At 73.7% G+C, this 113,697-nt stretch carries 105 protein-coding genes (1 of these 105 running past the window's edge); 42 read left to right on the plus strand and 63 right to left on the minus strand.

All coding sequences use genetic code 11. The annotated features are described in order from the left end of the window. Window positions 1–81: 81 nt before the first annotated feature. The 5 genes from MICAU_RS29045 to MICAU_RS29065 all read right to left on the minus strand — a co-directional run bounded on the left by MICAU_RS29045 (window position 82) and on the right by MICAU_RS29065 (window position 4,563). Complete coding sequence (locus tag MICAU_RS29045; RefSeq protein WP_013288925.1) at window positions 82–1,335, minus strand: outer membrane protein assembly factor BamB family protein; 1,254 nt, start codon at window positions 1,333–1,335, stop codon at window positions 82–84. Window positions 1,336–1,402: 67 nt separating this feature from the next. Then, window positions 1,403–1,885 (minus strand): SRPBCC family protein, encoded by a 483-nt coding sequence (locus MICAU_RS29050; protein ID WP_013288926.1) that lies wholly within the window; start codon window positions 1,883–1,885, stop codon window positions 1,403–1,405. Window positions 1,886–1,999: 114 nt separating this feature from the next. Then, the gene (locus tag MICAU_RS29055; RefSeq protein ID WP_013288927.1) at window positions 2,000–2,209 is read right to left on the minus strand and encodes a DUF397 domain-containing protein; all 210 of its coding nucleotides are present in this window, start codon (window positions 2,207–2,209) and stop codon (window positions 2,000–2,002) included. Between the two features lie 177 nt (window positions 2,210–2,386). Then, window positions 2,387–3,586 (minus strand): fumarylacetoacetase, encoded by a 1,200-nt coding sequence (gene fahA, locus MICAU_RS29060; protein WP_041799367.1) that lies wholly within the window; start codon window positions 3,584–3,586, stop codon window positions 2,387–2,389. Between the two features lie 110 nt (window positions 3,587–3,696). Next, a complete protein-coding gene (locus tag MICAU_RS29065; protein WP_041799132.1) occupies window positions 3,697–4,563 on the minus strand; it encodes a hypothetical protein in 867 nt (288 codons plus the stop codon). 94 nt (window positions 4,564–4,657) lie between these two features. On the opposite strand from MICAU_RS29065, the gene MICAU_RS29070 reads away from it, so the two are divergent. Continuing rightward, window positions 4,658–5,824, plus strand: coding sequence for a homogentisate 1,2-dioxygenase (locus tag MICAU_RS29070; RefSeq protein WP_013288930.1), 1,167 nt, complete (start codon window positions 4,658–4,660; stop codon window positions 5,822–5,824). Window positions 5,825–5,879: 55 nt separating this feature from the next. On the opposite strand, the gene MICAU_RS29075 is transcribed toward MICAU_RS29070, so the two are convergent. From MICAU_RS29075 to MICAU_RS29085, 3 genes are read right to left on the minus strand one after another with little or no spacing between them, the layout of a single operon-like run. Continuing rightward, complete coding sequence (locus MICAU_RS29075; RefSeq protein ID WP_013288931.1) at window positions 5,880–6,920, minus strand: NAD(P)-dependent alcohol dehydrogenase; 1,041 nt, start codon at window positions 6,918–6,920, stop codon at window positions 5,880–5,882. Between the two features lie 45 nt (window positions 6,921–6,965). Then, window positions 6,966–8,117, minus strand: a complete 1,152-nt coding sequence (locus MICAU_RS29080; RefSeq protein WP_041799369.1) for a tetratricopeptide repeat protein — start codon at window positions 8,115–8,117, stop codon at window positions 6,966–6,968. A 50-nt stretch (window positions 8,118–8,167) separates the two neighbouring features. Continuing rightward, the gene (locus MICAU_RS29085; protein ID WP_244879693.1) at window positions 8,168–9,544 is read right to left on the minus strand and encodes a BTAD domain-containing putative transcriptional regulator; all 1,377 of its coding nucleotides are present in this window, start codon (window positions 9,542–9,544) and stop codon (window positions 8,168–8,170) included. A gap of 167 nt (window positions 9,545–9,711) precedes the next feature. Here MICAU_RS29085 and MICAU_RS29090 point away from each other — a divergent pair, with 167 nt between their 5' ends. Continuing rightward, complete coding sequence (locus tag MICAU_RS29090) at window positions 9,712–10,242, plus strand: hypothetical protein (RefSeq protein ID WP_013288934.1); 531 nt, start codon at window positions 9,712–9,714, stop codon at window positions 10,240–10,242. Window positions 10,243–10,279: 37 nt separating this feature from the next. On the opposite strand, the gene ispF is transcribed toward MICAU_RS29090, so the two are convergent. From ispF to MICAU_RS29105, 3 genes are all read right to left on the minus strand, one after another. Further along, complete coding sequence (ispF, locus tag MICAU_RS29095) at window positions 10,280–10,762, minus strand: 2-C-methyl-D-erythritol 2,4-cyclodiphosphate synthase (protein ID WP_013288935.1); 483 nt, start codon at window positions 10,760–10,762, stop codon at window positions 10,280–10,282. 106 nt (window positions 10,763–10,868) lie between these two features. Further along, window positions 10,869–11,564 carry a 2-C-methyl-D-erythritol 4-phosphate cytidylyltransferase gene (ispD, locus tag MICAU_RS29100; RefSeq protein ID WP_013288936.1) on the minus strand — a complete coding sequence of 232 codons (696 nt, stop codon included), beginning with the start codon at window positions 11,562–11,564 and terminating at the stop codon, window positions 10,869–10,871. Between the two features lie 53 nt (window positions 11,565–11,617). After that, window positions 11,618–12,103: a CarD family transcriptional regulator gene (locus tag MICAU_RS29105; RefSeq protein ID WP_013288937.1), complete on the minus strand. Its 486-nt coding sequence runs from the start codon at window positions 12,101–12,103 to the stop codon at window positions 11,618–11,620. 328 nt (window positions 12,104–12,431) lie between these two features. On the opposite strand from MICAU_RS29105, the gene MICAU_RS29110 reads away from it, so the two are divergent. After that, on the plus strand, window positions 12,432–13,127 hold the full coding sequence (locus MICAU_RS29110; RefSeq protein ID WP_013288938.1) for a hypothetical protein: 696 nt from the start codon (window positions 12,432–12,434) through the stop codon (window positions 13,125–13,127). A gap of 96 nt (window positions 13,128–13,223) precedes the next feature. Here the strand turns inward: MICAU_RS29110 and MICAU_RS29115 are convergent, their stop codons facing one another. The 4 genes from MICAU_RS29115 to MICAU_RS29130 form a co-directional block, all read right to left on the minus strand. Further along, complete coding sequence (locus MICAU_RS29115) at window positions 13,224–13,826, minus strand: hypothetical protein (RefSeq protein ID WP_013288939.1); 603 nt, start codon at window positions 13,824–13,826, stop codon at window positions 13,224–13,226. Window positions 13,827–13,865: 39 nt separating this feature from the next. Then, window positions 13,866–14,927, minus strand: coding sequence for a type III polyketide synthase (locus tag MICAU_RS29120; RefSeq protein WP_013288940.1), 1,062 nt, complete (start codon window positions 14,925–14,927; stop codon window positions 13,866–13,868). Between the two features lie 157 nt (window positions 14,928–15,084). Beyond that, entirely contained in the window at window positions 15,085–16,251 is a 1,167-nt protein-coding gene (locus MICAU_RS29125) for an acyl-CoA dehydrogenase family protein (RefSeq protein ID WP_013288941.1), read from the minus strand. A gap of 41 nt (window positions 16,252–16,292) precedes the next feature. After that, complete coding sequence (locus MICAU_RS29130; RefSeq protein ID WP_013288942.1) at window positions 16,293–17,051, minus strand: methyltransferase domain-containing protein; 759 nt, start codon at window positions 17,049–17,051, stop codon at window positions 16,293–16,295. Window positions 17,052–17,096: 45 nt separating this feature from the next. Here MICAU_RS29130 and MICAU_RS29135 point away from each other — a divergent pair, with 45 nt between their 5' ends. The 4 genes from MICAU_RS29135 to disA all read left to right on the plus strand — a co-directional run bounded on the left by MICAU_RS29135 (window position 17,097) and on the right by disA (window position 21,691). Beyond that, window positions 17,097–17,927, plus strand: coding sequence for a UbiA family prenyltransferase (locus MICAU_RS29135; RefSeq protein WP_013288943.1), 831 nt, complete (start codon window positions 17,097–17,099; stop codon window positions 17,925–17,927). 141 nt (window positions 17,928–18,068) lie between these two features. Further along, window positions 18,069–18,818, plus strand: coding sequence for a hypothetical protein (locus tag MICAU_RS29140; protein WP_013288944.1), 750 nt, complete (start codon window positions 18,069–18,071; stop codon window positions 18,816–18,818). A 104-nt stretch (window positions 18,819–18,922) separates the two neighbouring features. After that, window positions 18,923–20,371, plus strand: a complete 1,449-nt coding sequence (radA, locus tag MICAU_RS29145) for a DNA repair protein RadA (RefSeq protein WP_041799371.1) — start codon at window positions 18,923–18,925, stop codon at window positions 20,369–20,371. A gap of 129 nt (window positions 20,372–20,500) precedes the next feature. After that, complete coding sequence (gene disA / locus MICAU_RS29150; protein WP_013288946.1) at window positions 20,501–21,691, plus strand: DNA integrity scanning diadenylate cyclase DisA; 1,191 nt, start codon at window positions 20,501–20,503, stop codon at window positions 21,689–21,691. An 8-nt stretch (window positions 21,692–21,699) separates the two neighbouring features. Here the strand turns inward: disA and MICAU_RS29155 are convergent, their stop codons facing one another. The 3 genes from MICAU_RS29155 to MICAU_RS29165 form a co-directional block, all read right to left on the minus strand. Then, a complete protein-coding gene (locus MICAU_RS29155; protein WP_013288947.1) occupies window positions 21,700–22,470 on the minus strand; it encodes a hypothetical protein in 771 nt (256 codons plus the stop codon). A 105-nt stretch (window positions 22,471–22,575) separates the two neighbouring features. After that, window positions 22,576–23,139, minus strand: coding sequence for a peptide deformylase (locus MICAU_RS29160; RefSeq protein WP_013288948.1), 564 nt, complete (start codon window positions 23,137–23,139; stop codon window positions 22,576–22,578). Next, on the minus strand, window positions 23,136–23,648 hold the full coding sequence (locus MICAU_RS29165) for a glycine cleavage system transcriptional repressor (RefSeq protein ID WP_013288949.1): 513 nt from the start codon (window positions 23,646–23,648) through the stop codon (window positions 23,136–23,138). The genes MICAU_RS29160 and MICAU_RS29165 overlap by 4 nt, the downstream gene beginning before the upstream one ends. A 96-nt stretch (window positions 23,649–23,744) precedes the next feature. Between MICAU_RS29165 and MICAU_RS29170 the strand changes: the two genes are divergently transcribed. Further along, on the plus strand, window positions 23,745–24,644 hold the full coding sequence (locus MICAU_RS29170) for an HhH-GPD family protein (RefSeq protein WP_041799372.1): 900 nt from the start codon (window positions 23,745–23,747) through the stop codon (window positions 24,642–24,644). 265 nt (window positions 24,645–24,909) lie between these two features. Here MICAU_RS29170 and MICAU_RS29175 read toward each other — a convergent pair whose 3' ends face one another. The 3 genes from MICAU_RS29175 to lysS form a co-directional block, all read right to left on the minus strand. Beyond that, entirely contained in the window at window positions 24,910–27,447 is a 2,538-nt protein-coding gene (locus MICAU_RS29175) for an ATP-dependent Clp protease ATP-binding subunit (RefSeq protein WP_013288951.1), read from the minus strand. 517 nt (window positions 27,448–27,964) lie between these two features. After that, window positions 27,965–28,315: a histone-like nucleoid-structuring protein Lsr2 gene (locus MICAU_RS29180; protein WP_013288952.1), complete on the minus strand. Its 351-nt coding sequence runs from the start codon at window positions 28,313–28,315 to the stop codon at window positions 27,965–27,967. 120 nt (window positions 28,316–28,435) lie between these two features. Beyond that, window positions 28,436–29,944: a lysine--tRNA ligase gene (lysS, locus tag MICAU_RS29185; RefSeq protein WP_013288953.1), complete on the minus strand. Its 1,509-nt coding sequence runs from the start codon at window positions 29,942–29,944 to the stop codon at window positions 28,436–28,438. Between the two features lie 93 nt (window positions 29,945–30,037). Between lysS and MICAU_RS29190 the strand changes: the two genes are divergently transcribed. Continuing rightward, window positions 30,038–30,784: a class I SAM-dependent methyltransferase gene (locus tag MICAU_RS29190; RefSeq protein ID WP_013288954.1), complete on the plus strand. Its 747-nt coding sequence runs from the start codon at window positions 30,038–30,040 to the stop codon at window positions 30,782–30,784. Window positions 30,785–30,836: 52 nt separating this feature from the next. On the opposite strand, the gene MICAU_RS29195 is transcribed toward MICAU_RS29190, so the two are convergent. The 7 genes from MICAU_RS29195 to MICAU_RS29225 form a co-directional block, all read right to left on the minus strand. Beyond that, a complete protein-coding gene (locus MICAU_RS29195; RefSeq protein WP_013288955.1) occupies window positions 30,837–31,595 on the minus strand; it encodes a type III pantothenate kinase in 759 nt (252 codons plus the stop codon). 9 nt (window positions 31,596–31,604) lie between these two features. Beyond that, window positions 31,605–32,501 (minus strand): carboxylating nicotinate-nucleotide diphosphorylase, encoded by an 897-nt coding sequence (nadC, locus tag MICAU_RS29200; protein WP_013288956.1) that lies wholly within the window; start codon window positions 32,499–32,501, stop codon window positions 31,605–31,607. Further along, a complete protein-coding gene (locus MICAU_RS29205; protein WP_013288957.1) occupies window positions 32,498–34,189 on the minus strand; it encodes an L-aspartate oxidase in 1,692 nt (563 codons plus the stop codon). The genes nadC and MICAU_RS29205 overlap by 4 nt, the downstream gene beginning before the upstream one ends. 61 nt (window positions 34,190–34,250) lie before the next feature. Next, window positions 34,251–35,144 carry a septum formation family protein gene (locus MICAU_RS29210; protein ID WP_013288958.1) on the minus strand — a complete coding sequence of 298 codons (894 nt, stop codon included), beginning with the start codon at window positions 35,142–35,144 and terminating at the stop codon, window positions 34,251–34,253. 170 nt (window positions 35,145–35,314) lie between these two features. Continuing rightward, window positions 35,315–35,746 (minus strand): aspartate 1-decarboxylase, encoded by a 432-nt coding sequence (gene panD / locus MICAU_RS29215; RefSeq protein WP_013288959.1) that lies wholly within the window; start codon window positions 35,744–35,746, stop codon window positions 35,315–35,317. 30 nt (window positions 35,747–35,776) lie between these two features. Then, window positions 35,777–36,619, minus strand: a complete 843-nt coding sequence (gene panC, locus MICAU_RS29220) for a pantoate--beta-alanine ligase (protein ID WP_013288960.1) — start codon at window positions 36,617–36,619, stop codon at window positions 35,777–35,779. Continuing rightward, window positions 36,619–37,548, minus strand: a complete 930-nt coding sequence (locus MICAU_RS29225; protein ID WP_013288961.1) for a Rossmann-like and DUF2520 domain-containing protein — start codon at window positions 37,546–37,548, stop codon at window positions 36,619–36,621. The genes panC and MICAU_RS29225 overlap by 1 nt, the downstream gene beginning before the upstream one ends. Window positions 37,549–37,741: 193 nt before the next feature. On the opposite strand from MICAU_RS29225, the gene MICAU_RS29230 reads away from it, so the two are divergent. Next, window positions 37,742–38,812, plus strand: coding sequence for an SAM-dependent methyltransferase (locus MICAU_RS29230; RefSeq protein WP_049794896.1), 1,071 nt, complete (start codon window positions 37,742–37,744; stop codon window positions 38,810–38,812). Beyond that, complete coding sequence (locus MICAU_RS29235) at window positions 38,809–39,978, plus strand: NADH-quinone oxidoreductase subunit D (RefSeq protein WP_013288963.1); 1,170 nt, start codon at window positions 38,809–38,811, stop codon at window positions 39,976–39,978. Before MICAU_RS29230 ends, MICAU_RS29235 begins: the two co-directional genes overlap by 4 nt. A gap of 9 nt (window positions 39,979–39,987) precedes the next feature. On the opposite strand, the gene MICAU_RS29240 is transcribed toward MICAU_RS29235, so the two are convergent. The 4 genes from MICAU_RS29240 to MICAU_RS29255 form a co-directional block, all read right to left on the minus strand. Then, complete coding sequence (locus MICAU_RS29240; protein ID WP_013288964.1) at window positions 39,988–41,946, minus strand: hypothetical protein; 1,959 nt, start codon at window positions 41,944–41,946, stop codon at window positions 39,988–39,990. A 124-nt stretch (window positions 41,947–42,070) separates the two neighbouring features. After that, a complete protein-coding gene (locus MICAU_RS29245) occupies window positions 42,071–43,075 on the minus strand; it encodes a glycine betaine ABC transporter substrate-binding protein (RefSeq protein WP_013288965.1) in 1,005 nt (334 codons plus the stop codon). Window positions 43,076–43,228: 153 nt separating this feature from the next. Further along, window positions 43,229–43,951 (minus strand): ABC transporter permease, encoded by a 723-nt coding sequence (locus MICAU_RS29250; RefSeq protein WP_013288966.1) that lies wholly within the window; start codon window positions 43,949–43,951, stop codon window positions 43,229–43,231. Further along, a complete protein-coding gene (locus tag MICAU_RS29255) occupies window positions 43,948–44,637 on the minus strand; it encodes an ABC transporter permease (protein ID WP_013288967.1) in 690 nt (229 codons plus the stop codon). Before MICAU_RS29255 ends, MICAU_RS29250 begins: the two co-directional genes overlap by 4 nt. Window positions 44,638–44,639: 2 nt before the next feature. On the opposite strand from MICAU_RS29255, the gene MICAU_RS29260 reads away from it, so the two are divergent. After that, window positions 44,640–45,632 (plus strand): ABC transporter ATP-binding protein, encoded by a 993-nt coding sequence (locus MICAU_RS29260; RefSeq protein WP_013288968.1) that lies wholly within the window; start codon window positions 44,640–44,642, stop codon window positions 45,630–45,632. A gap of 2 nt (window positions 45,633–45,634) precedes the next feature. Here the strand turns inward: MICAU_RS29260 and MICAU_RS29265 are convergent, their stop codons facing one another. The 7 genes from MICAU_RS29265 to folP form a co-directional block, all read right to left on the minus strand. Further along, window positions 45,635–46,126, minus strand: a complete 492-nt coding sequence (locus tag MICAU_RS29265; protein WP_013288969.1) for a hypothetical protein — start codon at window positions 46,124–46,126, stop codon at window positions 45,635–45,637. An 83-nt stretch (window positions 46,127–46,209) separates the two neighbouring features. Further along, window positions 46,210–46,512, minus strand: a complete 303-nt coding sequence (locus MICAU_RS29270) for a hypothetical protein (RefSeq protein ID WP_013288970.1) — start codon at window positions 46,510–46,512, stop codon at window positions 46,210–46,212. Between the two features lie 61 nt (window positions 46,513–46,573). Then, window positions 46,574–47,800, minus strand: coding sequence for an ABC transporter permease (locus MICAU_RS29275; RefSeq protein ID WP_013288971.1), 1,227 nt, complete (start codon window positions 47,798–47,800; stop codon window positions 46,574–46,576). A gap of 114 nt (window positions 47,801–47,914) precedes the next feature. After that, window positions 47,915–48,403, minus strand: coding sequence for a DUF3180 domain-containing protein (locus MICAU_RS29280; RefSeq protein ID WP_085985962.1), 489 nt, complete (start codon window positions 48,401–48,403; stop codon window positions 47,915–47,917). Window positions 48,404–48,488: 85 nt separating this feature from the next. Continuing rightward, on the minus strand, window positions 48,489–49,016 hold the full coding sequence (gene folK / locus MICAU_RS29285) for a 2-amino-4-hydroxy-6-hydroxymethyldihydropteridine diphosphokinase (RefSeq protein WP_013288973.1): 528 nt from the start codon (window positions 49,014–49,016) through the stop codon (window positions 48,489–48,491). Beyond that, window positions 49,013–49,372, minus strand: a complete 360-nt coding sequence (gene folB / locus MICAU_RS29290) for a dihydroneopterin aldolase (protein WP_013288974.1) — start codon at window positions 49,370–49,372, stop codon at window positions 49,013–49,015. The genes folK and folB overlap by 4 nt, the downstream gene beginning before the upstream one ends. Further along, a complete protein-coding gene (gene folP / locus MICAU_RS29295) occupies window positions 49,369–50,310 on the minus strand; it encodes a dihydropteroate synthase (RefSeq protein WP_041799376.1) in 942 nt (313 codons plus the stop codon). Before folP ends, folB begins: the two co-directional genes overlap by 4 nt. A 358-nt stretch (window positions 50,311–50,668) precedes the next feature. On the opposite strand from folP, the gene MICAU_RS29300 reads away from it, so the two are divergent. From MICAU_RS29300 to MICAU_RS29330, 7 genes are read left to right on the plus strand one after another with little or no spacing between them, the layout of a single operon-like run. After that, the gene (locus tag MICAU_RS29300; RefSeq protein WP_013288976.1) at window positions 50,669–50,983 is read left to right on the plus strand and encodes a hypothetical protein; all 315 of its coding nucleotides are present in this window, start codon (window positions 50,669–50,671) and stop codon (window positions 50,981–50,983) included. Between the two features lie 14 nt (window positions 50,984–50,997). Then, window positions 50,998–51,360, plus strand: a complete 363-nt coding sequence (locus MICAU_RS29305; RefSeq protein ID WP_013288977.1) for a hypothetical protein — start codon at window positions 50,998–51,000, stop codon at window positions 51,358–51,360. A 49-nt stretch (window positions 51,361–51,409) separates the two neighbouring features. After that, a complete protein-coding gene (locus tag MICAU_RS29310) occupies window positions 51,410–54,787 on the plus strand; it encodes an ATP-binding protein (RefSeq protein ID WP_013288978.1) in 3,378 nt (1,125 codons plus the stop codon). A gap of 1 nt (window position 54,788) precedes the next feature. Then, complete coding sequence (locus MICAU_RS29315; RefSeq protein WP_013288979.1) at window positions 54,789–56,732, plus strand: MraY family glycosyltransferase; 1,944 nt, start codon at window positions 54,789–54,791, stop codon at window positions 56,730–56,732. Continuing rightward, window positions 56,729–57,289, plus strand: a complete 561-nt coding sequence (locus tag MICAU_RS29320; protein WP_013288980.1) for a hypothetical protein — start codon at window positions 56,729–56,731, stop codon at window positions 57,287–57,289. Before MICAU_RS29315 ends, MICAU_RS29320 begins: the two co-directional genes overlap by 4 nt. Continuing rightward, complete coding sequence (locus MICAU_RS29325) at window positions 57,286–58,461, plus strand: M23 family metallopeptidase (protein ID WP_013288981.1); 1,176 nt, start codon at window positions 57,286–57,288, stop codon at window positions 58,459–58,461. Before MICAU_RS29320 ends, MICAU_RS29325 begins: the two co-directional genes overlap by 4 nt. A gap of 10 nt (window positions 58,462–58,471) precedes the next feature. Then, complete coding sequence (locus MICAU_RS29330) at window positions 58,472–59,071, plus strand: hypothetical protein (protein ID WP_013288982.1); 600 nt, start codon at window positions 58,472–58,474, stop codon at window positions 59,069–59,071. A 7-nt stretch (window positions 59,072–59,078) separates the two neighbouring features. Here the strand turns inward: MICAU_RS29330 and MICAU_RS29335 are convergent, their stop codons facing one another. Then, entirely contained in the window at window positions 59,079–59,636 is a 558-nt protein-coding gene (locus tag MICAU_RS29335; RefSeq protein WP_013288983.1) for a hypothetical protein, read from the minus strand. Between the two features lie 213 nt (window positions 59,637–59,849). Between MICAU_RS29335 and MICAU_RS29340 the strand changes: the two genes are divergently transcribed. Together MICAU_RS29340 and MICAU_RS29345 are read left to right on the plus strand one after the other, a co-directional pair. Next, window positions 59,850–62,432, plus strand: a complete 2,583-nt coding sequence (locus tag MICAU_RS29340) for an FtsK/SpoIIIE domain-containing protein (RefSeq protein WP_174361823.1) — start codon at window positions 59,850–59,852, stop codon at window positions 62,430–62,432. Then, window positions 62,429–63,130, plus strand: coding sequence for a hypothetical protein (locus MICAU_RS29345; RefSeq protein ID WP_013288985.1), 702 nt, complete (start codon window positions 62,429–62,431; stop codon window positions 63,128–63,130). Before MICAU_RS29340 ends, MICAU_RS29345 begins: the two co-directional genes overlap by 4 nt. Window positions 63,131–63,184: 54 nt before the next feature. On the opposite strand, the gene folE is transcribed toward MICAU_RS29345, so the two are convergent. The 4 genes from folE to MICAU_RS32805 all read right to left on the minus strand — a co-directional run bounded on the left by folE (window position 63,185) and on the right by MICAU_RS32805 (window position 67,092). Next, the gene (gene folE, locus MICAU_RS29350; protein ID WP_013288986.1) at window positions 63,185–63,802 is read right to left on the minus strand and encodes a GTP cyclohydrolase I FolE; all 618 of its coding nucleotides are present in this window, start codon (window positions 63,800–63,802) and stop codon (window positions 63,185–63,187) included. A gap of 86 nt (window positions 63,803–63,888) precedes the next feature. Further along, window positions 63,889–65,901 carry an ATP-dependent zinc metalloprotease FtsH gene (gene ftsH, locus MICAU_RS29355; RefSeq protein WP_013288987.1) on the minus strand — a complete coding sequence of 671 codons (2,013 nt, stop codon included), beginning with the start codon at window positions 65,899–65,901 and terminating at the stop codon, window positions 63,889–63,891. A 378-nt stretch (window positions 65,902–66,279) separates the two neighbouring features. Further along, a complete protein-coding gene (gene hpt, locus MICAU_RS29360; RefSeq protein ID WP_013288988.1) occupies window positions 66,280–66,855 on the minus strand; it encodes a hypoxanthine phosphoribosyltransferase in 576 nt (191 codons plus the stop codon). Between the two features lie 99 nt (window positions 66,856–66,954). Beyond that, entirely contained in the window at window positions 66,955–67,092 is a 138-nt protein-coding gene (locus MICAU_RS32805; RefSeq protein ID WP_018786602.1) for a hypothetical protein, read from the minus strand. Between the two features lie 150 nt (window positions 67,093–67,242). Here MICAU_RS32805 and MICAU_RS29365 point away from each other — a divergent pair, with 150 nt between their 5' ends. Then, a complete protein-coding gene (locus MICAU_RS29365; RefSeq protein WP_013288990.1) occupies window positions 67,243–68,202 on the plus strand; it encodes a GlxA family transcriptional regulator in 960 nt (319 codons plus the stop codon). A gap of 119 nt (window positions 68,203–68,321) precedes the next feature. Here the strand turns inward: MICAU_RS29365 and tilS are convergent, their stop codons facing one another. The 3 genes from tilS to dacB all read right to left on the minus strand — a co-directional run bounded on the left by tilS (window position 68,322) and on the right by dacB (window position 71,916). Then, window positions 68,322–69,272, minus strand: coding sequence for a tRNA lysidine(34) synthetase TilS (gene tilS, locus MICAU_RS29370; RefSeq protein WP_013288991.1), 951 nt, complete (start codon window positions 69,270–69,272; stop codon window positions 68,322–68,324). A gap of 106 nt (window positions 69,273–69,378) precedes the next feature. After that, entirely contained in the window at window positions 69,379–70,446 is a 1,068-nt protein-coding gene (locus MICAU_RS29375; protein WP_013288992.1) for a zinc-dependent metalloprotease, read from the minus strand. A gap of 66 nt (window positions 70,447–70,512) precedes the next feature. Next, a complete protein-coding gene (gene dacB, locus MICAU_RS29380) occupies window positions 70,513–71,916 on the minus strand; it encodes a D-alanyl-D-alanine carboxypeptidase/D-alanyl-D-alanine endopeptidase (RefSeq protein WP_174361825.1) in 1,404 nt (467 codons plus the stop codon). Between the two features lie 517 nt (window positions 71,917–72,433). Here dacB and MICAU_RS29385 point away from each other — a divergent pair. After that, the gene (locus tag MICAU_RS29385) at window positions 72,434–72,940 is read left to right on the plus strand and encodes an inorganic diphosphatase (protein ID WP_013288994.1); all 507 of its coding nucleotides are present in this window, start codon (window positions 72,434–72,436) and stop codon (window positions 72,938–72,940) included. Window positions 72,941–72,998: 58 nt separating this feature from the next. Here MICAU_RS29385 and eccD read toward each other — a convergent pair whose 3' ends face one another. Beyond that, on the minus strand, window positions 72,999–74,381 hold the full coding sequence (gene eccD / locus MICAU_RS29390; protein ID WP_013288995.1) for a type VII secretion integral membrane protein EccD: 1,383 nt from the start codon (window positions 74,379–74,381) through the stop codon (window positions 72,999–73,001). A gap of 105 nt (window positions 74,382–74,486) precedes the next feature. Here eccD and MICAU_RS29395 point away from each other — a divergent pair, with 105 nt between their 5' ends. The 5 genes from MICAU_RS29395 to MICAU_RS29410 all read left to right on the plus strand — a co-directional run bounded on the left by MICAU_RS29395 (window position 74,487) and on the right by MICAU_RS29410 (window position 81,418). Then, the gene (locus tag MICAU_RS29395; RefSeq protein WP_013288996.1) at window positions 74,487–78,425 is read left to right on the plus strand and encodes a type VII secretion protein EccC; all 3,939 of its coding nucleotides are present in this window, start codon (window positions 74,487–74,489) and stop codon (window positions 78,423–78,425) included. An 88-nt stretch (window positions 78,426–78,513) separates the two neighbouring features. Continuing rightward, window positions 78,514–79,827: a type VII secretion-associated serine protease mycosin gene (gene mycP / locus MICAU_RS29400; protein WP_174361749.1), complete on the plus strand. Its 1,314-nt coding sequence runs from the start codon at window positions 78,514–78,516 to the stop codon at window positions 79,825–79,827. 40 nt (window positions 79,828–79,867) lie between these two features. Then, complete coding sequence (locus MICAU_RS29405) at window positions 79,868–80,662, plus strand: phosphatase PAP2 family protein (RefSeq protein WP_013288998.1); 795 nt, start codon at window positions 79,868–79,870, stop codon at window positions 80,660–80,662. 30 nt (window positions 80,663–80,692) lie between these two features. Beyond that, a complete protein-coding gene (locus MICAU_RS33320; protein WP_013288999.1) occupies window positions 80,693–80,866 on the plus strand; it encodes a hypothetical protein in 174 nt (57 codons plus the stop codon). A 15-nt stretch (window positions 80,867–80,881) separates the two neighbouring features. After that, a complete protein-coding gene (locus tag MICAU_RS29410) occupies window positions 80,882–81,418 on the plus strand; it encodes a phosphatase PAP2 family protein (RefSeq protein ID WP_244879694.1) in 537 nt (178 codons plus the stop codon). A 15-nt stretch (window positions 81,419–81,433) separates the two neighbouring features. Here the strand turns inward: MICAU_RS29410 and MICAU_RS29415 are convergent, their stop codons facing one another. From MICAU_RS29415 to MICAU_RS29440, 6 genes are all read right to left on the minus strand, one after another. After that, entirely contained in the window at window positions 81,434–82,612 is a 1,179-nt protein-coding gene (locus tag MICAU_RS29415; RefSeq protein WP_013289000.1) for a MarP family serine protease, read from the minus strand. Window positions 82,613–82,688: 76 nt separating this feature from the next. Beyond that, complete coding sequence (locus tag MICAU_RS29420; protein ID WP_013289001.1) at window positions 82,689–83,381, minus strand: NUDIX hydrolase; 693 nt, start codon at window positions 83,379–83,381, stop codon at window positions 82,689–82,691. After that, on the minus strand, window positions 83,378–83,983 hold the full coding sequence (locus MICAU_RS29425) for a TlpA family protein disulfide reductase (protein ID WP_174361750.1): 606 nt from the start codon (window positions 83,981–83,983) through the stop codon (window positions 83,378–83,380). Before MICAU_RS29425 ends, MICAU_RS29420 begins: the two co-directional genes overlap by 4 nt. Then, on the minus strand, window positions 83,980–84,759 hold the full coding sequence (gene nth / locus MICAU_RS29430) for an endonuclease III (RefSeq protein ID WP_013289003.1): 780 nt from the start codon (window positions 84,757–84,759) through the stop codon (window positions 83,980–83,982). Before nth ends, MICAU_RS29425 begins: the two co-directional genes overlap by 4 nt. 59 nt (window positions 84,760–84,818) lie before the next feature. After that, window positions 84,819–86,039, minus strand: a complete 1,221-nt coding sequence (locus MICAU_RS29435) for a CapA family protein (RefSeq protein WP_356997592.1) — start codon at window positions 86,037–86,039, stop codon at window positions 84,819–84,821. A gap of 106 nt (window positions 86,040–86,145) precedes the next feature. After that, a complete protein-coding gene (locus tag MICAU_RS29440) occupies window positions 86,146–86,853 on the minus strand; it encodes an adenosylcobinamide amidohydrolase (protein ID WP_013289005.1) in 708 nt (235 codons plus the stop codon). 219 nt (window positions 86,854–87,072) lie between these two features. On the opposite strand from MICAU_RS29440, the gene MICAU_RS29445 reads away from it, so the two are divergent. From MICAU_RS29445 to MICAU_RS29485, 9 genes are all read left to right on the plus strand, one after another. After that, window positions 87,073–87,750 (plus strand): Crp/Fnr family transcriptional regulator, encoded by a 678-nt coding sequence (locus MICAU_RS29445; RefSeq protein WP_007466162.1) that lies wholly within the window; start codon window positions 87,073–87,075, stop codon window positions 87,748–87,750. 228 nt (window positions 87,751–87,978) lie between these two features. Beyond that, a complete protein-coding gene (locus MICAU_RS29450) occupies window positions 87,979–88,722 on the plus strand; it encodes a metallophosphoesterase family protein (protein WP_013289006.1) in 744 nt (247 codons plus the stop codon). A 106-nt stretch (window positions 88,723–88,828) separates the two neighbouring features. Further along, on the plus strand, window positions 88,829–89,440 hold the full coding sequence (locus MICAU_RS29455; protein ID WP_013289007.1) for a TetR/AcrR family transcriptional regulator: 612 nt from the start codon (window positions 88,829–88,831) through the stop codon (window positions 89,438–89,440). 32 nt (window positions 89,441–89,472) lie between these two features. Then, on the plus strand, window positions 89,473–90,267 hold the full coding sequence (locus tag MICAU_RS29460) for a TIGR03084 family metal-binding protein (RefSeq protein ID WP_013289008.1): 795 nt from the start codon (window positions 89,473–89,475) through the stop codon (window positions 90,265–90,267). Next, a complete protein-coding gene (locus MICAU_RS29465) occupies window positions 90,264–91,940 on the plus strand; it encodes an acyclic terpene utilization AtuA family protein (RefSeq protein ID WP_013289009.1) in 1,677 nt (558 codons plus the stop codon). Before MICAU_RS29460 ends, MICAU_RS29465 begins: the two co-directional genes overlap by 4 nt. Next, the gene (locus MICAU_RS29470; RefSeq protein ID WP_013289010.1) at window positions 91,937–93,076 is read left to right on the plus strand and encodes an acyl-CoA dehydrogenase family protein; all 1,140 of its coding nucleotides are present in this window, start codon (window positions 91,937–91,939) and stop codon (window positions 93,074–93,076) included. The genes MICAU_RS29465 and MICAU_RS29470 overlap by 4 nt, the downstream gene beginning before the upstream one ends. Continuing rightward, the gene (locus MICAU_RS29475; RefSeq protein WP_013289011.1) at window positions 93,073–94,680 is read left to right on the plus strand and encodes an acyl-CoA carboxylase subunit beta; all 1,608 of its coding nucleotides are present in this window, start codon (window positions 93,073–93,075) and stop codon (window positions 94,678–94,680) included. The genes MICAU_RS29470 and MICAU_RS29475 overlap by 4 nt, the downstream gene beginning before the upstream one ends. 68 nt (window positions 94,681–94,748) lie before the next feature. Beyond that, window positions 94,749–96,764 carry an ATP-binding protein gene (locus MICAU_RS29480; RefSeq protein ID WP_013289012.1) on the plus strand — a complete coding sequence of 672 codons (2,016 nt, stop codon included), beginning with the start codon at window positions 94,749–94,751 and terminating at the stop codon, window positions 96,762–96,764. Then, complete coding sequence (locus MICAU_RS29485; RefSeq protein ID WP_013289013.1) at window positions 96,761–97,924, plus strand: acyl-CoA dehydrogenase family protein; 1,164 nt, start codon at window positions 96,761–96,763, stop codon at window positions 97,922–97,924. The genes MICAU_RS29480 and MICAU_RS29485 overlap by 4 nt, the downstream gene beginning before the upstream one ends. Window positions 97,925–97,982: 58 nt before the next feature. Here MICAU_RS29485 and MICAU_RS29490 read toward each other — a convergent pair whose 3' ends face one another. Further along, window positions 97,983–99,761 carry an alpha/beta hydrolase gene (locus tag MICAU_RS29490; protein WP_013289014.1) on the minus strand — a complete coding sequence of 593 codons (1,779 nt, stop codon included), beginning with the start codon at window positions 99,759–99,761 and terminating at the stop codon, window positions 97,983–97,985. Window positions 99,762–99,996: 235 nt separating this feature from the next. On the opposite strand from MICAU_RS29490, the gene MICAU_RS29495 reads away from it, so the two are divergent. Further along, window positions 99,997–100,461: a hypothetical protein gene (locus MICAU_RS29495; protein WP_013289015.1), complete on the plus strand. Its 465-nt coding sequence runs from the start codon at window positions 99,997–99,999 to the stop codon at window positions 100,459–100,461. On the opposite strand, the gene MICAU_RS29500 is transcribed toward MICAU_RS29495, so the two are convergent. The 7 genes from MICAU_RS29500 to MICAU_RS29525 all read right to left on the minus strand — a co-directional run bounded on the left by MICAU_RS29500 (window position 100,448) and on the right by MICAU_RS29525 (window position 108,181). Beyond that, a complete protein-coding gene (locus MICAU_RS29500; protein WP_013289016.1) occupies window positions 100,448–101,923 on the minus strand; it encodes a serine/threonine-protein kinase in 1,476 nt (491 codons plus the stop codon). The genes MICAU_RS29495 and MICAU_RS29500 overlap by 14 nt on opposite strands. Window positions 101,924–101,953: 30 nt before the next feature. Continuing rightward, window positions 101,954–102,412: a hypothetical protein gene (locus MICAU_RS29505; RefSeq protein WP_013289017.1), complete on the minus strand. Its 459-nt coding sequence runs from the start codon at window positions 102,410–102,412 to the stop codon at window positions 101,954–101,956. Window positions 102,413–102,547: 135 nt separating this feature from the next. Then, window positions 102,548–106,129 (minus strand): adenylate/guanylate cyclase domain-containing protein, encoded by a 3,582-nt coding sequence (locus MICAU_RS29510; protein WP_013289018.1) that lies wholly within the window; start codon window positions 106,127–106,129, stop codon window positions 102,548–102,550. Next, entirely contained in the window at window positions 106,126–106,920 is a 795-nt protein-coding gene (locus MICAU_RS29515) for an MBL fold metallo-hydrolase (protein ID WP_030273782.1), read from the minus strand. Before MICAU_RS29515 ends, MICAU_RS29510 begins: the two co-directional genes overlap by 4 nt. Window positions 106,921–107,055: 135 nt before the next feature. Next, a complete protein-coding gene (locus MICAU_RS29520; protein ID WP_013289020.1) occupies window positions 107,056–107,517 on the minus strand; it encodes a RidA family protein in 462 nt (153 codons plus the stop codon). A 5-nt stretch (window positions 107,518–107,522) separates the two neighbouring features. After that, window positions 107,523–107,678 (minus strand): Sp36 family protein, encoded by a 156-nt coding sequence (sp36, locus tag MICAU_RS32305; protein WP_013289021.1) that lies wholly within the window; start codon window positions 107,676–107,678, stop codon window positions 107,523–107,525. 62 nt (window positions 107,679–107,740) lie between these two features. Beyond that, a complete protein-coding gene (locus tag MICAU_RS29525) occupies window positions 107,741–108,181 on the minus strand; it encodes a hypothetical protein (protein ID WP_013289022.1) in 441 nt (146 codons plus the stop codon). Between the two features lie 335 nt (window positions 108,182–108,516). Between MICAU_RS29525 and MICAU_RS29530 the strand changes: the two genes are divergently transcribed. From MICAU_RS29530 to bagB, 3 genes are read left to right on the plus strand one after another with little or no spacing between them, the layout of a single operon-like run. Next, window positions 108,517–109,095, plus strand: a complete 579-nt coding sequence (locus tag MICAU_RS29530; RefSeq protein WP_013289023.1) for an Rv0361 family membrane protein — start codon at window positions 108,517–108,519, stop codon at window positions 109,093–109,095. Window positions 109,096–109,144: 49 nt separating this feature from the next. Then, window positions 109,145–110,119 carry an ATPase BagA gene (gene bagA / locus MICAU_RS29535; RefSeq protein WP_013289024.1) on the plus strand — a complete coding sequence of 325 codons (975 nt, stop codon included), beginning with the start codon at window positions 109,145–109,147 and terminating at the stop codon, window positions 110,117–110,119. Window positions 110,120–110,173: 54 nt separating this feature from the next. Then, a complete protein-coding gene (gene bagB / locus MICAU_RS29540; RefSeq protein ID WP_030273791.1) occupies window positions 110,174–111,322 on the plus strand; it encodes an ArsA family ATPase in 1,149 nt (382 codons plus the stop codon). Between the two features lie 9 nt (window positions 111,323–111,331). On the opposite strand, the gene MICAU_RS29545 is transcribed toward bagB, so the two are convergent. Then, a complete protein-coding gene (locus MICAU_RS29545; RefSeq protein WP_013289026.1) occupies window positions 111,332–111,652 on the minus strand; it encodes a WhiB family transcriptional regulator in 321 nt (106 codons plus the stop codon). 403 nt (window positions 111,653–112,055) lie between these two features. On the opposite strand from MICAU_RS29545, the gene MICAU_RS29550 reads away from it, so the two are divergent. Continuing rightward, window positions 112,056–113,697 carry the 5' portion of a transglycosylase domain-containing protein gene (locus MICAU_RS29550; RefSeq protein WP_013289027.1) on the plus strand. The gene runs 803 nt beyond the window's last position, so the window shows 1,642 of its 2,445 coding nt (coding positions 1–1,642); it begins with the start codon at window positions 112,056–112,058; the stop codon falls past the right edge of the window.

The following is a 113,697-nucleotide window of genomic DNA, read 5'->3' on the forward strand; positions in this document are numbered from 1 at the left end:
CGGCGCCGGGCGTCTTCGTCCGACCGATTAGACAAGAGAACTATAGGGGCTTTTGTCCGTTTTGTGGCTTGACCCGCCGGATCAGGTCACGGCGAGCAGCACCGGCTCGGCCATCAGGAAGTAGCCCTGGTCGTCGTCCTCCGGAACGGCACTCTCCCGCAGCCGCTCCACCGCGACGTAGCCGTCCACCGCGTACGCCCGGCCCGGCCGCCAGCCGATCCCGTCCCGCCCCAGGTCGAGCACGAAACTGGACCGGGTCGCACCGGTGAGCGGGTCGACGGTGACCAGTTCCCGCCGGTCGGTCAGCAGGTGCACCCGCCCCGGCTCGGTCGCGAGCACCCGGGCCGGATGGATGTCCGCCCGGCGCCACAGCTCCTCGCCGGTACGCGCCGAGCGCCCGACCACCACCGGGCCGGACGTGTCCACCGCCCGCTCCCCGTCCAGCACCGTGTCCGGGTGGTCCAGGCCCGGCGCGGCGGCCGGCTCGCCCGGGTCGGTCACCAGCCAGCCCCGGCTGCCCGCGCCGTCCGGCCCGGCGGTACGCAGCCCGCGGCAACCGGAGTGCCCGTCGCGGCAGCCCACCGGCGTGACGACGAGCTGTTCCGGCGCGTCCGGCGGCCGCCAGCGGGTCCGCACCACACCGGTCGCCGCGTCCCGCAGCTCGACCGCGGCCGGGCCGTCGCAGCTGTCCACGCCGACCAGCTCACCGCTGGCGGTCGTGCCCACGTCGGACCGGCAACCCCTGCTCACGTCCGCACGCCAGAGCCGGCGGCCGTCGGTGAGGTCGTACCCGCCGATGCCGCCCGGACCGGTCGCGAGCAGCACGGCCCGCCCCTCGGACGTGCGCGCCACGTGCAGTCCGGCCGGATCCCAGACCGTGGCGGCGAAGGTGCGTCGCGGCTCCGGCACCGACCCCGGCTGCGGGCCGTCGGCCCGCCAGGCCACCCGTCCGGTACGCGCGTCGAGCGCCACCAGCTTCCCGTCGGACCAGCGGCTGACCACCGTAGTGCCCTCGGCGAGCACTCCGACCAGCGTCGCCGGCCAGCGGCGGAAGGACCAGAACGGGGTGACCCGGTGCCGTCCGGTGACCGGCTGGTCCGCGTATACCTGACGGGTGCCCGCGTAGACGCGGAGCCGGCCGTCCACGACGAGGGGCGCCACCGGCAGCCGCGCGAGCACCCCGGCGGTCGGCGCGGGCGCCGCCGGGTAGGGCTTCCGGGCCGGGGTGTCGACCTCGGCGGGCGCCAGCACCCGGACGACCACGGCGACCGACGCCGCGACGGCGAGCACTGCCACCAGCGCCACCACGGCCCGCCGCCTCGCGGCCTTCGCCATCCGTCACCTCCGCCCCGGCACCCTACCGGCCGCGTGCGGGCCGGGTACGGGGAGCGGCCGGGTCGGCTCAGGCGGCCTCGGTGGATCGGGCGGAACCGGCGGCCAGCGCCAGGTCGGCCAGGTCGCGCCGGAGCGCGCCCTCGACCGCGCGGGCGGCCAGGCCACCGAGGATCAGGGCCAGCACCCGCCCGTACGCCCGGGTCGGCACCGCCTCCTGCTCAACGGTGACCTCGGTGCAGCCACGCCGCCGCCGCTCGACGGTGCGCAGCGTCCAGGTGATCCGGTAGTCGGCGCCGGCGCCGCGCGACCCGAGCACCAGGCGGCCGGGCGCGACCGCCTCGATCACCTCGAACTCCTCCGGTTCGGTGCCGCCGTCCGGCCGGACGCGGGTCTCCCGCCACACGGTGCCCGGCCCGAACCCGCCGGTGCCGAGGACCTCGACCGCGTCCACCGCCGAGAGCCAGTCGGCGCGGGCCGGGAGGTCGGTGAGCAGCCGCCACAGATCGGCGTCCTGCGCTTCGATGAATGCGGAAACCGTCACCGTCGACATGGCACCTCCCGTGTCGTACACGGTACGGGCCGTGACCGGAAACGGGGAGCCTCCCGGTGACATTTCCACCACCGGTGCCCCCGGCCGGGGCACCGGTGTGTGGCGCAGGAGCGGTCAACCGCGGAGCGCGCCGCCTCGCAGCGCGGTGACGAACGCGGCCCAGCCCGGCGGGCTCACCGCGAGCGCCGGACCGTCCGGGTCCTTCGAGTCGCGTACGCCCACCACGCCGTGCTCGGCGACCACGTTCGTCGCCACCTCGACGCAGAGACCCTGATCGTTCGAGCGGCTGCTGGTGCGCCAGACGGCACCGGTCAACTCGGTCATGCTCGGTCCTTCCTGTTTCGGCTTCCGCGGGTACGCCCCGGCCCGGCACCGCGGGCGGCTCCCGGCTCGACCGGGAGCCACCGGCCGGGGCGTAGGTGATCCGGAGCGATCAACGCCGAAGGAAACGGCCCCGGTCGCACATCGGGTGCGACCGGGGCCGGTTCGGAAGGTCGGATCTCAGCGAGCCGGGAGGATCGTCCCGGTGACCTCACCCAACGCGACTGTGGTGCCGTCCGGGCCGGGCGCGGTGGCGGTGATCGTCACCGTGTCGCCGTCCTCCAGGAACGTCCGCTCGCTGCCGTCGGCGAACTTGACCGGCTCGGACCCGCCCCAGGTCAGCTCCAGGAACGAACCGACCTGGCCGCGCTCCGGACCGGAGACGGTGCCGGAGGCGTAGAGGTCGCCGGTACGCAGCGACGCGCCGTTGACGGTGAGGTGCGCGAGCTGCTGGGCCGGGGTCCAGTACATGCCGGCGAACGGCGGCTCGGCGACCCGCTCGCCGTTCCACTCGACCGACAGCGTCAGGTCCAGCCCGAGGCGCGGGGTGTCGCGCAGGTAGTCCTGCACCGGCGGGTCCTGGTCCGGCGCGGGCACGAACGCGTCGGACAGCGCCTCCAGCGGCGTCACCCAGGCCGAGACGGAGGTGGCGAACGACTTGCCGAGGAACGGCCCGAGCGGCTGGTACTCCCACGCCTGGATATCCCGGGCCGACCAGTCGTTGACGAGCACCACGCCGAAGACGTGGTCGGCGAAGTCGGCAACCGGCACCCGCTCGCCGAGCCGGCTCGGCACGCCCACCACGAAGCCCACCTCGGCCTCGATGTCCAGCCGGACCGAGGCGCCGGTGGTCGGGCCCTGCGCGCTGGCCCGCTGGCCGGTCGGGCGGGTCACCGGGGTGCCGGAGACGACCACGGTGCCGGCCCGGCCGTGGTAGCCGATCGGCACGTGCTTCCAGTTCGGCAGCAGCGGCGGCTGGCCGGGCCGGAAGATCTGCCCGACGTTCGAGGCGTGGTGCTCGGAGGAGTAGAAGTCGACGTAGTCGGCCACCTCGAACGGCAGCGCCATCTCGACCTCGCGCAGCGGCACCAGCAGCGGCTCGACCGCCGCCCGGTGCTCCGGCTCGGTGAGCAGCTCGACGACCCGCTGCCGGACCGCCGTCCACTGCGGGCGGCCGAGCGCCATGAAGGCGTTGAGCGTCGGCCGGCCCAGCGCGCCGCCGGCCAGCACCAGACCGGCGGCCTCCGCGCCGGCCAGGTCCAGCGCGAAGTCACCGATGCGGACGCCGACGCGCGGCTCGCCCTCGCCGTGCCGGAACACGCCGTACGGCAGGTTCGTGACCCCGTACGGCGACCCTGCCACACCCGGAACCCAGCTCATGCCGTGCCGACCGGGCATGCCCTCACGGCCCTCGCTCCGCTCGGTGCGTTCGCTCATGCGGTGCAGGCCGGGCATGCCCTCACGGCCCTCGCTCCGCTCGGTGCGTTCGCTCATGCCTCAAAGCCTCCGTTCACCAGCCCCAGCCGGATCAGATCGGTAAGTGGTTCGGAGATGCTGCACGAGCCGTACCCGACCCAGAGCGGGCGCTCGGCGTCGCGGTGCGCCCGGGCCGGCTCGACCACGCGTACCGGGTCGGTGGCGGCGAGCAGCTCGGCCACGCCGTCCACCTCGGCGCCCCCGACGGCGGCGAGCGTGGCGCCCAGCACGTTCACGAAACCGTGGTGGTTGAAGCCGGTCTCCGGGTCGCGGTGCCGGATCGCGTGGTGCAGTCCGGCGGTGAGCTTGAACGGCAGCTTACGGTCCCGGCACGCGCAGATCACCGCGGCCAGCTCGACCGGGGTGGGGAACAGCTCGGCGGCGAGCCCGCCGGTGCGGAACTTGGCCGCCACCGGCAGCCCGGCGGCGCGCGCCTCGGCGAGCGTGTCGAGCGCGCCCATCAGGCCGAAGGTCAGCGGGATCTCCGCGTACACGGCGGTGCCGTCGAGCCGGCCGGCGAGCGTCATCAGCTCGGACAGCCCGGGTTGCGGGTCCTCGCCGCGCTTGGCGACCGGCGCCTCGACCTGCCGGGCGGTCACCCCGTCGGGCGCGAGCGCGTCCAGCGCCTGCGGGAGCTGGTCCAGGCCGGTGTCGCCGATCAGCCCGATCACCAGGCCCTCGGCCGGGTCCACCAGGCCGTTCAACGACCCGCGCTGGATCTCCGAGGCGGGCAGCAGCAGCGGGCCGACCATGTCCGCGAACCACGCGGTTCGGTGGGTGCGGTGCGCGATCACCGCGTCGGGCAGCGCGGCGTTGCCGGGCGGGAAGACCGCGGCGTCGTCCACCAGGCCGGAGAGGAGGCGGGGCACCTGCGTTGACACGAGACAAGAATGTACGGGACGCTACGAGGAACGGACAACAGCGTCCGATTATCGGACGCCACCGGCCGGAGAACGGGACATATCGGGAGGCGAGATGCCGTACTACCGCAGCGTCGGCGACGTGCCGCGCAAGCGCCACACCCAGTTCCGCCAGCCCGACGGCACTCTCTACGCGGAGGAACTGGTCGGCCAGGAGGGTTTCTCCTCCGACTCGTCGCTGCTCTACCACCGGCACGCGCCGACCGCGATCCTCGCCGCCGAGGAGTACGCCCCGCCCACAGTCACCCGCGTGCCCAACCTGCCGCTCAAGCCGCGCCACCTGCGCACGCACAAGCTCGACGGCACCGGCGCGGACCCGGTGCTCGGCCGGCAGTACCTGCTCGCCAACGACGACGTACGCATCGCGTACGTGCTCGCCGACCGGCCGTCGCCGCTGTTCCGCGACGCCACCGGCGACCACTGCCTCTACCTGGAGGCCGGGTCGATGCGGGTCGAGTCGCCGTTCGGCGTGCTCGACGCCGTCGCGGGCGACTACGTCGTCATCCCCACCTCGACCATCCACCGCCTCGTGCCCACCGGCGACGAGCCGACCCGGCTGCTCGCCGTCGAGGCGTCCGGCCACATCGGGCCGCCCAAGCGCTACCTCTCCGTACGCGGCCAGTTCCTGGAGCACGCGCCCTACTGCGAGCGCGACGTCCGCGGACCGGACACGCCGCTGCTCGTCGACGGCGAGGAGGTGGAGGTGCTCGTCAAGCACCGCCGCGGGTGGACGAGGTACGTCTACGCCAACCACCCGTTCGACGTGGTGGGCTGGGACGGGCACATGTACCCGTGGGCGTTCTCCATCCACGACTTCGAGCCGATCACCGGGCGGATCCACCAGCCGCCGCCCGTGCACCAGACGTTCCAGGGCCCGAACTTCGTGATCTGCTCGTTCGTGCCGCGCAAGGTGGACTACCACCCGGCCGCCATCCCGGTGCCGTACAACCACCACAACGTCGACTCCGACGAGATGCTGTTCTACACCGGCGGCAACTACGAGGCCCGGCGCGGCTCCGGCATCGAGCAGGGCTCGATCTCGCTGCACCCGTCCGGCTTCACCCACGGCCCCCAGCCGGGCGCGGCCGAGCGCTCGATCGGTGCGGAGTTCTTCGACGAGCTGGCGGTCATGGTGGACACGTTCCGCCCGCTCGACCTCTGCGACGCGGCCGCCGGCTGCGAGGACGACGGCTACGCCTGGACCTGGGCGCGCAAGTCCTGACGTACGCGAGAAGGGGCCGCGCCCGGCACGGACGCGGCCCCTTCGCACGCGGTCGTCAGAACGTGGACGCGTCGATGACGAAGCGGTAGCGCACGTCGGAGGCGAGCACCCGCTCGTACGCCTCGTTGATCTTCTCGGCCGGAATCACCTCGATCTCGGCGCCCAGCCCGTGCTCGGCGCAGAAGTCGAGCATCTCCTGGGTCTCCGCGATGCCGCCGATGTTCGACCCGGCGAACGACCGCCGGGCCGGGATCAGCGAGAACGCGTGCACCGACAGCGGCTTCTCCGGGGCGCCCACGTTGACCAGCGTCCCGTCCACGGCGAGCAGCCGCAGGTACGCGTCCATGTCGAGGGTCGCGCTCACCGTGTTGATGATCAGGTCGAACGAGCCGGCCAGCGTGGTGAACGTGTCCTCGTCGGAGGTCGCGTAGTAGTGGTCGGCGCCGAGCCGCAGCCCGTCCTCCCGCTTCTTCAGCGACTGGGACAGCACGGTCACCTCGGCGCCCATCGCGTGGGCCAGCTTCACGGCCATGTGGCCGAGACCGCCCATGCCGATCACCGCGACCCGGCGGCCCGGCCCGGCGTTCCAGTGCCGCAGCGGCGAGTACGTGGTGATGCCGGCGCAGAGCAGCGGCGCTGCGGCGTCCAGCTCGATGCCGTCCGGGATGCGCAGCACGAAGTCCTCGGTGACCACGATGGCCTGCGAGTAGCCGCCCTGGGTCGGCTCGCCGTCCCGGCCCACCCCGCCGTACGTGCCGGTGCTGCCCTTCAGGCAGTACTGCTCCAGGCCCTTGCGGCAGTTGTCGCACTCCCGGCAGGAGTCGACCAGGCAGCCGACGCCGACCCGGTCGCCGACGGCGAACTTCGTGACCGCGGAGCCGACCTCACGCACCACGCCCGCGATCTCGTGACCCACCACGATCGGGTAGCGGGTCGGACCCCACTCGCTGCGCGCGGTGTGGATGTCGGAGTGGCAGATGCCGGAGAACTTGATGTCGATGAGAACGTCGTCCGGTCCGAGATCCCGCCGCTCGATGGTGGTCGGGGCGAGCGGTTCGGTCGCGGACGTCGCCGCGTAGGCATTGACGGTGAGCACTGATTCCCGCTTCCTTCAGCCGGTGTTTCCGGTCCTCCTACCCTCTCACCGGCGAGCGAACGCGGTGAATCCGGCCACCACCGACGCGGTGATCGCCCCGACCAGCGGCAACGGGCCGCCGACCAGCGCGTACACGAGCAGCAGCACCACCGCGGCGGCGGCCGCGTAGACCGGGACGACCAGGCCGCGCGACATCGCCTCCCGCAGGCCGGGCTGCCACGTCGCCGGGCGCCGCAGCAGCACCGCCACCCCGGCGACCGCCAGCACCGCGAACAGCCGGGACGCACCCGGCGAGGCCGGGGCCAGCGCCGCGACCAGCACACTCGCGATCAGGGACAACCCGGCCACCGACAGCAGGAGACGCCGGATGCCGGCGTCCACGGTCCGGACCGGGTCGGGACGGGCCACCGGCAGGTCGGCCATCGCGGTCAGGTGTTCCAGCGTCTCGGCGTACCGGCGTCGTTCCAGCCGGGCCACGCCCATGTCCTGCCCCGCCTCGCCCAGCCCTGGGTCCAGCCGCAGCGCCTCCCGGTAGGCCCGCTCGGCCAGGTCGAACAGTTGCAGCCGCACCGCGACCAGGCCCAGCACGAGGTGCGCCTCCGGCTCGTCCGGCGACAGCTCCACACCCCGCCACGCTGCGTCCAGCGCCGCCTGCCCGTTGCGCGACGCGGAGAGGACGGCGGCGGCACTGCGCTGCGCGTACGCGTCACCCGGCGCACGCGCCAGGATCTCGTCGGCGGTGGCGGCGGCGGGCTTCCAGCGTTCGAGGTCGAGCAGCGCGAACCCGCGTGCCACGAGCGCCGGCACGACCGCCCCGGCGACGGGCGTCTCCGCGCCGGCCGCCTCCTGGGCGGACGCCTCGTCGGCGGCGGCTCCGGCAGCAGGCGGCACGGCGCCCGGCACGTCGCGGGTGGGCGTCTCCGCGGCGAGCGTCCCGAAGGCGGGCGGCTCCGGAACGGACGCGCCGCCGGCGGCGGCCACCGCGGCCTCGGCGGCGGCGAGCGCCTCGGATGGCCGGTCGGCGGCCAGGTGCATCCGGGCCAGCATGGTCAACGCGGGCACGTGCGCCGGCTCGGTCGCGATCAGCGCGGTGAGTTCGCCGATCCCCTCGTCGTAGCGCCCCAGCTCGGCGAGCAGGTGGGCGCGTTGCAGGTAACCGTCGGCGGCGGACTGGTCGGGGGCGGCGTCACTCGGCATCCCGGCGAGCGTATCCGCCCGGACCCACCGCGCGCCGAGGGTGCCCGGCGTCAGGCACTCCGGCAGGACACGCCGGCCCGGCCGCCGCACGTCCCCAGACTGCACCACCGGCGCAGCCCGCTCTCGTCCAGGAACAACCACCCGCACCGCCGGTCCGGGCAGACCCGCACCGTGAACCGGGCCGGATCGGCGAGCAGCTGCGCGCCGCTGAACGCGGCGGCGTGCACCGGCAGCCGCAGCCCGGCCGCCAGGTCCGGCCACCACCTGCCGCGTCCGTCGGTCTCGCGCCGGAAGACGAGCGTACGGGCGGCGGCCTCGGCTGCCCGCGCGACAGTCTCGAAGGCAGCGCCGTCGTCCGGGTCGACCAGGCTGGCGTAGAGCGCGGCGCGGAGCGTACGGGCCTCGTCGAGCACCGCCTCCGCCGCTGCCGGGTCACGGCGCGCGAGGTGCAGCAGGCGGTTCGTCGAGACCTCGTCCACCAGCCCGACGTGGCCGGCCCAGACGGCGAGGGTCCGGTAGCCGCGCAGCCACTCGGCGCCGGGCAACGGCGGCTCGTGCCCCCACCCGGCGAGCGTGTTGCAGAAGTCCAGGGCCGGGTGGCCGCCCACGCTCCACGGCAGGCTCTCGTCACCGACCCTGATCTCGTGCATCGGCCGGGCGGCCCGGTCCAGCCGGTCGTCGCCCGCGAGCACCCGGCGCTGCACCTCCCGGAGGCGGGGCCCCGGCTCGACGCCGAAGTCGGCCGCGAGCAGGTCCCGGGTGGCGCGGTAGAGGCGCAGCGCGTCGGCCCGCCGGTCGCCCCGGTACAGGGCGGTCATCAGGACCGCCACGAGGTGTTCCCGCGTCGGGTGCTGGGCGGCCAGCGGCATCAGGTCGGCGACCGCGCGCGTGTGCCGGCCCAGCGCGAGCTGCGCCTCGGCCCGAAGCTCCACGGCGACCAGGCGAAGTTCCTCGACCGTGCCGTGCAGCCGGTCCCGCAGCTCGTCGTCCGCCGCGTCGGCGAGCAACGGCCCACGCCAGAGGGCGAGCGCCCGGTCGAGCGACCGCACCCGCTCGGCGGGATCGGCGGCCCGCCCGGCCGCCCGGACCAGGTCGGCGAACTCGTCGACGTCGACCCGGTGCCCGTCCTCCTCCACTGCGTAGCCCTCGCCCCGGGTGCTGATCCGCACCCCGTACGGGTTGAGCGAGCCCCGCAGCCGCCCGATGTACGTCTGCACCGCACTCCGGGCCGTGGCCGGCGGCCGGCCGTTCCAGAGCAGGTCGATGAGGCGGTCGGTCGGCACCACCCGGCCCACGTCGAGCAGCAGCACCCCGAGCAGGCAACGCTCCTGACGCCGGCTGCCGACCTCGACCGGCCGGCCGTCGTGGCGGGCCTCGAACGGCCCGAGCAGGCGGAACTCCATACCGAACAGGACGGGTCGGCCCAAGCCCGGGGTTGTCGCCCGACGGTGATCGCGTGGTGAGGAACCCGGCCGGCCGGGTCCGCCCGCTCGACTGTTGCCGCTCGACGCGGTGATCCGGTGGTGACCGGGCCCGGTGATGCTCGCCGCCCGGACCGGCGAGGGATCCGGACCAGCGAGGGATGGAGTGGAACATGCGGTTCAGGATGAGTATCGCGGTGGCGAGCGTCGTGGCGGCGGTGGTCGCGGCCCTACCAGGCTCGGCGTCCGCCGCGCCGGAGCGGCATCCCGCCCCGGGTGCCTGGGAACCGGCGCCCCAGGCGCCGTTCGAGATGCCCGCCGGCGCGCGATGCGAGTTCGCGGTACGGGTCGAGCCGATCGTGGACGAGGTGCGGAAGCTGACGATCGAGGCCTACCCGGACGGCGCGCCGAAGCGGGAGTTGTTCACCGGCGCTCTGATCAACCGGGTCACGAACCTGGAGACCGGCGCCACCTCGACGGCGGACGCGAGCGGCACCGCCCTCGTCGTCTACCGCACCGACGGCTCGATGACCTGGTACGTGACCGGGCCGGTGCTGCTCGGCTTCCGGGAGAACGCCGGCACCCTGCCGAAGGGGCTGTGGATCGTCGACGGCCGGTTCCGGGTGGAGTTCTCCCCCACCTACGACAAGACGATCACGATGCTCCACGGCACTACTCACAACGTCTGCACCGACGTCGACTGATCGGGTGACGCGGTGGCCGGCGTCCCCGGTCACCGCGTCAGCCGGCCGGAGCCTCGTAGATCAGGGCCACCGCGATCCCGGCCAGGCCTTCCCCGCGCCCGGTGAAGCCGAGGCCGTCGGTGGTGGCCGCGGAGACGGTCACGGGCGCGCCCACCGCCTCGGAGAGCACCCGCTGCGCCTCCTCCCGGCGCGGCCCGATCTTGGGGCGGTTGCCGACGACCTGCACCGACACGTTGCCGATCTGGAAGCCCGCGGCCCGTACCCGGCGTGCGCTCTCGGTCAGCAGCGCCACCCCGGAGGCACCGGCCCACTCCGGCTGGTCCACGCCGAAGTTCGCGCCCAGGTCGCCGAGACCGGCAGCGGAGAGCAGGGCGTTGCAGGCGGCGTGCGCGGCAACGTCGGCGTCGGAGTGACCGGCCAGGCCGTCCTGGTCCGGCCAGTGCAGGCCCGCGACCCAGCAGGGCCGCCCGGCCGCGAACGCGTGCACGTCGGTGCCGACAGCCACCCGAGGAACGATCATGACCAGAGGGTACGCACACCTCGGGAGAGATCTTGGTAGCAAAGGGCCCTTATGAGGGCCGTTTCTTACCAAGATCTCGAAGCCTGCGTGCCGCGCGAGCGGCGCGTCAGGCGCCTGTGGTCAGAAGGTGTTCGGCCAGGGCCATGTCGAACGGGCGGGTGATCTTCAGGGCCAGCTCGGAGCCGGGCACGCACATGACCGCGCCGCCCTGCTTCTCGATCAACCCGGCGTCGTCGGTCAGCGCGTCACCGGCGGACCGGTGGGCCGCGACCAGCACCGACCGGCGGAAGCCCTGCGGCGTCTGCACCGCCCGCAGCGCGGACCGGTCGACTGTGCCGAGCACCCGCTCGGTCGCGTCGACCTCCTTGATCGTGTCGACCACCGGCAGTACCGGAATCACCGCGTCGTGCCCGTCGCGGACCGCCGCGGCCACCGACTCGACCAGGTGGGGCGGGGTGAGCGCGCGGGCCGCGTCGTGCACCAGGACGATCTCCGGACCGGCGGGAACTGCGGCGAGTGCCGCCGCCACCGACTCCTGGCGTTCGGCGCCACCGGGGACCACTGTCACCGGGGCGACGGGGGCGAGCATCGCGCGTACCGCCTCGACCTCGGTCGCCGGCGCGGCCACCACGATCGTGTGCACCGACGGCGCGGCGGCGATCCGGCGGACCGCGTGTACGAGCAGCGGCTCACCGGCGAGCAGCCGGAGCGCCTTCGGGGCGCCGGGTCCGAGGCGTACCCCGGCACCTGCCGCAGGAACGAGGACCGCGACGTCACCGCGCGGATTGAGCTGCGCGGTCACGTCGCGGTCCTCGGATTCGTTCGCTGCGGGGTGGGTAGAGGCAGAGGCGTGGATCAGGCCTCGGTCAGCACCTTGTCGAGCAGCGTCTCGGCCTCGTCCTTGGTGCTCTTCTCCGCCAGCGCGACCTCGCCGACGAGGATGTCACGGGCCTTGGCGAGCATCCGCTTCTCGCCCGCCGACAGGCCCCGCTCCCGCTCCCGGCGCCACAGGTCGCGGACGACCTCGGCCACCTTCAGCGGGTTACCGGAGGCCAGCTTCTCCAGATTCGCCTTGTAACGCCGCGACCAGTTGGTCGGCTCCTCGGTGTGCGGTGCACGGAGCACGTCGAAGACCTTGCCCAGGCCCTCTTCGCCAACCACTTCGCGCACACCCACGATCTCGGCGTTCTCGGCGGGCACCCGGACCGTCAGGTCACCCTGTGCGACCCTCAGGACGAGGTATTCCCTGGGCTCGCCCTTGATGACCCGAGTCTCGATTGCCTCGATGAGTGCGGCCCCGTGGTGGGGGTAAACAACGGTCTCGCCGACACTGAAAACCATAGGTTCGAAACCCCTTTCGCTGTGTCTAGGGTAACACGCTCAGGCACCGATGTCTCACCGCTGTCCTGATCGTTGGCGCAGCTCAGGGGCCCTGTGAGAGGTATTTCTTCAGCTTGACAGGCGGTCAAACCGATGCTTTCGACACGCTCCGTGAGGAACACGTGACAACCCGGTAAGGGGTGACGGGAGCGTCCAGATCTAGGGCAATGCGCTCCTTCCATGGTAGCTCCGCAAGTCCGTCCGCGCCCAGGTGTGGCGTTACGGCGGTCGGTGCGGGACGCTGGTGAGGGACGTGACGTCCGCTCACCGAGACGTTCCTGGGGGTCCGATGGGCGTGCCTGACGCTGACGGCCAGGGGCCGCCGGACGGGCTGCCCGGCCTGCCTCCGGAGTGGGGCCGGGTGGTCGTCCCGGACGACGCCTCGGCGCTCGCCGACGAGGCCCGGCAGGTCCGCCGGGAGCTGCGCCGCGCGCGGCAGGGCTCCGGCCGGCGTGCCGTTCCGGCCCGCCTCGGGCTGCCGGTGCTGATCCTGCTCGTGTCGGTGCTCGTCACGCTCGCCGGACTGGCCGCCGTCACCTGGCCGCGCACCACCACGCGGTCCGGCGCGCCGACGGTGCTCCCCCGCTCCACCACCGCGCCGCAACCGGTCGGCCCGCTGCCCGCGCTGGACCTGGTCGGCGCGGACGACACGCCGGTACCGCTGCGCAGCCTGCTGCCCGCCATGATCATCCTGGTCGACGCCTGCGCCTGCGCCGAGCAGGTCGGCACCGCGGCCCGCGCCGCGCCGCCCGGCGTCACTGTGGTCACCGTGACCGAGGGCCGCAGCGCCGGACCCGCGAGCGTCCCCGGGGTACGCCCGCTCGGCGACCCGGCCTGCGGCCTGCGCTCCTACCTGCACCTGTCCGCCCACCCCGGCACCGCCGCCGCGCTGCTCGTGGATCGGCAGGGCTCGCTGGTCCGGGTGGTGCCGGAGCTGGGCCCGCTGTCGGACTACGGCGCCGACCTGGCCCGGCTGGGCAGCTGACAGGCCGGTCCGGGAGCGCCGGCTGGGCGGCTGAGCCGCCGGCCCGAGGACGCGAGCGGGGCCGCTGAGCCGCCGGTGCCCGGCGCGCGACAGCTGTCAGTAGAGCGCTTCGAGCCGGGCGTCCAGCTCGGCCCGGCCGCGTACACCGGTGAACCGCACCAGCACCGGCGCGCCGGTGCCGCCCAGGAAGGGCAGCTCCAGTCGCCCGCCGCAGCGGAGGAACCGCCGCGCGTCGCCGGTCCCGGTGCCGGACAGCTGCACGGCGATCGATCCGTCCCCGGAGCAGCTCACCGACAGCCGGTAGTCGTCGCCCCGCGAGGGATTCACCTGCCGTACGACAGGCGGCCCGTCCGGCGTCAGGTCGGACGTCTCCCGCCACACCACGTGCGACACCTGGAGCACACGCGAGGTGCCGTCGTCCTCGACCCGGATCACCACCGACCGGTCCGGCGCCGTCGCCGGGGCACGGAGTGCCCGGGGCGTCGGGTCGCGCCCCGGTCGTGCCGGCCAGGCGTCGCCGGTCGACGGGTCGACCCGCCAGGTTCGGGCGACGGGTTCGGCGCTCGCGGGCGGCGCCGGCACGGCCGTGGCCGCACCCGGCTCGGGTGCCGCCGACCGCCACCAGGCCGCACCGGCCGCCAGCGCCAGAACGGTCAGGACGGTCAGCGGTACCCGTCCGTCCCGCTCGTCGGAGGCCATGACGGCAGCGTATCCGTGCGGCCCGGGCGGGGCGAGCCGTCAGCCCACCCGTTCCAGCAGCACCGCGTAGAGCGTCAGACCCGGTCCGAACGCGAGCATCACCACCCAGCGCGGCGGCGACGGCTCCGTACGCCACAGCCGGTCCAGAATCAGCAGCACGGTCGGGGACGAGCAGTTGCCGTGCTCGGCGAGCGTCCCCCGGGAGGCGGCGAGGCCGTCCGGCGGCAGGGCCAGCTCACGCTCCACCACGTTGAGGATCCGCGGACCGCCCGGATGCACCGCCCAGCCGTCCACGTCGGAGCGCTCGCACCCGTGCCGCGCCAGCAGCTCGTCGATCAGCGTCCGCACGTGCCGGGACAGGACCTGCGGCACCTTCGGCGACAGCCCCATCCGGAAACCGGTGTCGGTGACGTCCCAGGTCATGTGGTCGGCGGTGGAGGTGTCGGTGACCGAGGTGACCTCGCGCAGCGCGTACCCCCGGCCGCCGGGGACGACCACGGCGGCGACCGCGGCGTCCGAGAACAGCGCGTGGGAGACGATCTGCTGGGTGTCCACCCGGGCACCAGGCGGCTGGATGTGCAGGCTGGTCAGCTCCGCGCAGAGCAGCAGCGCCGGTCGCCCGCGGGCGGTGACGAAGTCGCTCGCCGCGCCCAGCCCGGGCAGGGCCGCGTAACAGCCCATGTGCCCGACGAACATGCGCTGGGTGCTCGGCGACATCCCCAGATCCCGGGCGAGCAGGATGTCCAGCCCCGGGGTGGCGTACCCGGTGCACGAGCAGACGATGAACAGCCCGATGTCGGAGGCGTCCAGGCCGGCGGCGGTGAGAGCCCGGCTGACCGCCTCCTTGCCCAGCGGCAGCGCCTCGACCTGGTAGCGGCGCATCCGGCGCTCGGTCGGCCACTCCGAGACGTCCTCCAGCAGCGGGTTGACCGCCGCCTGCCGCCGGGTCACGCCCGAGTTCGCGAAGATCCGCTCGGCCAGCGCCCGGGTGTTCCCCTGGAAGTGCTTCGCGAAGAAGCCCGTCCACAGTTCGTCCTGCATCGCAGCCGGCGGTTGTGCCGTACCCAGACCCGCGATCACCGGTATGCCCACGTCCCCCACCCCTGAGCCCTCCCTCACCTCTCGCACCGACTCCTGGTCACCGTGCCGCTTTTCGTTCGCGACTGCGGGGCTCGCAGAACCGGCTCACTCCTCGCGCTCACCGTGCCGCTTCTCGTTCGCGACTGCGGGGCTCGCAGAACCGGCTCACTCCTCGCGCTCACCAACGAGGGAGCGCGCTGTCCCGGTCCGGGTCGCCGCCCAGTGCGGCGATGCCGAGCCAGTCGGCGCACACGTCGGACGTGGCCGGATGCAGCGAGCCGCAGCGGGCGTCCCGGTAGAGCCGCTCCAGCGGATGCCCGCGGCGGGTCGCCGACGTACCGGCCGCCTCCAGCATGGAGGCCGCCACCTCGGCGGCTGTGGTGCCGGCGAGCAGCTTGGCCCGCCACACCCAACGGTTCGTCTCGGCGTCGCCGGGTGCCTCGTCGACCCGGCGGGCCGCCTCGGCGACCACCAGTTCGGCGGCGGCGGTGGCCGCGTCGGCCCGGCCCAGGCGGGCCCGCACCGCGGGCAGCCCGGCGAGGTCGCGGGCGTTGAGGTGCTCGGCCGCGGCGTCGATGGCGGCCCGGGCCACGCCGACGTAGACCGCCGCGTAGCTCGCCACCAGCCAGTGCGGCATGAGCTGGGCGACGACCAGGGCCAGCCCTTCGACGCCGCCGAGCAGCCGGTCGGCCGGGACCGTCACGTCCAGGTGCACGTCGTGCGAGGAGGTGGCCCGCATGCCGAGCGAGTCCCAGGTGGGCTCGACGGTGATCCCGTCCCCAGCCGGGACCAGGAACTGCGACACCACGGACTGGTCGGCGGCGCTGCGGGCGGCCACCAGGTAGCCGTCCGGGTGGCCGGCGCCGGAGCAGAACGTCTTGCTGCCCTTGATGTGCCAGCCGCCGTCGACCGGCTCGTAGACGGTGCTGAGCTGGGACAACCGGGCGCCGGCGCCGCGTTCGCTCATCGCGACCGCGTACCAGGCGCCGTCGGCCGCCGCGCGCAGCAGCCGGTCCCGCGCCGCCAGCGCCTCGTCCGGTACGCCGAGCGCCTCGGCCAGTTCCTCGGTGACCGCGCCGAGCGCCCCGGTGACCGAGGCGTGCATGTTGAACACCAGCGCGGTCGCGCCGTTGCCCCGGGCCAGTTCGGTGGCGACAGCGGCGTACTCGGCGAAGCTCGCGCCCGTGCCGCCCAGCTCGGGGGGCACCATCAAGCCGAACAGCCCTGCTGCCCGCAGGTCCGCGAAGTCGTCCACGGGGAACGAGCCGTCGCGGTCGTGCTCGGCCGCGCGGGCGGCCAGTCGCGGCGCCAACCGGCGGGCCGCCTCCAGCGCGTGCACAGTCATGTCGCCCCCTTCTCGGCGTCCTTTACCCCGGGCGGCCCCGGCTACCCGCCCCGGCGCCCCCAGCCCTGGTACAGCACCGCCGTCGACCGGGTCGGCACGATGCGCGGTTCGGTCCTGCCCGGACGGACGGCGCCGCCGCGCATGCGGCGCAGCAGCCAGGCCAGCGTGCCGCCCAGCTCCGGCCGGACCCCGCGCACCGTCAACGACACGCCGTGCCGGGCACACTCGGCGACCAGCGCGCGGGCGTCGACGAACAACCGCGGGTCGTGGATGCCGCGCGGCACTGTGGGCAGCCGTTCGCCCAGCTCCACAGCGATCAGCCGGGCCGGCAGCGTGTCGTTGAGCGTGTCCAGCACCAGCAGGCCGCCCGGGCGCAGCAGCCGGCACGCCTCGGCGACCGCCCGCCGCCAGTCCGGTACGTGCTCCAGCAGCTCACCGGCGGAGACCACCGCCGCGCAGCCGTCGGCCAGCGGCACCGCCGTCGCGTCGGCCTGGACCACCGTCACGCCGTGCGCGGCGGCCTGGTCGAGCGCGGAGCGGGTCAGGTCGACCCCGACGTGGCGGTAACCCTTGCCGGCCAGGTGCGGCGCCAGCAGCCCGGCGCCACAGCCCAGGTCGACGAGCAGGTCGTCCGGGGTGGACGCCGCTGGTACCAGCGCCGCCCGGGCCCGGGCCAGCCAGTGCAGCATCGCGAACGCGCCGTCCGGCCGCCACCACTCGCCGGCCAGGTCGTCGTACTGCCGGGGGTCGTTCGGCGGCAGCACCCGGTACGGAGTGGACACCGGCGACGCGTCGGGCATGCGTCGAGCGTGGCACGACTGCCCGGTAACGACCAGACTTCCCTTATGTCGACACGGGTGTTAGGGCTGGTCAGGGCGAGCCATCCGGAGCCCGCGGCGGCGGTCACGGTGGTCGCCGCGCTGCTCGCCGCCGGTGTCGGGCACTCGGCGGCGGGTGTCGTGCTCGTGGCGCTGACGGTGCTGGCCAGCCAGCTCGCGGTCGGGTGGAGCAACGACCTGATCGACGCCGAGCGGGACGCCGCTGTGGGGCGTACCGACAAACCGGTGACCACCGGCGAGGTCGCCCGTCCGACGCTGGCCCGGGCCACGGCGGTGGCCGCCGTCGCCGTGCCGGTGCTCGCGCTGGCCGGCGGCCCGGCCGCGGCGGCCTGCGCCACGCTGGGCCTCGTCTCCGCGCTGCTCTACAACCGGCCGCTGAAGTCGACGCCGGTGTCGGTGCTGCCCTACGCGGTCTCGTTCGGCGCGCTGCCCGCGTTCGTGGTGCTGGCGCTGCCCGGCTCGCCGGTGCCCCCGGCCTGGCTGGTGGCCGCCGCCGCGCTGCTCGGCGCCGGCGCGCACTTCGCGAACGTGCTGCCGGACCTGGCCGACGACGCCCGGACCGGGGTGCGCGGCCTGCCGCACCGGCTCGGGCCGGTGGGCAGCCGGCTGGCCGCCGCCGGGCTGCTGCTCGCGGCCACCGTCGCGCTGGTCCTCGGCCCGCCCGGGCCGCCGTCGTGGACCGGCCTGTCGGCGGTCGCCGCCGCCGTCGCCGTGCCGGCGGTCGGCTGGTACGCGGGACGCGCGACAGCCGGACGCTCGGCGACCGCCTTCCGGGCGGTGCTGGTGGTGGCGCTCATCGATGTGGTGCTGCTGGTGACGAGCGGCCGGGTGGTCTGAGGAGTCCACTCCGAGGTGGCATTGCCGGGTCCGCGTGCGGGCCTCGATCAGCTCCAACTACCCTGGAGCGCGGTCTGCGCGGGTATGGCCACCCCGTGCCCGGTGGTCGACCGGGCGGGGATCGTGACGAGGAGGACCGACGTGACGCGCTCGATCAGGGGTTCCCGGGGGCCGGCCCTGCTGCTGGCCGGCACGGCGGCGGCGAGCCTGCTGCTGTCCGGGTGCGGCGCCGGGCAGATTTCCGAGACCGCCAACAAGATCCCGTCGGTACAGGGCGTCAACGTCCAGACGTCCGACAACCTCTTCAAGGTGCGCGGGCTCTACGTGCAGTTCCCGGGCCCGAAGGGCTACGAGGCCGGGTCGAACGCGCCGGTCAACGTGGTGATCTACAACGACAGCGAGAAGCCGGTGACAGTGACGGTCACCACCGACAGCGCGCGGGAGATCGTGCTCACCGGCTCCGGCGCGGGTGAGAGCGGCGCGGCCACCCCGACCGGTTCGCCCACCGAGCCGGTCACCACCTCGCCGACCGCGAGCGACCCGAGCGCGTCGCCGAGCCAGTCGCTGGAGGTGACCGGGTCGCCGTCGGCCAGCCCGTCGCCGAGCGAGAGCGAGTCCGCGCCCGCCGGTCAGCCGGCCCGGATCGAGATCCCGGCCCTCAGCTACGCCCAGCTCAACGCCGGCAACCCGCGGTTCCTCCAGCTCGTCGGCCTGAACGAGAAGCTGCTCGTCGGCCAGCAGGTCAACCTGACCTTCGACTTCGGCGACGGCAAGGTCGTCAAGACCCCGGCGCCGATCGGCATCCCGCTGACCCCGGAGGCCACGCCGTCGAAGATCGTGAACCCGCGTGAGCACGCCGGTGAGGACGGCGGCGCCGAGGGCGGCCACTGACCTCTCCCCTCCTTCCGTCGGCACCGCCGCCGTGGCCAGCGCCACGCCGGCGGTGTCGCCGTTTCGGGTGGGCTTTCGTCGTACGGGCCGGTTAGCGTCCGGTGGTGACCACGCCCCGATCGACCCCCTCCCGTGCCGGCGCCGGCCGCGGTCGCGCCGCCACCCGCGAACCCCGCCCGGCCTACGAGTGCGACGCCTGCGGCCACCAGCCCCCGAAGTGGGTGGGCCGGTGCCCCGAGTGCGGCGAGTGGGGTTCGGTGGTCGAGTGCACGGTCACCGGCCCGATCGTCTCCGGCCGAGTGGTCAGCTCGCGGATGCCTGCCGAACCGGCCCGGCCGATCGCCACGATCAGCGCCGCGCCCGCCCGGGCCCGTCCCACCGGTGTGAGCGAGCTCGACCGGGTGCTCGGCGGCGGCCTGGTCCCCGGCGCTGTGGTGCTGCTCGCCGGTGAGCCCGGGGTGGGCAAGTCGACGCTGCTGCTCGACGTGGCCCAGCAGTGGGCGGCCGGCGCCGGCAGCCCGTCGCTGGTGGTCAGCGGCGAGGAGTCGGTCAGCCAGGTGCGGCTGCGCGCCGAGCGGATGGGCACCCTGCACGACCAGCTCTATCTGGCCGCCGAGAGCGACCTGTCGGCGGTGCTCGGCCACCTCGACGCGGTCAAGCCGGGGCTGCTGGTGCTCGACTCGGTGCAGACCATCTCGACCACCGGCACCGAGGGCGTGCCGGGCGGCGTCACCCAGGTCCGCGCGGTCACCGCCACCCTGGTCGCGGTGGCCAAGGAGCGCGGCATCGCCACCGTGCTGGTCGGGCACGTCACCAAGGACGGCCAGGTGGCCGGTCCTCGCGTGCTGGAGCACCTGGTCGACGTGGTGCTGCACTTCGAGGGCGACAAGCACTCCTCGCTGCGCATGGTGCGCGGCGTGAAGAACCGCTTCGGCGCGGCCGACGAGGTGGGCTGCTTCGAGATGCACGAGGGCGGCATCAGCAGCCTGGCCGACCCGTCCGGCCTGTTCCTGACTCGCTACTCCGAACCGGTGCCGGGCACCTGCGTGACGGTGGCGATGGAGGGGCGCCGGGCGTTGGTGACCGAGGTGCAGGCGCTGATCGGGGCCACCGTGGCCGGCTCGCCGCGGCGTACCGTCTCCGGCCTGGACAGCGCCCGGCTGGCGATGGTCCTCGCGGTGCTCCAGCGCCGCACCGAGCGGCTCACGCTGCACGACCGGGAGGTCTTCGCCGCCACCGTCGGCGGCATCCGGGTGGTGGAGCCGGCGGCCGACCTGGCGGTGGCGCTCGCTGTCGCCTCCGGCGGGCTCAACCTGGCGCTCAACCCGCATCTGGTGGCCATCGGCGAGGTGGGTCTCACCGGCGAGGTCCGTCGCGTCGGCGCGGTGCCCCGGCGGCTGGCCGAGGCCGCCCGGCTCGGCTTCCGGCTGGCTCTCGTGCCGCCCGGGTGCGGGCCGGAGAGCAGCGGCGCCGGGCCGGAGAACATGCGCGTGATCGAGGTCACTGACGTGCGTGCCGCACTCCAGGCGGCCGCCCGCGCGTCGGCGGAGTGACACGGTGGCATCCGCCGGGCGTTTCCGGGCAGGCCACGCAGGCCGCGCCGACCCGTCCGAGCCGGGCATCGTGACACATCACAGTAACCACGAGAGCACCCACCGCATGGCAGTCCGTAGACTGTGCCCGTGCCGATCGACCGCGATGCCACCAAGCCCGCAACGGCGACGCCGCACGCCCGTACCGGCGCCGTGAGCGGCAACCCCGCTCGTGCCATCAGCGTGAGCGTCAACGGAAGCGTCGGCGGCGGGGCCGGCGCCGATCCGCTGCGCGCCAACCTCGCCCTGATGGCTCCCGGCACCGCCCTGCGGGACGGCCTGGAGCGGATCCTGCGCGGCCGCACCGGCGCGCTGATCGTGCTCGGCTACGACAAGGTGGTCGAGCAGATCTGCACCGGCGGCTTCCCGATGGACGTGGAGTTCTCCGCCACCCGGGTCCGTGAGCTGTGCAAGATGGACGGCGCGGTGGTGCTGTCGAGCGACGGCACCCGGATCGTGCAGGCCGGCGCGCACCTGATGCCGGACCCGTCCATCCCCACCGAGGAGTCCGGCACCCGGCACCGCACCGCCGAGCGGGTGGCCCGGCAGACCGGCTACCCGGTCATCTCGGTCAGCCAGTCGATGCGGATCATCAGCCTCTACGTCAACGGTCAGCGGCACGTGCTCGACGACTCGGCGGCCATCCTGTCCCGCGCCAACCAGGCGCTCGCCACGCTGGAGCGCTACAAGCTGCGGCTGGACGAGGTCTCCGGCACGCTCTCCGCGCTGGAGATCGAGGATCTGGTCACCGTCCGCGACGCGGTGGCGGTGGTGCAGCGGCTGGAGATGGTCCGGCGGATCGCCGACGAGATCGCCGGCTACGTGGTGGAGCTGGGCACCGACGGCCGCCTGCTGGCCCTTCAGCTCGACGAGCTGATGGCCGGCGTGGACGCCGACCGCACTCTGGTCATCCGCGACTACCTGCCGACCGGCCGCAAGTCCCGCACGCTCGACGAGGCGCTCGTGGAGCTCGACCTGCTCAGCGCCACCGAGCTCATCGACCTCGTGGCCGTGGCGAAGGCGATCGGCTACCCGTCCGCCTCGGACGCGCTCGACGCGGCGGTCAGCCCGCGCGGGTTCCGCCTGCTGGCCAAGGTGCCCCGGCTGCCGGTCGCCGTCGTCGACCGGCTGGTGGTGCACTTCGGCAGCCTCCAGCGGCTGCTCGGCGCGACTGTGGAAGACCTCCAGGCGGTCGAGGGCGTGGGCGACGCCCGTGCCCGTGGCGTCCGCGAGGGCCTGTCCCGGCTCGCCGAGGCCAGCATCCTCGAACGGTACGTCTGACCGACGGCTCAGCCGGTGATGGTCAACTTCACCGGCTCGCTGATCTTGGTGCCGACGCGGGCGAACACCTGGTACGCGCCGATCGCGGCGAAGTCGCCGCCGGCCAGCCCGCTCGCGCACCTGTTGTCCAGCCGGCCGTTCCAGCCCAGCTCGTAGGAGCGCTCGAAGTTCGGCGTGAACGACTGGACGTCCGAGCCCTTGCCGGTGCCGCAGGTGTCCGACGACCAGATCTTCTCCGCGCCCGACTTGACGTACAGCTCCTGGAGGTCGGCGCCGACGTCGCGGCTGCACGTACGGTTCGACACGTTCTTGACCTTCAGGCGCAGCGTGACCACAGTGCCCCGCTGGGCGGTCGGCGGCACCGCCACCGGCGTCACCAGCAGCTCGGAGTCGGTGCAGGTGCCGTCGTCGGAGACCGGCTGACCGGTCGCGCCACCGTTGCCGGTGCCGCCCCCGTTGTTCGCGCCCCCGCCGTCGTTCCCGCCGCCGGTGTTCCCGCCACCGGTGTTCCCGCCGCCGTTGTTCGCGCCGCCGCCCCCGGTGTCGCCCGGTGCCGGTGACGGGCTGCCCGACTGCGGAGTCAGCACCGAGCCGGACGGGTCGGGCTGAGCCCCGGCGGAACCGGTCGGGGACGGGTCGGTGCCCGGCGCGCCGGTGTTGCGATCCGTACCGGTGCAGGAGTACAGCAGGACAATCAGGAAGAGCAGCCCCGCTCCGAGCACGACGGCACGACGCCGCCAGTACACGGCAGGGGGCAGGGGGCCGACCGTCAGACGCATGATGCGCCTACCGTAGCCGCGCGGCGCACGGCTCGCCGGTCCGACGCGCCGGGAACCCGCCGCCGTACGGCCACCGTCGTCCACACTGGATTCCTACCGCCACCGTCAGAGGTAGACCTTGCGCTGGTAGATCGCGTGCGCGCCGGCCACCCGGTCGAGGAAGAGCAGCCCCGCGCAGTGGTCGATCTCGTGCTGGAGCGCCCGCGCCTCGAAGCCGTCCGTCACCAGGCGGACCGGCTCGCCGCTGCCGGGAAGCGCACCCTCGACGACCAGGCGGCTGGCCCGCTTCACGTCGCCGGTCAGGTCCGGCACCGACATGCAGCCCTCCCGGCCGGCCTTCCACCGGGACGCCTCCACCACGCGCGCGTTGCAGAGCACGAACGTGCCGTGCACGGTGACCGCCTTCGGGTGCCCCGTCACGTCCACCGCGAACACCTGCGCGCTCACCCCGACCTGCGGCGCCGCCAGTCCCACGCAACCGGGCGAGACGCGCATGGTGGCCACCAGGTCGGCGGCGAGGCGCACCACCTCGGCAGACGTCGGGTCGACCTCCGGGCCCGGTCGGCTCAGCACCGGCTCCGGCGCGGTGACCACCGCCCGTACCGCGCCGGGGATGCCGAGCTTCTCCGGGGTCCAGCCGCCCAGGCCCGCGTACTCCGGCCCGGTCACAGCAGATCCGTGTCCGCCGGGCGGAGGCTGACCCCCACGCCCAGCTCCGCGGCGACCCGGGTGAGCCGGCCGGCCACCTCGTCCGACACACCGGGCGGCAACTCGACCTCGGCCACCACCACGTAGAGCGAACCGGTGAGCCGGGTGCTCAGGTCGGTCACGTTCCCGCCCGCGTCGGTGAGCACCCGGGTCATCGCCGCGACGATGCCCATCCGGTCGGCGCCGTGCACCGCGAGCACGTACGGCTCCCCGGTGGGCTCGCTGCCGCCGTCGGGCGTGACCGCGCGTACGGTCGCCAGCAGGTGCCCGTCGGCGGCGAGCGGGGCCAGCGCGGCCTCGACGTCGGCGGCGGCCGGGCCCACGCAGATCAGCGTCATCGCGAAGTGTCCACGCAGCCGGGTCATCGTCGAGTCGGTGAGGTTCGCGCCGAGCCGGGCGAGGACCTCCGCGACGTCGGCCACGATGCCCGGCCGGTCCCGGCCGATGACGGTGATCGCGAGCTCGTTCATTCGGACATTCTGCCCCGTCGCTCATGATCGATCGCGCCCGGCCACCCGGCCCGCCCAACCTGCGGGAAAGACAGCCGTGACATGATCGGCGACGCGATGTCCGATCCCACATTCGCCACCCAGGTCAGCCGGTGGTACGAGCGCAACGCCCGCGACCTGCCCTGGCGCAAGCCCGGCATCGGCGCCTGGGCGATCCTGGTCAGCGAGGTCATGCTCCAGCAGACCCCCGTGGTCCGGGTGGTACCGGCCTGGGAGGCGTGGCTGGCCCGCTGGCCCGAGCCGCGCGCGCTCGCCGAGGACACCCCCGCCGAGGCGATCCGGATGTGGGGACGGCTTGGCTACCCCCGCCGGGCGGTTCGCCTGCGCGAGTGCGCGGCGGCGATCGTGGAGCGCCACGGCGGCGTGGTGCCCGACCGGCTCGATCAACTGCTGGCGCTACCCGGTGTCGGCACGTACACGGCCCGCGCGGTCGCGGCGTTCGCGTACGGGCAGCGGCACCCGGTGGTGGACACGAACGTCCGGCGCGTGGTGTCCCGGGCGATCGCCGGAGAACCCGACGCCGGCCCCACCACCCGCCCGGCCGACCTGGTCGCCACCGAGGAACTGCTGCCGATCGAGCCGGCTGACGCCGCGCTGGCCAGCGCCGCCTTCATGGAACTCGGCGCTGTCGTCTGCACCGCCCGCGCGCCGCGCTGCGCGATCTGCCCGGTCGAGTCGAGCTGTGCCTGGCGGGCTTCTGGACAGGCCGCCCCCACGGGACCGACCCGTCGGCCGCAGCGTTACGCCGGCACCGACCGCCAGGTACGCGGACTGCTGCTCGCGGTGCTGCGGGAGTCCACCGGCCCGGTGCCGCACCAGCGGCTGAACCAGGTCTGGCACGACGACGTCCAGCGGGCGCGAGCGCTGGCCGGCCTGGTCACCGACGGCCTGGTGGAACCGGTGGGCGAGGAGTCCTTCCGCCTGGCCGGAGACGGCCCCGCCGTCCCCCTCCCCTGACCGCCCCCGCCCCACTCCCACCCCACCCTCGGCTCGCCCTCGGCTCGCCCCGTTGATCATGAAGTTAGCGGCGACAAATAGGGCACCAAGTGCGGTCAACTTCATGATCGACCAGGGCAAAGGCGGGCAGGGCTGGGGCGTGCGGGCGGCGGCGGCGGTAAGGCTGGCGGCCGGCACCCTGGGGAGCGGTGGGTGGACATGGGAAAGGCGACGGCCCCGGTGGCTTTCGCCTACCGGGGCCGTCGCCCTGATCTGTGCCCGGACCTTATGCGGCGTCGTCAGCGCCGGTGGCGGCGGTGCCGCCGAGGTCCGCCGGGACCGCGTCCGGCACGGCGTCCGGCCGGTCCGCGCCCCGGAAGACGAGCTTGGACTTGTCGATGTCCTCCGGGTCGCCCTCGCAGTCCACGACCACGATCTGACCCGGGGTCAGCTCGTTGAAGAGGATCCGCTCGGACAGGTTGTCCTCGATGTCGCGCTGGATCGTGCGGCGCAGCGGCCGCGCACCCAGCACCGGGTCGAAGCCCTTCTTCGCGAGGTACTTCTTCGCGTTGTCGGTCAGCTCCAGACCCATGTCCTTGTTCCGCAGCTGGGTCTCGATCCGGGCGATCATGATGTCGACGATCGACAGGATCTCCAGCTGACGCAGCTGGTGGAAGACGATGGTGTCGTCGATCCGGTTCAGGAACTCGGGCCGGAAGTGCTGCTTGAGCTCGTCGTTGACCTTCTGCTTCATCCGGTCGTAGTTCGACTCGGAGTCCTCGGAGGCCTGGAAGCCCAGCGAGACCGCCTTGGCGACGTCACGCGTACCGAGGTTGGTGGTCAGGATGATGACCGTGTTCTTGAAGTCCACGATCCGGCCCTGGCCGTCGGTGAGGCGCCCGTCCTCCAGGATCTGGAGGAGCGTGTTGAACACGTCCGGGTGGGCCTTCTCGATCTCGTCGAAGAGGACCACCGAGAACGGCCGGCGACGCACCTTCTCGGTCAGCTGCCCACCCTCGTCGTAGCCGACGTAGCCGGGAGGGGCACCGACGAGCCGGGACACCGTGTACCGGTCGTGGAACTCCGACATGTCCAGCTGGATGAGGGCGTCCTCGCTGCCGAACAGGAACTCGGCCAGCGCCTTGGACAGCTCGGTCTTACCGACACCGGACGGGCCGGCGAAGATGAACGAGCCGGAGGGGCGCTTCGGGTCCTTCAGGCCGGCGCGGGTACGCCGGATCGCCTTCGAGACGGCCTTGACCGCGTCCTCCTGGCCGATGACGCGCTTGTGCAGCTCGTCCTCCATGCGCAGCAGGCGCGAGGTCTCCTCCTCGGTCAGTTTGTAGACCGGGATGCCGGTCCAGTTGCCGAGCACCTCGGCGATCTGCTCGTCGTCGACCTCGCTGACGACGTCCAGGTCACCGGCCTTCCACTCCTTCTCCCGCTGAGCCTTCTGCCCCAGCAGCTGCTTCTCGGTGTCGCGCAGCTGGGCGGCCCGCTCGAAGTCCTGCGCGTCGATCGCGGACTCCTTGTCGCGGCGCACCTGGGCGATGCGCTCGTCGAAGTCGCGCAGGTCCGGCGGCGCGGTCATCCGGCGGATGCGCATCCGCGCGCCCGCCTCGTCGATCAGGTCGATCGCCTTGTCCGGCAGGAACCGGTCGGAGATGTACCGGTCGGCGAGCGTGGCGGCGGCGACCAGCGCGGCGTCGGTGATGGAGACGCGGTGGTGCGCCTCGTAGCGGTCCCGCAGGCCCTTGAGGATCTCGATGGTGTGGGCCAGCGACGGCTCACCCACCTGGATCGGCTGGAAACGACGCTCCAGAGCGGCGTCCTTCTCCAGGTGCTTGCGGTACTCGTCGAGCGTGGTGGCGCCGATGGTCTGCAGCTCACCACGGGCCAGCATCGGCTTGAGGATGCTGGCGGCGTCGATCGCGCCCTCGGCCGCGCCCGCACCGACGAGGGTGTGGATCTCGTCGATGAACAGGATGATGTCGCCGCGCGTACGGATCTCCTTGAGCACCTTCTTCAGGCGCTCCTCGAAGTCACCGCGGTAGCGGGAACCGGCGACCAGGGCACCGAGGTCGAGGGTGTAGAGCTGCTTGTCCTTCAGCGTCTCGGGCACCTCGCCCTTGATGATCTTCTGGGACAGGCCCTCCACCACGGCGGTCTTGCCGACGCCGGGCTCACCGATCAGCACCGGGTTGTTCTTGGTGCGGCGGGACAGCACCTGCATGACCCGCTCGATCTCCTTCTCGCGCCCGATGACCGGGTCGAGCTTGCCCTCGCGGGCGGCCTGGGTCAGGTTGCGGCCGAACTGGTCCAGCACGAGGCTGGTCGACGGCGCGGCCTCACCCGGGGCGGCACCGGCAGCGGCCGGCTCCTTGCCCTGGTAGCCGGAGAGCAGCTGGATGACCTGCTGGCGCACCCGGTTCAGGTCGGCGCCCAGCTTCACCAGGACCTGGGCGGCGACGCCCTCGCCCTCGCGGATCAGGCCGAGCAGGATGTGCTCGGTGCCGATGTAGTTGTGGCCGAGCTGCAGCGCCTCGCGCAGCGACAGCTCCAGCACCTTCTTGGCCCGCGGCGTGAACGGGATGTGCCCGCTCGGCGCCTGCTGGCCCTGGCCGATGATCTCCTCGACCTGCTGGCGCACGCCCTCCAGGGAGATGCCGAGGCTCTCCAGGGCCTTGGCCGCGACACCCTCACCCTCGTGGATCAGGCCCAGCAGGATGTGTTCCGTACCGATGTAGTTGTGGTTGAGCATCCGGGCCTCTTCTTGGGCCAGGACGACAACCCGTCGCGCTCGGTCGGTGAACCGCTCGAACATGCCCTCGTGCTCCTCACGTGCCGTGCGCCTTGATGGTCAGATCTCGGCGGGGCCGGTGCGCGGACGTCCGGGACGGGCGTCCGTGCCTCCTTACTCTATCGCCGCGGACCGTCTTCGCTGAGGTCGTGTGCCCCCGCGAATGCCCGTTCCGACGTCGTTTCTGACAACCGTCCACGCTCAGGAGGTGTTCCGGGGCCCCTGCCTGTACGCGCAGAGCGAAATTCGACCGGCACCCGAACGGCCGGCCGAGTGGACCGGAGGCGGCAACCGATGCGTCCGCCGGGTCGTCCACAGCCTGTGGATGAAGTCTCCACCGCCTGTGGACAACCATCCCCGGCGGGGGTTTCTTCCCGTCCGCCGCGAGCGAGGGCGGCACGGTGGGCCGGACCGGACATCCGGCACAGGGGCGACGGGAACGGGACGGCTGGGCGCAACCGTGACCCCGGTACGGAAACGGCGACGCCGGCCCGGAGTGGCACTCCGGTCCGGCGTCGCGTCGCCCGTGACGAGGGTGGGGTCAGTGCCCCGCCTTCGCGTGGTACTCGTCCACGATCTCCTGCGGGATCCGCCCCCGGTCGGAGATGTCCTTGCCGGCCTTCTTGGCCCACTCGCGGATGGCCCGGTTCTGCTCGCGGTCGGCGGTCGCGCCGCCCCGGCCCCGAGCGGCCCGGCCACCGACGACCACACCCCCGCGACCGACCTTCGTTCCGTTCGCGATGTACGGCGCGAATACGTCGCGCAATTTCCCGGCGTTGGAAGCGGAGAGGTCGATCTCGTACTGCACGCCGTCGAGCGCGAACTTGACGGTCTCGTCAGCGTCCCCGCCGTCCAGGTCATCGACCAGCTTGTGAATGATCTGCTTGGCCACGTCCCACATTCCTTTCGAGCAGGGTTGTACTCCTGCAATACACCGAGCACAATAACCCGTCCGGCGCTTGCTCCGTCAATAGGACGGGGTAACGAGCCGGAGAAGGCTTGCGGGGAGCACCTACTCGGGCCGGACCAACGGGAACAGGATCGTTTCCCGAATTCCGAGCCCCGCCAGTGCCATCAGCAGCCGGTCGATTCCCATTCCCATGCCGCCGGACGGCGGCATTCCGTACTCCATGGCCCGGAGAAAGTCCTCGTCCAGTCGCATCGCCTCGTCGTCGCCGCGCGCCGCGAGCTGCGCCTGGGCCACCAGCCGTTCCCGCTGCACGACCGGGTCGACCAGCTCCGAGTACGCGGTGCCCAGCTCGAATCCGAGCACGTAGAGGTCCCACTTCTCGGCCAGGCCCGGCTCGCTGCGGTGGGCCCGGGTCAACGGGCTGGTCTCCTCCGGGTAGTCCATGACGAACGTCGGCGCCCGAAGGGACGGCACGACCAGTTCCTCGAACAACTCCTCGGCCAGCTTGCCCGGTCCCCACTTCGGGTCGACGGAGAGACCGACCTTGTCCGCGTACTCGACCAGGCGTGCCCTTTCGGTGCGGACGGTGACCTGCTCACCGAGCGCTTCGGAAAGAACACCGAACAGCGACACCGACCGCCACTCGCCGCCCAGATCGAACTCACGCCCGTCGGCGTGCGTCACCACCGTCGAGCCGGCGACCGCCACTGCGGCCTGCTGTACGAGATTTCGGGTCAGCTCGGCCATCGTGTGGTAGTCGCCGTACGCCTGGTACGCCTCCAGCATCGCGAACTCGGGCGAGTGCGAAGAGTCGATGCCCTCATTACGGAAGTTGCGGTTGATCTCGAAGACGCGGTCCACGCCACCGACCACCGCACGCTTGAGAAACAGTTCCGGCGCGATTCGCAGATACAGATCCGTGTCGAGCGCATTGCTGTGGGTCACGAATGGGCGGGCCGCCGCGCCGCCGTGCAGCAGTTGCAGCATCGGCGTCTCGACCTCGATGAAGTCCTGCCCGTGCAGGGTGTCGCGCAGACTGCGGACGGCGGTGGCCCGGGTGCGGACCATCTGCCGGGCCTGCGGGCGGACCACCAGGTCCACGTAGCGCTGGCGGACCCGGGACTCCTCGCTGAGCGGCTTGTGCGCCACCGGCAGCGGGCGCAGCGCCTTGGCGGTCACCGCCCACTCCTCGGCGAGAACGGACAGCTCGCCGCGCCGGCTGGTGATCACCTCGCCGGTCACGCCCACGTGGTCGCCGAGGTCGACCAGACGCTTCCAGTCCCCCAGCCGCTCGGCGCCGACCCGGTCCAGCGAGAGCATCGCCTGGACCTCGGTGCCGTCACCGTCCCGCAGCGTCGCGAAGCAGAGCTTGCCGGTGTTGCGAATGAAGATCACCCGGCCGGTGACCGAGACCCGGTCGCCGGTGGCGGTGTCGGTGGGCAGGTCGCCGTAGCGCTCCCGCAGCTGCGCGAGCGTGGTGGTCCGCGGGAAACCCACCGGGTACGGCTCGACGCCCTCGGCGAGCATCCGGTCCCGCTTCTCCCGGCGGACCTTCATCTGCTCGGGAAGGTCGTCGGCGGGGTCTGTTGGCAGGGCGTTCTGCTCGGTCACGGCACGCTTCCTCAGGCCTTGGGGACATCGGCGGGGTCAGCACATGAGCGTACTCAAGCGCCGTGGCGGCCGTTACGGGATAACCTGCCCGCCATGACCGACCCCACTGCGGCGCTCTCGTTCGGTGCGGCCGCGGCCGAGTACGACCGTTTCCGTCCCCGTTATCCGGAGGCGGCGCTGCGCTGGGCGCTGGACGGACTGCTCGACGCGCAGGTCGTGGACCTCGGCGCCGGCACCGGCATCCTCACCCGGGGACTGCTGGCGCTGACCGGGCCGGTGGCGCACGTCGTACCCGTGGAACCGGATCCGGGGATGCGGGCGCAACTGGCCGCCGCGACGCCGGGTGCGACGGCGCTGGCCGGCAGCGCCGAGGCGGTGCCGCTGCCGGACGGGTCGGCGGACGCGGTGCTGGCCGGGCAGGCCTACCACTGGTTCGACAGGGAGCGGGCGCACGCCGAGGTGGCCCGCGTGCTGCGCCCGGGCGGCACGTTCGCGCCGGTCTGGAACATCCGGGACGAGCGGGTCGGCTGGGTGGCGGAGCTGACCCGGATCGCCCACCTCGGCGACAACGCGGGCGACGTGACCCAGCGGTACGCGGACTTCGGCGCCGCCTTCACCGCTGTCGAGGTGGGCGAGTTCCCGCACGCCACCACGCTCACGCCGGACGAGGTGGTGGGCATGCTGCACACCCGCTCGTTCTGGCTGACCGCCGACACGGACGAGCGGCGGCGGGTCGACGCGGAGCTGGCGGAGCTGTTCGCCGGCCACCCCGACCTGGCCGGCCGGGACGCCGTGGAGCTGCCGTACCGCACGATGGTGCTCCGGGCACGCCGGCGTTAAGAAGGGGCCCCTCCTCTACCGGAGGCGTTAACAGGGGGCCCTTCCTTGCACCTCAGACGTTGCGGTCGTAGACCATCCGCAGGCCGATCAGCGTGATCATCGGCTCGTGGTGGGTGATGGTGTGGCACTCGCCGAGCACCAGCGAGGCCAGGCCGCCGGTGGCGATGACCGCCTTCACGCCGCCCAGTTCCTCGGACATCCGCTCGACGATCCGGTCCACCTGGCCGGCGAAGCCGAAGTAGAGCCCGGCCTGGAGGCACTCGACGGTGTTCTTGCCGATCACCGAGCGCGGGCGGGTCGCCTCCACCTTGCGCAGCTGGGCCGCGCGGGCGGCCAGCGCGTCGAAGGAGATCTCGATGCCGGGCGCGAACGCCCCGCCGAGGAACTCCCCACGGCTGCTGACCAGGTCGAAGTTGGTGGTGGTGCCGAAGTCGACGACGATCGACGGCCCGCCGTAGAGCGTGTACGCGGCCAGCGTGTTCACCACCCGGTCCGCGCCCACCTCCTTCGGGTTGTCGATGGCGAGCTGCACGCCCGTCCGGACACCCGGCTCGACGATCACGCTGGGCAGGTCGGCGTAGTACCTGTCGAGCATGGTGCGCAGCGAGCGCAGCGCGGCCGGCACGGTCGAGCAGGCGGCCACGCCGGTGATCTCCACGGCGTCCCCGGCGAGCAGTCCGCGGAACATCAGACCCAGCTCGTCCGCTGTGGAACGGGCGTCGGTCTTGATCCGCCACGAATGCACCAGCTTGTCGCCGTCGAAGGTCGCCAGCACGGTGTTCGTGTTTCCGATGTCGATGCAGAGCAGCACAGCGGCAGCCTAGACGTCACGCAGGTCGAGGGCGATGTCCAGGATCGGCGACGAGTGGGTGAGCGCGCCGACCGAGAGGAAGTCGACGCCCGTCGCGCCGTACTCGGCGGCCATCGGCAGCGTCAGCCCTCCGGTGGCCTCCAGCTCCGCCCGGTCGCCCACCGACGCCACCACCTCGCGCAGCTGCGCCGGGGTCATGTTGTCCAGCAGCAGGAACCGCGCCCCCGCCTCGACCGCCTCCACCGCCTCGGCCGGCGTGTCCACCTCCACCTGCACCGCGACGTCGGGGAACGCCTCCCGGACCCGGCGGAACGCGGCAGCGATCCCGCCCGCCGCGACCTTGTGGTTGTCCTTGATCATGGCGACGTCGTACAGGCCCATCCGCTTGTTGGTGCCGCCACCGGCCCGGACCGCGTACTTCTCCAGTGCCCGCAGGCCCGGCGTGGTCTTGCGGGTGTCCAGCACCATCGCCTTCGTGCCGGCCAGCGCGTCGGCCCAGGCCCGGGTGTGCGTCGCCACCCCGGACATGCGGGACAGCAGGTTCAGCGCCGTCCGCTCGGCGGTCAGCAGAAGCCGGGTCGGCCCGGTCACGGTGGCCAGCACGTCGCCGCGCGCCACCCGCTGCCCGTCGTGAGCCACGAGCGAGACCTCGACCGTACGCCCCGCGCCGGTCACCTCGCCGACCAGCTCGAACACGGCGGCGGCGACGGGCAGCCCGGCCACCACGCCGTCGGCGCGCGCCACCAGATCGGCCGTGTCGTGCTGGTCGTCAGGGATGGTGGCCACGCTCGTCACGTCGAGGAAGTCGGGCCCCAGATCCTCGTGCAGCGTGTCGACGATGACGTGCCGGACCCGCTCCGGGTCCAGGCCGCCGTCCCGCAGCGCCCGCTCCGTCGACTCCCTCATGACTGGTTCTCCTCCCAGCGCTCGGCCACCCGGCCGTCCGTACCCACCTCGGCCACCAGGTGGCCCAGCCACCGCTCGTCGGCCGTCGGGAAGTCCTCCCGCCAGTGGCAGCCCCGCGTCTCCTGGCGCGCGTACGCGGCGGCGACCAGCGTCGACGCCACAGTCAGCAGGTTCGTCGCCTCCCAGTCGGCGGTACGCGGCACGCCCCGGCCCGCGCCCAGCCCGGTGAGCGTGGCGGCGGTGGCCTCCAGCGTCTGCGCCGACCGGAGCACTCCCGCGCCCCGCGTCATCGCCCGTTGCAGCTCCGCCGTGCCCGTAGCTGGCACCAGCGCGCCCGGACCGCCCACCCAGGCGCCGGTCTCCGCCGGGCGGGCCTGCTCGGGCAGCCCGGCGGCGATGTCCTCGGCGATCCGGCGGGAGAAGACCAGCCCCTCCAGCAGCGAGTTGCTGGCGAGCCGGTTGGCGCCGTGCACGCCGGTGCAGGCGACCTCGCCGCACGCGTACAGGCCGGGGATGGAGGTGCGCCCCCGCAGGTCGGTCCGGACGCCGCCGGAGGCGTAGTGCGCGGCCGGCGCAACCGGGATCAGGTCGGTCGCCGGGTCCACGCCGATGGCCAGGCAGGACGCCACGATGGTGGGGAACCGCCGGGCGAGGAAGTCGCCGCCCAGGTGCCGGGCGTCCAGGAAGACGTGGTCCGCGCCGGACGCGAGCAGCACCCGGTGGATGCCCTTGGCGACCACGTCCCGGGGCGCCAGCTCGGCCAGTTCGTGCTGACCGACCATGAACCGCTTGCCGTCGCCGTCGACCAGGTGCGCGCCCTCGCCGCGCAGCGCCTCGGAGACCAGCGGCTGCTGGGCCAGCCCCGCGCCCGGCCCACCGGCCGGCACGATGAGCGCGGTCGGGTGGAACTGCACGAACTCCACGTCGGTGACTGCGGCGCCCGCGCGCAACGCCAGCGCCACCCCGTCGCCGGTGGAGACCGCCGGGTTCGTGGTGGCGGCAAAGATCTGCCCCATCCCGCCGGTGGCCAGCACCACCGCGCGGCCGAGGATCGCGCCGACGCCGTCCTCGCTGCCCTCGCCGAGCACGTGCAGCGTGATCCCGCAGGCCGGGCCGAGCCCGTCCGGCCCGTCGCCGGGAGCGCGCAGCAGGTCCAGCACCAGCGCGTGCTCGACCAGCCGGATCCACGGATCGCGGCGGACCGCGTCGTGCAGCGCCCGCTGCACCTCCGCACCGGTGGCGTCGCCGCCCGCGTGCACGATCCGGTCGGCCCGGTGGCCGCCCTCCCGGGTCAGCATCAGCGAGCCGTCCGGGTTGCGGTCGAACTCCGCCCCGATCCGCATCAGCTCACGCAGCCGGGTCGGCCCCTCGGCCACCAGTGCGCGGACCGCCGCCGGGTCGCAGAGGCCGACGCCGGCGACCTCCGTGTCGTACGCGTGCGCGTCCGGCGTGTCCGCCGGGTCCAGCACGGCGGCGATCCCGCCCTGCGCCCAGCGGGTCGAGCCCTCGTCCATGTCGACCTTGGTGACCACCGTGACGTGCAGGCCGGCCTCGCGCAGGTGCAGCGCGGCGGTCAACCCGGCCACGCCGGAGCCGACCACGATCACGTCTGTCGTCTCCACCCAGCCGGGGGCGGGCGCGGCGAGCAGCCGGGGCAGCGCCGGCAGGTCGACGGTCGGTAGGTCCATGAGCACAGTCAACCCGAAGCGAACTCGGCTCGGGCGCGGGGGGCGTGACGAGTGCGGTCCGCTACCTCGTCCGGCGCGGGAGGCCGGCCGGTCCGGCACCCTTGAGCGAGGTGGTGACCGTACGGTCGCTGAGCCACAGGTAGCAGCGGACGCCCCGGTCGCCGACCGCCCAGCGACCGGCAGCGGGCGGACGGACCACCACGTCGCTGCGGTAGCGCAGGAGCCCGTCGGCCGGCACCCCGGCGTACCGGGCGATCACGCCGAAGCAGCCGTCGTAGAGCGGCACCCAGTCCTCCGGCTTCTTCGGATACGGGCGGTCCGGCGCGGCCCACACGCCGACGAACTCGGCGTCGTGCGCGGCAGCACAGTCGACCGGGTTGAGCCGCTCCACGCGGTTCGTGTCCCGCACCGAGCGCTGGCAGCCCAGCCGCAGCGGGGAGGGCGTCTTGAGCGCGTCGCGCAGGCTGCCCGTCCGGGTGACCACGGTGGCCGCCGCCTCGACGGTGGTCAGCTCGGTCAGGTCGCACCGGTACCAGCGGGAGCCCGCCGTCCAGCCGGTGCCCGTCGGCACCGCCACTGCCAGCCGGAGCCGCCCGGCGCGCCAGTCGTCACCCACGTACCCGGCGGCCCGCTTGTCGCAGTCGGCGAACGCGGTACGCAGCTCGGGCGAGGCGAGCGGCGGCGGGGTGGGCCGGTCGGTGGTGAACGCCCCGACGTGCACCGTCTCCACCCGGTGCGGCAGCTCGCAGCCGACCGGCGCGTACGCGGCCAGGCCGACGCTCGCTGTGAAGTCGGCGACCTGGCAGACCCCGGCCGCCGGGGTGAACGGCCCGGGTGCGGCCATCGCGGCCCAGTCGTCGGTGAGGTCGCCGTCCATCCCGCCGGCGCCGGCGCAGCCGGTCAGGGCGGCGCTCGCGACCATCGCGGCGACCAGGAAGCTCATCGCACGGCGCATCGCGGCCTCCCCCAGCCGACGACCGTCGATCCCCGACGGTCCGCCCAGGGTAGCCGAAAATGACCTTCCGGTGACAGACCGCGTTTCCCGCCCGTCCGCCCCGTCGATCTTGCACTAGCCGCCCTCGCAAACCTGACAAAAGGGGCGACGAGGGGGCCGCAACTGCAAGATCAACGGCGAGACGCGGCGGCGAGGGGGTTGGGGACGGGGGCGCCTGCGGTGCCGGGGGCCGCGGTCGCCGGGTCCGCCGAGAGGTCGACGACCTTGTTGTCGGCGTCGACGTGAACCACCCGGGGGCGGTACGCGCGGGCCTCGGCGTCGTCCATCTGCCCGTACGAGATCAGGATGACCAGGTCACCGGGGTGCACCAGGTGCGCGGCGGCGCCGTTGATGCCGATCACGCCGCTGCCCCGCTGCCCCGGGATCACGTACGTCTCCAGCCGGGCGCCGTTGGTGATGTCCACGATCGCGACCTGCTCGCCGGGGATCAGGTCCGCCGCGTCGAGCAGGTCCTCGTCCACAGTCACCGAGCCGACGTAGTGCAGGTCGGCCTGGGTCACGGTGGCCCGATGGATCTTCGACTTGAGCATGGTCCGCAGCATCGGGGTGCCTTTCCGCATTCGTGGTGGGGTTCAGGGACGCGGCGCGAGGTGGATCGCCGTGTTGTCGATCAGGCGGGTGGCGCCGACCCAGGCCGCGATCAGCAGCCGGGCCGGGCCGGCGACCGGGCCGGGTTCCAGCTCGGTGTCGGTGAGCACCAGGTAGTCCAGGCGCGCGTCCGGCGCGTCGAAGGCCCGGTGCGCGGCGGCCAGCACCGCGCCCGCGTCCTCACCCCGCTCGGCCGCCGTCGCGCCGGCCCGCAACGCGGCGGACAGGCTCAGCGCGGTCTCCCGCTCGGGCGCCGACAGGTACCGGTTGCGGCTGGACATGGCCAGCCCGTCCGGTTCCCGTACGGTCGGCACGCCGACGATCTCGGCCGGCACGTCGAGGTCGCGGACCATCCGGCGGACCAGGGTGAGCTGCTGGTAGTCCTTCTCGCCGAAGAACGCCAGGTCGGGGCGGGTGAGCTGGAGCAGCTTCATCACCACGGTGAGCACGCCGTGGAAGAAGCCGGGACGGCTGAGGCCCTCCAGGTCCTCGCCGAGCGGACCCGGGTCGAGCCGCACCGTCGGGCGGCCCTCCGGGTACATCTCGGTCACCGAGGGCGCGAACACCACATCCACCCCGGCCCGGCGGCAGATCTCCAGGTCGGTGTCGAGCGTGCGCGGGTAGCGGTCGAAGTCCTCGTTCGGGCCGAACTGCAGCGGGTTCACGAAGATCGTGACGATGACGTGGCCGGCGCGCTCGCGGGCGGCCCGCAGCAGCGCCTCGTGCCCGGCGTGCAGCGCGCCCATGGTCATCACCACGCCGACCGGGCCGGCCATCGCCTCGCGGGCCGCCGCCAGTTCCTTGCGCGTGTGCAGCACCTCGGCCATCAGGCCGCCACCTCGATTCCGTCGAGCACGTTGCGCAGCGCGGCCGCGTCCGCCGGGCGAAGGCGGCCGACCGCGACGGCACGGTCCGCCGTCCGTCGTGCCAACGCCAGATACGCGGGTACGGATTCCGGCGCGGTCCGCGCCAGCCGGTCCAGATGCCGGCGTACGGTGCCCGCGTCGCCGCGCGACACCGGGCCGGTGAGCGCGTCGTCGCCCAGCCGCAGCGCGTTCTCCAGGGCGGCCCGCAGCAGCGGGGCGAGCACCTTCTCCGGCCGCTCCACCCCGGCGTCGCGCAGCCGGTCGGCGGCCTCGTTGACGAGCGTCACCAGGTGGTTCGCGCCGTGCGCGAGCGCCGCGTGGTAGAGCGGCCGGTCGTTCTCACCGACCCACTCCGGTACGCCGCCCAGGTCGGCCACCAGCCGGGCCGCGAACGGGCGCAGCTCGGCCGGGGCGGTCACCCCGTAGGAGATGCCGGGCAGGCGGGACAGGTCGTCCGGCGTACCGGTGAAGGTCATCGCCGGGTGCAGCGCGAGCGGCCGGGCGCCCGCCTCGACGGCCGGGGCCAGCGCGGCGAGCCCGTGCGCGCCGGACGTGTGCGCCACCACCTGGCCGGGGCGCAGCGCGCCGCTCGCGGCCAGGTCCGCTACCACGCCCGCCAGCGCGTCGTCCGGGACCGCGACGATCAGCAGGTCGGCGGCAGCACGCGCCACGGCGGACGCGGAACCGTGCGGGGTCTGCGGCAGCAGCAGCGCCAGCCGGGCCTTCGTCGCGCCCGAGGCGCCGGATGCGGCGACCACCCGGTGACCGGCTGCGGCGAGGGCCGCGCCCAGCACGGCGCCGACCCGGCCGGCGCCGAGGACGCCGACGGCGAGGGTACGCGGGAAGACGAGCGGGGCAGCGGTGGCCCGGGGGCGCAGCGGTGCGCTCATGGCAGCGATCCAGTCCTCGAAGGGGGTACCGGTCGATGGCAAGTATGCGCCCGGGTGACAGACCCGAAACAAGAAGGTGTGAAAACCTTCACCGACCGCCGGAAGCCGCTGCTGCGGTGGCGGGCAAACCGCCCGTTCGGGTACGTCCCGTAGGGTCGGCCCGGTGACCTCCCCGCTGCGCTGGCGCGACGCGATGGAGCGGGCGCTGTACGGACCGGACGGCTTCTTCGTCTCCGGTGCCGGGCCCGCCGCGCACTTCCGCACGAGCGTGCACGCCTCGCCCGTCTTCACCGCGTGCCTGCTGCGGCAGCTCGAGACGGTGGACGCGGCGCTGGGGCACCCGGCCCGGCTGGACGTGGTGGACGTGGGCGCGGGCCGGGGCGAACTGCTCCGGGAGCTGCTGGCGCAGGCCGCACCCGAGCTGGCCGCCCGGCTCCACCCGGTAGCCGTGGAACGAGCCACCCGCCCGCCGGACCTGCCCTCGCAGATCGACTGGCGCTCCGACATACCCGACGACATCACCGGCCTGCTCCTGGCGACGGAATGGCTGGACAACGTCCCAGTGGACGTGGCAGTCCACACCCCCGAGGGCTGGCGCCTCCTCCTGGTGAACCCGAAAACCGGCGAGGAGACGATCGGCCCGCCCCCGTCCCCCACCGACACCACCTGGCTCACCCACTGGTGGCCCTCGGCCGCCCCGCCCAACGCCCCGGTGATCAAGGAGTTTGTGGCCTCGGAGGGCCCGGATCAGGACACAAACTCCTTGATCAACGGGGCGGGTGAGGGCGAGGGCGGGGGCGGTTGGAGGGGGGAGATCGGGTGGTCGCGGGATCTGGCCTGGGCTGAGGCTGTGGGGAAGGTGGCGCGGGGGCTGGCGCTCGCCGTGGACTACGGGCATCTGCGGGACTCGCGTCCTGCCGACGGGACGCTCACCGGGTATCGGGGCGGGCGGCAGGTGCCACCGGTTCCGGACGGGTCGTGCGACGTGACGGCGCACGTCGCCATGGACTCGGTCGCCTCCGCCGGTGAGCGGGTCGCGCGGTGCGCGTACTCCATGGTCTCTCAGCGGGAGGCGCTGCGGGCGCTCGGGGCCGACGGCGGGCGACCACCACTGAGCCTGGCCGGTCGCGACCCGGCCGGCTACCTGCGGGCGCTGGCCGCCGCGTCGGCGGCGGCCGAACTGACCGACCCGGCCGGGCTCGGCGGGCACCTGTGGCTGCGGCAGCCGGTCGGCGTCGCGCTCGACGCGGTCGTGGCACGATGACGGGCATGACCACGGACGCCGCCGACCTCCGCGAGCTGACAGTCGGCACCGGCGCCGGCGGTGAGCAGCTCGGCACCGACATGGTGCTCAACATCGGGCCGCAACACCCCTCGACGCACGGCGTGCTGCGGCTGAAGCTGGTGCTCGACGGGGAGCGGGTGGTCGCCGCCGAGCCGATCGTCGGCTACATGCACCGGGGGGCGGAGAAGCTCTTCGAGGTACGCGACTACCGGCAGATCATCGTGCTGGCGAACCGGCACGACTGGCTGTCGGCGTTCTCCAACGAGCTGGGCGTGGTGCTCGCCGTCGAGCGACTGATGGGCATGGAGGTGCCGGAACGCGCCACCTGGCTGCGGATGGCGCTGGCCGAGCTGAACCGGGTGCTCAACCACCTGATGTTCCTCGGCTCGTACCCGCTGGAGATCGGCGCGATCACGCCGATGTTCTACGCGTTCCGGGAACGGGAGACCATCCAGGCCGTGATGGAGGAGGTCTCCGGCGGCCGGATCCACTACATGTTCAACCGGGTCGGCGGCCTGAAGGAGGAGGTGCCGTCCGGCTGGACCGGGCGCGCCCGCGCCGCCATCGCCGAGGTACGCCGCCGGATGCCCGACCTGGACAACCTGATCCGGCGCAACGAGATCTTCCTGGCCCGTACCGTCGGCGTCGGTGTGCTCTCCGCCGCCGACGCCGCCGCGTTCGGCGCGTCCGGGCCGGTCGCCCGCGCCTCCGGCCTCGACCTCGACCTGCGCCGCGACGAGCCGTACCTGGCCTACGACCAGCTCGACGTGCCCGTGGTGACGAAGACCGCCGGTGACTGTCACGCCCGCTTCGAGGTGCTGCTCGACCAGGTGTACGTCTCGCTCGACCTCGCCGAGCAGTGCCTGGACCGGGTGGACCGGATCAGCGGGCCGGTGAACACCCGCCTGCCGAAGGTGCTGAAGGCGCCCGAGGGGCACACGTACGCCTGGACGGAGAACCCGCTCGGCATCAACGGCTACTACCTGGTGTCCCGGGGCGAGAAGACGCCGTGGCGGATGAAGCTGCGCACCGCCTCGTACGCGAACGTGCAGGCGCTGTCGTCGCTGCTGCCCGGCTGCCTGGTGCCGGACCTGATCGCCATCCTCGGCTCGATGTTCTTCGTGGTGGGCGACATCGACAAGTAGCCGGCGGGGTCAGCGCCAGCGGTCGGCGGTGTCCCGATACGGCTCGCCGTGTCCACCGCGCTCCGGGCTGCGCCACTCCGGTTCCGCCGGCCGCCATTCCGGCTCGGGCCGACGCCACTGCGACTCGCTCTGCCGCGTCTCCGGCTGACGCCACTCGGGCTCGACCTGACGCCACTCCGGCTCGGCCTGACGCCACTCCGGTTCCGGCTGACGCCATTCCGGTTCGGGCTGACGCCATTCCGGGGGTGGCTGGCGCCATTCCGCCTGGCCGCTGCGCTGCGTCGGTGGCCGCCACTCGTCCGGCACCGGCACACCGCCGGCCGGCAGCGCCGGGTGGCTCTCCCCGGACCAGCGGGCGTCCGGTCCGTCCGGTCCGCTCGCGGCCGCTCCACCGCCGCGTACTGAGGCCCACCGGTCCTCGACTCGGTACTCCGTGCCGCCGCCGTCGGCGTGCACTGCGGCCCGCCGTTCCCCGAGGCGGATCTCCCGGCCCGCGCCGTCGTCACGGACCGCGGCCCACCGGTTGCCGGCACGCATCTCGGACCACTGGTCGCCGTCGGTGCCCGCCCGGCCGGGCGGCACGTCCGGTACGCCCGCTGCGGCCGCGGGCCAGGCGCCCGCCGCCCGGCCGGCCCGGTCGTCACCGCCGCCGGACCAGGGCCGCTGCTCCTCCGCCGCCGTCCGGCCCTGCTCGCTCGACCAGCCGCCCCCGGCGGTACGCCCGGACCAGCCCTGTTCCCCGGCAGTGGCCCGGCCGACACCTGCCCATGGATGCTCGGCACCGGGACGCCCGGGGTCGGTCCACGAGTGCCCGTCGTCGCCGGAGCCGGCACCCCGGCCGCCGTCGTCCGACCCGGCGCGGCGGCCCGGCCGGTCGCCCGGGTCGCGGTGTCCCGCGTGCCGGTGGTCGGCCGCGTCCGCGCCCCGGGACCGGTCCTCGTCCGGCCAGCCGCCGGGGAATCCGCCGTACCGGGTGCCGGTCGGCTCACCGCCGACGATCGTGTGCCGGGTGGTGACGTGCACCGTCTCGGTGTGGTGGACCACGCCGACCGGGCGGGTTTCCGGCCGGGCCACCGGCTCGGACACCCGCGCCGCGCCGTACACCCCGCTCGCGGGCCGGTCCGGACGTACGGTGGCCCGCGCCGCCGGTTCGGCGTCGTGCCGACCGGTCCGTGCCGGTTCGGAGTCGTAGCGACCGGCCCGGGGCTGTTCGGTTTCGTAGTGGTCCGCCCGGGGCGACTCAGTGCCGTAGCGGCTGGTCCGGAGCGGTTCGGAGTCGTAGTGGCCCACCCCAGGCGACTCGGCGTCGTAGTGGCCGGTCCGGGACGGCTCGGCCTCGTATCGGCCCGTCCGGGACGGGTCCGGGGTGTGGTGGCCCGTCCGGGACGGGTCCGCGGCGTAGTGGCCCGTCCGGGGCGCGTCGGCGTCGGTTCCGTAGCCGCCGCCGGGGTACGCCGGCCGGGCCGGTTCGTCGTCCCGGCCGACCGGTTGCGGCCGGCCGACGTCGGGCGTGCCGGCGCCCGGCACTCGGGCCGCGCCGCTCGGGCGCTCCGGCGCCGACGCCAGGGCGGACACGGGCGCGGAGGCCAGTCCGGCGGCGGCCGCGTCGAGCCGGTGCCGTAGCGCGCCGGCCACCTCCTCGGCCCGTCGTGCCTGGTCGAGCGCCTGATTGCCGCGCTGGGCGGCGGCCACGATCTCGGCCCGCAACTCCCGCCGCAGCTGCGCCAGCTCCTCGCGCATCTCCTCGGACGCCGCGCCCCCGGAACCGCTCTCCGGCCGCAGCGCGATGGACAGACCGATGAGCACGACCGCGAGGATCGCCAGGACGGCGCCGAACCGGAGCGAGCCGTTGCCGTCGGCGATCAGCAGGATGAGCGCGGCCAGGGGCGCCAGCCCCACACCGACCCAGAACAGGACGGTGAGCAGGGCGGGCGTGCTCTTGTCGGCGGGCGCGACCGAGGCTGGCATGGCTGAGCAGAGTACCGAGAGTTCCACCGGAGGGGAACGGGTCGGCGCCACCCGATGAGCGGCCCGCCGAACGGGCTGCCCGTGCCGCCGGCCGGCACGCGTGGCGCCGGCCGGCGGTGGTGCGTCAGCTCGTGGCCAGCGCCGCGTCGGAGGAGAAGACCAGGCCGACGCTCGCCGAGCCGGTCTTCAGCGCGTTCTTGGTCTGCGGGCCGCCCGCGTCCAGCGAGCTGAACGAGCCGGCCTTGAAGTCGTAGACCTCGACCAGACCGGCCTGGCACTTCGGCCGCTGCGGGCACTCCGGCGGCCCGGCCAGCACGGTGGCCTGGCCGGAGCACTTGGCGGCCAGGTCGGAGAGCGTGGACACGCCGTACTTGTCGGCGAACGCCTTGGTGACCGCGAACGCGTTCTGGTCCTGCGCCTGGGACGGCTGGCCGAAGACCAGGCCGGCCTTGTCACCCTCGGTCTTCAGCGCCGCGACCGTCTTGTCCAGCTCCGGCGAGGAGACGGGCTGGGCGTCCTTGCCGTTGGCCTTGGTGTTGAGGAACTCCGCCATGGTGGCGGCGTACTCCGGGACGACCTGGATCTGGCCCTTCTCCAGGGCCGGCTCGTAGAGCTCCCGGTTGCCGATGGTCTGCACCTTGACCTGGTAGCCGGCCGCGGTGAGCGCGATCTTGTAGAGCTCGGCGATGGTCTGGCTCTCGCTGAAGTTGCCGGCGCCGACGGTGATCTGACCGCCCGGGCCCTTCTCGATCCCGTCGGTCACGCCGTTGGCGGAGGCGAACTCCTGCGCCGCGACCTGGGGCGTCTTGCGGTCGACGTCGACCGCCCGGTTGAGCTGGATCAGCTTCGGGGTGTCGAGCTTCGCGGAGACCTTGTCCAGCGCGGCGACGAGCTGCGGCGTGGCCGCCTTCGCGTTGATCGCCGGGATGACGTTGTCGGTGTTCTGGAGCTTCTTGTCGTCGGTCAGGACGACGAGCTGGTCACCGGCCACCGGTGCACAGCCGGCCCCCGAGGCGCCCTGCTCGGGCGCGTCGGTGCCGGACGAGCCGGCGTCGCCGCAGCCGGTGAGGAGAACAGCCGCAGTGAGTGCGCCGAGCGCCCCCGCGGCCAGTGTCGTACGCGCGCGCATCAGTGCCCGCCTTCCGTGTCCCGGCGCGACCCCCTCGGGCCGGCCGCGTGTCCGACGGGCGATCCGGACGGCCACCCGCGACTCCAGCCAATATCCTCCGGACCCGACCGACAAACTCGGAGCGGTTTTCGTCATCCGATCGTCACCGACGGCTCAGTTGCCGGTCGTCGCCGCCGTCGCGCGGCGGTTCGCCCGCGTGCGTTCCCGGCGCAGCGGGCGGGGCGTGACCACCCGCTCCACCAGCGCGAGCACCCCCTCGACGAGCAGCGCCAACCCGGCCACCAGGACCCCGCCGGCGATGATCTGGCCGCCGCCGGCGGCGATGTCGAGCCCGAACCCGGCCCGGATGATCTGGCCCAGCCCACCGCCGTTGACGAACGAGGCGAGCGCGGCGGTGGCCACCACCTGCACCGTCGCGGTACGGAAGCCGGCCGCCAGGTAGGGCACCGCGAGCGGCAGCTCCACCCGCCGCAGCACCTGCCCGCCGGACAGACCCATGCCCCGGGCCGCGTCCCGGGCCTCCGGGTCGGCCTGCCGCACCCCGGTGAACGCGTTCGCCAGCAGCGGCGGAACCGCGAAGACCGCGAGCGCCACCACCACGGCCGGACGGCCGAAGCCGAGGAACGTCAGCGGCAGGATGGTCAGCAGCGCCAGCGTCGGGATCGCCAGTGTGACGTTGGAGACCAGCAGGACCAGCCCGCCGCCCCGGCCGCTGTGCCCGAGCCACAGCCCGATCGGCCAGGCCACCAGACAGCCCAGCAGCACCGCCAGCGCGGACATGCTCAGGTGCTCGCCGAGGCGGTCCAGCACGCCGCCGGGGTTGGTCCAGTTCAGCGGGTCGTTCAGCCAGACCACTGCCTGCTCGACGGGGTTCACCGGGCGGACCTCCCGCGCAGCCAGGGGGTGAGCAGGCGGCCCACGCCCGCCAGCACCAGGTCGAGCACCAGCGCCAGCAGCACGCACAGCACCGTGCCGGCCATGATCTGCGCCTTGTAGAAGTTGTTCTGGAAGCCCGCGAAGATGAGCTGCCCGAGCCCGCCCCGGCCGACCACCACTCCGACCGTGACGAGCGCGACAGTGGACACGGTCGCCAGCCGTACGCCGGTGAGGATGCCGGGCAGCGCCAGCGGCAGCTCGATCCGGAACAGCCGGCCCCACCTGCCGTACCCCATGCCCTCGGCGGCCTCGCGCACCTCCGGGGGCACCTGGTTCAGCCCGGCCAGCGCGTTGCGCACGATGACCAGCAGCGCGTACAGCGCGACCACGGTGAGCACTGTGATCGCGCCGATGCCCAGGTACGGCGCGAGGAACGCGAACAAGGCCAGCGACGGGACGGTGTAGAGCACCCCGGTCACCGCCAGGATCGGGGCCGACAGCGACCGGAACCAGTACGCGAGCACCGCGAGCGGCAACGCCACCAGCGCGGCGATCACCACGGCGCGGGCGGTCAGCCAGGTGTGCTCCCGCAGCGCGGCGAGGATCGTGTCAGAGTTGTCCCGCACGTACTGCCAGGAGAACCACGGATTACCCGGGTCGGCCCGGTAGCTCAGGTGGAGGGACACACGTGGACGGTACCCCGGGAGGCACCGCCGGAGGCGGCGCGGCGTCGATCACGCTGGAGGGCATCCGCAAGCGCTACCCGGACGGCACCGAGGCGGTACGCGAGCTGAGCCTGGAGGTCGCCGCCGGCGAACTGGTGGTGCTGATCGGCCCGTCCGGCTGCGGCAAGTCGACGGTGCTGCGCATGATCAACCGGTTGATCGAGCCGACCGACGGGCGGATCCTGCTCGGCGACGACGACGTCACCCGGGTCGACCCGGTGGCGCTGCGCCGCCGCATCGGGTACGTCATCCAGAACGTCGGCCTGTTCCCGCACCAGACCGTCGCCGCGAACGTGGCGACCGTGCCGGGGCTGCTGGGCTGGCCGAAGCAGCGGACCCGGGACCGGGTCGGCGAGCTGCTGGAACTCGTCGGCCTGGACCCGGCGCAGTTCGGCCGGCGGTACCCGCACGAACTGTCCGGCGGGCAGCGGCAGCGGGTGGGCGTGGCCCGGGCACTGGCCGCCGATCCGGTGGTGCTGCTGATGGACGAGCCGTTCTCGGCGGTGGACCCGATCGTCCGGACCCGCCTGCAGGAGGAGTTCCTGCGGTTGCAGGCCGAGGTACGCAAGACGATCGTGCTGGTCACCCACGACCTCGACGAGGCGGTCCGGCTGGGCGACCGGATCGCGGTGCTGTCCGAGGGCGGCCGGCTGGAGCAGTACGACACGCCCGCCGCGCTGCTCGGCTCGCCCGCCTCGGACTTCGTCCGCGAGTTCGTCGGCGCCGACCGGGGCATCCGGCGGCTGGCCGTGACCCCGGTGACCCGCGCGGTACTCGACCCGCTCCCGGTAGACGGCGGCACCGGCCTGCCCACCGTGGCGCTCGGCGACTCGGCGTACGACGCACTCGGCGCGCTGCTCACCTCCGGCGCGGAGCACGCGGTGGTGACCGAGGAGGGCCGGGCGGTGGGGCTGCTCACCCGCACCCGGGTGCTGGCGCTGGGCGCCGTGGACTGAGGTCAGGCCCGGCCGCCGAGGCTGGCCAGCCCGACGATCCAGCCCGCGAAGAAGCCGTACGTGACGCCGGTGCTGGCCGCCTGGAACGCGGCGAACAGCGAGCCGTGCGGGCCGAGGAGCGTGGCGAGCAGGGCGCTGAGCCCGCCCGCGAGCGCGTACGCGCCCCAGCCGGAGAGGAACTGGCTGCCCGAGGACGTCACCCGGTCGACCTGCGGCCCGGGCAGCAGGTACAGCAGCGCCGCCGCAAGCACGAGCAGCAGGATCGCCCGCAGGTTGGTGGCGAACACGCCCTCGTCGGCCTGCCACCGCCAGGACGGCCAGGCGAGCAGCCGCAGGAACCAGCCACCCGCGCCGGTCGGGTCGGTGCCCCGCTGCGCCCAGTCCACGTACATCGGACTGCCGCCGACGGCGACGAGCAGGAACGCGGCGAGCGTGCCGGTGCCGGCGGCCGTGCCGTACCGGGGGACGGTGCGGGGGCGGTTGCTCAGAGCCATGCGGCGGTCAGTTCCCGGCCGGTCCCGCCGGGCAAACCTGCGCAACCGGTCGGCAGCCGTCGGCCGACGGGCAGTCATCGACCTCAGTGCTTCATCAGGTAGTCGATGAAGGCGGCGCGCAGCAGCGGCGCGGACTCGTCGTAGCCGTGCCCGGTCAGCTCACGCCAGAGCGCGTTCGCCTCGTCGATGGTCGGGCCGATCGAGTTCGGCGCGCCGTCCAGCGCGGCGGCCTCGTCGGCGTTGGGCAGGTGCCGCAGGACCGACCAGAAGAAGCCCACGTCGCGGCGGTCGCGCGCCAGGTTGAACGCCTGCTCGCGCAGCTCCTCGGTGGAGAGCTTGTCGAGCTCGTCGAAGGTGCGGCCACCGGGTGCAGGAGTTTCGGTCATGCCGCCGAGCCTAACCGGAGAGATCAGTCCGGGCGCGCCGGACGCACGGCCACCGCCGGGGTCAGCGGTCGTCGGCGTCCCAGCGCCGGGGTTCGTTGTCCCAGCGCGGGGCCTCCCATGCCTCCACCGGGGTGTCGTGCTGGCGTACCGGGAGCACCGAGGGCCAGGCGTCGGCCGGTTCGGGCGGCGGAGTCATCGTCCAGCCGCCGCTCAGCGCGCCGTCCCGGGCCGGGCGGACCGGGCCGAGCGGACCCGGCGGTGCCGGGCGGGGCCGGCCGAACGTCTCGACCAGCCGGGTGACGAGCAGGCCCACGCCGAGCACGGCGCCGCCGAGCGCCCACCGGCTGACCGTCCAGCCGTGCGGCACGGTCCAGGCCAGGAACACCACCACCAGGCAGACCGCGAACAGGGTGCCGAAAATGCCGCCGCGCCGCCCGTACGCGCTGGTGCCGGCGAGCATGACCGTGCCGACCGCCAGCACGGTCCAGTCCAGTCCGGTGCCGGGCGCGACCTGGCCGTCTCCGTTCGCCGCGATCAGCACGCCCCCGAGCGTCGCCAGCACGGTGGATCCGACGAGCGCCAGCGCGGTCACCGTGGCGGCTGCCACGCCGCGCCGCCGGGCCGGATCGGCGACCGGTCGGAACCGGCCGATCAGCCGGCGTACCGGTTTCATCGCGGCGAACAGGCCACCGAGGACGGCGACCGCGGCGAAGCCGACGAAGAAGTACAGCGCGCTGCCGCGCGGGTCGTAGTCGCCCTGCACCGTCACCGGCGCGGTCCGCCGTTCCAGGTAGACGATCACGCCGGCCGCCCCGGCCAGGCTCGCCGCCCATCCGGGCACGTGCAGCACCACCACGGCCAGGGCGAGCGCCAGCCCGGCCGCGGCCGCGATCGCCAGCGCCGGCAGCAGCGCCTCCCGCGTGCCCCGGTCGCCCTGCTCGGCGAAGTGCAGCGCGGCGGCCAGCGCGACCGGCCCGATCGCCAGGTTCACCGCGCCGGCCCGCAGGCTCAGGCCGGCGGCGAGGGTGAGCAGGCCGAGCGCCGCCACGTCGACGAGCAGCGTCTTCAGGGAGCCGCCGCGCAGCGCGTCCGAGTCGTCCCGCCAGAGCAGCCAGGCCATCGCGACCAGACCGGCGAGCAGCACGAACTCCCAGAGCACGTGCACCGCGATCCGGTCCCGGCCGGGTTCGCCGTGGGCCGGGTCGTCGAAGACGTGCTCCAGTACGGCAGCGGGCACCCCGGACGACGTCTCCGGCGGCGCTGTCCGGCCCGCATCGTCGTACGCCATTGGCTCGCGCCTCCCCCAGGTGGCCGCGTCCGGCCCACGGGCGGGCGGACCGGTGGCGGCCGTCGCTCTCCGGTCGCCAGGGACGGTACCGCCGGGCCGAGGTGGGGGGAACCCTCAGAGACGCCCGCGGGGCGTCTCCCGGTCACCGGGCTCGCGGTCCTCGTCGTCCTCCTGCTCCGGCACCCGGCAGGAGCGTTCCAGCCAGAGCGCGGCCGCGACCAGCGCCAGCGCGGCGATGAGGCCGCCGAGCGCGGCCGGCCGATCGTTCATGGCCGCGTTGGTCTGTTCCACGAACAGCCAGCCGGTCAGCCCGGCGTAGAAGCCGGCGAAGATGGCCCCGGCCAGCGCCGACGCCTTGGCCAGCACGACGAACCGGGCGACCAGCAGCGGGTTGACCGGCTCCCGGCCGGGCCGCCGCTCGATCCGGCCCCGGGTGTTCACCGCCGCGTAGCCCTCCAGCACGGCCAGCCCGGCCAGCGTGATCACCGGCAGCCAGGGCAGGTCGGAGCCGAGGTCGCCGTAGAAGCTACTGATCATCAGCCAGGCCACCGCGGCGGCGGCCAGGCCGGCCACCACGAGCGTGGAGGCCCGGGTCGGCCCCATCCGGAAGCGGTCGGGCCCCTGCGGGGAGCGGTCGGTGCTCACCGCACCTCCTCAGCTCGCCACTGCCGGGCCACGATCCACCGGGTCATGTGTCCGACTCTAGCGTCAGATCGGGTCGCGGGCTCAGTTCCAGGGCGTCCCCGGCGAGCGGCTCGGCGTTGAGCAGATCGGTCAGCCAGCCGTGCCCGGGCAGCCGGCCGTGCGGCTCGATGTCGATCCACGGGCGCAGCACGAAGGCGCGCAGGTGGGCCCGGGGGTGCGGCAGGATCAGCTCGGGGTCGTCGCGGAGCACCGACTCGCCGGCGTCGTCCCAGACCGCGATCACGTCCACGTCCAGCGTGCGCGGCCCGTACCGTCGCTGCGGGTCGCGGTCGCGCCCGGCCGCCGCCTCCGCGGCCCGGGCGCGGGCCAGCCAGTCCTCCGGCGTCGCCGCCGGGTCCGCGACCATCACCGCGGCGTTCAGGTACGCGGGCTGGTCGGCGTCCCCCCACGGTGGAGTCTCGTAGACGCCGGAGACCACGAGCACCCGGTCGCCGAACGCGGCCACCGCGCCGCGCAGGTGGCCGAGGCGGTCGCCCAGGTTGCTGCCGATCGACAGCACGGCCCGGGTCATCGGGTACGCCTCATCGTGACGGCGACGTCCCGGAAGGCGTGCGGGATCGGTGCCTCCGGCTTGTGCACAGTCACCGTGGCGGCGGCCACCAGCGGCTCGGCCAGGCAGACCGCGAGCAGCCGGTCGGCGAGCGTCTCGATGAGGTTCACCGGCTCGCCGGTGATCACCGCGACCAGGCGTTCGGCCAGTTCGCCGTAGTGCACGGTGTCGGTCACCTCGTCCGAGCGGGCGGCCGGGCCCAGGTCCAGTTCGAGCACCGCGTCGACCACGAACTCCTGGCCCTGGGCGCGCTCGAAGTCGTAGACGCCGTGGCGGCCGTGCGCCCGCAGGCCGGTCAGCTCGATCCGGTCGCTCATCTGTCGCCTCCGCTCGTGCCGGTGGCCGCTTCCGCCGGCCGGGTACCGCCCATGGCCGCTGCGGTCCGCGGCGCTGTCGCTTGCCGTGGGCCGGTCGCGGTGGCGAGCCGGGGGCTGCCGGTGGCGCGCCAGACGGCGAGCGCGTCGGCGGTGGCGCGCACGTCGTGCACGCGTACCCCCCAGGCGCCGGCTGCGACGGCGAGCACGCTCGTCGCGACGGTCGCGGCCTCCCGCCCGGCGGTGGGGCGGGGTTCGCCGGCCGGGTCGGCGAGCAGCCGGCCGAGGTAGGACTTGCGGCTGGCCCCGAACAGCACCGGGAAGCCCAGGTCGACCAGCTCGGGCAGGCGGGCGCTCAGCGCCCAGTTGTGCGCGGCGGTCTTCGCGAAGCCCAGGCCCGGGTCCACGATGATCCGGTCGGCGGCCACCCCGGCGGCGAGCGCGGCGTCGACGCGCCGGCTCAGCTCGTCCCGGACCTCGGCCACCACGTCGGTGTACGTGGCCAGCTCCCGCATCCCCCGCGAGTGCCCCCGCCAGTGCATGAGCACCCAGGGGCAGCCGGCGTCGCGGACCACCCGGGCCATGTCCGGGTCGGCGAGGCCGCCGGAGACGTCGTTGACCACGTACGCGCCGGCGGCGAGGACCGCCTCGGCGACCCGGGCGCGGCTGGTGTCGATGCTGACGAGGATGCCGGCGGCGCTCAGCTCGCGGACCACGGGCAGCACCCGGGCGGTCTCCGTCTCCGCGTCGACCCGCTCGGCGCCGGGCCGGGTGGACTCGCCACCCACGTCGATCAGGTCGGCGCCTTCCCCGCGCAGTCGCACCCCGTGTGCGACTGCCGCGTCCAGATCGGCGTATCTGCCGCCGTCGGAGAAGGAGTCGGGCGTGACGTTGAGGACGCCCATCACCACCGGGGTCTCCGCCCGTACCAGATCGGTCACGGACCCGACAGTACCGTTCGCCGGCAGGGCTTCCGGCCACCGGGCGAGCGCCCGACGCGGCACCCCTGACGTGCGCATTGGAACAGGTGTACGATCGGTCATCCGGGCCGTCGGAGGTCGACTCTTCACGGCTTGTCGCAAAGGTGGCCGGGCCGTACGCTTTGGAATTGCCCAGCATCGAGATGGCGAAGCCTGGAGGGAGGGCCGAAGCGGGAAGAATCCCCCCAAAACTCACCACTCTGCGTGGTGGGTGACGGACTCAGCGTTGACGGCGCTGTCTCTGACGAGCACCATCCCGCCAGGCTTGCCTACTTGCACCAACGCGGCGCCGCCGGCCGCGACCTTGGGGAGGTTTCCAGTGATCGCCATCGAGCTCATGGCAACGGCGTCCAGTGCCGTGGACCACGCGCTCCACACCCTGGCGTCGACTCCACTCGCCGAGCCGGCACCGAAGGGCATCGACACCGACAACGTCGTCACCTTCTTCGCCAGCAAGATCGCGCCGATCCTGCTCGCGGTCCTCGGGGTGATCTTCATCGGCCGGGCCAGCCGGGGTGAGATCTCCAAGGTGCTGACCAGCTCGGCCATCGCCATCATCGGCCTGGCCTTCATCGCCGGAGCGGCAACACTCTTCTTCGTCGGCGACTACCTGATCAACCTGATCTTCGAGTAGGGCGCTGGGCGACGATGCGGCTGCGCACCGACGACGACATCTACCGGGCACGCCTCGTCTACCTGGGGCCGCCCGGGTACACCCTTCCCGTCCACCTGCCGTACGCCCAGTACGGCCTGTTCATGCTGCTCGTACCCCTCTACATGTTCATCCACTGGTTGTTCACGCTCCAGGTCGAGCTGTTCCCCGCCTGGGAGATCTCGCTGGCGATCGTGACGACCTCGTTCATCTTCCGGTACGTCGACCCGGACCGGCCCGCGCGCATGGTCATCCGGACCGCGCTGACCGACTGGCGACGCACCCGGGAACCGGCCACCGAGCAGCGGGATCCGCGGCTCGTCGCGAGCCGGATCAGGATCCGGGAGGAACTGGCATGACCGGGCGTACGACAACCGTGCAGACGAACGACGCGGGTGAGGCGGTCGCATGAGTCGCTCTTCCACGCCGGGTTCCCCGGCCGGGCGCCCGGCCGGGCCCAACGGTAACCGTGCGCGATCATTCGACTACCCACCGGACGAGGATCTGGACGAGGTCGTCCTCGACAGCGCGCTCGTCACCAGTCCCGGGCACAGCCGCGTCGGCGTGTTCCAGCCGCCGCGACCGATGACCCCGCGCGAGCCGGTACGCCCCGACGGCGACATCGACTCGCCCTTCCTCGACCTGTTCGGCGGTGCGCAGCCCCGCCGGCGGCCCGCCGCGTCCACGCCGCCCGCACCGGTCGAGCCGGTGGTGGCGCCACCCCGCCGCGGCGTCGGCCGCGAGCCCCTGCCGATCCCGCACCAGCCCGCCGTGCCGGTCGAGCCGGCGCCCCGGGCCGAGCCGGAACCGCCGGTCCGCGAGCAGACCCCTGGGGTACGCGCGGTCGGGCGCCCCCGGCCCGAGCCCGTGCACGCCGCGCCGCTGCCGGTCGAGCCGCCCCTGCCCGACCCGCCGGCCGCGCTCGCCCCGCCGCCGCCGTCGCGTAGCCGGGTTCCGCAGCAGGCCGGTGACCGGCTGCCCGCTCTCCGCCCCCCGGCCGAGCCCGAGCCGGCGCTCCCGCCGCCCCCGCAGATCCCCGCCCCCGCCCCCGCGCCCGCCGAATACCGGGAGCCGGATCTCGCTGCGGCGGACCCGCTCGCGGCCGGCGCGGCGCCGTCGCGGGAGGTCGGCCGTCCGGCGCACCGCGAGGTGACGCCGCCCCGGCAGCGCACGCCGGAACGCCGCAACCGGCCGACCAAGCCGGTCCGGGTCCGCGCCCCGAAGATCAAGTTCGGCGACCGGGATCCCTCGGTCGAGCTGGCCATCACCGAGATCGCCGGGCACCTCACCTTCACCCCCAACACCGTCACCGCCTGGTACTGGCTGCCCGAGGTGCGGTGGGCGTTCCGGCCGGACGCCGAACGCGAGGCCCTGCTCTCGGCGATCTCCGAGCAGTACGCCGGACTCGCCGGGTTCCGGCTGCACCTGCGCCGCACCACCCGGCCCTTCCCGGCCGACGAGTGGGCCCGCACCATCGACGCGCACACCGCCGCGCCGCTGCCCGACGTACCGGGCACCACCGGCTGGGCCGACCACCTGGTCGCCGCCCAGCGGCACCTGATGGCGGTCAACCACGCCGAGGGCCAGACCTACCTCGGTGTCACGTTCGCCCGCCGGTCGCTCGGCGACTCGCTCACCGAACGACTCCTGCGCACGTTCGGCCGGGGCACCGCCGACGGCGAGCGGCGCCGGCTGAGCCGTACCGTCGAGCAGTTCGACGAGGTCCTCGGCGCGTTCGGCATGCGCGGGCGCCGGGTCACCGCACCCGAGCTGGAATGGCTGCTCTACCGCTCGGTGGCGCTGTGCATGGCCCCGCCCGGCGTCCTGTCCCCGATCACCAACGGCCGGTGGGAACGCGGCGACCTGCTGGCCCTCACCGAGCAGGTCGAGCGCTACCGCACCCCGTACGGCTCGACCGTGAAGCTGGTCAACCGGATGACCGGCGAGGAACGCCACGTCGCCGTGCTCGCGGTCGGCCGGATGGAGCCGCTGGAGATCCCCGAGCGGCACGAGCCCTGGCTGCACTTCCACGAGCGCCTGCCGTGGCCGATGGAGCTGTCCACCCGGGTCGACATCCTCGGCCCCAACGACTCCTTCCGGAACCTCGAACACCGGCTCCGGATGATCCGCTCCCAGCAGCTCGACTACGCCGAGCACGGCATCGACGCCCCGCCCGAGCTGGAACGGCTGGCCAAGCGCGCGCTGGTGATCGGCGACGAGATGACCACCGGTCTGCCCGTCGACTCGGCCCGGGCACACGGCTGGCACCGGATCGCGGTCGGCGGGCGTACCCGGGAGGAGTGCCTGGAACGGGCCCGGCGGCTCATCCAGCTCTACTCCCGCGAGCTGCGGATCTCGCTCCAGCACCCGAAGAACCAGGACTGGCTGGCCCGCGAGTTCATCCCCGGCGAGCCGATCGCCAACACCGGCTACGTCCGGCGGATGCCGGTCAACCTGCTCGCCGCCGCGCTGCCCCAGGCCGCGTCCACAGTCGGCGACCGGCGCGGCGACCTGATCGGGCGGACCGCCGGCACCTGCCGCCGGCCGGTCTTCCTCGACCTGCACTTCCCGATGGAGGTACGCGAGCGCTCCGGCCTCGCCGTCTTCGTCGCCGAACCCGGCGGCGGCAAGTCGACGCTGCTCGGCGCGCTCGGCTACCTGGCCGCGCGCCGCGGCGTGCAGGTGACGCTGCTCGACCCGTCCGGCCCGCTGGCCCGCCTCTGCGCCATGCCCGAACTGGCTCCGTACTCCCGGGTGCTCAACCTGACCGGCTCGGAACAGGGCACGCTCGCGCCGTACGCGCTGATCCCGACGCCGCTGCGCAGCGAGTTCGGCGCCGGTCCGGCGGGCGACCGCGAGTTCGAGATCGCCGTGTCGAACGCCCGCGCCGAGCGCCGGATGCTGGTGCAGGACATCTGCATGATGCTGGTGCCGCCGCAGGTGGCCCGGGAGGCGTCCACCGCCACGCTGTTCCGGCACGCCGTACGCCAGGTGCCGGCCGAGGAGACCTCCACGCTCGACGACGTGGTGACCTGCCTCCAAGGGCTCGACGACGACGCCGGCCGCGAACTGGCACACCTGCTGCTCGACACCGCCGAGATGCCGCTGGCCATGCTCTTCTTCGGCCGGCCGCCGGAAGGGCTGCTCGGCGCCGACGCCGCGCTCACCGTCATCACCATGGCCGGTCTGCGGCTCCCCGACCTCAAGATCGAGCGGGAGTACTGGTCGGCCGAGGAGGCGCTCGCGCTGCCGATGCTGCACACCGCGCACCGGCTCGCCGTACGCCGCTGCTACGGCGGGTCGATGTCCTCCCGGAAGCTGGTCGGCCTCGACGAGGCGCACTTCATGGAGGGCTGGCGGTCCGGGCGCTCGTTCCTGGTCCGGCTCGCCCGCGACTCCCGTAAGTGGAACCTGGCAGCGCTCGTCGCGTCGCAGAACCCGAAGGACATCCTCGGCCTCGACGTGCAGAACCTCGTCTCCACCGTCTTCGTCGGCCGGATCGCCGAGGACAGCGAGATCGCCTCCGAGGCGCTGCGCCTGCTGCGGGTGCCTGTCGACGACGGTTACGAGGCCACACTCGCCTCGCTCTCCCAGGCGGACAGCGGATCGGCCAACCGGCTCGGCTTCCGCGAGTTCGTCATGCGCGACGTCGACGGGCGCGTGCAGAAGGTCCGGGTCGACGTGTCGTATGTCGACGGGCTGCTGGAGCACCTGGACACCACCCCCGCCGCGGTCGCCCAGGCCGCCGGGATACTGCCGACCGTCCTGGCTGATCTGGAGGCGTGACATGGCGAGGGCCCGGGCACGGATCGCGGCGCTCCTCCTCGCGCTCGGCGTACTCGCCGGGGCCACGATCTCCTGGCCGGTGATCGGGGCGGCCACACCCGCGTACGCCGCCGCGCCGGTCACCCAGGCGCGCGCCGAGCTGTGCACCACCAAGGAGTGGCAGGCCGATTTCCGGTCCTGCGTCGGCAGGCTCAAGGCGGTCAGCGAGGACCAGGTCGAGTGCCGCAACGCGCCGGTGCCCGCCGCGCCGGACTCGGGCCTGGCCGGCTGGTTCGCGTCCCGGCCCGACTCGGCGAAGGAGCCCGGCCCGAAGGGCCTCTACAGCGACTACGGGTACGCCGGGTACAGCTACAACACGTACGACATCGACGGCGGCTGCGCTTCCTCCGTGCTGCATCCGGACTACCGCTTCACGACGATGGTCGCCAACGGCGAGTTCATGTTCGCCAACGCGGTGATCGGTGCCTCGAACGCGCTGCGCGAGCGCGCCTGGGATCCGCGGACGATGTGGAGCTGGGCCGACCCTCTCGTGGAGCAGGCCACCAAGGCCGTCTACCAGAAGGTGTTCAGCGTCTTCGGCATCATCACCGTCTGCGTGGTCGGCCTCTACCTGCTCTGGCGGTCCCGCCAGTCGGACATGAGCAACGCGATGACCACCGCGGGCTGGGCGCTGCTGGTGATGGTGGCGGTGACCGCGCTGGCCGCATGGCCGGTCAAGTCCGCGAACATCGCCGACAACACGCTGATCAGCACTCTGGGCGTGGTGCACGACGCGGTCGGCCCCTCCTCCAAGACCGTCCCGCCGGACAAGTGCGCGCTGCCGAACCCGAGTGCCTGTGTCGACAAGCGGCCACCCGCCGTGCGTGCCAGCGACACGGCGACCGAGACGATGCTCTACCGGAACTGGCTGCGCGGTGTGCTCGGTTCGGCGGACAGCGAGACCGCGAAGAAGTACGGCCCGGCCCTGTACGACGCCAAGTCCCTCACCTGGGAGGAGTCGGAGAAGCTCCGCCAGAACCCGGCAACCCGCGAGGGCACGATCAAGGCCAAGCAACAGCAGTGGGCCCGTGTCGCCCAGCAGATCGAGACCGAGGACCCGGAGGCGTACGAGTACCTCAAGGGCACCAAGGACATGGACCGGATCGGCGCCGGTTTCATCGCGGTGCTGGCCTCGGTGTTGTTCGCCATGTTCGACCTCACCGCGTCGCTGCTGGTGCTGCTCGGCTTCCTGATCTTCCGCTGGGCGGTGATCGCCGCGCCGATCCTCGGCACTGTCGGCCTGATGCGCCCGGCCAGCGCCGGGCTCCGGCGACTGGCGAACGCGGTGGTCGCGGCCGTCTTCAACATCGCCATCTTCGGCACCGGCGCGGCCATCTACCTCTTCGCCGTCGACCTGATCATGAACACCGCCACGCTGCCCGGCTGGCTCCAGGTGGTCCTGGTCTGGCTCTGCGGTGTGGTCGGCTGGTTGCTGCTGCGGCCGTACCGCCGGATCACCCAGCTCGGCGGCAAGGACAGCAGCGAGGCGGTCAGCTCGGCCGGCTCCTGGCACCGCCGGTTCTTCCGGGACATGCGGATCGCCGCACGGCTGGACGTGGCCGAGCCCGGCGGCACCAACGAACCGGCGATCGGCAAGCGCCGCACCGTCACGGCCGACCAGCGCAGCCTCCGGCCGGAGGCCCGGCACGAGGATCCGGCGCACAGCGCCACACCCGCCGAGCGGGAACGGCCGGACGGACGGGAAAGGCCGGAGGAGGCGCCCGCGAGCGGACGGCCGGGTGAGCGTCCCGGCGGCACTCCCCGCCCTCGGCGCGCACCGTCGACCTGGACCGAGCCGGACGTGCCGGAGGAGGCGCCCTCCTACGCCGTCTACCGGCCGGACTCGGCGGGCCGCGGCACCGCACCGGCCCGGCCGGCGCCGCGCATCCGCTCCGAGGCCCGGTGAGTCCGGTGCGACGCGCGCTGGAATTCCTCTTCACCCGGGTCCTCCGGTCCCGGATCGGGGTCGCTCTCATGATCGCCGTGCTGGTCTTCGGGGTGATCGGCGCGGCCCGCCTCGTCGCCGGACCCGGCGAGCCGGGCCTCGGCCTGACCAGCCGCCCCACCCAGCCGATCAGCACCACGGACCCGGAGGCCGGTGACGACGGCGTGCTCGCCAGCCCGCCCACTGCGGTCGCCCCGAAGACCCGGCCGGGCGAGGAAACGCCGGAGCAGGTCGCCGGTCGGTTCACCACCGCGTGGCTGAGCGGCCCGGGCAGCAGCGACGACACGTGGCAGGCCCGCCTGCGGCCGCTCTCCACCCCAGCGCTGGCCGAGAAGATGACTGATGCCGACCCGGAGACAGTGCCCGCACGGAGGACCACTGGCACCCCGACGCTCCGGCCCCGCACCGAGTCCTTCGTGGAGGCGGTGGTTCCGCTGGACAACGGCACGCTCCGGCTCGAACTCGTCGCACCGGACGGACCCTGGCTGGTGGACGCGATCGACTGGGAGCGGTCGTGACCGCCGGCCCGGCCGTCGCCGGACAGGTCCGCCGGAAGCTGCGCCTGGGCGTGGTCGCCACCGTCGTCACGAGCGTGCTCGCCCTGCTCTGCTGCGTCGGCGGGGCCGGCGCCTTCCTCCTCACCGAACTCGGCGGCGACGAGGACGACCCGAAGCTCGCGGCCCTGAACTGCGACCCCGCCTACCAGGTGAACCTGACCGGCGACATGCCGCGCTTCGCCGAGTACGGCGAGCGTCAGCTGCGCAACGCCGCGGTCATCATCAAGGTCGGCCAGGACATGAAGCTTCCCGCCCGCGGCTGGGTGATCGCGCTGGCCACCGCGATGCAGGAATCAGCGTTGCGCAACCTCGCCAACAGCACGGTGCCGGCGTCGCTCGCGTTGCCGCACGAGGGGGTCGGCGCCGACCACGACTCGCTGGGCCTGTTCCAGCAGCGGCCCGGGTGGGGCAGCGTTGAGCAGCGGATGACGCCCTCGTACGCGGCCCGCAAGTTCTACCAGAAGATGGAGAAGGTGCCGGACTGGCAGCAGCGCCCGCTCACTGTGGTCGCCCAGAAAGTCCAGGTCAGCGCCTACCCCGACGCCTACGCCAAGCACGAGGAACTGGCCGGAGCCATCGTCGACGCGCTGGCCGGCGGCGCCGCCCGGACCGTGGAGATCGCCGGCAAGGCGGTGTGCGACGCCGCGGCCGGAGACCGGATCGCCGCCTCCGGCTGGACCGCGCCGCTGCCCGGCGGTGTGGTCTCCGGTTTCCGCACCACGGCCCGCCCCAGCCACCACGGCGTGGACCTGGCCGCCTCGAAGGGCACGCCGATCCACGCCGCCTCGGCGGGCCGGGTGCTGGTGGCCCGCTGCGACCCCGACCGCTCCGGGCGGCGGGACTGCGACCGGGACGGCTGGCCGAACAAGGGCGGCTGCGGATGGTTCGTGGACATCCTGCACGCAGGCGGATTCATCACCCGCTACTGCCACATGGTCGAACGACCTCGCGTGGTGCCGGGTCAGGCGGTCGAGGCGGGCGAGGTCATCGGGATCTCCGGCAGCAGCGGCAACTCGTCCGGCCCGCACCTGCACTTCGAGGTGCACAAGAACGGCGACCGGTCCAGCAACGGGGCGGAGAACCCGGTGCCCTTCATGCGCAAGCGGGGCGCGCCCCTCGGCGAGACCGGGTGAGGCCGGGCGGATGAGCAACCCCCTGCCCGACCCGTTCGCCGACCGGCCCGACTGGGCGCCGCTGCCGCCCCGGCCGGTGGAGACCGTGCCCGCCACCGGCGGCACCGAGCTGCGCGGCCGCCGCGTGCTCGTCGGCCTGCCCGGCCTCGGCTGGCGTGGCGACCTGCGGGCCGACGATCGGGTGGTGCAGGGCAGCCGCACCTACGTACCGGTGATCCCGGAACACGAGTGGTACCGGGCCGAGGCCGAGCAGGTGGAGGTGTTCGCGCCGCTGGTACCTGTGGAACGGGTCTGGGTGGAGACCATCGGTGAGCGACGGCCGGTGGCCGGGGCGAGCGCCCCGGGTCTCCGGCTGGTCTCGCTGGACGTGCCGGAACGCCGGCCACCCACGCCGGTGTTCGAGGCCGACGCGGTGACCGGGCGGCGCGTGGTGCACGTGGACAACGGCGTGGAACGACGCGACCTGCGTGCCGTCACCGAGACCTACTCCGGCGCGGACGGCGACATCTGCGTGCGGGTGGCCCCGGAACTGGAGTGGTACCGGTGGGCCTGGCGCGGCCAGGCGCCGACCACGTTGGAGGTGCCGGTGCACCTGCTCTGGCTGGAGTAGCCGGGAGTCAGTCGGCGCGCTGCGCCGAGCAGACGCCCCAGCCGTCGTCGCGTCTCGTCTCGAAACGCCACCTCTGCCGCTCACTCTGCGTGATGCCCTCGACGGAGGCGGAGATGATGAGGTCGACCTCGACCACCGCGACATCGCCGGACTCCTGAACGGCCAGCGGGCCCCAGCTCACCGAGATCGTCGTGTTGAAGCGCTGCTCCCGGGCCGCAAGGTCGTCGCGAAGCGCACGCAATGCGTCAGCGTCCACCCTTCCAGCGCAGTCGAACTCCTGGGCTTTCGTGTCGTTGCGGTCCACGAGGAAGGCTCGGAGATAGTTGTCCACCACGACGTCGGGAGCGCTTCGGTCCGGGGCGGTCGCGCGGTCGTACAGCACGAACCCGACCACACCGCCCACGGTGCACAGCACCGCCAGCACCCCCGCGACGACAGCGAGCACTGTGCGCACCGGACGCTTGGGGCGTACCGGGGCGGGAGCGGGCGCGAGGGGCGCCAACTGCTCCGGCGGGGTCCGCTGCGCCGGTACTCGGGACACCTGGGAACCGGCGGGGGGCTGCACTGATTCCACCTCCTGAGGCTATCGGCTGCGCGTCGCGTACCCAATGCCTGGAACCGGCGGATCGTGGCGAACCGCCGGGCGGACGCCGACCGGCGGCGGGGTGAGGCTGCTCACCGCCGACCAGCTCACCGCGCCGACCGACATCCCGGTGGACGGCCGCCGCCTGGGTTACCGTCACACCTCGGGGAGGACATGTCAGCCTCGGAAAGAGAGGTGGACGCGGTGGCGACTCCGAAGGCGCGCGCCGGCCGGGCCGCCGCGCTGCACCGCCGGGCCGAGGCCGCCGCGACGGCGGCGGCGGGCATCCTCGACGAGATCCGGCCCGCGCCGGCCGACCACCACCGGCAGTACGAGCTGGCCGAGCGCCTACGGGCGGCTGCAGAAGTAGCTGCGCCGGGTTGGGCCGGCGGGCCGCTGGAGTCGCTGAGCGCGACGACGCCTCCCGGTGACGGCCTGCCGCCGCTGGTCCGGGTGGGCACCGCGGCGCCGCTCGACGACGCCCGCTTCCCCGCGCTGGTGCCGTTGCTCGGCAGCGGCCATGTGAGCCTCGACGCCGACGCCTCCGACGCCCGGGTGGCCGGGCTGCTCCGCGCGCTGCTGCTGCGCGTGTTCGCCGCGACCCCGGCGGGCGCGCTGCTGGCCCGCGCGGTCGACGACGGTTCCGGTGCGACGTTCGCCGGGTACGCGCCGCTCGCCGACGCCGGCCTGCTGCCCCCGCCCGCCACCGACCTCGCCGGGATGCGTGCGGTGCTGGCCGAGGCGGAGCAGTGGGTGGCGGCCGGAACGGCCCGGCAGCGCGGGCACGACCGGACGCTGCTGCTCGTGGTGGCCGCGCTGCCCGACGGTACGACTACCGCCGACCTGGACCGGCTCGCCGGACTGGCCGAGGGCGGGCCGCGCGCCGGGCTGCATCTGGTGCTCGCCGGCTGGCCGGACGGCAGTCCGCTGCCGCGCGCCACCCCGGTCACGGTCCGCACCGCGTACGCGCTGGTCGGCGACCCGCCCGGCGCCGGCTTCAGCAGTCCCGGCGCCGAGCCGCCGGTCGGCTTGAACTCGCCCGTGTTCCTCGACGAGGATCCGCCCGCCGATCTGGTCGCGGACGTGTGCGCGCGGTTGGCCCGGCAGATCGAGGACGGCTCCCGCCTCTCGCTGCGTGACCTGCTGCCGGCCGACGGCTTCTGGACGGCCGGCTCGGCCGACGGACTGAGCACCACTGTGGGTGACGCCGCCGGGCGCCCGGTCAGCCTGGGCTTCACCGAGCTGACGCCGCACTGGCTGGTGAGCGGCCGGGGTCAGGCGGGCCGGTCGGCGTTCCTGACCGACGCACTGTTCGGCCTCGCCACTCGGTACGGCCCGGACGAGCTGGCGCTCTACCTCGCCGACCTGGCCGACGGCGAGTCGTTCGTGGAGTTCCTCCAGACCGAGCGGGACCGTTCCTGGGTGCCGCAGGTGCGCGCCACCGGGATGGCGGCCGACCGGGAGTACGTGGCCGACCTGTTCGGCGAGCTGGAGGCGGAGCTGCGCCGCCGCGAGGAGGCGTCCCGGCGGGCCGGTGGGCAGCGCTACGCCGAGCTGCGCCAGCACCAGCCGCTCCCACGCATCGTCTGCGTGGTCGACAACTTCCCGCTGGCGCTGCGCGAGCGGGACCGGCTCGCCGCCGACCTGCTGGCCCGGCTGGACGCGCTCGCCCGCGCCGGCCGGTCGTACGGGATCCACCTGGTGCTGGCCGGCGAGGGTGACCTGGGCATCGGCGGCCCACGTGACCCGCTGCTCGGCCAGTTCCCGGTGCGGGTGGCGCTGCCCGGCGGCTCGGCGGTGCTGGAACCGGCGAACGACTCGGCCGCCGGGCTGCCGGTGGGCAGCGCGGTGGTGAACACGGCGGGTGGCCTGGGCGGTCCGCGCGGCGCGACCCGGGGGCACGAGCGGATGATCCGTTTCCCGGATCCGTACGAGGATCCCGCGGTCCTGACCGACCTGCGGCGACGGCTCTGGGAGGCGCGGGGCGAGTCGGCGACCCCGCCGGTGGTCTTCGCCGGGTACGCCCGCCCGCTGCTAGCCAACGATCCGCGGCACCGGGCCGCGCTCGCCGGCCGGGCCCACGCGCCCGCCGCGTTGCTGGGCCGGGCGGTGGACGTGCGGCGGTCCACTGTGACGGTGCCGCTGGGGCCGGGCGCGGGGCGGAACCTGGCCGTCCTGGGGCGGGACGAGGAGGCCGAGCGGCTGCTGGTCACGGCGGTACGCAGCGCGGCGGCAGCGCATCCGGGCACGGCCCGGTTCGTGCTGGCGCCGCTGGCGAACGGCTCGGCCGAGCCGGCCGGGGTGCTCGCCGCCGAGCTGGCCGGACGCCACCGGGTGGAGACCGTCGACGCGGCCGGGTTGCGGACCGCCATGGAGTCGGATGAGCCGGGCTACCTGGTGGTGTTCGGGCTGGACGTGCCGGACGCCACCGAGCTGCCGCCCGACCTGCTGCGGACGCTGCTGCTGGAAGGTCCGCCCGCCGGCCGGCACCTGCTCGGCTGGTGGCGGACACCGGCTCCGCTGGCCGGACTGCTCGGCCCGGAGGGCGAGGTGGACAAGCTCACCGCCGTGGCGGTCACCGACGTTCCGGGCGGCCGGCTGGAGCAGCTCTTCGACCGCCCGGTCTGGTGGCGGCCCCGGCCGGGACGCGCGGTGCTCTGGGACGGCCCGGACGAGCAGGGCACGGTCTTCGTGCCGTTCGGCACAGCCGAGGTGGCGACCGCGCGGGTCGAGCCGGACCCGCGGCCGACTGACCGCGCCGGGGAGGGGGCGGCATGAGCGAGACCGGCACGGCCGTACCGGGGCCCCGCGCGGGTGGCCCGACCACCGTGGCGGACCCCGCCGAGTCGGCCTGGGCGGAGTACGTTGCTGCCGCGCGGGCGCTCGACGGCGTACGCCGGGCGGCGGCCACCGCTGCCGGCGAGCAGGCACGGTCGGTGGCCGCGGCCCGCGAGGAGCTGACAGCGGTACGCGAACGACTGGCGCCGCAGCAGTCCCGGCTGCGTGATCTGGGCGTACCGGCGATGTCGCTGGTCCCGACGCCGCCGGAGGTGACCGAGGCGGCCCGGTCGATGGCGGGTGGGCCGTCGGCGGTGCTGGCGGTGCTGCGCGCGGCCGGGGACTGGGCGGACGCGGCGGACGACACGTTGAGCGCGCGTGGCCTGCCGCGGCTGGCCCGGTGGCCGGCCCGGCCGCGCAACCTGCTGGTGTACGGGCCGCTGGCGCTCGTGGTGCCGCTGCTCCAGCTGGTGCTGTACGCGGTCGCCGGTCCGGGGCCGGTGACGGTGCTGGCGCTGCTCGTGGGGCTGCCGCTGCCGGCTGTCGCGTTCATGCTGGGCTGGCTCGCGGTGGGGCGTGTCTTCCGCCCGCGGCCCACCGACCGGGTGGACCGGACACCCCGCTTCGGCGCCCTGGTCTGTCTGGTCCCGGCGGTGCTCACCGCCGCCGGCCTGCTGCTCGCCATGCTGCCCGACTGACGACGGCCGCGCCCTCCCGGGCGGGAGTACGCGGCCGTCGATGTCGGTCGGGAGTCAGCGGGCCATGATCAGCGCCATCGCCTCGGCCCGCGACTTCGCGTCGTTCTGAAGGCCGCCGCGCACGGCGGACGTGATGGTCTTCGCGCCGGACTTCTGGATGCCGCGCATCGCCATGCACATGTGCTCGCACTCCAGCACCACGATCACGCCGCGCGGGGCGAGGCTGGACATCAGCAGGTCGGCGATCTGCGAGGTCAGCCGCTCCTGCACCTGCGGCCGGCGGGCGAACACCTCGACCAGCCGGGCCAGCTTGGACAGGCCGGTGATCCGGCCGTCCGGGCCGGGGATGTAGCCGATGTGCGCGCTGCCCCGGAACGGCAGCAGGTGGTGCTCGCAGAGGCTCATCACGTCGATGTCCCGGACGAGCACCAGCTCCTCGTGGTTGGCCTCGAACGTGGTGCGGAGCACCTGCGCGGGGTCGACCCGCAGGCCGGCGAAGAGTTCGGCGTACGCGCGGGCGACCCGGGCGGGCGTCTGCTGGAGGCCGTCACGGTCCGGGTCCTCGCCGACAGCGATGAGGATCTCGCGGACCGCCTTCTCGATCCGGGCGAGGTCGACGCTGTCCTCCACCGGGCCACCGGTGAGCTTGCCGCTGATCAGGCGCGCGGCCACGTAGTCGAGCGCGTCGTCCCCGTCGGGCTCGGTCGCGGAGACGGCCGACTCCCTGTGGTGGGAGCCGGCCGTCGTCGGATCGCTGTTCAGTGCGTACCGTCCGAGTTGTTGCTGGAACCACCGATCGAGGCGGCGGCGTCGGCGCGGGACTGCGCCGCCAGCGCCTCCTTCTCGGCCGGCGTGAGCACCGGCGGCTCGGTGGAGGGCAGACGCTTGCCGAAGCCGTGGTACGGCGCCATCGGCGGGCGCTTGACCACCCGCGCGCAGATCCGGGCCATGTCGGCGGTGGAGAGCGTCTCCTTCTCCATCAGCTCCAGGACCATGTTGTCCAGGACGTCCCGGTATTCCACCAGGATCTCCCAGGCCTCGTCGTGGGCCAGCTCGATCAGCGCGCGCATCTCGCCGTCGATCTCGGCGGCCACCGCGTCGGAGTAGTCCCGCTCGTGGCCCATGTTGCGGCCGAGGAACGGCTCGTCGCCGCTGGTGCCGTACTTGATCGCACCGAGCTTGGAGCTCATGCCGTACTGCGTGATCATCGCGCGGGCCAGCTGCGTGGCCTTCTCGATGTCGTTGCCGGCGCCGGTGGTCGGCTCGTGGAAGACCAGTTCCTCGGCCGCCCGGCCACCCAGCGCGTACGCCAGGGTGTCGATCATCTCGGCCCGGGTCTGGGTGTACTTGTCCTCCGTCGGGAGGACGAGCGTGTGACCCAGCGAGCGACCCCGGGACAGGATGGTCACCTTGTGCACCGGCGCGGCGTGCGGCAGCGCCCAGGCGACCAGCGCGTGCCCACCCTCGTGGTACGCGGTGATCTTCTTCTCCTGGTCGCTCATCACCCGGGTCCGGCGCTGCGGGCCGGCGATCACCCGGTCGATCGACTCCTCCAGGGAGTCGTTGGTGATCGCCCGCTGCTCCTTACGAGCGGTGAGCAGCGCGGCCTCGTTGATCACGTTGGCCAGGTCGGCGCCGCTGAAGCCAGGGGTACGCCGGGCGACCGCGTCGAGGTCGACGTCGGGCGTGAACGGCTTGCCCTTGGCGTGCACCCGCAGGATGGCCTTGCGGCCCTCCATGTCGGGGGCGTCGACCGGGATCTGCCTGTCGAACCGGCCGGGGCGCAGCAGCGCCGGGTCGAGGATGTCCGGACGGTTGGTGGCGGCGATCAGGATGACGCCGCCCTTGGTGTCGAAGCCGTCCATCTCGACCAGCAGCTGGTTGAGCGTCTGCTCCCGCTCGTCGTGACCGCCGCCCATGCCGGCGCCACGGTGGCGGCCGACCGCGTCGATCTCGTCGACGAAGACGATCGCCGGGGCGTTCGACTTGGCCTGCTCGAACAGGTCGCGGACGCGGCTGGCGCCGACACCGACGAACATCTCGACGAAGTCGGAGCCGGAGATGGAGTAGAAGGGCACCCCGGCCTCGCCGGCGACCGCGCGGGCCAGCAGCGTCTTACCGGTACCGGGCGGGCCGAACAGCAGCACGCCCTTCGGGATCTTGGCGCCCAGGGCCTGGTATTTCGCCGGGTTCTGCAGGAAGTCCTTGATCTCGTGCAGTTCCTCGACGGCCTCGTCCGCACCCGCGACATCAGCGAAGGTGGTCTTCGGCGTGTCCTTGGTGATCATCTTCGCCTTGGACTTGCCGAAGTTGAGCACCCGGGAGCCGCCGCCCTGCATCTGCGACATGAAGAACAGCAGCAGGAGCACGAGCAGCGCGATGGGAAGCAGGTTGACCAGCAGGCTGACCCAGATGCTGTCCGACGACACCTTGGTGTCGACCGGGCCGGTGATGCGGTCCGCCGCCTCGGCCTCGCGTACCTGGTTCCAGACCTGGCCGCCGACCTCGTACGGGAACTGCGCCTCGATCTTGTCAGTGGTGGTGTCGCCGTCGAACTTGGCCTTGTCCTTCAGGTCGAGCTGGAGCGTCTGCTCCTTGTCCTGGAAGACGACCTTCTCGATGCCACCCTTGTTGAGCTGGTCGAGCGCGACGGACGTGTCCACCCGGTGGTAGCTGGGACCAGCGGTGAACAGTTGACTGAGCACAACGGCGCCGAGGATGACCAGGATGATCCAGACCACCGGTCGGCGGAAGAAACGCGTACGTTCCATGCTGTAGTCGGGTGCCGAGGCGCCCGCATCCTCCTGATCGACGTCCTGACCGTCTGAATGGTGTCGCCGCCTTGAGCGGCGGCCGGGGCCGCCGTGCGGGCCGGCCCGACCCCCGGGGCACGCAAACTGCCGCACCACGGTCATTCGACGGTACACCGTACGCGCGACGAGTGAGCTTGCGAGCCCGGCACTTACGCGTAGGGCGAACCCGGGTTTGAGCCGGCGTGGCGGGGAGCTCCCACCCGGCCCGCCCACACCGCACGGTCACGCGGTTCGAGGGGCCGGGCGTGGAGGGTGCCTCCACGTCACCGGTCCCTACCGTAGACCGGAAGACTGAGAGCCCGCTGAATGTCAGCTGACGAAGGGCTCGGCAAAGCCTCAGGCCCGCGCGTACACCTCGGGCTTGAGCACCCCGACGTAGGGCACCTCGCGGTACCGCTCGCCGAAGTCGAGCCCGTAGCCCACGACGAACTCGGTGGGGATGTCGAACCCGACGTACTTGACCGGGACCTGCACCTTGACCGCGTCCGGCTTGCGGAACAGCGCGACCACCTCGACGCTCGCCGCGGAGCGCGACTCCAGGTAGCGCAGCAGCCAGGACAGCGTCAGGCCGGAGTCGACGATGTCCTCGACGACCACCACGTGGCGGCCGGCGATGTCCCGGTCCAGGTCCTTGAGGATGCGGACCACGCCGGACGAGGTGGTGCCCTGGCCGTAGGACGAGACGGCCATGAACTCCAGCTCGGCGGGCGGGCCCTGGCGGCCCAGCGCGCGGGCGAAGTCGGCCATGAACATGACCGCTCCCTTGAGCACACACACGAGCAGCAGGCCGTCCTCGACGTGGGCGTAGTCCGCCGAGACCTGCTTGGCCAGCTCCGCGGTCTTGTCGCGGATCTGCGCCTCCGAGATGATCACGTGGTCGATGTCGGCGTCGTACCAGGAGCCGTCAGCCATGCTCCTAGCCTGCCGTACGCCCCCGCGCCGCCGTCGGCGGGGCCGCCCCTTTTGGCGCGGTCCCGCCGGGGATTATCGGCGCGAACTGAATAAATCACCTCAGCAGGTACGGGAGCGCCAGCGCTGCCCGTCGTCGCTCGGCTTCCAGTCGGCCGAGTCGCGGGTGTCGGCGGTGAACCCGAAGGCGCTGGCGCCGACGAGAAGGAGCAGGAAGAGCAGGAGCAGCAGAACGGTCATGGCGGCGCTCGCTTTCGCATGGTTGAGACTGTTTTCGCCGCCGGTGCGCACCGGACACCATTGATTCTGCGGGCCGCCGACCGATCCGGACAGTGGCAGGAATGTCATCGGGAATCGATTTCCTGCCACCTGTCGGGTTACCCTCGTCACATGCTCCGCTCGGTCGCCGTCATCGCCATGGACCACGTCGCCGCGTTCGAACTCGGCGTGCTCGCCGAGGTCTTCGGCACCGACCGCACCGCCGACGGCTTCCCCGGATACCGGTTCGACGTCTGCACCGCCGACGGCGGCGCGGTCCGCAGCCGCTCCGGGTTCCTGCTCACCCCCACCGCCGGCCTGGGCCCGGTCGAGGACGCCGACCTGGTGGCGGTCCCCGCGCACGCCGACGGCACCCCGGTCCCCGAGCCGGTGCTCGCCGCGCTGCGCCGCGCCGCCGACCGGGGCGCCTGGCTGCTCAGCGTCTGCGCCGGCGCGTTCGTCCTCGGCGAGGCGGGCGTACTAGACGGGCGCGACTGCACCACCCACTGGCGGTACACCGACGAACTCCAGCAGCGCTTCCCGGCCGCCCGGGTCCAGTGCGACTCGCTCTACGTGCAGGACGACCGGCTGCTCACCAGCGCAGGCACCGCCGCCGGCATCGACGCCTGCCTGCATCTGGTACGCCAGGAGCACGGCTCCGCGGTGGCGACCCGGCTGGCCCGCCGGATGGTGGTGCCGCCGCACCGCGACGGCGGCCAGTCGCAGTACGTCGAGGCGCCGATCCCCAAGGCGCCGGAGGCACCCACGCTGGAACCGGTGCTGGAATGGTTGATGGGACACCTGCCGCGACAGGTGACAGTGGACGAGCTGGCGGCGCGCGCCGGGATGGCCCCACGTACGTTCGCCCGCAGGTTCCGCGCCGAGACCGGCACCACCCCGCACGACTGGGTGACCAACCAGCGGGTGCTGCTGGCCCGGCACCTGCTGGAGGACACGTCACTGAGCGTGGAGGGCGTCGCCGAGCAGGCCGGTTTCGGCGACGCGGCAGCGCTGCGGCACCACTTCACTCGCCGGGTGGGCACCACCCCGCTTGCCTACCGCACCACCTTCCGAGACCGCCAGACCACCTGACCCACCCCACACCGCCGGCACCTCTGGAGCGGTGATCAAGGAGTTTGCGGGCTGGGGAGGGCCGGAACGTGACCAAAAGGCCTTGATCAACGGGGGGGTAGGGGGGCCGCCCGCTCGGGTCAGGGCAGGAGGTGACCCGCGTGGCGGCGTACCTGGTGGTTGCCGGGCAGGTGCACCGGGCCCTGTCCGCGCCACGCCGTGACCAGGGCGTCCAGCGCGGCCACGTGCCTGTGGGACAGCGCGGCCGGCGCGGCGCCCAGCTCGCGGGCCCAGGTGTGCAGCACCCGGGTACGGACGGCGGCCGGCAACTCGGCGAGCCCGGCTACGGACAGCCCGCCCTCCCTGGTCCGGGCGTCGGCGAGCGCGGCGTCGGCGAGCGCGTCGAGCGCGGCGTTGTCGGCCGCGAGCAGCCCGGCGGTACGGGCCAGGTTGGCCACCACCCCCGGCCCGAGCGCGTCGACGAGTCCCGGCAGCACGTCGGACCGGACCCGGGCCCGGGCGTACGCCGGATCGGCGTTGTGCGGGTCCGCCCACGGGTCGAGCCCGAGCGCTTCGCAGGCGGCCCGGGTGTTGGCGCGCGGGACGTCGAGCAGTGGGCGCAGCAGGGGTACCCCGTCGACGTCGCGCCGCTCCGGCATCCCGGACAGCCCGCGCGGTCCGGCGCCCCGGGCCAGCGCCAGCAGGACGGTCTCGGCCTGCTCGTCGCGCGTGTGCCCGAGCAGCACACCGACTGCGTCGAACCGGTGGGCGGCCGCGATCAGCGCCTCGTACCGGGCCTCGCGGGCGGCCGCCTCCGGACCGCCGGGCCGGCCGTCCACGCGTACCGGAAGCACCTCGACCGGGTCGAGCCCTTCGGCGCGGGCCCAGTCGGCGACCGCCTCGGCCCGTTCCGCCGACCCGGCTTGCAGGCCGTGGTCGACCGTCACCAGGCCGGCCTGCCGTCCGAGCCGGGGGGCCACGAACGCGGTGGCGGCGGCGAGCGCGAGCGAGTCGGCCCCGCCGGAGCAGGCCACCAGCACCGGGCCGCCGCCGGGCAGGCCGGTCAGCACCCGGCGGACGGCGAGCCGCACGGCGGCGACGGCGGGAGCGGGCGACGGCGAGCGGCGCGACCGGGCGCCGGAATCCGCCCGGCCCGCGGAAGAAGCCGGACCGAGCGGACCAGCCGAACCGGCCGGATCAGCCGACTGGCGGGGTGGCACCGGCGGGCCCGTGTACGCGTGACACCCAGGCGTCCGGGTCGCCCAGCTCGTCCAGGCGGGGCAGCGTCAGCGGCGACGAGAAGATCTTGTTGAAGCCCTGCATGCCCACCCGGTCGACGACGCCGTGCACGAACTTGCGGCCCTCGGCGTACTGGCGCATCTTGACCTCGATGCCGAGCAGCCGCCGGATCGCCTTCTCCAGCGGGTTGCCGGACTCGCGGCGGCGGTTGAACGCCGCCCGGATCGACTCGACGCTGGGGATGACCTGCGGGCCGACGCCGTCCATCACGAACTCGGCGTGGCCCTCCAGCAGCGTCATCAGCGCGGTCAGCCGGTCCAGCACCGCGCGCTGCGCCGGGGTCTGCACGATGTCGAGCACGCTGGCCCGGCTCTCCGGGTCCTTGACCGCGTCGGAGAGCGTCGCCACGCCGCGGCGGAGCCGTTCCAGCAGGTGCTCGCCGCCCTGGGAGGCGTCCACGAACGCCTGCACCTCGCCGAGGAAGTACGCGCGCATCCACGGCACGGCGGTGAACTGGGTGCGGTGGGTCACCTCGTGCAGGCACACCCAGAGCCGGAAGTCACGCGAGTCGGCGCCGAGCTTCCGCTCGACCTCCAGGATGTTCGGGGCCACCAGCAGCAGCTGGCCGGGGTCGCCGGCGAAGACCTCGTACTGGCCGAGCACGCGGCCGGAGAGGTACGCCAGCACGGTGCCGGCCTGCACACCCGTGACCCGGGAGCCGATCGCCTCGGTGAGCGCGCCCGGCCGCTTGTCCCCGGAGAGACGCTCGACCAGCGGGGAGACCACCTCACGCAGCCCGGCGATGTTCGCCGCCGCCCAGTCCCGGCGGTCGACCACGCGTACCGGCGGGTGCGCGACCTGCGCACGCAGCCCGGTGTAGTCGGCGACGTGACCGGCCGCCTCCTCGGTCAGCCGGCGCAGGTCGCCGACCACGTCGGTGGCCTCGGCGTACGACACCCGGGGGCCCGACTTGCTCAGCGCCCCCGCTGTCGCGGCGGCCAGATCCCAGTCCACGAACTGCGCCATGAACCCACCGTACCCGCGCCGGAACACCCCCACCCGGGCTCGCGCCGGCCTATCGACGCCCGTCGGTCAGCGGCAGCCGCACCCGGCCAGCGCCGAACTGATCCGGTCCAGCGCCGCCCGGGTGTCGTCCAGCGAGCCCTGGGTCCGGTCGGTGAGCACGGCGAACGTGAGCAGCCGGCCGTCGGCTGTGGTCACCGTGCCGGCGATCGCGTTTACGCCGCTCAGCGTGCCGGTCTTGGCCCGGACGACACCCGCTCCGGCGCGGGTCGCCGCCGCGCGGTAGCGCTCGTCGAGCGTGCCGGACCAGCCACCGACCGGCAGACCGCCGAAGATCGCGGCGAGTTCGGGATGGCTGCCGTTGCCGGCGAGCGTGATCAGGTCGGTGAGCAGCGAGGGGCTGATCCGGTTGGTGCGGGACAGCCCGCTGCCGTCGGCCAGGCTGATCTCGCCGGCGGGCAGGCCCAGCTCGCCGAGCACCTGGTCGGTGGCGGCCGCGCCGCCGGCGAACGAGCCGGGCTTGCCCTTGGCGAGCGCCACCTGGCGGGCCATCGCCTCGGCGATCACGTTGTCGCTGTCGCTGATCATGATGTCGACCAGCCGGATCATCGGCAGTGATTCGACCTTTCCGAGCTCGGCGCCGGGGGCCGTACCCGTGGCGCCGGACGCGCCCGGCGCGGTGCCCCGGGTCACCTGGGCGGCGCCGCCGGTCAGGCCGAGCAGCTTGGCGAACTGCCGGCCGGCGGTCAGGTCGGGCTGCGGCACCCGCTCGGCGGCGTGATTGGTCTGCTCGGCGGTGCGCCGCGCCTCAGCCGCGTTCTTCCGGGCGCCGTCGGTCATCAACGCGGTGATCGCCGCGCCGAAACCGCCGGTGGGGATGTCGGCGTCCCAGCCGGGCTCGAAGACCGGGCCGCTGAACAGCGACGAGTCGACGATCACCTTGGTCGGCGCGGTGCCGCCGAGCGCGTCGCGCACCTGGGCGGCGAGGTCGTCCAGCCGGGCCGCGCCCGGGTAGAAGCCGTTCTTGTCCACGGCGAGCGTGGGGTCACCACCGCCGACCAGGACCACCTCGCCCGGGTTCGCCCCGGCCACCGCGCGGGTCGGGATCCGGTAGGCCGGGCCACGCGCGGCGAGCACCGCCACGCCGGTCGCCAGCTTGGTCACCGAGGCGGGCACGGTGGGCGTGTCCTGACCGCTGCCGTAGAGCGCCTGGCCGGTGCTCACGTCGGCCACCGACACGTGCACCCGGTCGCCGAGCGCGGCGGCGCGGACCAGCGGGTCGAGGGCGGTGCGGATGCCGGCCTCGGTGGGCAGCGGGGCGTTGCCGTCCGGCCCGGCCAGCACGGCCTGCGGGGAGGGCTCGGGCGGCGCGGCGACCGCCGTACCCGTGCTGTCGTCGTCGCCCAGCCACCCGGCGACCGGGCCGGGGCGCAGCACGGCGAGCCCGGCCACCGCCAGGGCCAGCACGAGCACGCAGGCGAGCGCCGCGACGAGCCGCCGGCCGCGTCGCGGCCGGCCCGGGGGCGGCCCTGAGGGTACGGGCGGCGCGGCGCCGACCGGCGGGACCGGCGGGCTGACCGGGATCGAGTCCGGCGCGCCGGGCCAGTTCAGCGGAGCCGTCGGGTCGTGGGACGGGCCGACGCGGGCCGAGCCGCTCGCCGGGCCGGAGCCGTGGTGCGGCGGGCCGACGCGGGCGGACCCGGTGGCCGGAGCCGGACGATGGGGGACGTTCGCACCAGGGACGGACACCCGCCCGGTGGCCCCGCCGGAACCGGAACCGGCGGACCCGCGCCCGTCAACCCTCTCGGGGCGGTAGTGTGAATCTTCCCTCCCCACGGCCCCCTCCTCCCCGCTCGAAATCGCCTTGGGCGACACTACTTCGGTCCGAACACTATGCGGCGGCCGGAGCCGACGGGGGGCGTTCACCCCGCGCCGGGGGTGAGCCGCTGGTTGCCGTTAGCCAGCGTGGGCAAACGAGGGAGCGTGGAAGATGGATTTCGACGTCACGGTTGAGATCCCCAAGGGTCACCGGAACAAGTACGAGGTAGACCACGCGACCGGCCGCATCCGGCTGGACCGCACCCTCTTCACCTCCACGCAGTACCCGGCCGACTACGGGTTCATCGAGGGCACCCTGGGCGAGGACGGCGACCCGCTGGACGCGCTGGTGCTGGTGCCGGAGCCGACGTTCCCGGGCTGCCTGATCCGCTGCCGCACCATCGGCATGTTCCGGATGACGGACGAGAAGGGCGGCGACGACAAGGTCCTCTGCGTGCCCTACGAGGACCCGCGTCAGGAGCACCTGCGCGACATCCACCACCTGGGCGAGTTCGACCGGCTGGAGATCCAGCACTTCTTCGAGGTCTACAAGGACCTGGAGCCGGGCAAGTCGGTCGAGGGCGCGACCTGGGTGGGCCGGGTCGAGGCCGAGGCGGAGATCGCCGCGTCGTACCGGCGCGCCAAGGAGGCCGAGGAGCGCGGCGAGACGCTGCACTGACGCTCACGCTTTCGCCGGAGGCCCGGGTCGCGCTTCGCGACCCGGGCCTTGCGCGTGTTCAGGCGAGCAGGTCGCGGGCCCGGTCGTAGAGGTCGAGCACCGCGCAGGCCACCGGCACGACCGCGACCACGAGCGCGGTGTCGGTCAGGTCGGCCAGCCGGCCGAGGTACGGGGAGACCGGGCGCCGGGCGTACGTGGCGCCGGCGGTGACCGCCGTGAGTGCCAGGGCCAGCCCGCCCACTGTCAGCGCCAGGCGGCCACCGGGACCGGCCCGCTCGGCCAGCACCACGCCGAGCAGGGCGAACCCGGCCAGCCCGGCGACGACAGCGGGCACCCGGTGCCGTACCGCCACGAACAGGCGGGAGCGCAGCAGCAGCACCCCGCAGGCGACCGCGGCGAGCAGCAGCCCGGCGGTACGCCCGACGGAGACGAGCACCGCGACCGCGCCGACCGCGAGCACCGCGTGGCCGAGCAGCATCCCGGTGAGCACCTCCTCGGCGCGGGCCACCGCCGCGTGCACCCGGCCCCGGTCCGGCAGGTCCCGGGTGCCGGCCGGGCTGGGCAGGGTGAGCGGCGGCAGCGGCAGCTTGCCAACCCGGATGGCCAGCAACGGCAGCCCGCCGAGCGCGAACACCAGCACGGCGAGCAGGACCGCGGCGGTGCCGTCCGGGTCGAGCAGCAGCCCGCCGAGCGCGGCCGCCACGCCTGCCACGCCGACAGTCACCCCGGCCACGGAGACGCGGGACCGGCTGGCCACGCCGAGCAGGCCGAGCACCGCCACCAGCAGCAGCGCCACCGAGCCGACCAGCAGTTCGGGGGCGCCGACCCAGCGCAGGCCGGGGATCGGGCCGACCGGGTCGCCGGAGGTGACCGCCAGCGCACCGGCCGCCGCGGCCCAGGGCAGCGCGTACCCGCCGAGCGTGGCGCCGACCGGGCCGTCCCCGTACGCCCGGGACGCCGCGGTGGCGGTGAGCACCAGGATCAGGGCGACCGCCGCGGCGACCGGCCAGCCGCGCGCGCCCGGCCCGGCCGCGACCACGGCGACCAGGCCGACGGCCAGGGGTACGGCGGCACCGGCGAGCGCCGCGGCCCGGGTGGCCCGGCCCGACCAGGCGGCACCCCGGCGCCGGGCGCCGTCCACGATCGCCTCGACCACGTCGTCGTACTCCAGTTCGGGCCACTGCGCGCGGGCCGGCACCAGGTGCAGCACCTCGCCGTCGCGCACTCCTTGCGGCAGCAGCGCCTGGGCGGTGGCGAGCACCGCCCCGTCGGTCCGGCGCAGCACCCACCCGCCGTGCCGTTCCCCGTCGTCGGCCAGCCCCTCACCGGCGTGCCGGAGCACCTCGGGCAACAGCTCGGCCAGGGGCACCTGCTCCGGGAGGGCCACGTCGACCCGCCGCCTGGGCGCGCTGATCGTGACCCGGGCGAGCCCGCTTGTCATCGAGGCATCTCCATATCGAGCGGAGGGAGTGGGCTGACGGACGAGAGGACTTTACCTACGATGAGCCAGGCTCGGGTTACCCAGAGCCACTTCCGGGGAGGGTGAGTGTCCACTGTCGTCATCAAGCGGCCGCCACGCCGCCCGGCACCGGAGATCCCGGTCGGTGAGCTGCCCGTCGAGGCGCCGCCGGAGATCCCCGCCGCCGCCGGTGGGCGCTGGCAGCAGGCGCTGATGGTGCTGCCGATGCTCGGCGGGACGGTGGCCATGGCGATGATGTTCGGCCGCGGCGGCGGGGCCTACTCGTACGTGGTGGGCGGCATGTTCGGCCTCTCCTCGCTGGCGATGCTGGTCACCACCTGGGGCAGCGCCGGGCCGAAGAAGTCCGAGCTGATGGCCGCCCGCCGGGAGTACCTGCGCCACCTCGCCACGCTCCGGCGCCGGGTGCGGGAGACCGCCGGCGCCCAGCGGGCCGGGCTGTCCTACCGCCATCCCGAGCCGGGGCGGCTCTGGTCGACAGTCGACAGTCACCGGGTCTGGGAGCGCCGGCCGGGCGACCCGGACTTCGCCGTGGTCCGGGTCGGTGTGGGCCCGCAGACGCTCGCCACCCCGCTGGTCCCGCCGGTCACCCGCCCGCTGGAGGAGCTGGAGCCGATGACGGCCGGGGCGCTGCGGCGCTTCCTGGACGCGTACTCGGTGGTGCCGGACCTGCCGGTGGCGCTGTCGCTGCGCAGTTTCGCCCGGGTCTTCGTGCGCGGCCCGGCCGGCCCGGTACGCGGCGCCGGCTCGCCCGCCGCGCAGGCGCTGGCCCGGGCGGTGCTCACCCAGCTCGCCGTCTTCCACGCGCCGGACGAGCTGCTGATCGCGGTGTGCGCCGGGCCGGAACGCCGGACCGCCTGGGAGTGGGTGAAGTGGCTGCCGCACGCCCACCATCCGGCGCGCACCGACGCGCTGGGCCCGGTGCGGCTGGTCACCAGCTCCGCCGCCGACCTGGAACGGCTGCTCGACGACGTGCTCGGCGCCCGGTCCCGGTTCAGCCCGCACGGCACCGCCACCGACGGGCCGCACGTCGTGGTGGTGCTCGACGGCGGTGACCTGACCGGCGCGACCGACCTGGCCGGTGACGGCGGCATCGACGCGGTCACAGTGCTCGACCTGGACACTCCGCCGCCCCGGCTGCTCGACCGGTACGCGCTCCTGCTCGACCTGGTCGACGGCCGGCTGCACTCGCACTCCGCGGAGGGGCACGCCGAGGTGGGCGCCGCCGACGCGCTGGCGCCCGCCGACGCGGAGGCGGTGGCCCGGCGGCTCGCGCCGCTGCGGCTGGCCGGCACGGTACGCGGACCGGACGCGCCGCCCGGCGCCGAGCTGGGTCTGCCCGAGCTGCTGGGTCTCGGCGACCCGGAGAGCTTCACCGCCGAGCAGGGCTGGGCGCCCCGGGCCGCGCGGGACCGGCTGCGGGTGCCGATCGGCGTGGGCGCCGACGGCGGGGCGATCGACCTCGACCTGAAGGAGTCGGCGCAGGACGGCATGGGCCCGCACGGCCTGCTGATCGGCGCGACCGGCTCGGGCAAGTCGGAGCTGCTGCGCACGCTCGTGCTCGGGCTGGCCGCCACGCACAGCTCGGAACAGCTCAACTTCGTCCTCGTCGACTTCAAGGGCGGCGCCACGTTCGCGCCGTTCGGGCGGCTGCCGCACACCGCCGCCGTGATCACCAACCTGGCCGACGCGCTGCCGCTGGTGGACCGGATGGTGGACGCGATCAACGGGGAGCTGATGCGCCGGCAGGAGCTGCTGCGCCGGGCCGGCAACTTCGCGAGCGTGCGCGACTACGAGCGGGCCCGGGCGGCCGGTTCGCCGCTGGCCCCGCTGCCGTCGCTGCTGCTGATCTGCGACGAGTTCTCCGAGCTGCTGTCCGCCAAGCCCGACTTCATCGACCTGTTCGTGCAGATCGGCCGGCTGGGCCGGTCGCTCGGGGTGCACCTGCTGCTTGCCAGCCAGCGGCTGGAGGAGGGGCGGCTGCGCGGGCTGGACACGCACCTGTCGTACCGGATCGGTTTGCGGACGTTCTCGGCGCTGGAGTCCCGGACGGTGCTGGGCGTGCCGGACGCGCACGAGCTGCCGCGCAGCCCGGGGCACGGTTACCTGCGCTCGGGCACCGATCCGCTGGTCCGGTTCAAGGCCGCGTACGTCTCCGGCGCGGTCCGCCGCCGCGGCGGCGGGGCGGGCGCGTCCGGCGCCGGTGAGGCGCGTGTGCTCGCGTTCTCCACCCACCTGGTCCCGGTGCCCGAGCCGCCCGCGCCCGTCGCCCCGCCCGCCGAGGACGACAGCGGCGAGACGCTGCTGGACCTGCTCGTGGACCGGCTGACCGGGCAGGGCCCACCGGCGCATCAGGTGTGGCTGCCACCGCTGGACGCCTCGCCCGCCCTGGACGAGCTGCTCGGCCCGGTCGGCACCGACCCGGTACGCGGGCTCACGGTGGCGAATCCGGAGCTGCACGGGGCGCTCCAGGTGCCGGTGGCGGTGGTGGACAAGCCGTTCGAGCAGCGGCGTGACCTGCTCTGGCTGGCGCTGGACGGCGCGGCCGGGCACGTCGCTGTGGTCGGCACCACCCGCAGCGGCCGGTCCAGCCTGCTGCGCACCCTGGTCTGCGCGCTCGCGCTCACCCACACCCCGGCCGAGGTGCAGGTCTACTGCCTCGACTTCGGCAGCGGGACGCTGGGCACGCTGCGCGACCTGCCGCACGTGGGCGGTGTCAGCGGGCGGACCGACGGCACCGCGGTGCGCCGTACCGTCGGCGAGGTCGCCGGCCTGCTGGCCGAGCGGGAGCGGCGTTTCGCCGAGGCCGGTGTGGAGTCGATGGCCGCATGGCGACGGCGGCGGGCGGCGGGCGCGCCGGACCCGTTCGGGGACGTGTTCCTTGTGGTGGACGGCTGGAACACGCTGCGCGGCGAGTACGAGGATCTGGAACCGCTGGTCACCGAACTCGCCACCCGGGGCCTGGCGTACGGGGTGCACGTGGTGGCGAGCGCGCTGCGCTGGTCGGACTTCCGCCCAGCGATCCGTGACCTGTTCGGCTCCCGGCTGGAGTTGCGTCTCGGCGACCCGGCCGACTCGGTGGTGGTCAAGCGCGCGCTGGCGGCAACCGTGCCGGAGGAGCGTCCGGGACGCGGCATCACGGCGGGAGGACTGCACTTCCTCACCGCCGAACCCCGCGTCGAGGCACTGGGCGCGGAGACCGCCGACATGGTCAAGGCGGTCGCCGGCGCGTGGACCGGTCCGCCGGCGCCCCGGGTGCGGCTGCTTCCGCCGGTGCTGCCGTACGCCGAGCTGGACCAGAGCGCGACGAGCGGGCTGGCGTTCCCGATCGGCGTGGCCGAGGCGGACCTGTCCCAGGTGGTGCTGGACTTCGCCACCGAGCCGAACTTCCTGGTCTTCGGCGACGCCGAGTGCGGCAAGTCGTCGTTCCTGCGGGCGCTCGCCACCTCGATCGTCAACCGGTTCACCCCGGAGCAGGCCCGGGTGATGCTCGTGGACTACCGGCGCAGCCTGATGGGCGTGATCGAGACGCCGCACCTGATCGGGTACGGGACCGCGGCGCCGCACACCGCCGAGCTGATCGAGTCGGCCGCCGGCTATCTCCAGGGGCGGCAGCCGGGGCCGGAGGTGACCCCGGCGCAGCTGCGCAGCCGGTCGTGGTGGCAGGGACCGGAACTGTTCGTGCTCGTCGACGACTACGACCTGGTGGCAGGCGGGCCGACGAACCCGTTGCGGGCGTTGGAGGAGCATCTGCCACACGCCCGGGACGTCGGGCTGCACCTGGTGCTGGCGCGGCGTACCGGCGGTGCCGGGCGGACCGCGTACGAGCCGATCGTGCAGCGGCTGCGCGAGCTGTCCACGGCCGGGCTGGTGATGTCGGGTGGCCCGGAGGAGGGCGCGCTCGTCGGTCAGGTCAAGGCCGGGCCGCTGCCCCCGGGGCGGGCGCGCCTGGTCACGCGCCGGGAGGGGGTGCGCCTGGTGCAGTTGGCGCATCTCCCGCCCGGGTGATCCGCCTCGCGGAGTTGCCCCGTGACGGTCGGGACAACCGGTAATCTCCGTGCAGCATGTGTCTGACGCGACCGAACGGCTGGGGAATGTGACAGGGGATCGGCAGGGACCGCCCGGTGGGCCGCCCCGGCGTCGCGCCGGACGCGCGCTGCTCGCCGCCGTGTCGGCGCTGGCCACCGTCGCCGGTCCGCTGGCACCGCCGGCCCACGCCGCGCCCGCCGCCCCGGCCACAGTGGCGCGTCCCTGGGTGTCCCCCGACCGCCTGCTGCGCACCGATCAGGTACGCGACGAGCAGTGGCAGCTGGAGGAGTTGCGGGCGAAGACCGCGTGGCGCACCTCGACCGGGCGCGGCGTGGTGGTCGCGGTGATCGACTCCGGTGTGGACGGCACCCACCCCGACCTGGCGGGCCAGGTGCTGCCCGGCCTCGATCTGGTGACGCCGGACGGCTCGGACGGCCCGGACCCGGTGGGGCACGGCACCACGGTGGCCGGGCTGATCGCCGGGCGGGCCGACGACGACCGGGGCGTGCTGGGGCTCGCGCCGGACGCCAAGATCCTTCCGGTCCGGGTCCTCGACGTCGAGAACCGCTACGACGACGCGCTGATCATCGCCAAGGCGGTGCGCTGGGCGGTCGACAACGGCGCCCAGGTGGTCAACCTGTCGCTCGGCGGCAGCAGCGACAACCCGGCCCTGGCCGCGGCGCTCGACTACGCGTTCGCCCGGGACGTGGTGGTGGTGGCCTGCACCGGCAATCTGGCCACCTCGACGACCACCGAGGTCTGGTACCCGGCCCGGGAACCGGGTGTGCTCGCGGTCGCCGGGCTGGAGCGGACCAGCGAGAACCTCTGGTCCGGCTCGATCACGGGTCATGAGACGGTGCTCAGCGCCCCGGCCACCGGGCTCTACGGCGCCCGGCCGGAGGGCTACTGGCGGGTGCAGGGTACGAGCTTCGCCGCGCCGCTCGTCGCCGCGACGGCTGCCCTGGTCCGCGCGCGGTATCCGAAGATGTCAGCCGGGGACGTGGTGAACCGGCTGATCGCCACCGCCCGGGATCTCGGCCCGACCGGCCGGGACGACCGGTTCGGCTACGGCCTTGTCGATCCGGTGGCCGCGCTCACCGCCGACGTCCCGGCGGTGGGCCACAACCCGCTCGACGACAACGGCTCCCCCGGCGTGGTGGGCTTCGGGCCGGCGCCCGGCGACACGCGGGACACCCGGGCCGCTGCGGCGGGCCGGGGCGGTGACCCGCTGGGGCGTTCCTCGGAGGGCTGGAACGCCCGGCCGGCGGGCCAGACGGACGCCTCCGCCCCGGAACGGCTCTGGACCGGCCTGGCCCTGTTCGTCGCACTCGTCACCGGCACCGCGTTGATGGTTCGCCGGTTCCGACAGACCCGTCGCTGAACCGGTCTGATCCCGCCCTCGGATGGGTAGGGAGAGCCCCATGGACACCACCGGGGCCACTGTCACGCGGCAGCGGTCGTGGCGGAGCCGCCGCCTCGACCCCGAGCACTCGCTGGGCCTGCGGCTCACCCTGGCCGCGGTCGCGGCGTTCCTGGTGCTGGTGCCGTTCGCCCTGATCGCGCTGCTGGTGCTCGGCGCGTGGCCGCCTCTGCTGCGGCTGGACGCCTCGATCGCCGACGCGTTCCACGGCTACGCACAGGACCATTCCGCCTGGGTCGGTGTGATGACGGTCTGGACGCACGTTTTCGGGCCCGGGCCGCTGCGGGTGGCCGCGGTCGTGGTGGTGGTCTGGCTGGTCCGGCGCGGCGCGCCCAGGCTCGCGATCTGGGTGGTCGTCACAATGGCCGCCGGCGGGCTGCTCGGCGCGCTGCTCAAGCTGCTCGTCGGCCGGGACCGGCCGGATCTGCTCGACCCGGTGGCCCGGGCCGCCGGTTACTCGTTTCCGTCCGGTCACGCGCTCAACGCCACGCTGGCGGCGGGTGTGCTGCTGCTGGTGTTCCTGCCGTTCGTGCGGGACAGCCGCCGGGGCCGGGTCGCGCTGTGGACCGCCGCCGTGCTGGTCGCAGTGGTGACCGGGCTCAGCCGGATCGCGCTGGGCGTGCACTGGACCAGCGACGTGGTGGGCGGCTGGGTGCTCGGGGCGGCGGTGGTGGCCGCGACAGCGGCCGGCTTCGCCACCTGGCGCAGCGGATCCGGGCGGCCGTCCGCCCGTCCGCTCCGTGAGGGGGTCGAGCCGGAGCTGGCCGACCAGCGGCCGGAGGGCGGCCGGGCGTAACCGGACCCGCGCCGGGGTACAGGCGTGCCCATGTCCGATGTCGTGATCCGAGTCACCCGGCGTGTCCTGCTGCCGCTGGCCCTGCTCTTCGCGCTGATGGTGGGCCTGGGCCTGCTGGTGACCCGGGTGCTGGCCCGTACCTGGCCGTTCACCGTGGAGGACACGGTCAACCGTGAGCTGGCCGGCGACCGGACGCCGGGGTAGAACGACGTCTCGCTGGTGTTCAGCACGCTGGCCAGCACCCAGATGATCGTCGTGGTGACGGTGCTGGCGGCGCTGGTGCTGCGGCTGGTGCTGCACCGCTGGCGGGAGCCGCTGTTCCTGTGCGCGGCGGTGACCGCGCAGGCGCTGATCTTCCTGTTCACCACCATGGCCATCGACCGGAACCGCCCGGCCGTCGCGCACATGGACGCCTCCCCGCCCACGTCCAGCTTCCCGTCCGGGCACACCTCGGCGGCCACGGCGCTCTACGTCGGTCTCGCGGTGCTGCTGGCGCTGCGGGCGCGCAGCACCCCGACCAAGGTCGGCTGGTGGACGCTGCTGGTGCTGGTGCCGATCGGCGTGGCGCTCACCCGGATGTACCGGGGCATGCACCACCCGAGCGACGTGGTCGCCTCGTTCCTCAACGGCGGCGCGTGCGTGGCGATCATGGCGCGGGCGGTACTCGACCGCACGCTCACCTGGGGCCGCGCCCGGCTGCCGCTGTCCCGCTCGGGCGACGAGGCGACACCGGCGGGAGCATCGGCGGGTGGCTGAGCGCCGCCGGCCGGCTCAGGTGCAGTCGCCGGTCGCCACTCCCCGGGTACGCTCCGCGCCCGCGAGCGCCACCGGTCGCGCCTCGGCGGCGGTCACCGCGAAACCGGTGTTCGGGTCGTCCGCCGCCGCCGCGAAGATCACGCCGAGCACCAGACCGTTCGAGGAGACCAGCGGGCCGCCGGAGTTGCCGCTGCGCACCAGCGCCCGGATCGTGTAGATCTCCCGGTTGACGTCACCGGCCGAGTAGATGTCCGGGCCGGTGATCCGGTCGACGTCCCGGATCCGGGCCGGGCGGGCGTCGTACGGGCCGTCGAGCGGGAAGCCGAGCACGATCGCGTCAGCGCCGGTGGCGGCCGGGCCGGCGGCGAAGCGCAGCGACGGGCCGGGCAGCCCGGGTACGTAGAGCACGGCCAGGTCCCGGTCCGGATCGTAGACGACGACCTCGCCGTCGTACCGCTCGCCGCGCAGTTCCACAGCCACCGAGCGGGTGCCGGCCACCACGTGCGCGTTGGTCATCACCCGGTCGTCGGCGTACACGAAACCGGAGCCCTCGATGCGGCGCGAGCAGCTCGGCGCGGAGCCGAGCACCTTCACCACCGACCGCCTGCTGTTCTGCACCACCTGGGAGTTGGCCAGCGCCGGGTCGGGCGGTGCCACCTGCCGGGCCCTGGTCGGCGCGAGGTCGCCGAACACGTCCGGGAAGCCGTTGGTGTCGACCGTGTCGCGCAGCGCTGTGGACAGGTCCTGCGCCTTGTCCGGCAGCACCTGGTCGACGACGGTGAGCAGCGCGCTGTTGCGGACCGAGGAGGCCAGCCACGGCACCGAGGAGGAGCCGAGCGGCACGGCGACCAGCCACGCCACGAGCATGACCGCGATGACCGAGATGAACGCGCCGCCGACGTCGTCGATCTTCCGGCCGGCCGGGCCGGTGATGGCGGCCCGCAGGTTCGAGCCGAGCCAGCCCGCCAGCGCCTGCCCCAGCACCGCGAGCCCGAAGATCGCCACCAGGGAGATCAGCACGCGTGTGCCGCTCGCCGCGAACTGCTGCGCGATCAGCGGCCCGACCTGGAGGCCGAGCAGCGCTCCGAGGAAGAAGCCGGAGAACGACAGGGCCCCGATGACGAAACCCTGACGGTATCCGCTGATCGCGAACACGAGCATGAGCAGAAGAAGGACGAGATCCACGGCGGACACCCCCCAAGGGTACGGGCACGGGGCCCGTGCTCGGCTCAGCGCTCGCGGAACGTGACCCGGGGATGCGTACGGGTGATCAGCGCACCGGGCTCTCGTCGGCCGCCTCGGTGCCCGCCGACGGAGCGGGCGTGGCGTCCACGGGCGGCAGGTCCACCACACGCGAGTGCGGCCAGGGCCGGGACCAGCCGCCCATCTCCAGCAGCCGGTCGATCACGCCTGCGGTGAAGCCCCAGACGAGCATGCCGCGTGCGGAGAAGGCGGGACCGATCCAGCCGCTCGGGTGGCGTACCCGCATGCGGTTGTCCGGGTCGACCAGCTCGGTGACCGGCAGCCGGGCCACGTGCGCGACCTCGGCCGGCTCACGCGGGTGCACCGGGTGCGGGTCGTGCCACCAGGCGAGCACCGGGGTGACCACGAAGTCGCTGACCGGGATCCAGAGCCGGGGCAGCTCGGCGAGCACTGTGACGCTGCCGGGGTCGAGGCCGACCTCCTCGTTCGCCTCGCGCAGCGCGGTGGCGCGGGCGTCGGCGTCCTCCGGGTCGGCCGCCCCGCCCGGGAAGGCCGGCTGCCCGGCGTGGTTGCGCAGCGTCGCGGCGCGCTGGAGGACGAGCACGTCCGGCCCGGCGCCGGGCTCCTCGCCGAGCAGCACCAGTACGGCGCTCTCCCGGCCGCCGCTGGACGGCGTGACGATGCGGGTGAAGTCCTCCGCCCGCGCGGTGCCGAGCCGGCCCAGCAGCGGGTCGAACCACACCGGCGGCCGTCGGGTCATACCCGCACCCCGAGGTGACGTTCGAGCAGCGCGGCGAGGCGGGCGTCGTCGAGCGCGCCGGTCGCGTCGGTGTGCCGGATCCGCCCGTCGGCGTCGACGAGCACCGTGAGCGGGAACGCGTTGCGTTCGAGCGCGCGCTGGAACGCGTCGCCCTGGTCGAGCAGCATCGGGAAGTCGACGCCGTAGTCCTCGCCGATGGACTGCGCGCCGCCGCGGCTGTCCCGGCTGTTCACGCCGATCACCTGGAACCGGCCGTCGGCCCGCTCGCTGAGCCGCTGGAACGCGGGCAGCTCCTTGCGGCACGGCGGACACCAGGACGCCCACACGTTGATCACCGCCGGGCCCTTGACGTCGCGCAGGTTCACGGGCGCGCCGCCGGTGAAGCAGTTGAGCGTCAGGTCGGGGAGCTGGTCACCGGCCTTACCGGCGGACGTCGGGGACGCGGCGGCGGGCGCGACGGTCAGCGGGGCGCAGTCGGCGAACGGCGAGGGGCGCTCGGCCCGGGTCGCCGGCGCCGGACGTTCCGGCTCCTCGGCGGTGGCGGTGCAGCCCGCCGTCGCCAGCAGCAGCGGGACGAGAAGGTACGCGAGCCGGCGCATCACGGCACGTCCGCCGCTGCCGCCTGCTGCGGCACCAGGTCGGGATCGAGGCCGACGGCCACCGCCAGGTCACGGGCGCGGGGGCCCTTGAGCAGCTTGGCCGCGGCGGCCGGCTCGGTCGGCCCGGTGCCGTACGCGGGACACAGCTTCGCCAGCGTGCACGCGCCGCAGGCGGGCTTGCGGGCGTGGCAGACCCGGCGGCCGTGGAAGATGACCCGGTGCGACAGCATCGTCCAGTCGCGCTTGGGGTAGAGCGCGCCGATCGCGTGCTCGATCTTCACCGGATCGGTCTCGGTGGTGAGCTGCCACCGGTGCACCAGCCGCTGGAAGTGGGTGTCGACGGTGATGCCGGGGACGCCGAAGGCGTTGCCGAGGATGACGTTGGCGGTCTTTCGGCCGATCCCCGGCAGGGTCACCAGGTCGTCGAGCCGCCCGGGCACCTCGCCGTCGTACCGCTCGCAGAGCGCCCGCCCGAGGTTGATCAGGGAGCTGGTCTTGTTGCGGTAGAACCCGGTGGGCCGGATCAGCTCCTCCAGCTCGGCGCGGTCCGCCGCGGCGTAGTCGGCGGCGGTGCGGTAGCGGGCGAACAGCTTCGGCGTGACCTCGTTGACCTTCTTGTCGGTGCACTGGGCGGACAGGATCGTCGCCACTGCGAGCTCCAGCGCGTTGGCGTGGTCGAGTTCACAGTGCGCGTCGGGGTGCGTCTCGGTCAGCACGCGGCCGATGCGCCGGGCGCGGCGCGTACGGCCGAGGTCGGTCTCGGGGGAGCGCGTGGTCACGTCGGCCAGCCTACGTCGCGGGGCCGACGCTCCGGCGGCTCGGCGCGGCGGGCGTGCGCTCAGCCACCCGCCGGTGCGGTGATCTTGCCGGTCCCGTCGAGCTTCGCGCCGGTGTCCGGGAAGTCGGACCGGTTCAGGTCGCGGACCAGTCCGAGGCCGCGGTTCTGCCGGTCCACCGACGGACGGCCCACGCCGTTCATCACGGTGGAGGTGAATGTGCCACCGGCGAACGTCCCGTCGGCGGTGAGCGACACCTTGAGCACCCCGCCCCAGCCGAGCCGGCCGGAGCTGTTCAGCGACTTCCCGCCACCGGCGAAGTTGCCGAGGCTGTACGCGATCAGCCGCCCCTTGTAGAACTCCATCCCGCGCAGCACGTGCGGGCCGTGCCCGATGACCAGGTCGGCGCCGGCGTCGATGACGGTCCGGGAGAAGCGGATCGGGTCGCCGCGGTTCTCGCCGAAGAACATCTCGGTGCCCGGCTTGACCCGGGTCTTGTCCGCCCCCTCGGCGCCCATGTGCACCTGCACCACCACGATCTGGGCCTGCTCCTTGGCCATCTCGACCACCTGCTTGGCGGCGTTCAGGTCGACCAGGCTGTTGGACCAGGGGTACGACGAGAAGCCCACCACGGCGACCTTGATGCCCTTGACGTCCACCACGGTGATCTCGCCCGGCGCGCCGGTGTGCTTGAGCCCGTGCGCCTCCAGCGCCGACTGGGTGTTCTCGTAGCCCTGGCGACCGTAGTCGTAGCCGTGGTTGTTGGCCTGGTTGAGCAGCTGGAACCCGGCCGAGCGCAGGTGCGCGGCGTAGCCGGGCGGCGCGCGGAACTGGTAGCAGTTCTTCGGCTCCGGGCCGCATTTGCCGGCGCCGGTGTCGTCGGTGAGCGGCTCCTCCAGGTTGCCCATCACCAGGTCGCCCTTGAGCGCCGACTTCACGTCGTCGAAGAAGCCCTTGCCGCCGTTCGGGGGCAGCCGGTCCGGCGCGTTGCCCATGATCACGTCACCGGTCGCGGTGAGCGAGATCGACGGCTCCTTCGACGCATCAGGCGCGGCCGGCTGGTCACCGGTGGCCGGCCCGGCCGAGCCGGTCGATCCGCCGCCCTGTCCCGTCTGCCACCGGGGGTCGCCGCCGGACCCGCCGGCGTCGCCGCCGCAGCCGGCGACGAACAGGACGGCGACGAGCGCGGCGAACGCGGCCAGGCGTCGGCCGAGCACCGCGCGGCGCGGTCCGGGAACGGCGGCTGGCGGTCCGGCGACGGCGGCGCGGAGGGTACGGGGCACAGAGCGGGCGGAAGCGTACATCGTCGGCGACGCTACCGTCCCCGGAACGCCGCGACGAGGGCCGATCGGTCGGAAAACCCGGCGTGTCGCGTGTGCCGGGCCCACGTCAGCCCGCCCGCCGGTCGGACCAGGGCACCACGGTCCCGGCGCCGCCGGAGCGCACGGCGGCGTGCACGGCCCGGGCCAGCGGTGCGCCCCAGGCCGACCGGGGACCGCCGTACGGGGCCGGATCGCCGTCGGCCGGGCAGAGCACCGTCACCGCGTCGGTGGGGGTGCCCGTCGCGGGCAGTCCGAGTTCCCAGATCGCCTGGGCCTTCGCCTCGGTGGCGGTGGCCACGGCGTTGACCAGTGCGGCGTCGCCGAGCCGCACCGGGACGTACACGACGATGTTGACGGTGCCGACGTGCTGCGCGGGCCGGGCCGGCTCGCTCGCGGCCGACGGCGCCGGCTCGGGTGCGACGGTGGCCGGCTCGGGGGCGGCGGCCCAGACCGGCGTGCCCAGGCCGACAGTCGCCCAGACGCGGACGCCGCCGTCCGTGCGGCGGACCACCTCGCTCACGTCCACGCCGGTCAGCAGCCCGACCCCGGGGCCGTCCAGGTCGAGGCCGTGCGCCAGCTCGGCCAGGTGCGCGGCGGGGTCGTCCCGGTCGTACGACATGGGCACCGTCGCGTTGAGCACCCACCGGCGGACGCCGATCCCCCCGCCCAGCGGCGCGGAGCCGACCGCCAGCAGCGGGGCCTCGGCCCGCCAGGCCAGCATCGGGATGTCCCACCCGGATTCGGACCGGCTGGTCAGGAACGGCTCACACAGCACGCCGGTCACCCTACGATCACAGGTGGGAACGGGTGGCGCCGGCCCGTGCCGGGGGCGGGATCTTAGCCGCTCCCCAGGTCGGGTGGGTTACGCCCAACGATCAAGATTCCAGGGGTGCACCTCTGATTCCTGCTCATGTGCGCCTAGACTGGCGGCGCGCGAGGGATCAGCGGACGGCAGACCCGGCCGACGGACGGCACGCGCAGGCGGAGGTGCGCGATGGACGAGGTACTGGCCCGCAGCGGGATCTTCCAGGGTGTCGACCCGGAGGCTGCCGAGGCGCTCGCCAAGGAGATGGAGACGATCGAGGTCCGCAAGGGCGAGATCGTGTTCAACGAGGGCGAGCCCGGCGACAGTCTCTACATCCTCCTGTCCGGCAAGATCAAGGTGGGTCGCCGCGCGGCGGACGGCCGGCAGAACCTGATCGCCGTGATGGGCCCGTCGGACATGGTCGGTGAGCTGTCGCTCTTCGACCCCGGTCCGCGTACGGCGACGGCCACGGCGGTCACCGACACCCGCCTGGTCCGGCTGCGCAAGCAGGCGCTGCGGCCGTGGCTGAACAACCGGCCCGAGATCGCCGAGCAGCTGCTGCGGGTGCTCGCCCGCCGGCTGCGCCGGACCAACGACTCGCTCGCCGACCTGATCTTCACCGACGTACCGGGCCGGGTCGCCAAGAACCTGCTCCAGATGGCCGGCCGGTTCGGCACCCGCGACGGCGGCGTGCTGCGCGTGACGCACGACCTCACCCAGGAGGAGATCGCCCAGCTGGTCGGCGCCTCCCGGGAGACCGTCAACAAGGCGCTGGCCGACTTCGCCTCGCGCGGCTGGCTGCGGCTGGACGGCAAGAGCATCATCATCCTCGACCCGGAGCGCCTGGCTCGCCGCGCGCGGGTCTGACCCTCCGTACCGGCTTCCCGGCCCGGCCCGCCACCGCGCGGAGCCGGGCCGATGCCGTCTTCTGCTGCCGTCTTCTGCGCAGGCCGGGCCGATGCCGTCTCTGCCCAAGCCGGGGCCGTTGCCGCCTCTGAGCGGGCCGGTGCCGTCAGGGCGCGGGACGGCCGGCGCCGTCTCTGCCCGCCGCAGAATCGCTTGGTGCTCCCGCAACGGGGTCGCCAGGCTGGGACGATGCCTGATCGCGTCGCCGTCCTCTCCGACATCCACGGTGTGCTGCCCGCGCTGGAAGCAGTGCTGGCCGAGCCGGACGTGGCAGCCGCCGACCTGATCGTCCTCACCGGTGACCTGGCGGCCGGTCCGCAGCCGGTCGAGGTGCTGGACCGGCTGGCCGCGCTCGGTGACCGGGCCTGCTGGGTCGGCGGGAACGCCGACCGGGAGCTGGTGCAGGCGCGGGCCGGCAGGTCCTCCCCGATCGCCGTCTCGAACTGGGCCGCCGGGCAGCTCCGCGACGACCAGGTGGCCCGGCTGGCGGCGCTGCCGCCGTCCGTCACGCTGCCGGTCACCGGTCTGGGCGACGTGCTGTTCTGCCACGCCACCCCGCGCGACGACGAGGAGGTCGTGCTCGTCGACTCGCGGCTGGACCGCTGGGCCGAGGTCTTCGCCGGCCTGCCGGCCGAGGTCGGCACGGTGGTCTGCGGGCACACGCACATGCCGTTCACCCGGCTGGCCGATCGCCGCCTGGTGGTGAACCCGGGCAGCGTCGGCATGCCGTACGGGGGCGCCGGTGCCTGGTGGGCGCTGCTCGGCCCGGGCGTGCAGTTGCGCCGGACCCGCTTCGACGTGGACGCCGCCTGCACCCGGGTCGCCGCCGAGTCCACGTTCCCTGATGCGGCGGCCTGGGCCGACGAGTACGTCCGCTCCCGCCACTCCGACGCCGACGCGCTCACGGTCTTCGCTCCGCGCGACGGCCGCTGAGGCGTTAACAAGGGGCCCTTCCTCTACCGCAGGCGTTAACAAGGGCCCCCTCCTTTCAGAAAAAGTCAGGCTTGACTGTTTGTTTTGGGCGGGGCACGCTGTCTGCGTGTCGAGCCGAGTTCCGCAGCAGGAGCGCAGCCGTGCCACCCAGGCCCGGCTGCTGGAGGCGACTGTCGAGTGCCTGGTGGAGCACGGCTGGTCCGGCACCACGACGACAGTGGTGGCAGCCCACGCCGGCGTCTCCCGGGGCGCCCAGCTGCACCACTACCCCACCAAGGCCGCCCTGGTGACCGCCGCCGTCACGCACCTGACCGAGCGCCGGGCGGCCGAGCTGCGCGCCGAGGCGGCGCACCTGCCGGTCGGCCCGAAGCGGCTCGACGGCGTGGTCGACCTGCTCGCCGCCTCGTTCACCGGCCCGCTGTTCGTGGCCGCGCTGGAACTGTGGGTGGCCGCGCGTACCGACGCCGAGCTGCGCGCCGCGCTGGTGCCGCTGGAGGCGCGGATCGGCCGCGAGATGCACCGGCTCACCGTCGAGCTGCTCGGTGTGGACGAGCGCAAGCCGGGCGTACGCGAGTCGGTGCAGGCCACCCTCGACCTGCTCCGCGGCCTCGGCGTGGCCAACCTGCTCAGCGACGACTCGCCCCGCCGCGCCGCCCTGCTGCACACCTGGAAACGCCAGCTCGCCGCGCTGCTCACCCCCGAGAGCGAGCGGCACTGATCCCCTGACGCCCCACCCCGCCCGGAGGCACAATGGTCGACCTGACAGCCCTGCTCGCGGATCTGGCCGCCGAGTCCGAACAGCTCGACGCGCTCGTCGCGGACCTGCCGCCGGAAGGATGGGAGCGGCCGACACCGGCCCCGGGCTGGACCGTCGCGCACCAGGTCGCGCACCTGGCATGGACCGACCACGTCGCCTACCTGGCGGCCACCGACGAGTCCGCGTTCTTCGCCTCGGTGATGGCCGCACCGGACCCGTCGCGCCTGGTCGAGGACGGTGCCGAGTCCTTCCTGGCGCCACCGCCCGCGCTGCTGGCCCGGTGGCGTGCCGGCCGGTCGGCGCTCGCCGGGGCGCTCGCCGCCGTACCGGCCGGACAGAAGATCCCCTGGTACGGCACCAGCATGTCGCCCACGTCGATGGTCACGGCACGGCTGATGGAGACGTGGGCGCACGGCGAGGACGTAGCAGACGCGCTGAGCGTCAGCCGTACCCCGACCGCGCGTCTGCGGCACATCGCGCACCTCGGCTTCCGTACCCTCGGGCACGGTTTCTCGGCCCACGGCCGCGACGTGCCCACGGCGCCGGTGCGGGTCGAGCTGACCGCGCCCGCGGACGGCGAGGTGTGGGAGTTCGGGCCGGCCGACGCGACCGACCGGGTGACCGGCCCGGCGCTCGACTTCTGCCTGCTCGTCACGCAGCGCCGGCACCGCGCGGACCTGGCCCTGACCGCCACCGGGCCGGTGGCCGACGAGTGGCTGGACGTGGCCCAGGCGTTCGCCGGGCCGCCCGGCGGCAAGCGCGAGCCGGCGAACGGAACCTCCTCATGAGCGTGCTGCGGATCGGGAACGCGTCTGGCTTCTACGGCGACCGCTTCGCCGCCTGGCGGGAGATGCTCGACGGCGGCGAGTTGGACGTGCTGACCGGTGACTACCTGGCCGAGCTGACCATGCTCATCCTCGGCCGGGACCGGATGCGCGACCCGTCGCTCGGCTACGCCAAGACGTTCCTGCGTCAGGCGGAGGGCGTGCTCGGCACCGCGCTGGAGCGCGGCGTCACGCTGGTCACCAACGCGGGCGGCCTCAACCCGGCGGGGCTGGCCGACGCGATCCGGTCACTCGGCGACCGGCTCGGCCTCCAGGTCCGGGTCGGGTACGTCGAGGGCGACGCGATCCAGCGGCCGGATGCGCTGACCGCGAACGCCTACCTGGGCGCGTTCGGGATCGCGGCCTGCCTCGACGCGGGCGCGGACGTGGTGGTCACCGGGCGGGTCACCGACGCCTCGCTGGCTGTCGGCCCGGCAATCGCCCGCTTCGGGTGGACCCGCGACGACCTCGACGCGCTGGCCGGCGCGACTGTCGCAGGGCACCTGATCGAGTGCGGCGCGCAGGTCACCGGCGGCAACTTCAGCTTCTTCACCGAGTTGCCGGACGGCGGGCACCGGCCCGGCTTCCCGATCGCCGAACTGCACGCGGACGGCTCGTCGGTGCTCACCAAGCACGCCGGCACCGGCGGCGCGGTGACGGTCGAGACGGTCACCGCCCAGCTGCTGTACGAGGTGGGCGGGCCGGACTACCTCGGGCCGGACGTGGTGACCCGCCTGGACACGGTGCGGCTGGAGCAGGAGGGTCCGGACCGAGTACGCGTCTCCGGGGTGCGCGGCACGCCGCCGCCGGACACGCTCAAGGTGGGCGTCAACAACCTGGGCGGCTTCCGCAACTCGATGACGTTCGTGCTGTGCGGGCTGGACATCCCGGCCAAGGCGGCGCTGGTCCGGGGCCAGATCGAGGAGTCGGTCGGCACGGAGGGGCTGGAGTTCACGCTGGCCCGTACCGACCACCCGGACACCGGCGACACCGAGGCGGCGAGCGCGCTGCTGCACGTACACCTGCGGGACGGTGACAAGTCGCGGGCCGGGCGGGCGTTCTCGGCGGCGGCGGTGGAGCTGGCGCTGGCCTCCTACCCGGGCTGCACGCTGACCACGCTGCCCGGTGACGCGACGCCGTACGGGGTGTTCACCGCCGACACGATCGCGCAGGACGCTGTGGAGCACGTCGCGGTGCTGCCCTCCGGGGAGCGGGTGGCGATCGCACCGCCGACGGTCACGGGCGGTTTACAGGGGGCCCCTGTACAACACGAGGCGTTAAGAGGGGGCCCTTCCTTGCCCGGCACCCGGCGGGGGCCGCTGGGTGAGCTGGTCGGGGCGCGGTCGGGCGACAAGGGCGGCGACGCCAACCTGGGCGTCTGGGCCCGCACCGACGCGACCTGGCCGTGGCTGCGCGACTGGCTGACGGTGGAGCGGCTGGCCGAGCTGCTGCCGGAGACGGCGTCGCTCACAGTCGAGCGGTACGAGCTGCCGAACCTGCGCGCTGTCAACTTCGTGATCCGGGGACTGCTCGGGCAGGGCGTGGCCGCGTCCACCCGGTTCGACCCCCAGGCCAAGGCACTCGGCGAGCTGCTGCGCTCGCGAGTGGTCGATCTTCCGACGGAGGCACGCGCATGACCATCGTGGACACGCCGGAACGCCGGCAACTGCGCGAGCTGACCCGTTCGTTCGTGACCCGGGAGGTGCTGCCGCACCTGTCCGACTGGGAGCGGGCGGGCGAGGTACCCCGGTCGCTGCACGAGACCGCAGCCAAGATCGGCCTGCTCGGCATCGGCTTCCCGGAGTCGGTCGGCGGCAGCGGCGGCGACCTGCTCGACTCGATGGTGGTCACCGAGGAGATCATCCGCTCGGGCGGGTCGTCCGGGCTGGTCGCCGCGTTGTTCACGCACGGGATCGCGCTGCCGCACATGGTCGAGACCCAGGACGAAGGGCTGATCGACAAGTACGTGCGGCCCGCGCTCGCCGGGACGATGATCGGCGCGCTGGCGATCACCGAACCGGACGGCGGCTCGGACGTGGCGGGCATCCGCACCTGCGCGGTCCGCGACGGTGACCACTACGTCGTCAACGGGTCCAAGACGTACATCACCAGCGGGGTCCGCGCCGACTTCGTCACCACTGCTGTCTGCACCGAGTTCCCCGGTTCGGGCTCGGTCAGCCTGCTGGTCATCGACAAGGGCACGCCCGGGTTCACGGTGGGGCGGCGGCTGGAGAAGCTGGGCTGGCACTGCTCGGACACCGCCGAGCTGTCCTTCGTCGACGTGCGGGTGCCGGTGACGAACCGGGTCGGCCCGGAGGACACCGGCTTCCTCGCCATCATGCAGCAGTTCGCCAACGAGCGGCTGTCGCTCGCCACCCAGGCGTACGCGACCGCGCAGCGCTGCGTGGACCTGGCCGTGCAGTGGTGCCGGGACCGCCAGACGTTCGGCCGGCCGCTCGTCGGGCGCCAGGTCGTCCGGCACAAGCTGGCCGAGATGCACAGCCGCACCGACGCGGCGCGGGCGTACGTGCACGACGTCGCCGAGCGGGTGGCCGCCGGGCAGCCGGTGGTGACCGAGGTGGCGATGGCGAAGAACGTGGCGGTGGCCACCTGCGACTGGGTGGTCGACGCGGCGCTGCAACTGCACGGCGGCTTCGGCTACATGCGTGACGCCGAGGTGGAGCGGCACTACCGGGACGCCCGTCTGCTCGGCATCGGCGGCGGCACCACCGAGATCATGAACGAGATCATCGCGAAGGGCATGGGCCTATGAGCACGACTGTCCTGCAGAGCACCATCGACCCGTCCGCGCCCGCCTTCACCGCCAACCGGGAGGCGCTGCTGGAACGCCTGGCGGAGCTGGAGGAGGCGCTCGACCAGGCCCGGGGCGGTGGCGGCGAGAAGTACGTGACCCGGCACCGCGGTCGCGGCAAGCTGCTCCCCCGGGAGCGGATCGAGCTGCTGCTCGACCCGGACAGCCCGTTCCTGGAGTTGTCGTCGGTGGCCGCGTTCGGCACCGACTTCCCGGTCGGCGCCAGCACCGTGACCGGTATCGGCGTGGTCGAGGGCGTCGAGTGCCTGATCGTGGCGAACGACCCGACGGTACGCGGCGGCGCGATCAACCCGTGGTCGCTGGCGAAGACCCGGCGGGCCGGTGAGATCGCTGCGGCCAACCGGCTGCCGATGGTGAACCTGGTCGAGTCGGCCGGCGCCGACCTGCCCACCCAGGCGGAGATCTTCATTCCCGGCGGCCGGGTGTTCCGCGACCTGACCCGGCTCTCCGCGCAGCGGATCCCGACCGTGAGCGTGGTCTTCGGCAACGCCACAGCAGGTGGCGCGTACGTGCCGGGCATGTCGGACTACACCGTCATGATCCGCGACCGTTCGCAGGTCTACCTGGCCGGACCGCCGCTGGTGAAGATGGCCACCGGCGAGGTCACCGACGACGAGTCGCTCGGCGGCGCGGCGATGCACGCCACCACGTCCGGCCTGGCCGACTTCCTCGCCGAGGACGAGCGCGACGGCATCCGGCTGGCCCGGCAGTGCGTCCGCCGGCTCAACTGGCGCAAGCACGGCCCCCCGCCGCGCAACCCCCACCCGCTGCCACCCCGGTACGACCCGGAGGAGTTGCTCGGCATCGCCAGCGCCGACCTGAAGGTGCCGTTCGACCCGCGCGAGGTGCTGGCCCGGGTGCTCGACGACAGCGCGTTCGACGAGTTCAAGCCCGGCTACGGCACCGCGCTGGTCACCGGCTGGGGCGAGCTGCACGGCTACCCGGTCGGTGTGCTCGCGAACGCCCGGGGCGTGCTGTTCAGCCAGGAGGCCCAGAAGGCGGCCCAGTTCATCCAGCTCGCCAACGCGGCTGACACACCGCTGGTCTTCCTCCAGAACACCACCGGCTACATGGTCGGCACCGAGTACGAGCAGCGCGGCATCATCAAGCACGGCGCCCTGATGATCAACGCGGTGTCGAACTCGAAGGTGCCGCACCTGACGGTCAACCTGGGCGCCTCCTACGGCGCCGGCAACTACGGCATGTGCGGCCGGGCGTACGAGCCCCGGTTCCTGTTCACCTGGCCGAACGCGAAGTCGGCGGTGATGGGTCCGGCGCAGCTCGCCGGTGTGCTGTCCATCGTGGCCCGGCAGGCCGCCGCCGCCCGGGGACGCGAGTACGACGAGGACACCGACGCCGCCATGCGGATGATGGTCGAGCAGCAGATCGAGTCGCAGTCCGGGGCGCTGTTCCTGTCCGGGCGGCTCTACGACGACGGGGTGATCGACCCCCGGGACACCCGTACCGTCCTCGGGCTGTGCCTGTCGGCGATCCACAACGGACCGGTGAAGGGCGCCGACGGTTTCGGCGTCTTCCGGATGTGACCTGTGAGCGCGAGGAACGCAGCGAAGCGGAGTCCCGCAGTCGCGAACGAAAGGCAGGCTCAGCGCGGATGATCAACAAACTTCTGGTTGCGAACCGGGGCGAGATCGCCCGCCGGGTCTTCGCCACCTGCCGCGCCCTCGGCGTGGCCACCGTCGCCGTGCACTCCGACGCGGACGCCGACGCGCCGTTCGTGGCCGACGCCGACCAGGCCGTCCGGCTGCCGGGTAACACGCCGGCCGAGACGTACCTGCGCATCGACGCCATCCTGGACGCGGCCCGGCGCTCCGGCGCGGACGCCGTCCACCCCGGCTACGGCTTCCTGGCCGAGAACGCCGAGTTCGCCGCGGCGGTGACCGACGCGGGCCTGACCTGGGTCGGGCCGTCGGCCAAGGCGATCGCCGCGATGGGCGACAAGATGGCCGCCAAGGCGATGCTCGCCGACGCGGGCGTGCCGATGCTGCCCACCTGGACCGACCCGGCCGAGGTCACCGCCTTCCCGGTGCTGGTCAAGGCCGCCGCCGGTGGCGGCGGCCGGGGCATGCGGATCGTCCGCGACGCCGCGGGGCTGGCCGAGGCCGTCGCGGGCGCTCGCCGCGAGGCGGCGGCGGCGTTCGGCGACGGCACCGTCTTCATCGAGCGGTACGTGGAACGCGGACGCCACGTCGAGGTGCAGATCTTCGGCGACACCCACGGCACCGTCGTGGCCCTCGGGGTACGCGACTGCTCGATCCAGCGCCGCCACCAGAAGATCGTCGAGGAGGCACCGGGTGTGCTGCCCGACGACGTGCGCGCGGAGTTGCACGAGGCGGCGGTGGCGGCCGGGCGGGCTGTCGACTACGTCGGCGCGGGAACCGTGGAGTTCCTGCTGGCGCCGGACGGGCAGGTGCACTTCCTGGAGATGAACACCCGCCTCCAGGTGGAACATCCGGTCACCGAGCTGACCACCGGGCTGGACCTGGTCCGGCTGCAACTGCTCGTCGCCGAGGGCGAGCCGCTGCCGGTCACCACCACGCCACCGGCCGACGGCCACGCCATCGAGGTACGGCTGTGCGCCGAGGACCCGGCTCAGGGCTTCCGCCCGGCCACCGGCACGCTGCACCGGTTCGCGATCCCCGGGGTCGCAGCCGAGTTCGGTCCGGCCCGTGGCCTGCGCCTGGACTCCGGCGTCGTGGACGGCTCGACGGTGAGCGTGCACTACGACTCGATGCTGGCGAAGCTCGTCGCCTGGGCGCCCACCCGCACCGAGGCGGCCCGTGCCCTGGCCGGCGCGCTGGCCCACGCCGAACTGCACGGCGTGGCCACCAACCGGGACCTGCTGGTCCGCGTGCTGCGCAGCGCGGAGTTCACCGCCGTGGACCTCGACACCGGCTTCCTGGACCGGCACCCGGAGGTGTTCGCGCCACTGCTGCCGGCGGAGCAGCTTCCGGTGGCGGCACTGGCGGCGGCGCTGTCCGGGGCCGCCGAGCGCCGGGCCGCCGCACCGGTGCTGGCCGGGTTGCCGTCGGGCTGGCGCAACGTGCCGTCCTTCCCGCAGGTCACCCGCTTCACCGTCGGCGACGGCGAGGAGATCGAGGTGCACTACCGGCTCGACCGCACCGGCGCCCTCGCCGAGTGGGGAAGGAAGGGCCCCCTCTTAACGGATCCGGTAGAGGAAGGGTCCTCTGTTAACACCGAGCTGCCGGTGGTCGAGCTGGTGACGGCCACCCCGGGCCGGGTGGTGCTCGACGTGGACGGGGTGCGGCGGGCCTTCCGCGTACACCGGGCGGGGTCGTCGGTCTTCGTGGACGGCCCGGACGGGGCGGCGAGCCTCACCGAACTGCCCCGCCTGCCCCTGCCCACCGCGGAGCTGGCGGCCGGGTCGCTGCTCGCGCCGCTGCCCGGCGCGGTGACCCGGGTGCACGTCGAGGTCGGTCAGCGGGTCGCTGCCGGTGACCTGTTGCTGACGCTGGAAGCGATGAAGCTCGAACATCCCGTGCTCGCCCCCGCCGACGGCGTGGTGACGGAGCTGCCGGTGCCGGCCGGCGGCCAGGTCGAGACGGGTGCCGTACTTGCCGTGGTGGACCCCGAGGAGGACCCGCAGTGAACTTCGACCTGACCCCCGAGCAGGACCAGCTCCGCGACGCCGTCCGGGCGTTGGGCCGCAAGTACGGCCACTCCTACTTCGTCGAGAAGGCCAGGTCCGGCGAGCACACCACCGAGCTGTGGCACGAGGCCGGACGGCTGGGCTACCTGGGCGTGAACATCCCCACCGAGTACGGCGGCGGGGGCGGCGGCATCACCGAGCTGGCGCTGGTGTGCGAGGAGCTGGCCGCGACCGGCTGCCCGCTGCTGCTCCTGGTGGTCTCCCCCGCCATCGCCGCCACGATCATCAACAAGCACGGTACGGAGGAGCAGCGCAAGAAGCACCTCCCCGGCCTCGCCGACGGCTCCCAGAAGATCGTCTTCGCGATCACCGAGCCGGACGCCGGATCGAACTTCCACCGCCTCGCCACAGTGGCCCGCCGCGACGGCGACGACTGGCTGCTCAGCGGCCGGAAGATCTACATCTCCGGGGTGGACGAGGCCGGGCACGTCCTCGTGGTCGCTCGTACCGAGGACGCGTCCACCGGGAAGTTGAAGCCGGCGCTCTTCATCGTGCCGACCGACGCGCCCGGCCTGGAGAAGTCCAAGCTGGACATGGAGATCCTGTCGCCGGAGAACCAGTTCCTGCTCTTCCTCGACGACGTCCGGCTCCCCGCCGACGCGCTCGTCGGTGAATCGCTCGACGCCGGGCTGCCCGCCCTGTTCGCCGGCCTCAACCCGGAGCGCATCACTGTTGCCGCGATGGGCGCCGGCACCGGCCGGTACGCGATCGAGAGGGCAAGCGACTACACCGCTACCCGCAAGGTGTGGGGCGGACGCTCGATCGGCTCCCACCAGGGCGTCTCGCACCCGCTGGCGCACGCCGCAGTGCAGGTCGAGCTGGCCCGACTGATGATCCACAAGGCGGCCACGCTCTACGACGCGGGCCGCGACCTGGAGGCCGGCATCTCCGGCAACATGGCCAAGTACGCGGCCGGCGAGGCCGCCGCGCTCGCCGTCGACACCGCCGTCCAGGCGCTCGGCGGGGCCGGCATGACCACCGAGTACGGCGTGGCGACGCTGCTCGGCGCGGTACGGGCGGGCCGGATCGCCCCGGTCAGCCGGGAGATGATCCTCAACTTCGTCGCCCAGCACGTCCTCGGCCAGGACAAGTCCTACTGACCGAGGTGGGCCCGGGGTACGGCGGGTGCCCGATCACCCGCCGTACCCCGGGGGTCCGTCAGCGGACGGTCAGCGTGCCGACCGCCGGGCGCGGCGTCGCCACCGGCGGCAGCCGCTTCGGCTCGCCCCGGCTCGGCTCGCCCGCCCGGGCCAGCGCGCTCTTCGACGCGTCCGCCCGGCCGGCCGCCGCGTCCTCCTGGAACGGCTGCGCGTCACCGACGCAGAGCGTGCCCTTGGCCGGCAGCTTGCCGGTGAGCAGGTACGCGTCGATCCGGCCGGTCACGCACGCCGAGGTGCCGTACGCGGTGTGGCCCCAGCTGTCGCTGCTCAGCAGGCGGCTGTTCGGCAGCAGCTTCGCCGAGCTGACCGCCCCCTGGTAGTTGGTCGCCGGATCCCAGTAGTTGCCGACCACCAGCACCGGGGCGGCGGTGACCCGGTTGAACGGCCCGGTCCAGGCGTCCTCGTCCCGCACCGTCCAGGTGTTGCGGGCACAGGGCGAGGTGCCCCAGGCCCACGCCCGCCCGAAGTAGGGCGCCCGCTTGTCCTCCTTCGCCGACAGCGCCGGCCAGGCGTCGGCGCTCTTCGGGTGGTACGCGTCGGTGCAGTCGACGGTCAGGAACGTCTCCAGCCCGTTGTCGTACGGGAAGTCGTACCCCCGCTGTTGCCGTGCCTGCGCGGCGCGGGCGGCGAGTGCCTTGCGGGCCGTGGCGGTGGCGGCCTTGCCGGCGGCCGGGTCGGTCAGGGCCAGGAGCTGGACGGTCAGGTCCACCACCGACTGCCAGCCGTACGGGTCGTAGAGCGCACCGAGCGTGGCACCGACGAAGTCGGCGTAGCTGACGGTGAACGAGCCGAAGTCCGGGTCCTCGATCACCACCGGCTTCTTGCGCAGTCGCTTGGCCACCGTGTCGTACGCGGCCAGCGGGTTGCCGGTGGAAGCCAGCGCACACTGCTCGGCGCCGGCCTCGCCGCACCGGGCCAGGATCTCGCGCAGCGCCCGGTACGCCCCGTCGGCGCTGCGCAGCCGCGTCTCCTGGAGCTGGTTGCGGGCACTGCCCTGGCCGATCCAGGCGTTCGGGTCGAGCACGCCGTCGACGACCAGCGCGCGGAAGCGGTCCGGGAACATGTTGGCGTAGTACTGGCCCAGCGCGGTGCCGTAGCTGAAGCCGAGGTAGCTGAGCAACTTGTCGCCGACGGCGCGGCGCAGCACGTCCATGTCGCGGGCCACCTCGGCGGTGGACGCCGCGCCGGTGAGCGGCTTACCGGTGGTGGAGCACGCCTTGCCGACCGCCTTGGACGCCGCGACGTACGCCTTCTCCTCCGCCTTGGTCCACGGGAACGCGACGTTCAGCCCGGCGTACGCGCGGGTCTGGTCCTTCACCGAGCGGAAGCACTTGATGTTCTCACTGGCCTCGACGCCGCGCGGGTCGACGCCGACGATGTCGAAGCGGTCGAGCAGGTCGTCGCCGAGGAAGTAGGGCGCGGCGAGCGCGATGCTCGTGCCGGAGCCACCCGGGCCACCCGGGTTGAGGAAGAGGCTGCCGACCTTGCGCTGCTGGTCGCGGGCCTTGACCCGGAGCAGGGCGACCTCGGTGGTGGCGCCCTTCGGGTTGTCGTAGTCCAGCGGCAGCCGGACCGTGGCGCACTCGGCGTAGTCGTAGCAGGCGTACCAGTCGAGCTTCGGCGTCGGCACGCGGTCCACCCGGCGCGCCTCGGCGGCGGTGGTCCTGTCGTGCGCGGGTGGTTGCGGAGTCGCCGCCGCGGCGGGCGCGACGGCCGGTCCGGCGAGGAGGACGCCGGCGATCCCGGTTGCGGCCAGGGATCGGATTGCACGGGGCATGAGGCTGCCTTCCGTCGGGGAACAGTTCCGTCGAGGAGACCTCGACCCCCGTCACTGTAGGGATCGACGCCCACGTTAGTGGCCCCCAAACGGGGATCGATACGGCAAACAACCAGATGATGTAACGATTTTTTCTCGATCGTCGCTACCTGCGACTCCGAAGTGGAGCGTCGGTGACGGGAAGCCGTCTCATCCCGCCGGTTGACAGGTGGACGCGCTGGGCCATGCTTGTCGGGTGAGATCGTTCCCGAAGCCCGATGCGCGGGCGAAGGCCGTCGTCGCGTCCCTGGCGACGGTGGCGGCGGTGGTGACCCTCGCCGTGTGGCGTCCGCCCGGCATCCTGTCGGTCGTGCTGGCCCTGGTCTGCGTCCTGCTCGCCATGATCACGGGAGTGACGATCACCGCCGCGCGTCAGCCCGGCGGCACCGGCGGGCCCGCCCCGCAGGCCGAGACCTGGCCGGTCCCCCACCAGGGGTACGGAGTGGACGCCGACACGCTGGAGGCGATCGACCCGCGCGCGGTACGGAACCTGCGCACGCCGGCGGGCCAGCCGATCGACGCGGACACGCTGGAGACGCTCGACCCGCGGGTGGTACGCGGCATGCGGGCGACGACAGCGGTGGACGCCGACACGCTGGAGACGCTCGACCCGCGGTCGGTCCGGCAGGGCCGGACCGTGAACGGGCTCAGCGACCGGTGAGCGTGGGGCCGGCGAGCGCGTTGACGCCCCGGCCGGCCAGACAGCGGTAGGTGCGGTCCGCCTCGGCCTCCGGCGGCAGCACCTCCAGGTTCCACCCGCTCGCCGACTTGCCGCCGCTGACCAGCCGGAACGTGTCGGCGTTGCACACCCGCCCGACGGCCGGGTCGGCCGCGACCGTCTCGTGGCGGGCCCCGGCGAGACCGGCCGGCAGGTCACCGGCGGCGTAGGTCTCCCAGGTGTGCTGGCCGTCGCACGGCACCCGGCTCGCCTCGGCCCGGTCGCGGCGCAGCCGTACCGGACCGAAGCACTCCAGTTCCGTCGCGCAGCGCGCCCCGGCGGGCAGCCGCACGTCGGCGGACGCGCAGCCGGGCACCGGCGCCACCCCGGCCACGCCGCTGGTCGCCGGTGTGGGCGTGACGGCCGGCGTGTGCCCGCCTGCCACCCAGCCGCCACCGGCCGAGGCGGCGAGCGCCAGCACACCGGCGCCGCCGAGGAACCAGCGCTTGGGCCAGCGCCGGCCACGCGAGGCCACCGTCGGGTGGTCGTCGTCCGCGGGCGGTCGCGGGTTCGGCCCACCGGTGCGGTGGAACCGGTCGCCGGTGGCGCCGTCGTACAGGCCGCCGGTCGCCGGGGCGCCGTCCAGCGGCAGCGAGGCGAGCAGGCCGCGCAGTTCGACCGCGGAGGGCCGCGCGCCCGGGTCGTTCGACATGCCCAACCGGAGTACGTCGATCAGTTCACCGGGCACGCCGGGCAGGCCCGGGATCGGCTGCTGGAACATCTCCAGCACGGTGACCAGGCTCGGGTTGCGTTCGGAGTGCCAGCGCGGCGGACGGCCGTACATCACCGCGTAGAGCGTGGCGCACAGCGAGTAGACGTCGACTGCGGGCGTGGGTGGACTGTGGTTGAACGTCTCCGGTGGCGCGTACGCCGGGGTGAGCGCCTCCAGCATCACCGAGGAGTCGCGGAACTCGGCGAGCACCGCCAGGCCGAAGTCGGCCAGGACGGCCGAGTTGAACTCGGAGTGCAGGATGTTCGCCGGCTTGACGTCGCGGTGCAGGACGCCCGCCGCGTGCGAGTGGGCCAGCGCGTCGGCGATCTTCACGCCGAGGTCGCGGGTCTCCGCCGGGCCCAGCGGCGAGGTGCGCATCCGCTCGGCGTACGAGCCGTCGCACAGCTCCATGATGAGGTAGGGGTGCTGGTCGACGGTGACGCCGACGTCGAACAGGTCCACCACGTGGGGGTGCGACGACATCCGCCCGGCGGCACGGGCCTCGCGCAGGAAGCGGGCCTGGTCGCGTTCGCTGTCCAGCGTGCGGTTCTCGATCTTGACCGCGACCTCGCGCCCCACCGAGATCTGGGTGGCCCGGTAGATGGTGGCGTACCCGCCCCGGGCGAACACCTGCAGATCGGTCAGACCGGGCACGATGGGCAGCCGCAGGGCGCCGGGCGGGGTCTCGGTCACGACTCGAAAATACCCAACGATCCGGACCCGTCAGCGCGCCGTGTCGGTGGCCGGCACCGGACCCGGGACGGAGTCGTCAGTGGCGGCGGCCGCCCGGCGGGCGTCCCACCACAGGCCGACCGCCGTCGCGACCGCGCCCAGGCCCTCCCACGCGGCGACCGCGAAGAAGCGGTCCGGCGCGACGTCGGAGAGCACCGCGATGGTGAACACGGTGAAGGTGACCAGGCGGAACCACACGGTGAACCGGTAGAACGGCCGCCACTCGGTGGCGACGGCGAGCAGGTAGTAGACCCCCATGTTGAACGAGGCCATCGAGGACGCGGTGAGGAACGTGCCGGTGTAGTCGCCCGGAGCGCGCTCGGCCGGCACCTCGAAGCCGAGCAGGCGCAGCTGCGTCTCCGGCCAGATCAGACCGAGCGCGCCGAGCAGCAGCGCGAGGAGCCCGAAGACCGCGATCGTCCAGCCGGCGCCCGAGCGCGGCAGCCTCATCGTTCCTCCCCAGCGTGGTCTGCCGGTGACGCAGGCGCGCACCGGGAGGCGGCAGTCGATCCACCACTGTCGCGGCCCCACGCTAACCGGCTCCACCGACGAACACATCCCCGGAACCGTCAGAACAACGGGCGGTCAGCCGCCGGAGAGGCGGACCCGCAACGCGTCCGCGACGATCCGCTCACTGCGCTGCTCGGTGGCGTACGCGAGGCGTACCGCCTCCTCCGCGTTCGTCAGCGCCTCGGCCCGGCGACCGCAGGCGTCGAGCGCCTCGGCCAGCACCAGCAGCGCCACCACCTGGCTGCGCACGTCCTCGGCCGGGGCGGTGATCGACCGCTGCGCCCAGTCGAGCGCCTGCTCGCGCTGGCCGTGGGCGAGCAGCGCGGCGGCGTACCGGGCCATCGTCTGCCGCCGTGAGAACAGCAGCGAGGGCGCGTTCGCCGCGCCGGTCGCGACCGGGGCGAGCAGCCCCACAGCGGTGCCCGGGTCACCCGCCGCGAGCCGGGCCATGGCGAGCAGCACCCGCGGCGCGACCTGGGCCGGTGCCTGCGGGTTGTGCGGCTCCACCCGGGTCAGCACCGACCGCGCCTCCCGCTCGGCTGTCTCGTGGTCGCCCATGTCCAGCGCCACGAAGCCGCGCAGCGTGCCGGCCATGCCGGTGAGCAACGGGTGGGTGGTCCGGTCGGCGTACTCGAGCGCCTCGGTGAACAGGTCGGCCGCGTGTTCCGGCTCGCCCAGCCCGCGCGCCACCACCCCGCGCACCACCAGCGCGAAGCCCTGCCCCCAGTCGTCGCCCACCTCGGCGAAGTCCCGGTACGCGCGCCGCGCCGCCCGGTCCGCCTCGGCCAGGTCGCCCAGCTCGGCGGTGGCGTACGCCTCGACCGCGCGCAGCGTCCCCACCGCCCACGCCTCGCCGACCCGCTCCCCGAACGGCAGGAACACCCGCGCCATCCGGCACGCCTCCCGCAGCCGGCCGGCGAGCAGCCGGGCGAACGCGGTGGTGCCGCGCAGCCAGGCCCGCCCGTACGGGTCCTTCAGCTCGGCGAAGAGCCGGGCGGCCCGGCCGAGCACCGCGTCGGTGCCGGCGAAGTCGCCCCGGGTGGTGGTCACCCAGGCCAGGTTCTGCAACGACCAGGCCTGCCCGCGGGGATCCCGCGCGGCGAGACTGACCTGGTAGGACGCGGCCAGCCGGCTGCTCGCCTGCCCGAGCCGGCCGGCGATGAAGTCGGCCATGCCGAGCCGCCGCATCGCCGAGGCCCGCAGCGTGGGCAGACCGGCGTCGGTGGCCACCTGCAACGCCTCCTGCCAGTTGCACTCGGCCCGCTCGGCGTCACCGAGTGTCTGCTGGGCCTGCCCGGCGAGCAGCAGCGCGGCGGTCCGGGTGGCCGGGTCGCCGGTGTTCGCGGCGATCTTCTCGGCGAACGCGAGCGCGTCGGCCGGGCGGCCGATCTGGAGCAGCGCACGGGCGTGCACCACCCGGTCCGCCGGTGGCACCCCGTCGCGGGCCAACTCGGCCGCGCGCTCGGCGTACTCGACGGCGAGCGCCGGCTCCCCCGACCGCAGCGACCGGCGGGCGGCCCGGCCCAGCGCGGCCACCCCCAGCGGGGTGACCGCCCGGGCCGGCGCGTCCGGGCGCAGCTTGACCGCGTCGGCGAGCGCTGTGGCCCGCTCCACGTGCTCGGCGACGAAGTCGTCCCGGGCGGCCTCGGTGAACGCGCCCCCCGGGGCGCCGCCGGTCTCGTCGACGCTCTCCGGCGCGGCCCAGCGGGCCAGCGCCGCGTGCCGCTCGGCCAGCTCGGCCTTGCTCACCCCGGCGTACGCGGCCTCCCGCATCAGCGGGGTGGCGAAGGCGAACCCGCTGCGGGTGCGGTGCAGCATGCGCCGTTGCAGCAGCTCCTCCACGGCCCGGTCCAGCTCGACGGCGGCCACCGCGGCGGGCCGCCCGTCCCGTCCGACCCGCTGCTCCCGCAACGCCTCCAGCGCTCCCGCCGGCACGGTGTCGCCCACCACCGCGGCGTCGCGCAGCGCCGAGCGGGCGTTGGGCGGCAGCGCGTCGATACGCGCCGCGAGCACCGCGGCCAGGTCGCGGGAGAGCAGGCGGCTGCCGAGCGAGCCGGGGGCGAGTCGCCAGCCGACGTCGGCGCCCCGCCCCGGGCCGGCGGTGAGCGCACCGCGCTCCATCAGCAGCGTGACCAGCTCGGCCAGATAGAACGGGTTGCCCTGCGCGGTGGCGAGCAGCCGGTCCGCGTCGGTCTGGGGCATGCGGCCACCGGACAGGTAGCTGGTGAGCAACCGGGAGGCGTCCGCGCCGCGCAGCGGCGGCAGCGCGTGCACCTCGGCGTCCGCGACGCGGGTCAGCGCGCCGGCGGTGCGTACCAGCTCGGGACGGCCGAGCAGCAGCACCAGCACCGGCCCGCTGAGCCGGTTGAGGGTCAGCGCCAGCGCCTTGAGCGTCTCGGCGGTGGCGTCGTGCAGGTCGTCCACCACGATCACCAGCGGCGCCTCACCGGCGAGCGCGCTGAGCAGGTCCGCCACGGCGGTCGGCACCGCCTCGTCGTCCGGCGGCGGCCCGGCCGCGTTCCACTCGCCGTTCTCGGTGGCGGGCGGGAGTTCGGCGTACCCGAGCAGGGCCAGGAGCTGGTCCACGGCGATCGGCGGCGGGTCGCCGGGGAGCCGGGACAGGCGCTGGCCGAGGCGGCGCAGCCGCTCCTCGACGGCCGGCCGGGTGACGGCGGTGGCCGCGTCGCCCGGCAGGCCGACGGCGGCCCGGACCAGGTCGGCCAGCGGCGCCAGCCGGCGGCGCTCGCCGAACGCCGCGCAGCGTACCGAGAGCACGCGGGCGCCGGTGTGCGCCGCGTACCGCCCGGCGCCGACGTCGTAGCCGGCAGCGAGGCGTTCCACCTCGGCCGCGAACCGGGACTTGCCGATCCCCGCCTCGGCGGTCATCAGCAGCACCCGGGGCTCACCCCTGTCGATCACCTCGGCGAGCCGGCCGGCGATCCGGCCGATCTCGGTCTCCCGGCCCACGAACGGCGCCTCGTCACCGAGGCCGGACCGGGTGCCGGGCGCGTCGAGCAGGCCCAGCAGCTCGTACGCCTCGACCGGTTCCCGCTTGCCCTTGAGCCGCAGCGGGCGCAGCGCCCGCCAGGAGGCGACGTGCCGGGTGGCCGCGGAGGTGCGCGCACCGGCGTAGACCGCGCCGACCGCGGCGGCGTCGGCCAGCCGGGCGGCGGTGTTCACAGTGTCGCCGATGACCGTGTACTCGATCGCCGCCTGGATGCCGGCGATGACGTCTCCGGTGTTGAGGCCGACGCGCAGGCCCAGCGGCGCGCCGCCGCCGCGCTCGTCGTCGAGCACCCGCCGCACCGCACGCTGCATGGACAGCGCCGCGCGGACCGCCCGCTCGGCGTCGTCCTCGTGCGCGACCGGGGCGCCGAAGACCGCCATGATCCCGTCGCCGGTGAGCTTGTCGACGTGCCCGCCGAAGGTCTTGACCGCGCCCGCGAGGGCCGCCAGCACCCGGTCGGTGACCGCACCGACCCGTTCCGGGTCCAGGTCCTCCGACCAGGAGGTGAAGTCGGAGAGGTCACCGAAGAGCACGGTCACCACGCGGCGCTCGGCCGCGGGCAGCGTGGCGGCAGCCGGCAGCGCCGCCCCGCAGTTGTGGCAGAACCGCGCCCCGGGCACGGCTACGGTTCCGCACACCGGGCAGGTCACGGCTGCTCCACTCCGAGGTGTTCGAGCTGGGCCCGGACCGACCACTCGGCGGCCCACCACAGCGACCTGTCGACGTCGGCGTAGACCACTGCGACCACCTCGGCCGCGGTGGTGGCGCCCGCGGCGACGGCGGCGCGCACCTGGTCCAGCCGGGCCCGCCGGTGGGCCAGGTAGAAGTCGGCCGCCACACCGCAGTCGGCCAGCGCCGGGCCGTGGCCCGGCAACGCCGGGATCTCCCGGTACGTGGAGAGCAGCTCCAGGCTCGACAGGTAGTCGCCGAGGTGCCCGTCCGGGTGGGCGACCACTGTGGTGCCCCGGCCGAGGATGGTGTCGCCGGTCAGCACGACGCGCTCGCCGCCGTGCGCGGCGACGAGGCAGACCGAGTCGGCGGTGTGCCCGGGGGTGGGCAGCAGTCGCAGGTCCAGCCCCACGTCGAGCGCGGTGTCGGCGCTGAGCGGCTCACCTCCGGCGGTGTGCGCCGGGTCGGCGGCGAGCACCGGTACGCCGTCGAGCAGCTCACGCAACCGGGGCGCGCCCTCGGTGTGGTCGGCGTGCCCGTGCGTGATCAGCACGCACCCGATGCGCCCCTGCGCCGCGATCGCGGCCAGGTGCCCCTCGTCGGCGGGCCCCGGGTCGACCACGACGGCGGGCGCGTCCGGCCCGGCCCGCAGCACCCAGGTGTTGGTCCCGTCGAGCGTCATCGGCCCCGGGTTCGGCGCACGCAGCAACGTCACCCACGCCGGTAGCTCCTCCGCAAGCGCCCCCGCGGCCCCGGCCATACGCCCACCCATGGCTGCGATCGTACGACTCCGCCCGCCGCTCCCCGCGATCTTGCAGTTCCGGCCCGAGCTTTGTCCCCGTGTGGGGCTTCTGCCGGGGCCGCAACCGCAAGATCGCGGGCTCTCACGGCGGGCGAGAGGGCACGGTCACGCGACCTCGACGATGACCTCTACCTCTACCGGGGCGTCGAGGGGGAGTTCGGCCACGCCTACCGCGCTGCGGGCGTGGCGGCCGGCCTCGCCGAACACGGCGCCGAACAGGTCGGAGGCGCCGTTGATCACGCCGGGCTGGCCGGTGAAGCCGGGTGCGCTGGCCACGAAGCCGGTCAGCTTCACCACCTTGACCACGTTCTCCAGCCCGACCAGCGCGTCGATCGCGGCGAGCGCGTTGAGCGCGCACCGCTGCGCCAGGTCCTTCGCCTGCTCGGCCGAGACGCCGTTGCCGACCTTCCCGGTGGCGAGCAGCTTGCCCTCGGCCATCGGCAGCTGGCCGGACACGTAGACGTGCTGCCCGGACTGGACGGCCGGTACGTAGCTGGCCACCGGCGGCACCACCTCGGGCAGTTCGAGGCCGAGCTCGGCGAGCTTCGCCTGGGGTCCGTTGCTCATCGAGGTCAGCCCTTCGGACGCTTCAGGTACGCGACGAGCTGCTCCGGGTTCGGGCCGGGGACCACGGAGACCAGTTCCCAGCCGTCCTCGCCCCAGTTGTCGAGGATCTGCTTGGTCGCGTGGACCAGCAGCGGCACCGTGGCGTATTCCCACTTCTGCATCGGAGGAGGGCTCCCTTGCCTGACTTGGACTTCGGTCAGGCACAGCCTACGGTCCGCCGCGGTCACCAGGACGCGGGACGCGGCTCCGGCGCCGCCGGCGGCTCGCCGCACGGGCCCTCGTGCTCGAAGCGCTGCGGGCACCGGCTGCGGTCGGGCAGCAGCAGGTCGCAGAAGACCCGGTGCCTGTTGTTCTGGTCGTCAGCGGTGGAGACGGTGGTCTCGCCCGCGTCCAGCTCCATCAGGAAGCCCAGCGAGGTGGCCACGGTGCCGGCGAGCGCGGTGGCCGCCGCCAGGTCGGGCACCCGGACCTGGAGGTGGATGACGTAGCCGGGCTCGTCCTCGTCCCGCCCCCTCCCGCCGGAACGGGGAAGCGTCCGGACCACGTCGGCCGGAGGGCCGTAGGAGCGCTCGTTGAACGGCGCGCCCGGTCCCTCGGCCTCACCCGGCCGTCCGGCCCGGTCACCGGGGAACTGGCCCCGAGGACTGTTCTCCGCGTCGCGCATCCTTCGCCTCCGGGCGTCGTACCTGTTCACCAACACCGCAATCCGGCTCGGAGCCGTCCCCGGCCCGGCTCTCCGCGTCGGGGACGAACGTAGATCCTGCGACAAGTCCCGGCAACGGGACGCGCACGCCTCGTCACGTCCAGTCACATTTGCGACACAAGGCTGGTCGGGAACGCGGTAGCCGTCTCCGTCCGGCGGGGCGCGTACGCGGGGCTGGCAAGCGCCCCGCCGACCGATACCCTTCCGGACTGGACGCGCGCCGACGCGCGCCCGCACACCTCGACCCGTGCCCGTCGCCTGGGGCGGCGACGGGAGCCGCAACCCGGGGGAGACAGATGACCCAACCGCCCGTCGGTGGCGACACCGGCACGCCCGGCGACCCGAATCCGCAACCGCCGCCCACCGGCGGCGCGCCGCCGGGATCCGCACCCCCGGCCGGCCCGCCGGCGTACCCGTCCGAACCCCAGCCGCGCAAGCGACCGGCGGTGCTGATCGTCTCGCTGGTGCTGGCCGCCGCGGTCCTGCTCTGCGGCGGTGGGGGCACTGCCGCGTTCCTCGCGCTGCGCAACAGCGAGGACGGCCAGGGCGCGAAGGAGCCGCAGGTCGCGGTGGACGGCTTCCTCAAGGCCGTCTACCAGGAGCGCGACGCCGAGAAGGCTGCGGCGTTCGTCTGCTCCGCGGCCCGCGACGACGAGAAGATCACCACCAAGGTCGCCGAGGTCCAGAAGTACGTCGCGCAGTACCAGAACCCCCGGTTCCGCTGGCCCACCCCGACCGTCGACAACCAGACCGGGGACCGGGCCACCGTCTCCGCCCGGGTGACCATGACCACCGCCGACGAGAAGGTCGCCGAGCAGGCGCTGCGTTTCACAGTGGTGCGGAAGACGGGTTGGTGGGTCTGCGAGGTCGGCTGATCCCACCGGCCGGACAGAGCTGGTCCCAACGGCTGGTTAGGCTCGACGGGTGGCAGCGAGTGAGCAGCCGGCCGAGCCCGCCGGCAGATGGCCGGCCCGCCTGCACGTGGTGACCGGCAAGGGCGGCACAGGAAAGACGAGCGTGGCCGCCGCGCTGGCCCTCGGCCTGGCCGCCGGGGGCCGGCGCACCCTGCTGGTCGAGGTGGAGGGCCGGCAGGGCATCGCCCAGCTCTTCGGCACCGACCCGCTGCCGTACGAGGAACGGCACCTCGCCGACGCGCCCGGCGGCGGTGAGGTGCGGGCGCTGGCGGTGGACGCCGAGGAGGCGCTCCTCGAATACCTGGACATGTTCTACAAGCTCGGCGCCGCCGGCCGGGCGCTGCGCAAGCTCGGCGCGATCGACTTCGCCACCACGATCGCGCCGGGCCTGCGCGACGTGCTGCTCACCGGCAAGGTCAAGGAGGCGACCACCCGGACCAGCGGGTCGCGCCGGACGTACGACGCGGTGGTGCTGGACGCGCCCCCGACCGGGCGGATCGGCCGCTTCCTGAACGTGACGGCGGAGACCGCCCGGCTCGCGAAGGTCGGCCCGATCAAGACCCAGAGCGAGGGCGTCTCCGCGCTGCTCCGGTCGCCGATGACCGCTGTGCACGTGGTCACGCTGCTGGAGGAGATGCCGGTCCAGGAGACGCTCGACGCGGTGGCGGAGCTGACCCAGCTCGGTTTCCCGGTCGGCCGCGTGATCGTCAACGGCGTCCGCCCGCCGGTGCCGGCCGGGCGGGCGGTGACAGCGGCCGAGCTGAAGCGCGGGCTGGCCGCCGCCGGCCTGCCGACCGACGGCCCGACCGTGGCCGGGCTCGTCGAAGAGGCCCGTGACCAGCAGGTACGCCGAGAGCTGGAGGACTCCCTCCGGGGTGACCTGGTGGACCTCGGCCTGCCCCTGGTCGAGTTGCCGCTGCTGCCCGAGGGGGTCGACCGGGCCGGGCTGGAGACGCTCGCCGAGGCCCTCGTCCGGGCGGATTGACTCACACCTGCGGCCGGCACGGAGCAGAGTGCCCCTCGGGACCGATACGCTCGATTGGTGCCTTCCGAAGACGCGGCGCCTCCGCTTGACGTCGACCAGATCCTCGCCGACGACGGCGTACGGATCGTGGTCTGCTGCGGCGCGGGCGGCGTGGGCAAGACGACCACGGCGGCGGCGCTGGCGTTGCGGGCGGCCGAGCGGCACGGCCGGCGGACGGTGGTGCTCACCATCGACCCGGCCCGCCGGCTGGCCCAGTCGCTCGGCCTGACCGAGCTGGACAACACACCCCGGCAGGTCAAGGGCATCGACGTCGAGGCCAGCGGCGGCGAACTGCACGCCATGATGCTCGACATGAAGCGCACGTTCGACGACGTGGTGCTTCAGCACACCGACCCGGCGAAGGCCGCGGAGATCTTCGCCAACCCCTTCTACCAGGCCATGAGTTCCACCTTCGCCGGCACGCAGGAATACATGGCGATGGAGAAGCTGGGCCAGTTGCACGCCCGGGGCGAGTGGGACCTGATCGTGGTGGACACGCCGCCGTCGCGCTCCGCGCTCGACTTCCTGGACGCGCCGGCCCGGCTGTCCCGGTTCCTCGACGGCCGGATGCTGCGCCTGCTGCTGGCCCCCGCGCGCAGCGGCGGGCGGAGCATGTTCAGCCTGGTCACGGCGAGCTTCGGGATGTTCTCCAAGGTGGTGCAGAAGGTGATCGGCGCCCAACTGCTCACCGACCTGTCCGGCTTCGTGGCCGCCCTCGACTCGATGTTCGGCGGGTTCCGGCAGCGCGCCGAGCAGACGTACCGGATCCTCCAGGCCCGGGAGACGGCGTTCCTGCTGGTCGCGGCGCCGGAGCCGGACGCGGTCCGGGAGGCCGCCTACTTCGCCGGCCGCCTGCGCTCCGAGCGGATGCCGCTGGCCGGGCTGGTGCTCAACCGGGTGCACCGGCCGGCGTCGGACCTGTCCGCCGCGGAGAGCCTGGCCGCCGCGGAGCGGCTGGCCGGCGTGGGTGGGCACGAGGGCACCGTCGAGGTGTTGCGCGCGCACGCCGCGCTGGCCCAGCAGGCGGTACGCGAGGAGCAGGTGGCGGCCCGGTTCACCGAGGCGTTCCCGGCGGTGCCGGCGGTGTCGGTGACGGCGCAGCCCGCCGACGTGCACGACGTCGACGGGCTGCGGACGATCGGCGAGGCGATCAGCCGGAGCTGACCGGTCCGGTCAGTTGGCCGTGGTGACCAGGATCTTGTCCTTGCCGGCCTTCTCCTTGGCGTTCTTCTTCATGGCCGCCTCGAACATCTTGCGCCAGCTGGTGACCTGCGGGTGACGGCGCAGCAACGCCCGGCGCTCGCGCTCGGTCATGCCACCCCACACGCCGAACTCGATCCGGTTGTCGAGCGCGTCGGCCAGGCACTCGTACCGAACTGGGCAGCTCCGGCAGATCCTCTTCGCCACGTTCTGTTCGGCGCCCTGTACGAACAACGCGTCCGGGTCTCCGTTCTGACATGCCGCCAGTGACGGCCAGTCAGTGATCATGCCCATCTGTACACGTCCCCCCTTGCAGTACCTACCGACTTCGCGCGAGCAGCCCTCGTACATCCCCCCGGTCGTTCGCGCCGGCCTCCCCAGGGCGGCACGAACGACTCATGGCTGCGGTCGCCGCCACCATCATGCTGTGTAGTCGCCCGATTACGCAACGTTGTCGGCGAAATCCATCATTCCGGACACTCCCGGCTTCCCGGGCTTTCGCCCCGCGACTACCCCGCCCGAGTACGTGAAAACGCTGCGCCACTCCCGGACTTCGGAGAGACTTCCGCCGGATCTCACGCAACCCCGGACCAGGGCTCGTGCGTTTAGCACAACGAGGCCGGCGCGTGCAGGAAATGGGGAAAGTTCCCCGCGCGCCCGCCGTTCCCTACTCGCGTACCCTGTCGAGGTGACCTGGATGCGGAAACGTGACCACAACGTGCTGACCAACGCCGCATCGCTGCTGATCTGCGGCCTCTTGGCCGGAGTGGTGGTCGCCGCGGCGGCCTTCCCCGTGGCGGCGATGTCCGGACTGGCCGCCAAGGCGGGGGCGGAGACGTTCGATGCGTTGCCCAAGGAGCTGACAGTCGCCCGGGCGCCCCAGATCACCCGGCTGCTCGCGTCCGACGGCAAGACCGTGCTGGCCACGATGTACGACGAGAACCGCAAGGACGTCAAGCTCAAGGACATCTCGCCGTACATGCAGAAGGCCATCATCGCGGCCGAGGACCACGACTTCTACAAGCACAACGGCGTGGACATCAACGGTGTGGCGCGGGCCTTCGTCAACAACCAGGCCTCCGGCTCCTCCCGGCAGGGCGCCTCGACGCTCACCATGCAGTACGTCCGGCTGGCCATCTCCTACTCGGCCACCCACCCGGCCGACGTGGTCGCCGCGACCGAGGACACCAGCGGCCGCAAGCTGCGCGAGATGAGCCTGGCGCTCCAGGTCGACAAGGAGCTCTCCAAGGACGAGATCCTGGAGCGCTACCTGAACATCGCCGCGTTCGGCAACGGCGCGTACGGCATCTGGGCGGCCAGCCAGGTCTACTTCAACAAACCGCCGAGCAAGCTCGACATCCAGGAGTCGGCGATGCTCGCCGGCATGGTGAAGGCACCCACCGCGTTCGACCCGACCACCAAGGCGGGCTACCCGGAGGCGGTCGGCCGGCGCGACTACGTCATCGACAACATGGTGCAGATCGGCGCGGTCACCCAGCAGGAGGCGGACGCCGCCAAGAAGATCAAGCTCCAGGTCAAGGGCAAGCGCACCCCGAACGGCTGCACCCAGACCACCACCCGCTCGTGGGGCTTCTTCTGCGACTACCTCTACCGCTGGTGGCTCCAGCAGGAGACGTTCGGCGCCACCTCGTACGACCGTGAGCGGCGGCTCAAGAGCGGCGGCTACACCATCGTCTCCACCCTGGACGTCCAGGCCCAGAAGGGCGCCGACAAGGCCGTCCGCAACAAGCTCGGCGAGAGCAGCAAGGCGGCCCGCATGGTGGCCGCCGTCGAACCCGGCACCGGCCGGGTGCGCGCCGTGGCGGTGAACCGGAACTTCAAGCTCGACGACCCGGCCGACCCGCAGAACAAGATCTCCAGTGACCCGAAGAAGGCCAAGAAGAAGATCCGGGGCAACTACCCCAACACGGTGAACCCGCTGGTCACCGGCGGTCCCGGCATCGCCGGCTACCAGGCCGGCTCGACCTTCAAGATCTTCACGCTGGTGGCCGCGCTGGAGAAGGGCTACCCGCTCAGCTACCCCATCAACGCGCAGCCGGTGTTCAAGTCCGACTACCCGGTCGAGTTCAACTCGCCCGCCGCCTGCCCGGGCACCAGCAAGTACTGCCCGAAGAACGCCAACCCCGCGATGGCCGGCATGCACAACATGTGGAGCGGCTTCGGCTTCTCGGTCAACACGTTCTTCATCGACCTCCAGCAGCGGGTCGGCGCGGAGAACGTGGTGAAGGCCGCGCAGAAGCTCGGCATCACGTTCCGCTCGTCGAGCGACGCGCAGCTCGCCGCCAACCCGCACCAGTGGGGCGCGTTCAGCCTCGGCG

Source organism: Micromonospora aurantiaca ATCC 27029, assembly GCF_000145235.1.
Lineage (GTDB): Bacteria > Actinomycetota > Actinomycetes > Mycobacteriales > Micromonosporaceae > Micromonospora > Micromonospora aurantiaca.

Bases quoted from the DNA above. Each gene is read 5' to 3' on its own strand.
- MICAU_RS29280 (WP_085985962.1), bottom strand. From the start codon at position 48,403: ATGGGGCCGACCCGGGCCTCCACGCTCGTGGTGGCCGGCCTGGCCGCC.
- MICAU_RS29315 (WP_013288979.1), top strand. From the start codon at position 54,789: ATGGCGAGGGCCCGGGCACGGATCGCGGCGCTCCTCCTCGCGCTCGGC.
- MICAU_RS29270 (WP_013288970.1), bottom strand. From the start codon at position 46,512: ATGACCGAAACTCCTGCACCCGGTGGCCGCACCTTCGACGAGCTCGAC.
- MICAU_RS29245 (WP_013288965.1), bottom strand. From the start codon at position 43,075: ATGCGCGCGCGTACGACACTGGCCGCGGGGGCGCTCGGCGCACTCACT.
- MICAU_RS29240 (WP_013288964.1), bottom strand. From the start codon at position 41,946: ATGCCAGCCTCGGTCGCGCCCGCCGACAAGAGCACGCCCGCCCTGCTC.
- MICAU_RS29165 (WP_013288949.1), bottom strand. From the start codon at position 23,648: ATGAACGAGCTCGCGATCACCGTCATCGGCCGGGACCGGCCGGGCATC.
- MICAU_RS29205 (WP_013288957.1), bottom strand. From the start codon at position 34,189: ATGGACCTACCGACCGTCGACCTGCCGGCGCTGCCCCGGCTGCTCGCC.
- MICAU_RS29105 (WP_013288937.1), bottom strand. From the start codon at position 12,103: ATGGTTTTCAGTGTCGGCGAGACCGTTGTTTACCCCCACCACGGGGCC.
- MICAU_RS29125 (WP_013288941.1), bottom strand. From the start codon at position 16,251: ATGACTGTGCACGCGCTGGAGGCGGCCCGCCGGTTGGCGCCGCGACTG.
- MICAU_RS29050 (WP_013288926.1), bottom strand. From the start codon at position 1,885: ATGTCGACGGTGACGGTTTCCGCATTCATCGAAGCGCAGGACGCCGAT.
- MICAU_RS29330 (WP_013288982.1), top strand. From the start codon at position 58,472: ATGAGCAACCCCCTGCCCGACCCGTTCGCCGACCGGCCCGACTGGGCG.
- MICAU_RS29110 (WP_013288938.1), top strand. From the start codon at position 12,432: ATGGGCGTGCCTGACGCTGACGGCCAGGGGCCGCCGGACGGGCTGCCC.
- MICAU_RS29135 (WP_013288943.1), top strand. From the start codon at position 17,097: ATGTCGACACGGGTGTTAGGGCTGGTCAGGGCGAGCCATCCGGAGCCC.
- sp36 (WP_013289021.1), bottom strand. From the start codon at position 107,678: ATGCAGAAGTGGGAATACGCCACGGTGCCGCTGCTGGTCCACGCGACC.
- MICAU_RS29365 (WP_013288990.1), top strand. From the start codon at position 67,243: ATGCTCCGCTCGGTCGCCGTCATCGCCATGGACCACGTCGCCGCGTTC.
- MICAU_RS29175 (WP_013288951.1), bottom strand. From the start codon at position 27,447: ATGTTCGAGCGGTTCACCGACCGAGCGCGACGGGTTGTCGTCCTGGCC.
- MICAU_RS29450 (WP_013289006.1), top strand. From the start codon at position 87,979: ATGCCTGATCGCGTCGCCGTCCTCTCCGACATCCACGGTGTGCTGCCC.
- MICAU_RS29465 (WP_013289009.1), top strand. From the start codon at position 90,264: ATGAGCGTGCTGCGGATCGGGAACGCGTCTGGCTTCTACGGCGACCGC.
- MICAU_RS29045 (WP_013288925.1), bottom strand. From the start codon at position 1,335: ATGGCGAAGGCCGCGAGGCGGCGGGCCGTGGTGGCGCTGGTGGCAGTG.
- MICAU_RS29405 (WP_013288998.1), top strand. From the start codon at position 79,868: ATGGACACCACCGGGGCCACTGTCACGCGGCAGCGGTCGTGGCGGAGC.
- MICAU_RS29235 (WP_013288963.1), top strand. From the start codon at position 38,809: ATGACGGGCATGACCACGGACGCCGCCGACCTCCGCGAGCTGACAGTC.
- MICAU_RS29520 (WP_013289020.1), bottom strand. From the start codon at position 107,517: ATGAGCAACGGACCCCAGGCGAAGCTCGCCGAGCTCGGCCTCGAACTG.
- MICAU_RS29490 (WP_013289014.1), bottom strand. From the start codon at position 99,761: ATGCCCCGTGCAATCCGATCCCTGGCCGCAACCGGGATCGCCGGCGTC.
- MICAU_RS29225 (WP_013288961.1), bottom strand. From the start codon at position 37,548: ATGAGCGCACCGCTGCGCCCCCGGGCCACCGCTGCCCCGCTCGTCTTC.
- MICAU_RS29480 (WP_013289012.1), top strand. From the start codon at position 94,749: ATGATCAACAAACTTCTGGTTGCGAACCGGGGCGAGATCGCCCGCCGG.
- MICAU_RS29345 (WP_013288985.1), top strand. From the start codon at position 62,429: ATGAGCGAGACCGGCACGGCCGTACCGGGGCCCCGCGCGGGTGGCCCG.
- MICAU_RS29070 (WP_013288930.1), top strand. From the start codon at position 4,658: ATGCCGTACTACCGCAGCGTCGGCGACGTGCCGCGCAAGCGCCACACC.
- folK (WP_013288973.1), bottom strand. From the start codon at position 49,016: ATGACCCGGGCCGTGCTGTCGATCGGCAGCAACCTGGGCGACCGCCTC.
- MICAU_RS29090 (WP_013288934.1), top strand. From the start codon at position 9,712: ATGCGGTTCAGGATGAGTATCGCGGTGGCGAGCGTCGTGGCGGCGGTG.
- ispF (WP_013288935.1), bottom strand. From the start codon at position 10,762: ATGATCGTTCCTCGGGTGGCTGTCGGCACCGACGTGCACGCGTTCGCG.
- MICAU_RS29265 (WP_013288969.1), bottom strand. From the start codon at position 46,126: ATGGCTCTGAGCAACCGCCCCCGCACCGTCCCCCGGTACGGCACGGCC.
- MICAU_RS29375 (WP_013288992.1), bottom strand. From the start codon at position 70,446: ATGGCGCAGTTCGTGGACTGGGATCTGGCCGCCGCGACAGCGGGGGCG.
- MICAU_RS29310 (WP_013288978.1), top strand. From the start codon at position 51,410: ATGAGTCGCTCTTCCACGCCGGGTTCCCCGGCCGGGCGCCCGGCCGGG.
- MICAU_RS29445 (WP_007466162.1), top strand. From the start codon at position 87,073: ATGGACGAGGTACTGGCCCGCAGCGGGATCTTCCAGGGTGTCGACCCG.
- panC (WP_013288960.1), bottom strand. From the start codon at position 36,619: ATGGCCGAGGTGCTGCACACGCGCAAGGAACTGGCGGCGGCCCGCGAG.
- nadC (WP_013288956.1), bottom strand. From the start codon at position 32,501: ATGAGGGAGTCGACGGAGCGGGCGCTGCGGGACGGCGGCCTGGACCCG.
- MICAU_RS29080 (WP_041799369.1), bottom strand. From the start codon at position 8,117: ATGCCGAGTGACGCCGCCCCCGACCAGTCCGCCGCCGACGGTTACCTG.
- MICAU_RS29545 (WP_013289026.1), bottom strand. From the start codon at position 111,652: ATGGGCATGATCACTGACTGGCCGTCACTGGCGGCATGTCAGAACGGA.
- MICAU_RS29275 (WP_013288971.1), bottom strand. From the start codon at position 47,800: ATGGCGTACGACGATGCGGGCCGGACAGCGCCGCCGGAGACGTCGTCC.
- MICAU_RS29515 (WP_030273782.1), bottom strand. From the start codon at position 106,920: ATGGGTGGGCGTATGGCCGGGGCCGCGGGGGCGCTTGCGGAGGAGCTA.
- MICAU_RS33320 (WP_013288999.1), top strand. From the start codon at position 80,693: ATGTCCGATGTCGTGATCCGAGTCACCCGGCGTGTCCTGCTGCCGCTG.
- MICAU_RS29470 (WP_013289010.1), top strand. From the start codon at position 91,937: ATGACCATCGTGGACACGCCGGAACGCCGGCAACTGCGCGAGCTGACC.
- MICAU_RS29460 (WP_013289008.1), top strand. From the start codon at position 89,473: ATGGTCGACCTGACAGCCCTGCTCGCGGATCTGGCCGCCGAGTCCGAA.
- MICAU_RS29505 (WP_013289017.1), bottom strand. From the start codon at position 102,412: ATGAGGCTGCCGCGCTCGGGCGCCGGCTGGACGATCGCGGTCTTCGGG.
- MICAU_RS29230 (WP_049794896.1), top strand. From the start codon at position 37,742: ATGGAGCGGGCGCTGTACGGACCGGACGGCTTCTTCGTCTCCGGTGCC.
- MICAU_RS29170 (WP_041799372.1), top strand. From the start codon at position 23,745: ATGTCCGATCCCACATTCGCCACCCAGGTCAGCCGGTGGTACGAGCGC.
- MICAU_RS29155 (WP_013288947.1), bottom strand. From the start codon at position 22,470: ATGCGTCTGACGGTCGGCCCCCTGCCCCCTGCCGTGTACTGGCGGCGT.
- folB (WP_013288974.1), bottom strand. From the start codon at position 49,372: ATGAGCGACCGGATCGAGCTGACCGGCCTGCGGGCGCACGGCCGCCAC.
- MICAU_RS29420 (WP_013289001.1), bottom strand. From the start codon at position 83,381: ATGACCCGACGGCCGCCGGTGTGGTTCGACCCGCTGCTGGGCCGGCTC.
- MICAU_RS29130 (WP_013288942.1), bottom strand. From the start codon at position 17,051: ATGCCCGACGCGTCGCCGGTGTCCACTCCGTACCGGGTGCTGCCGCCG.
- MICAU_RS29115 (WP_013288939.1), bottom strand. From the start codon at position 13,826: ATGGCCTCCGACGAGCGGGACGGACGGGTACCGCTGACCGTCCTGACC.
- panD (WP_013288959.1), bottom strand. From the start codon at position 35,746: ATGCTGCGGACCATGCTCAAGTCGAAGATCCATCGGGCCACCGTGACC.
- MICAU_RS29210 (WP_013288958.1), bottom strand. From the start codon at position 35,144: ATGCGCCGTGCGATGAGCTTCCTGGTCGCCGCGATGGTCGCGAGCGCC.
- MICAU_RS32805 (WP_018786602.1), bottom strand. From the start codon at position 67,092: ATGACCGTTCTGCTGCTCCTGCTCTTCCTGCTCCTTCTCGTCGGCGCC.
- MICAU_RS29475 (WP_013289011.1), top strand. From the start codon at position 93,073: ATGAGCACGACTGTCCTGCAGAGCACCATCGACCCGTCCGCGCCCGCC.
- MICAU_RS29190 (WP_013288954.1), top strand. From the start codon at position 30,038: ATGACCGACCCCACTGCGGCGCTCTCGTTCGGTGCGGCCGCGGCCGAG.
- MICAU_RS29530 (WP_013289023.1), top strand. From the start codon at position 108,517: ATGACCCAACCGCCCGTCGGTGGCGACACCGGCACGCCCGGCGACCCG.
- hpt (WP_013288988.1), bottom strand. From the start codon at position 66,855: ATGGCTGACGGCTCCTGGTACGACGCCGACATCGACCACGTGATCATC.
- eccD (WP_013288995.1), bottom strand. From the start codon at position 74,381: ATGACAAGCGGGCTCGCCCGGGTCACGATCAGCGCGCCCAGGCGGCGG.
- ftsH (WP_013288987.1), bottom strand. From the start codon at position 65,901: ATGGAACGTACGCGTTTCTTCCGCCGACCGGTGGTCTGGATCATCCTG.
- MICAU_RS29305 (WP_013288977.1), top strand. From the start codon at position 50,998: ATGCGGCTGCGCACCGACGACGACATCTACCGGGCACGCCTCGTCTAC.
- MICAU_RS29055 (WP_013288927.1), bottom strand. From the start codon at position 2,209: ATGACCGAGTTGACCGGTGCCGTCTGGCGCACCAGCAGCCGCTCGAAC.
- MICAU_RS29385 (WP_013288994.1), top strand. From the start codon at position 72,434: ATGGATTTCGACGTCACGGTTGAGATCCCCAAGGGTCACCGGAACAAG.
- fahA (WP_041799367.1), bottom strand. From the start codon at position 3,586: ATGAGCTGGGTTCCGGGTGTGGCAGGGTCGCCGTACGGGGTCACGAAC.
- MICAU_RS29525 (WP_013289022.1), bottom strand. From the start codon at position 108,181: ATGCGCGACGCGGAGAACAGTCCTCGGGGCCAGTTCCCCGGTGACCGG.